At 72.0% G+C, this 113,217-nt stretch carries 101 protein-coding genes, 1 tRNA gene, 2 pseudogenes and 1 riboswitch (2 of these 105 only partly in view); of the genes and pseudogenes, 61 read left to right on the top strand and 43 right to left on the bottom strand.

Features of this window, described 5'->3' with window-relative positions; all coding sequences use genetic code 11:
* A protein-coding gene (locus tag ABB07_RS18820; protein ID WP_208899800.1) for a hypothetical protein crosses the window boundary here: on the bottom strand, positions 1 to 203 show its beginning. The gene continues 277 nt to the left of window position 1, outside the view; 203 of the gene's 480 nt are visible here — the first part of the coding sequence; the start codon lies at positions 201 to 203; the stop codon falls past the left edge of the window.
* 169 nt (positions 204 to 372) lie between these two features.
* Between ABB07_RS18820 and ABB07_RS18815 the strand changes: the two genes are divergently transcribed.
* Both ABB07_RS18815 and ABB07_RS18810 read left to right on the top strand, forming a co-directional pair.
* A complete protein-coding gene (locus tag ABB07_RS18815; RefSeq protein WP_208899799.1) occupies positions 373 to 1,596 on the top strand; it encodes a PP2C family protein-serine/threonine phosphatase in 1,224 nt (407 codons plus the stop codon).
* Between the two features lie 167 nt (positions 1,597 to 1,763).
* Positions 1,764 to 3,026 (top strand): hypothetical protein, encoded by a 1,263-nt coding sequence (locus ABB07_RS18810; protein WP_208899798.1) that lies wholly within the window; start codon positions 1,764 to 1,766, stop codon positions 3,024 to 3,026.
* A gap of 14 nt (positions 3,027 to 3,040) precedes the next feature.
* Here ABB07_RS18810 and ABB07_RS18805 read toward each other — a convergent pair whose 3' ends face one another.
* The 3 genes from ABB07_RS18805 to ABB07_RS18795 all read right to left on the bottom strand — a co-directional run bounded on the left by ABB07_RS18805 (position 3,041) and on the right by ABB07_RS18795 (position 6,634).
* Positions 3,041 to 5,020, bottom strand: a complete 1,980-nt coding sequence (locus ABB07_RS18805; protein WP_208899797.1) for a YncE family protein — start codon at positions 5,018 to 5,020, stop codon at positions 3,041 to 3,043.
* 125 nt (positions 5,021 to 5,145) lie between these two features.
* Positions 5,146 to 6,390 (bottom strand): amidohydrolase, encoded by a 1,245-nt coding sequence (locus ABB07_RS18800; RefSeq protein WP_208899796.1) that lies wholly within the window; start codon positions 6,388 to 6,390, stop codon positions 5,146 to 5,148.
* Between the two features lie 70 nt (positions 6,391 to 6,460).
* Positions 6,461 to 6,634: a hypothetical protein gene (locus ABB07_RS18795; RefSeq protein ID WP_208899795.1), complete on the bottom strand. Its 174-nt coding sequence runs from the start codon at positions 6,632 to 6,634 to the stop codon at positions 6,461 to 6,463.
* 114 nt (positions 6,635 to 6,748) lie between these two features.
* Between ABB07_RS18795 and ABB07_RS18790 the strand changes: the two genes are divergently transcribed.
* Entirely contained in the window at positions 6,749 to 8,092 is a 1,344-nt protein-coding gene (locus tag ABB07_RS18790; RefSeq protein ID WP_208899794.1) for a helix-turn-helix domain-containing protein, read from the top strand.
* A gap of 126 nt (positions 8,093 to 8,218) precedes the next feature.
* Here ABB07_RS18790 and ABB07_RS18785 read toward each other — a convergent pair whose 3' ends face one another.
* Positions 8,219 to 9,007: a hypothetical protein gene (locus ABB07_RS18785; RefSeq protein WP_208899793.1), complete on the bottom strand. Its 789-nt coding sequence runs from the start codon at positions 9,005 to 9,007 to the stop codon at positions 8,219 to 8,221.
* 599 nt (positions 9,008 to 9,606) lie between these two features.
* Here ABB07_RS18785 and thrS point away from each other — a divergent pair.
* Both thrS and ABB07_RS18775 read left to right on the top strand, forming a co-directional pair.
* Complete coding sequence (thrS, locus tag ABB07_RS18780; RefSeq protein WP_208899792.1) at positions 9,607 to 10,839, top strand: threonine--tRNA ligase; 1,233 nt, start codon at positions 9,607 to 9,609, stop codon at positions 10,837 to 10,839.
* A gap of 40 nt (positions 10,840 to 10,879) precedes the next feature.
* Positions 10,880 to 11,845 (top strand): nucleoside hydrolase, encoded by a 966-nt coding sequence (locus ABB07_RS18775; protein WP_208899791.1) that lies wholly within the window; start codon positions 10,880 to 10,882, stop codon positions 11,843 to 11,845.
* Positions 11,846 to 11,884: 39 nt separating this feature from the next.
* On the opposite strand, the gene nicT is transcribed toward ABB07_RS18775, so the two are convergent.
* Positions 11,885 to 12,934: a Nickel transporter NicT gene (nicT, locus tag ABB07_RS18770; protein WP_208899790.1), complete on the bottom strand. Its 1,050-nt coding sequence runs from the start codon at positions 12,932 to 12,934 to the stop codon at positions 11,885 to 11,887.
* Between the two features lie 28 nt (positions 12,935 to 12,962).
* Positions 12,963 to 13,151, bottom strand: a riboswitch (cobalamin riboswitch).
* A gap of 78 nt (positions 13,152 to 13,229) precedes the next feature.
* Between nicT and ABB07_RS18765 the strand changes: the two genes are divergently transcribed.
* The gene (locus ABB07_RS18765) at positions 13,230 to 13,586 is read left to right on the top strand and encodes an ArsR/SmtB family transcription factor (protein ID WP_208899789.1); all 357 of its coding nucleotides are present in this window, start codon (positions 13,230 to 13,232) and stop codon (positions 13,584 to 13,586) included.
* A 116-nt stretch (positions 13,587 to 13,702) separates the two neighbouring features.
* Positions 13,703 to 15,367 carry a glycoside hydrolase family 13 protein gene (locus ABB07_RS18760; protein ID WP_208899788.1) on the top strand — a complete coding sequence of 555 codons (1,665 nt, stop codon included), beginning with the start codon at positions 13,703 to 13,705 and terminating at the stop codon, positions 15,365 to 15,367.
* Here ABB07_RS18760 and ABB07_RS18755 read toward each other — a convergent pair.
* Complete coding sequence (locus tag ABB07_RS18755; RefSeq protein WP_425264735.1) at positions 15,364 to 16,086, bottom strand: DUF4142 domain-containing protein; 723 nt, start codon at positions 16,084 to 16,086, stop codon at positions 15,364 to 15,366. The two genes, ABB07_RS18760 and ABB07_RS18755, sit on opposite strands and share 4 nt — an antisense overlap.
* Before the next feature lie 218 nt (positions 16,087 to 16,304).
* Here ABB07_RS18755 and ABB07_RS18750 point away from each other — a divergent pair, with 218 nt between their 5' ends.
* Positions 16,305 to 17,015, top strand: coding sequence for a DUF6445 family protein (locus ABB07_RS18750; RefSeq protein ID WP_208899787.1), 711 nt, complete (start codon positions 16,305 to 16,307; stop codon positions 17,013 to 17,015).
* Between the two features lie 7 nt (positions 17,016 to 17,022).
* Here the strand turns inward: ABB07_RS18750 and ABB07_RS18745 are convergent, their stop codons facing one another.
* Positions 17,023 to 17,367, bottom strand: a complete 345-nt coding sequence (locus ABB07_RS18745) for a cytochrome C oxidase subunit I (RefSeq protein WP_208899786.1) — start codon at positions 17,365 to 17,367, stop codon at positions 17,023 to 17,025.
* Positions 17,364 to 19,082 carry an aa3-type cytochrome oxidase subunit I gene (ctaD, locus tag ABB07_RS18740; protein WP_208899785.1) on the bottom strand — a complete coding sequence of 573 codons (1,719 nt, stop codon included), beginning with the start codon at positions 19,080 to 19,082 and terminating at the stop codon, positions 17,364 to 17,366. Before ctaD ends, ABB07_RS18745 begins: the two co-directional genes overlap by 4 nt.
* Positions 19,083 to 19,320: 238 nt before the next feature.
* Between ctaD and ABB07_RS18735 the strand changes: the two genes are divergently transcribed.
* On the top strand, positions 19,321 to 19,986 hold the full coding sequence (locus tag ABB07_RS18735) for an SDR family NAD(P)-dependent oxidoreductase (RefSeq protein WP_208899784.1): 666 nt from the start codon (positions 19,321 to 19,323) through the stop codon (positions 19,984 to 19,986).
* Positions 19,987 to 20,134: 148 nt separating this feature from the next.
* Positions 20,135 to 21,082 (top strand): MIP/aquaporin family protein, encoded by a 948-nt coding sequence (locus ABB07_RS18730; RefSeq protein WP_208899783.1) that lies wholly within the window; start codon positions 20,135 to 20,137, stop codon positions 21,080 to 21,082.
* Between the two features lie 31 nt (positions 21,083 to 21,113).
* Here the strand turns inward: ABB07_RS18730 and ABB07_RS18725 are convergent, their stop codons facing one another.
* From ABB07_RS18725 to ABB07_RS18715, 3 genes are all read right to left on the bottom strand, one after another.
* A complete protein-coding gene (locus tag ABB07_RS18725; protein ID WP_208899782.1) occupies positions 21,114 to 21,464 on the bottom strand; it encodes a winged helix-turn-helix domain-containing protein in 351 nt (116 codons plus the stop codon).
* Positions 21,461 to 21,928 carry a hypothetical protein gene (locus tag ABB07_RS18720; RefSeq protein WP_208899781.1) on the bottom strand — a complete coding sequence of 156 codons (468 nt, stop codon included), beginning with the start codon at positions 21,926 to 21,928 and terminating at the stop codon, positions 21,461 to 21,463. Before ABB07_RS18720 ends, ABB07_RS18725 begins: the two co-directional genes overlap by 4 nt.
* Before the next feature lie 92 nt (positions 21,929 to 22,020).
* Positions 22,021 to 23,100, bottom strand: a complete 1,080-nt coding sequence (locus ABB07_RS18715; RefSeq protein ID WP_208899780.1) for a PucR family transcriptional regulator — start codon at positions 23,098 to 23,100, stop codon at positions 22,021 to 22,023.
* 302 nt (positions 23,101 to 23,402) lie between these two features.
* Between ABB07_RS18715 and ABB07_RS18710 the strand changes: the two genes are divergently transcribed.
* Together ABB07_RS18710 and ABB07_RS18705 are read left to right on the top strand one after the other, a co-directional pair.
* The gene (locus ABB07_RS18710) at positions 23,403 to 25,592 is read left to right on the top strand and encodes a flotillin family protein (RefSeq protein ID WP_208899779.1); all 2,190 of its coding nucleotides are present in this window, start codon (positions 23,403 to 23,405) and stop codon (positions 25,590 to 25,592) included.
* Positions 25,593 to 25,852: 260 nt separating this feature from the next.
* Positions 25,853 to 30,652, top strand: coding sequence for a DNA repair ATPase (locus tag ABB07_RS18705; RefSeq protein ID WP_208899778.1), 4,800 nt, complete (start codon positions 25,853 to 25,855; stop codon positions 30,650 to 30,652).
* Between the two features lie 33 nt (positions 30,653 to 30,685).
* Here the strand turns inward: ABB07_RS18705 and ABB07_RS18700 are convergent, their stop codons facing one another.
* Positions 30,686 to 31,561 (bottom strand): SCO2400 family protein, encoded by an 876-nt coding sequence (locus ABB07_RS18700; protein ID WP_208899777.1) that lies wholly within the window; start codon positions 31,559 to 31,561, stop codon positions 30,686 to 30,688.
* 191 nt (positions 31,562 to 31,752) lie between these two features.
* Here ABB07_RS18700 and ABB07_RS18695 point away from each other — a divergent pair, with 191 nt between their 5' ends.
* A complete protein-coding gene (locus ABB07_RS18695) occupies positions 31,753 to 32,526 on the top strand; it encodes a VOC family protein (RefSeq protein WP_208899776.1) in 774 nt (257 codons plus the stop codon).
* 10 nt (positions 32,527 to 32,536) lie between these two features.
* Here the strand turns inward: ABB07_RS18695 and ABB07_RS18690 are convergent, their stop codons facing one another.
* The 4 genes from ABB07_RS18690 to ABB07_RS18675 form a co-directional block, all read right to left on the bottom strand.
* Positions 32,537 to 33,079 (bottom strand): DUF2269 domain-containing protein, encoded by a 543-nt coding sequence (locus ABB07_RS18690; protein WP_208899775.1) that lies wholly within the window; start codon positions 33,077 to 33,079, stop codon positions 32,537 to 32,539.
* A gap of 214 nt (positions 33,080 to 33,293) precedes the next feature.
* On the bottom strand, positions 33,294 to 34,391 hold the full coding sequence (locus ABB07_RS18685) for a hypothetical protein (protein ID WP_208899774.1): 1,098 nt from the start codon (positions 34,389 to 34,391) through the stop codon (positions 33,294 to 33,296).
* A gap of 110 nt (positions 34,392 to 34,501) precedes the next feature.
* A complete protein-coding gene (locus tag ABB07_RS18680) occupies positions 34,502 to 35,443 on the bottom strand; it encodes an NADP-dependent oxidoreductase (RefSeq protein WP_244189421.1) in 942 nt (313 codons plus the stop codon).
* Positions 35,444 to 35,578: 135 nt separating this feature from the next.
* A complete protein-coding gene (locus ABB07_RS18675; protein ID WP_208899773.1) occupies positions 35,579 to 36,031 on the bottom strand; it encodes a nuclear transport factor 2 family protein in 453 nt (150 codons plus the stop codon).
* A gap of 216 nt (positions 36,032 to 36,247) precedes the next feature.
* Between ABB07_RS18675 and ABB07_RS18670 the strand changes: the two genes are divergently transcribed.
* The gene (locus tag ABB07_RS18670; RefSeq protein ID WP_208899772.1) at positions 36,248 to 37,801 is read left to right on the top strand and encodes a class I adenylate-forming enzyme family protein; all 1,554 of its coding nucleotides are present in this window, start codon (positions 36,248 to 36,250) and stop codon (positions 37,799 to 37,801) included.
* A complete protein-coding gene (locus tag ABB07_RS18665) occupies positions 37,788 to 38,678 on the top strand; it encodes an MBL fold metallo-hydrolase (RefSeq protein WP_208899771.1) in 891 nt (296 codons plus the stop codon). The genes ABB07_RS18670 and ABB07_RS18665 overlap by 14 nt, the downstream gene beginning before the upstream one ends.
* 21 nt (positions 38,679 to 38,699) lie before the next feature.
* Here ABB07_RS18665 and ABB07_RS18660 read toward each other — a convergent pair whose 3' ends face one another.
* Positions 38,700 to 39,203, bottom strand: a complete 504-nt coding sequence (locus tag ABB07_RS18660; RefSeq protein WP_208899770.1) for a MarR family winged helix-turn-helix transcriptional regulator — start codon at positions 39,201 to 39,203, stop codon at positions 38,700 to 38,702.
* 178 nt (positions 39,204 to 39,381) lie between these two features.
* Here ABB07_RS18660 and ABB07_RS18655 point away from each other — a divergent pair, with 178 nt between their 5' ends.
* From ABB07_RS18655 to ABB07_RS18590, 14 genes are all read left to right on the top strand, one after another.
* On the top strand, positions 39,382 to 40,848 hold the full coding sequence (locus tag ABB07_RS18655; RefSeq protein WP_244189420.1) for an MFS transporter: 1,467 nt from the start codon (positions 39,382 to 39,384) through the stop codon (positions 40,846 to 40,848).
* 102 nt (positions 40,849 to 40,950) lie between these two features.
* Positions 40,951 to 41,250 (top strand): antibiotic biosynthesis monooxygenase family protein, encoded by a 300-nt coding sequence (locus ABB07_RS18650; RefSeq protein ID WP_208899769.1) that lies wholly within the window; start codon positions 40,951 to 40,953, stop codon positions 41,248 to 41,250.
* A 1-nt stretch (position 41,251) separates the two neighbouring features.
* Entirely contained in the window at positions 41,252 to 42,178 is a 927-nt protein-coding gene (locus ABB07_RS18645; protein WP_208899768.1) for an MBL fold metallo-hydrolase, read from the top strand.
* Between the two features lie 148 nt (positions 42,179 to 42,326).
* On the top strand, positions 42,327 to 43,052 hold the full coding sequence (locus tag ABB07_RS18640) for a TetR/AcrR family transcriptional regulator (RefSeq protein ID WP_208899767.1): 726 nt from the start codon (positions 42,327 to 42,329) through the stop codon (positions 43,050 to 43,052).
* Positions 43,049 to 43,513, top strand: a complete 465-nt coding sequence (locus ABB07_RS18635; RefSeq protein ID WP_208899766.1) for a hypothetical protein — start codon at positions 43,049 to 43,051, stop codon at positions 43,511 to 43,513. Before ABB07_RS18640 ends, ABB07_RS18635 begins: the two co-directional genes overlap by 4 nt.
* 451 nt (positions 43,514 to 43,964) lie before the next feature.
* Positions 43,965 to 45,299 (top strand): beta-ketoacyl-[acyl-carrier-protein] synthase family protein, encoded by a 1,335-nt coding sequence (locus tag ABB07_RS18630; RefSeq protein WP_208899765.1) that lies wholly within the window; start codon positions 43,965 to 43,967, stop codon positions 45,297 to 45,299.
* A complete protein-coding gene (locus ABB07_RS18625; protein ID WP_208899764.1) occupies positions 45,296 to 46,519 on the top strand; it encodes a ketosynthase chain-length factor in 1,224 nt (407 codons plus the stop codon). Before ABB07_RS18630 ends, ABB07_RS18625 begins: the two co-directional genes overlap by 4 nt.
* An 84-nt stretch (positions 46,520 to 46,603) precedes the next feature.
* Positions 46,604 to 46,876, top strand: a complete 273-nt coding sequence (locus ABB07_RS18620; protein WP_208899763.1) for an acyl carrier protein — start codon at positions 46,604 to 46,606, stop codon at positions 46,874 to 46,876.
* Positions 46,877 to 46,966: 90 nt separating this feature from the next.
* A complete protein-coding gene (gene fabG, locus ABB07_RS18615) occupies positions 46,967 to 47,752 on the top strand; it encodes a 3-oxoacyl-ACP reductase FabG (RefSeq protein ID WP_208899762.1) in 786 nt (261 codons plus the stop codon).
* Positions 47,753 to 47,798: 46 nt separating this feature from the next.
* Positions 47,799 to 48,758, top strand: a complete 960-nt coding sequence (locus ABB07_RS18610; protein ID WP_208899761.1) for an aromatase/cyclase — start codon at positions 47,799 to 47,801, stop codon at positions 48,756 to 48,758.
* Positions 48,759 to 48,764: 6 nt separating this feature from the next.
* Positions 48,765 to 49,460 carry a 4'-phosphopantetheinyl transferase family protein gene (locus tag ABB07_RS18605; protein WP_208899760.1) on the top strand — a complete coding sequence of 232 codons (696 nt, stop codon included), beginning with the start codon at positions 48,765 to 48,767 and terminating at the stop codon, positions 49,458 to 49,460.
* On the top strand, positions 49,447 to 51,015 hold the full coding sequence (locus ABB07_RS18600; protein ID WP_208899759.1) for an acyl-CoA carboxylase subunit beta: 1,569 nt from the start codon (positions 49,447 to 49,449) through the stop codon (positions 51,013 to 51,015). The genes ABB07_RS18605 and ABB07_RS18600 overlap by 14 nt, the downstream gene beginning before the upstream one ends.
* Complete coding sequence (locus ABB07_RS42000) at positions 50,934 to 51,281, top strand: acyl-CoA carboxylase epsilon subunit (RefSeq protein WP_425264734.1); 348 nt, start codon at positions 50,934 to 50,936, stop codon at positions 51,279 to 51,281. The genes ABB07_RS18600 and ABB07_RS42000 overlap by 82 nt, the downstream gene beginning before the upstream one ends.
* A complete protein-coding gene (locus ABB07_RS18590; protein WP_208899757.1) occupies positions 51,274 to 53,019 on the top strand; it encodes an acetyl/propionyl/methylcrotonyl-CoA carboxylase subunit alpha in 1,746 nt (581 codons plus the stop codon). The genes ABB07_RS42000 and ABB07_RS18590 overlap by 8 nt, the downstream gene beginning before the upstream one ends.
* Before the next feature lie 57 nt (positions 53,020 to 53,076).
* Here the strand turns inward: ABB07_RS18590 and ABB07_RS18585 are convergent, their stop codons facing one another.
* Positions 53,077 to 53,898, bottom strand: coding sequence for an AfsR/SARP family transcriptional regulator (locus ABB07_RS18585; protein WP_208899756.1), 822 nt, complete (start codon positions 53,896 to 53,898; stop codon positions 53,077 to 53,079).
* Between the two features lie 298 nt (positions 53,899 to 54,196).
* Here ABB07_RS18585 and ABB07_RS18580 point away from each other — a divergent pair, with 298 nt between their 5' ends.
* The 4 genes from ABB07_RS18580 to ABB07_RS18565 all read left to right on the top strand — a co-directional run bounded on the left by ABB07_RS18580 (position 54,197) and on the right by ABB07_RS18565 (position 60,415).
* Entirely contained in the window at positions 54,197 to 55,141 is a 945-nt protein-coding gene (locus tag ABB07_RS18580; RefSeq protein ID WP_208899755.1) for an RNA polymerase sigma-70 factor, read from the top strand.
* A 146-nt stretch (positions 55,142 to 55,287) separates the two neighbouring features.
* Positions 55,288 to 56,487 carry an NAD(P)/FAD-dependent oxidoreductase gene (locus tag ABB07_RS18575; protein WP_208899754.1) on the top strand — a complete coding sequence of 400 codons (1,200 nt, stop codon included), beginning with the start codon at positions 55,288 to 55,290 and terminating at the stop codon, positions 56,485 to 56,487.
* 140 nt (positions 56,488 to 56,627) lie between these two features.
* Positions 56,628 to 58,796 (top strand): hypothetical protein, encoded by a 2,169-nt coding sequence (locus ABB07_RS18570; protein WP_208899753.1) that lies wholly within the window; start codon positions 56,628 to 56,630, stop codon positions 58,794 to 58,796.
* Positions 58,797 to 58,801: 5 nt separating this feature from the next.
* Complete coding sequence (locus ABB07_RS18565; protein WP_208899752.1) at positions 58,802 to 60,415, top strand: ABC transporter substrate-binding protein; 1,614 nt, start codon at positions 58,802 to 58,804, stop codon at positions 60,413 to 60,415.
* Positions 60,416 to 60,913: 498 nt separating this feature from the next.
* Here ABB07_RS18565 and ABB07_RS18560 read toward each other — a convergent pair whose 3' ends face one another.
* Positions 60,914 to 61,774: a hypothetical protein gene (locus ABB07_RS18560; RefSeq protein ID WP_208899751.1), complete on the bottom strand. Its 861-nt coding sequence runs from the start codon at positions 61,772 to 61,774 to the stop codon at positions 60,914 to 60,916.
* 153 nt (positions 61,775 to 61,927) lie between these two features.
* Entirely contained in the window at positions 61,928 to 62,560 is a 633-nt protein-coding gene (locus ABB07_RS18555) for an RNA polymerase sigma factor (RefSeq protein ID WP_208903509.1), read from the bottom strand.
* Between the two features lie 418 nt (positions 62,561 to 62,978).
* Between ABB07_RS18555 and ABB07_RS18550 the strand changes: the two genes are divergently transcribed.
* Positions 62,979 to 63,443 (top strand): DUF1877 family protein, encoded by a 465-nt coding sequence (locus tag ABB07_RS18550; RefSeq protein ID WP_208899750.1) that lies wholly within the window; start codon positions 62,979 to 62,981, stop codon positions 63,441 to 63,443.
* Between the two features lie 46 nt (positions 63,444 to 63,489).
* Positions 63,490 to 65,154 carry a transglycosylase domain-containing protein gene (locus tag ABB07_RS18545; RefSeq protein WP_279617428.1) on the top strand — a complete coding sequence of 555 codons (1,665 nt, stop codon included), beginning with the start codon at positions 63,490 to 63,492 and terminating at the stop codon, positions 65,152 to 65,154.
* A gap of 116 nt (positions 65,155 to 65,270) precedes the next feature.
* Here ABB07_RS18545 and ABB07_RS18540 read toward each other — a convergent pair whose 3' ends face one another.
* Entirely contained in the window at positions 65,271 to 66,542 is a 1,272-nt protein-coding gene (locus ABB07_RS18540; protein WP_244189418.1) for a S53 family peptidase, read from the bottom strand.
* A gap of 262 nt (positions 66,543 to 66,804) precedes the next feature.
* On the opposite strand from ABB07_RS18540, the gene ABB07_RS18535 reads away from it, so the two are divergent.
* The 4 genes from ABB07_RS18535 (at position 66,805) to ABB07_RS18520 (ending at position 70,185) form a co-directional block, all read left to right on the top strand.
* On the top strand, positions 66,805 to 67,629 hold the full coding sequence (locus ABB07_RS18535; RefSeq protein WP_208899748.1) for a TrmB family transcriptional regulator: 825 nt from the start codon (positions 66,805 to 66,807) through the stop codon (positions 67,627 to 67,629).
* 116 nt (positions 67,630 to 67,745) lie between these two features.
* On the top strand, positions 67,746 to 67,979 hold the full coding sequence (locus ABB07_RS18530; protein WP_208899747.1) for a hypothetical protein: 234 nt from the start codon (positions 67,746 to 67,748) through the stop codon (positions 67,977 to 67,979).
* Between the two features lie 282 nt (positions 67,980 to 68,261).
* A complete protein-coding gene (locus ABB07_RS18525) occupies positions 68,262 to 68,999 on the top strand; it encodes a flavodoxin family protein (protein ID WP_208899746.1) in 738 nt (245 codons plus the stop codon).
* A gap of 256 nt (positions 69,000 to 69,255) precedes the next feature.
* Entirely contained in the window at positions 69,256 to 70,185 is a 930-nt protein-coding gene (locus ABB07_RS18520) for a serine/threonine-protein kinase (protein ID WP_244189417.1), read from the top strand.
* 62 nt (positions 70,186 to 70,247) lie between these two features.
* On the opposite strand, the gene ABB07_RS18515 is transcribed toward ABB07_RS18520, so the two are convergent.
* Positions 70,248 to 71,804, bottom strand: a complete 1,557-nt coding sequence (locus ABB07_RS18515; RefSeq protein WP_208903507.1) for a YibE/F family protein — start codon at positions 71,802 to 71,804, stop codon at positions 70,248 to 70,250.
* 575 nt (positions 71,805 to 72,379) lie between these two features.
* Here ABB07_RS18515 and ABB07_RS18510 point away from each other — a divergent pair.
* A complete protein-coding gene (locus tag ABB07_RS18510; protein ID WP_208899745.1) occupies positions 72,380 to 74,266 on the top strand; it encodes a sensor histidine kinase in 1,887 nt (628 codons plus the stop codon).
* Between the two features lie 50 nt (positions 74,267 to 74,316).
* Here ABB07_RS18510 and ABB07_RS18505 read toward each other — a convergent pair whose 3' ends face one another.
* The 3 genes from ABB07_RS18505 to ABB07_RS18495 form a co-directional block, all read right to left on the bottom strand.
* Positions 74,317 to 75,627: a glycosyltransferase family 2 protein gene (locus tag ABB07_RS18505; protein ID WP_208899744.1), complete on the bottom strand. Its 1,311-nt coding sequence runs from the start codon at positions 75,625 to 75,627 to the stop codon at positions 74,317 to 74,319.
* Positions 75,624 to 75,797 carry a peptidase gene (locus ABB07_RS18500; RefSeq protein WP_107100563.1) on the bottom strand — a complete coding sequence of 58 codons (174 nt, stop codon included), beginning with the start codon at positions 75,795 to 75,797 and terminating at the stop codon, positions 75,624 to 75,626. Before ABB07_RS18500 ends, ABB07_RS18505 begins: the two co-directional genes overlap by 4 nt.
* Positions 75,798 to 76,002: 205 nt before the next feature.
* Positions 76,003 to 77,316: a nucleotide sugar dehydrogenase gene (locus ABB07_RS18495; RefSeq protein WP_208899743.1), complete on the bottom strand. Its 1,314-nt coding sequence runs from the start codon at positions 77,314 to 77,316 to the stop codon at positions 76,003 to 76,005.
* Positions 77,317 to 78,007: 691 nt separating this feature from the next.
* Here ABB07_RS18495 and ABB07_RS18490 point away from each other — a divergent pair.
* The 3 genes from ABB07_RS18490 (at position 78,008) to ABB07_RS18480 (ending at position 81,354) form a co-directional block, all read left to right on the top strand.
* A complete protein-coding gene (locus ABB07_RS18490; RefSeq protein ID WP_244189415.1) occupies positions 78,008 to 79,426 on the top strand; it encodes a polysaccharide deacetylase family protein in 1,419 nt (472 codons plus the stop codon).
* A gap of 67 nt (positions 79,427 to 79,493) precedes the next feature.
* On the top strand, positions 79,494 to 79,715 hold the full coding sequence (locus ABB07_RS18485; RefSeq protein WP_208899742.1) for a hypothetical protein: 222 nt from the start codon (positions 79,494 to 79,496) through the stop codon (positions 79,713 to 79,715).
* Positions 79,716 to 79,776: 61 nt separating this feature from the next.
* On the top strand, positions 79,777 to 81,354 hold the full coding sequence (locus ABB07_RS18480; protein WP_208899741.1) for a hypothetical protein: 1,578 nt from the start codon (positions 79,777 to 79,779) through the stop codon (positions 81,352 to 81,354).
* Between the two features lie 240 nt (positions 81,355 to 81,594).
* On the opposite strand, the gene ABB07_RS18475 is transcribed toward ABB07_RS18480, so the two are convergent.
* The 6 genes from ABB07_RS18475 to ABB07_RS18450 form a co-directional block, all read right to left on the bottom strand.
* Complete coding sequence (locus ABB07_RS18475; RefSeq protein WP_208899740.1) at positions 81,595 to 81,882, bottom strand: SCO5918 family protein; 288 nt, start codon at positions 81,880 to 81,882, stop codon at positions 81,595 to 81,597.
* Between the two features lie 228 nt (positions 81,883 to 82,110).
* Complete coding sequence (locus ABB07_RS18470) at positions 82,111 to 82,317, bottom strand: cold-shock protein (RefSeq protein ID WP_020943091.1); 207 nt, start codon at positions 82,315 to 82,317, stop codon at positions 82,111 to 82,113.
* A gap of 228 nt (positions 82,318 to 82,545) precedes the next feature.
* The gene (locus ABB07_RS18465) at positions 82,546 to 82,821 is read right to left on the bottom strand and encodes a helix-turn-helix domain-containing protein (RefSeq protein ID WP_208903504.1); all 276 of its coding nucleotides are present in this window, start codon (positions 82,819 to 82,821) and stop codon (positions 82,546 to 82,548) included.
* 361 nt (positions 82,822 to 83,182) lie between these two features.
* Positions 83,183 to 83,878, bottom strand: a complete 696-nt coding sequence (locus ABB07_RS18460; protein WP_208899739.1) for a hypothetical protein — start codon at positions 83,876 to 83,878, stop codon at positions 83,183 to 83,185.
* A 130-nt stretch (positions 83,879 to 84,008) separates the two neighbouring features.
* The gene (locus ABB07_RS18455) at positions 84,009 to 84,755 is read right to left on the bottom strand and encodes a hypothetical protein (protein WP_208899738.1); all 747 of its coding nucleotides are present in this window, start codon (positions 84,753 to 84,755) and stop codon (positions 84,009 to 84,011) included.
* A 62-nt stretch (positions 84,756 to 84,817) separates the two neighbouring features.
* Positions 84,818 to 85,363: an RNA polymerase sigma factor gene (locus ABB07_RS18450; RefSeq protein WP_208899737.1), complete on the bottom strand. Its 546-nt coding sequence runs from the start codon at positions 85,361 to 85,363 to the stop codon at positions 84,818 to 84,820.
* A gap of 118 nt (positions 85,364 to 85,481) precedes the next feature.
* Between ABB07_RS18450 and ABB07_RS18445 the strand changes: the two genes are divergently transcribed.
* The 3 genes from ABB07_RS18445 to ABB07_RS18435 all read left to right on the top strand — a co-directional run bounded on the left by ABB07_RS18445 (position 85,482) and on the right by ABB07_RS18435 (position 87,499).
* Positions 85,482 to 86,390, top strand: a complete 909-nt coding sequence (locus ABB07_RS18445) for a serine/threonine-protein kinase (RefSeq protein WP_208899736.1) — start codon at positions 85,482 to 85,484, stop codon at positions 86,388 to 86,390.
* 432 nt (positions 86,391 to 86,822) lie between these two features.
* Entirely contained in the window at positions 86,823 to 87,104 is a 282-nt protein-coding gene (locus ABB07_RS18440) for a hypothetical protein (protein ID WP_208899735.1), read from the top strand.
* Positions 87,101 to 87,499, top strand: a complete 399-nt coding sequence (locus ABB07_RS18435; protein WP_208899734.1) for a PIN domain-containing protein — start codon at positions 87,101 to 87,103, stop codon at positions 87,497 to 87,499. The genes ABB07_RS18440 and ABB07_RS18435 overlap by 4 nt, the downstream gene beginning before the upstream one ends.
* 122 nt (positions 87,500 to 87,621) lie before the next feature.
* Here ABB07_RS18435 and ABB07_RS18430 read toward each other — a convergent pair whose 3' ends face one another.
* Complete coding sequence (locus tag ABB07_RS18430) at positions 87,622 to 88,629, bottom strand: type I-E CRISPR-associated protein Cas6/Cse3/CasE (protein WP_208899733.1); 1,008 nt, start codon at positions 88,627 to 88,629, stop codon at positions 87,622 to 87,624.
* A gap of 242 nt (positions 88,630 to 88,871) precedes the next feature.
* Between ABB07_RS18430 and ABB07_RS42180 the strand changes: the two are divergent.
* The 3 genes and pseudogenes from ABB07_RS42180 to ABB07_RS18420 all read left to right on the top strand — a co-directional run.
* A pseudogene (locus ABB07_RS42180) lies at positions 88,872 to 89,407 on the top strand (site-specific integrase); the annotation flags it as partial.
* Positions 89,408 to 90,028: 621 nt separating this feature from the next.
* Complete coding sequence (locus tag ABB07_RS18425) at positions 90,029 to 91,555, top strand: SDR family oxidoreductase (protein ID WP_244189414.1); 1,527 nt, start codon at positions 90,029 to 90,031, stop codon at positions 91,553 to 91,555.
* Positions 91,556 to 91,569: 14 nt separating this feature from the next.
* On the top strand, positions 91,570 to 92,937 hold the full coding sequence (locus tag ABB07_RS18420) for a cryptochrome/photolyase family protein (RefSeq protein WP_208899732.1): 1,368 nt from the start codon (positions 91,570 to 91,572) through the stop codon (positions 92,935 to 92,937).
* Between the two features lie 44 nt (positions 92,938 to 92,981).
* On the opposite strand, the gene ABB07_RS18415 is transcribed toward ABB07_RS18420, so the two are convergent.
* Positions 92,982 to 93,055 (bottom strand) — tRNA-Gly (locus ABB07_RS18415).
* Between the two features lie 280 nt (positions 93,056 to 93,335).
* On the opposite strand from ABB07_RS18415, the gene ABB07_RS18410 reads away from it, so the two are divergent.
* The 3 genes from ABB07_RS18410 to ABB07_RS18400 all read left to right on the top strand — a co-directional run bounded on the left by ABB07_RS18410 (position 93,336) and on the right by ABB07_RS18400 (position 94,678).
* Entirely contained in the window at positions 93,336 to 93,494 is a 159-nt protein-coding gene (locus ABB07_RS18410; RefSeq protein WP_208899731.1) for a hypothetical protein, read from the top strand.
* A gap of 88 nt (positions 93,495 to 93,582) precedes the next feature.
* Positions 93,583 to 94,158, top strand: coding sequence for a dCTP deaminase (gene dcd / locus ABB07_RS18405; RefSeq protein WP_055705140.1), 576 nt, complete (start codon positions 93,583 to 93,585; stop codon positions 94,156 to 94,158).
* A gap of 13 nt (positions 94,159 to 94,171) precedes the next feature.
* The gene (locus ABB07_RS18400) at positions 94,172 to 94,678 is read left to right on the top strand and encodes a phosphoribosyltransferase (protein WP_208899730.1); all 507 of its coding nucleotides are present in this window, start codon (positions 94,172 to 94,174) and stop codon (positions 94,676 to 94,678) included.
* Positions 94,679 to 94,744: 66 nt separating this feature from the next.
* Here the strand turns inward: ABB07_RS18400 and ABB07_RS18395 are convergent, their stop codons facing one another.
* Complete coding sequence (locus ABB07_RS18395; RefSeq protein ID WP_208899729.1) at positions 94,745 to 95,767, bottom strand: Yip1 family protein; 1,023 nt, start codon at positions 95,765 to 95,767, stop codon at positions 94,745 to 94,747.
* A 116-nt stretch (positions 95,768 to 95,883) separates the two neighbouring features.
* On the opposite strand from ABB07_RS18395, the gene ABB07_RS18390 reads away from it, so the two are divergent.
* Complete coding sequence (locus ABB07_RS18390) at positions 95,884 to 96,207, top strand: antibiotic biosynthesis monooxygenase family protein (RefSeq protein ID WP_208899728.1); 324 nt, start codon at positions 95,884 to 95,886, stop codon at positions 96,205 to 96,207.
* 34 nt (positions 96,208 to 96,241) lie between these two features.
* Here the strand turns inward: ABB07_RS18390 and ABB07_RS18385 are convergent, their stop codons facing one another.
* Entirely contained in the window at positions 96,242 to 96,490 is a 249-nt protein-coding gene (locus ABB07_RS18385) for a GntR family transcriptional regulator (protein WP_208899727.1), read from the bottom strand.
* A gap of 173 nt (positions 96,491 to 96,663) precedes the next feature.
* On the opposite strand from ABB07_RS18385, the gene ABB07_RS18380 reads away from it, so the two are divergent.
* The 3 genes and pseudogenes from ABB07_RS18380 to ABB07_RS18370 form a co-directional block, all read left to right on the top strand.
* Positions 96,664 to 96,867 carry a hypothetical protein gene (locus tag ABB07_RS18380; protein ID WP_208899726.1) on the top strand — a complete coding sequence of 68 codons (204 nt, stop codon included), beginning with the start codon at positions 96,664 to 96,666 and terminating at the stop codon, positions 96,865 to 96,867.
* Complete coding sequence (locus ABB07_RS18375; protein ID WP_208899725.1) at positions 96,864 to 97,142, top strand: hypothetical protein; 279 nt, start codon at positions 96,864 to 96,866, stop codon at positions 97,140 to 97,142. The genes ABB07_RS18380 and ABB07_RS18375 overlap by 4 nt, the downstream gene beginning before the upstream one ends.
* Before the next feature lie 221 nt (positions 97,143 to 97,363).
* A pseudogene (locus tag ABB07_RS18370) lies at positions 97,364 to 98,356 on the top strand (glycoside hydrolase family 62 protein); the annotation flags it as partial.
* Positions 98,357 to 98,382: 26 nt separating this feature from the next.
* Here ABB07_RS18370 and ABB07_RS18365 read toward each other — a convergent pair.
* The 4 genes from ABB07_RS18365 to ABB07_RS18350 are packed head-to-tail and all read right to left on the bottom strand — an operon-like array spanning position 98,383 to position 102,782.
* Entirely contained in the window at positions 98,383 to 99,177 is a 795-nt protein-coding gene (locus tag ABB07_RS18365; protein WP_208899723.1) for a WecB/TagA/CpsF family glycosyltransferase, read from the bottom strand.
* Positions 99,174 to 100,247: an NAD-dependent epimerase/dehydratase family protein gene (locus tag ABB07_RS18360; protein ID WP_208899722.1), complete on the bottom strand. Its 1,074-nt coding sequence runs from the start codon at positions 100,245 to 100,247 to the stop codon at positions 99,174 to 99,176. The genes ABB07_RS18365 and ABB07_RS18360 overlap by 4 nt, the downstream gene beginning before the upstream one ends.
* The gene (locus tag ABB07_RS18355; protein ID WP_208899721.1) at positions 100,244 to 101,572 is read right to left on the bottom strand and encodes an O-antigen ligase family protein; all 1,329 of its coding nucleotides are present in this window, start codon (positions 101,570 to 101,572) and stop codon (positions 100,244 to 100,246) included. The genes ABB07_RS18360 and ABB07_RS18355 overlap by 4 nt, the downstream gene beginning before the upstream one ends.
* 49 nt (positions 101,573 to 101,621) lie before the next feature.
* Positions 101,622 to 102,782 (bottom strand): glycosyltransferase family 4 protein, encoded by a 1,161-nt coding sequence (locus ABB07_RS18350; RefSeq protein WP_208899720.1) that lies wholly within the window; start codon positions 102,780 to 102,782, stop codon positions 101,622 to 101,624.
* 378 nt (positions 102,783 to 103,160) lie between these two features.
* On the opposite strand from ABB07_RS18350, the gene ABB07_RS18345 reads away from it, so the two are divergent.
* Positions 103,161 to 104,654, top strand: coding sequence for a sugar transferase (locus tag ABB07_RS18345; RefSeq protein ID WP_244189413.1), 1,494 nt, complete (start codon positions 103,161 to 103,163; stop codon positions 104,652 to 104,654).
* A 48-nt stretch (positions 104,655 to 104,702) separates the two neighbouring features.
* On the opposite strand, the gene ABB07_RS18340 is transcribed toward ABB07_RS18345, so the two are convergent.
* Positions 104,703 to 106,193, bottom strand: coding sequence for a lipopolysaccharide biosynthesis protein (locus ABB07_RS18340; RefSeq protein WP_208899719.1), 1,491 nt, complete (start codon positions 106,191 to 106,193; stop codon positions 104,703 to 104,705).
* Positions 106,194 to 106,443: 250 nt separating this feature from the next.
* Between ABB07_RS18340 and ABB07_RS18335 the strand changes: the two genes are divergently transcribed.
* The 3 genes from ABB07_RS18335 to ABB07_RS18325 are packed head-to-tail and all read left to right on the top strand — an operon-like array spanning position 106,444 to position 109,827.
* Complete coding sequence (locus ABB07_RS18335; RefSeq protein WP_208899718.1) at positions 106,444 to 107,382, top strand: UDP-glucuronic acid decarboxylase family protein; 939 nt, start codon at positions 106,444 to 106,446, stop codon at positions 107,380 to 107,382.
* Positions 107,383 to 107,392: 10 nt separating this feature from the next.
* Positions 107,393 to 108,421 (top strand): UDP-glucose 4-epimerase GalE, encoded by a 1,029-nt coding sequence (galE, locus tag ABB07_RS18330; protein WP_208899717.1) that lies wholly within the window; start codon positions 107,393 to 107,395, stop codon positions 108,419 to 108,421.
* A 20-nt stretch (positions 108,422 to 108,441) separates the two neighbouring features.
* Entirely contained in the window at positions 108,442 to 109,827 is a 1,386-nt protein-coding gene (locus tag ABB07_RS18325; RefSeq protein ID WP_208899716.1) for a UDP-glucose dehydrogenase family protein, read from the top strand.
* A 54-nt stretch (positions 109,828 to 109,881) separates the two neighbouring features.
* Here the strand turns inward: ABB07_RS18325 and ABB07_RS18320 are convergent, their stop codons facing one another.
* Together ABB07_RS18320 and ABB07_RS18315 are read right to left on the bottom strand one after the other, a co-directional pair.
* Positions 109,882 to 110,811: a glycosyltransferase family 2 protein gene (locus ABB07_RS18320; protein WP_208899715.1), complete on the bottom strand. Its 930-nt coding sequence runs from the start codon at positions 110,809 to 110,811 to the stop codon at positions 109,882 to 109,884.
* Between the two features lie 63 nt (positions 110,812 to 110,874).
* On the bottom strand, positions 110,875 to 112,188 hold the full coding sequence (locus tag ABB07_RS18315) for a glycosyltransferase (protein WP_208899714.1): 1,314 nt from the start codon (positions 112,186 to 112,188) through the stop codon (positions 110,875 to 110,877).
* A 125-nt stretch (positions 112,189 to 112,313) separates the two neighbouring features.
* Between ABB07_RS18315 and ABB07_RS18310 the strand changes: the two genes are divergently transcribed.
* Positions 112,314 to 113,217: the 5' portion of a tyrosine-protein kinase domain-containing protein gene (locus ABB07_RS18310; protein ID WP_244189412.1), read on the top strand. Its footprint extends 671 nt past the window's final position; only the first 904 of its 1,575 coding nucleotides appear in the window; its start codon is at positions 112,314 to 112,316; its stop codon lies off the right edge, out of view.

The following is a 113,217-nucleotide window of genomic DNA, read 5'->3' as shown; positions in this document are numbered from 1 at the left end:
ATGGGGCCGCCCTGGCGGGCGTCGGCGGCGACCCAGTAGCCGTAGACCAGGCCCAGGACGACCGGGACGGCGAAGTGGGCGATGCGGTGGGTGCGCGCGTCGAAGACGTCGGGCGGACGGGCGCGCCCGGTGTAGGCCCGTCCTCCGATCTCCCTGTGACCGGGCCGGGAGACGCCGCCGGGCACGGGTGCCGCTTGAGCCATGAGAGCACTCCTCTCTCCTCGCCCCCGCCTTCCAGAGCACACCGGGGGGCAGGGCCTGGCAAGTCGGCCAGGAGAGTGACGGGTGCCCGGATGCGGCGGGTTCTCTCCCGTGTTTCGCTGGGGAGACGCCGAGAGACTTGGAGGGCCGCCCGCTCGTGACGGACATCTCGTGACGGAAGTGGAGTACGGCCGCCGGCGCCGGCTGCTGCGCGTCCGCGGCCGGAACGTCGCCTGGGTGCCGCCCCTGCTGCTGCTCGTCGGCATCGTGCTGCTGGACCTCAACACCACCGAGCGGTTCCGGATCATCACCTGGATCGTGCTGGTCCCCGGCACGGCCGCCGCGCTCTGCGGGGTGTGGACGACGGGCGCCTTCGCCGTGCTGGCGGTGGTGACGTACGTCGCCGTCGACAGCGCCTGGCCGGGCGAGTACCAGGCCGGTCTCGGCGACTTCTGCCTGGTCGCCGTCGGCGGCCTGCTCGCCGTGGTGGCCTGCGCCGTACGGCTGCGCAAGGAGCGGCAGACCCTGCACATCCAGGACATCGCCGAGACCACCCGCCGTACCGTGCTGCGCCCGCTGCCGCCGCGCTGGGCCGGGCTCGAGCACGCCGGGGTGTATCTGGCCGCCGACGTCGAGGCCCGGGTCGGCGGCGACTTCTACGACATCCAGCCCGGCCCGCACGGCACCCGCGTCCTCGTCGGCGATGTGCAGGGCAAGGGGCTCGGCGCGGTGGAGACCGCCGCCGCGCTGCTCGGCACCTTCCGCGAGGCCGGCTACCACGAGAAGGACCTCGCGACCGTCGCCGAGCGGCTGGAGATCCGGATGCTGCGGCACCGCCGGCACACCACCGCGCTCGGCCGTGCCGACGGCGACCGGTTCGCCACCGCCGTGCTGATCGGTTTCCCCGAGGACGCGCCGGAGAGCATCGAGGTCGTCAACTTCGGCCATGAGCCGCCGCTCGCCGTCGGCCCGCACGGAGTCCGCGAGCTGCCCGGCGGCGACGGGCTGCCGCTCGGCTTCGCCGACCTCGCGGGCGGTCTCCCACCCGTGCACCGGGTGCCGCTCACCGACGACGAGACGCTGCTGCTGGTCACCGACGGCGTGACCGAGGCCCGCGACCGGCGCGGCGACTTCTACCCCCTGGCCCGGCGGCTCGCGCCCGTGGTCGCCACCGGTGCCGGCCGCGTCGAACCCCGGCTGCTGGTCCGCATGGTCCGCGACGGCGTGCTGCGGCACTGCGGCGGCCGGCTGGCCGACGACACCACGGTGTTCGCCGTGCGGCGGCTGCGGGAGACGCGGGGCATCCGGGAGGCGGCGGGCGCGGACGGCGAACACGGCGAACACGTTGAACAGGGCGAACAGGGCAAACGCGATGAACGGGGTGACAACGGCTGACACGGTGAACGCGGCGAAGGGGGACGTTTGCCGTCCTGCCGGCTTCCCGTGCCTGCCTGACGCGCGCGTTCGCAGCCGCAGCGGTTACGGTGCTGGCTGGAGAGCGTGGAGAGTGCCGAGAGCCGGCCAGGTCGGCAGGGCCGACAGGGGCTGCAGGGGGAGGACCGATGCCCGGAACCGTGCTGCTGCTCGCGGCCTCGCCGCTGGGCCGGGGGCGCCTGGTGGACGCGGCCGGTGTGCTGCCGGTGCTGGCCGCCGTCGCCCCCGCCGTGCTGTCCGGCACCGACACCGCCAACGTCGTCGAACTCGCCGATCCGCTGGAACCGCAGGCCGTGCTGACCCGGCTGCGCGCCGCCGCGGCCGCGCCCGGGCCGCTGACCCTGTACCTCGCCGGGCAGCTCCAGCTGGACCGCAGACAGCGGCTGCCGCATCTGGCGCTGGCGCGCACCACCGCGGCGACGGTCCGCTACACCGCGCTGCCCTGGCACTGGATACGGGAGGAGCTGCGGTTGCGGTCCGCCGTGGACACCGCGCTGGTCGTGGACCTGCACGCGGATGCGGAGGCGTGGCGGTACGTCGCCGAGCGGGGGCTGGAGTGCGGGGCCAACGCGGCGGTGTACGGCCGTGTGGCGCCGGGTGGGCGGCGGGGGGTGGCCGAGCCGGCGTACATGAAGGCGGTGGCGACGCTGTTGCGCAGCGGGTACCGGCCGCCGCTTCCTCAGCTGCACGAGCAGGCGCTGGCCCGGATCGCCGAGTCCAGTGCGGGCCGTGACCTGGTGCTGGCCGTTCCCGGGGGCTCCGCCCCCAGACCCCCGTTCGCCCACCCGCCCACCTCACCCGCTCGGCTGGAAGGCCGCATCCCCGCCCCACCCGGCACCCACCACGCGCCGCCTGCCGCCGGGCAGACCCGGCACGGCAGCGGGCAGCAGACCCCCGCCGTCCGGCCGGAGCGCCGTGCCGTCGGGGAGTCTCCGCACAGCGTCAAGCCGGTCGCCGGCGCCGTCGGCGCGGACGCCCACGCCGTCATCAGTGCCGCCGTGCAGGACGGGCGGCACGCCGATGCCGAGGTGATCGCGGCGCGGCAGGAGCAGCTCGCCGTGCAGGGCCACGGCCCCGCCTCCGACGAGGCCCTGCACTGGGCCGAAGTCCGGGCCGACCTCGCGATGTTCGCGGGGGACGCCGAGCGCAGTTGCCGGGCGTGGCTGGCGGTGGCCGGGGTGCGGCTGGCCGCCGGGCAGGCGGTGGACGCGCCCGCGGTGGAGGCGGCCGTGGACCGGGCGCACCACCAGTGGGGCCGGATCAAGGACGTGGCGCGGGCCCGTGAACTCGGGCCCGCGCTCGCCGAGTTGCGGCTGCGGGTGCCGGGCCGCCGGCAGGGCGCGCTGGAGAACGTACAGCGGCAGCTGCGGCAGCTCCAGGCCGCACAGTAGGCCCTGGCGGGGCCCTACTTGGTGTACGTGAAGTACTTCCAGGCGCCGTACGTCGTGGAGTTCACGATGTCGCCGGAGCCGCCGTCGATGTACGAGGAGCGGACCCGGAAGCGCCAGCCGACGTCCTTGCTGTGGTCGCCGGTGATCTGCACCTTGGAGACACCGTCGGAGCCGAGCTTGAAGTACGCGGGGTCGCCCGGGTACCACTTGCCCTGGTAGTACACCTGGAACTCGAACTTCTGCGCCCGGCCCGGGTAGTACGTCATCTTCGTCGTGACCAGCGGGTTCCTGGTCTTGTGGAAGAAGTAGTACGTCTGGCCCCAGACGGACTGGGACTTGTACTGGTTGCCCATCGAGGTGGAGATGCTCACCCGGTCGTAGGCCCTGCTCACCGCCGAGGCGGAGTTGTAGCGGGAGTCGCCCGCGAACTTCGCGGTGACCGTGGTGTCCCGGTACAGGTTCAGGGTGACCGACAGGTTGCCGTGGGAGTCGGCCCTGCCGGACTTCACCAGCTTGTTCGGCCGGTCGGGGCCGTACGGGTCGGCCCAGATCTCCACGGTGCGGTTCTTGTACGTCGTACCGAGGTGGGCCGTGAACTTCACCGCCTTGCCGTAGTCGTACACCTTGCCGTTGTTGTCCAGCGTCAGCGCCGTCCTGGCGCGGGAGACGTCCACGGTGTCCGAGGCGGAGCCGGCCGCGTGGTCGGCGTCGCCCGCGTAGGACACGGTGTACTTCACCTTGCCGCCGGCGGGCGGGGTGTCGGTGAAGGAGAAGGTGCCGTCGGCCTTCGTGGTCACCGCGGGCAGCGCCCTGCCGTTCGGGGAGTCCAGGTCGGTGCGGGTGACGGTGAGCCCGGTGCCGGCGGGCAGCGGCAGTGTGGAGGCGGTCCTGCCCTTGACGGTGAGCTGCTTGGCGCGGGTGGCGGTGGCCGGGGCGTCCACCGTGACGGTGGTGGCGGCCTTGGCCGGTGAGTCGAGCACCCGCAGCGAGTACACGTCACCGTCGTTGTGGGTCACCGCGAACAGGCGGGAGCCGTCCGGCGCCCACGCCAGACCGGCGGTGGCCAGGGTGTCGGCGCCGCTGCTGTGCCCGGTGTTGGGAAAGTCGTAGGTCCGCACCGCCTCGCTGCTGCCCGGCCGGAAGACGAAGACGTCCGGGTCGTACCAGGCGAAGGTGCCGCCCGCGACCGTGCCGTCCGGGGCGATCGCGACCGCGTTCGGGTAGGCGTCGGAGACGTACTTGCCGTCCCCGTTGAGGTCGGCGGTCTTGAAGACCTGGTGGTAGTAGGGCGCACCGCTGGCCACCACGACGTCCTTGCCGTCGGGGGTGACCTGGAGGTCGCCGAGGTTGTCCCCGGCCTCCCGGGTGGAGGCCAGCTTGACCGGGGTGCCGGAGGAGACGTCGTAGGACGCGATCTCGGCCGGGCTCTGTCCGGCCGCGCCCGCGACCAGGGTGTTCGAGCCGGGCGCGGCGTCCAGCAGGGGCGCCGCGTACCAGGTGCCGGCATCGACCTGCCCGAGGGTGACCTGGTGCTGGTCGCCCGTGAGGTCCACCGACCCGATGTTGCCGCCGGTGTCGCCGCCGTAGCCGAACCACAGCCGGTCACCGGCCAGGGCGACGCTGTCGGGCTTGCCGCCGATCGCGTACCGGGTGGTCTCGGTGTCGGTGGCGGTGTCGATGACCGCGATGGCGTCGAGGTCCCGGACGGCCGCGTAGAGCGTGCCGGAGTCGGCGGACAGCTCCAGGCCGTCGACCCCGGACAGGTTGGTGCCGAGCTGCTTGACGACGTTGCCCGCGTAGTCGGTGACCACGATCTTGCCGTTGCCCGGGTCGCTGATGAACACCTGCCGGTGCACGCCGTCCACCACGACATGGCCGATCTGCTTGACCGGCAGGACGGTGCTGGAGTCGGCGGACGCCGGGGTGGCGGCGAGGACCGCCGAGCTGAAGAGGACCGCCAGGGTGGTGGCGGCCGTGAGAGAGCGCTTGCGCACGCTGATTCGAACCCCCCGGATCGAATGAAGAGTTGGCACGCCGCGCGGGCACGACCGCGCGGCCCCTTGTGAAGCGGGTGTGCGCCGCGTGTGTGCTCTGTGTGGCGAGTGAGGCGAAGACTAGGTCATGCCACGGACAACAGCGCCAGGGCCCCCGAGACGAGCGTGCGGACACCCGGGGCGATCACGGACAGGTCGGGCGCGAAGTGCGGGCTGTGGTTGCTCGGTACGGCCGCGAACTTCTCCGGGAGGGTGTCGCCGGGCGCCCGGTCCCACACCTCGGCCGGGGTGGTGGTCACGAACCAGTACGAGTACGGGATGGCGCCGTCGAGGGCCAGCGTGGGGAAGTCCTCGCTGCCCATCGCCGGGCCCGGGTCGAACACCGTGCCCGCGCCGAAGACCTCGCCGTGCACGGCGGCCACCGCGGCGTCGGTGGGCGCGTCGTTCACGGTCACCGGGAAGGTGTTGCCGAGGGTGATGTCGGGCTCGCGCGGGCAGCCGGCGGCCAGGCACTCGCCGTGCGCGATCCGCCGGATGGCCTGGAGCATCCGCTGCCGGACGGCCTCGGACTGGCTGCGCAGGTTCAGCGAGACGCGGGCCTCGGACGGGATGATGTTGTGCCGGGTGCCGGCCTCGATCCGGCCCACGGTCAGCACGGCGGACTCGCCGGCCGCGATCTCCCGGGAGACGACCGTCTGCAGGCGGGTGACCAGGTAGGCGGCGGTGACGACGGGGTCGACGGTGGACTCCGGGCGCGAGCCGTGGCCGCCCCGGCCGTGCACCACGATGTCCACGTCCGTCGCCGCCGACATGATCAGGCCCGGCGCGTGCGGGTACAGGCCGGCCGGGCCCGGGGCGGCATGCTGCCCGAGCAGCACGTCCGGCCGCCCGAACCGCTCGTACAGCCCGTCCGTGACCATCCGGGCCGCGCCCTGCCCGGTCTCCTCGGCCGGCTGGCCCACCACCAGCAGGGTGCCCCGCCAGGTATCCCGCCCCGCGGCCAGGGCCTCGGCGGCGCCGGTCAGCCAGGTGACGTGCAGGTCGTGCCCGCAGGCGTGCATCACCCCGTCGGCCTCGGAGGCGTACGGCAGTCCGGTGGCCTCCCGCACCGGCAGCGCGTCCATGTCGGCCCGCAGCAGCACGGTCGGCCCGTCGCCGTTGGCCAGCCGGCCCACGACCCCGGTGCCGCCGACGCCCTCCGCCGTCTCGAACCCGGCGTCCCGCAGCCGCCCGGCCAGTGTCCCGGCGGTGCGGTGCTCGCGCAGGGACAGTTCGGGGTGGCGGTGCAGGTCGCGGTAGAGGTCCTCCAGGTCCGTCACCGGGAGGCCGGAGGTCAGGTCCAGGGCGGTACGGGCGGCGGCAGAGGTCATGGGGGGAGCGTAGGCCTCCGGCGGTTCCGGGAACAGCCGGACGGCTTTGTCGAGGGCAGCCTCTGCCGGGCTACCTGGACGCGCTGATCGCCTGCTCGCCGTGGGTGCCGGGTCCCGGGGCCGCCGCCCGGGCCGGGCCCGCGTTCGCGGCGAGGACCAGGGCGGTCGCGGCGATCACCGCGGCGGCGACGGCCCGGCGTGCGGTGGTGTTGTTTCCGTAGGGTGCGGATGTACGTCCGGGCACGGCGACCTCGCAACACGACAGCGACGTATTAAGCAGACTTAATCCGCCGTTTAACCTAGGGGCTGTACGGGCCGAACGGCAAGGGGTGCCAAGGGAGTTGGGGGGAGCGGGGCCATGCGGGAACGGGACGACCCCGAGGTCATCGGGCGGCGCGTACAGCAGCTGCGCACCCAACGCGGTCTCACCCAGCGGCAGTTGGCGGAGCCCGCCTACACACCCGCGTACATCTCCACCCTGGAGGCGGGCCGGGTCCGGGCCTCCGACGAGGCGCTGCGGCACATCGCCGGCCGGCTCGGCGTGGCCTTCGAGGAGCTGGCCGTCGGCCGCCCCGCCCACCTCGCCACCGACCTGCGCCTCCGCCTCACCGAGGCCCAGCGGGTCCTCGCCGACGGCAGGGCCGAGGAGGCCGCCGGGCAGTACGCGGCACTGCTCACCGAGGCGGAGACCCACGGGCTGCGCGGCGAGCAGGCCACCGCGCTGCTGGGCCTCGGTGAATGCGCGCTGGAGACGGGCGAGCTGGAGGGGGCGCGGGAGTTCTTCGAGCGCGCCGAGACGCGGCTGGCCGAGGAGTCGCTGCCGGTGCGGGTGCCCGCCGTCCGGGGCCGCGCGGTCGCCCACTACCTGGCCGGTGAACTGCGCTACGCCGTCTATCTGCTGGAGTCGACGCTGGATGAGCTCAACCGCGGCGGACTGCACGACCCCGACGCCCTGCTGCTGCTCTACGCCAGCGTGATCGGCCCGTACATGGACATGGGCGCCCACGCCCGCGCCGCCCAGGCCGCCGAGTTCGCCCTCGCCCTCGCGCCGCGGGCCGGCGACCCCGCGCTGATCGCCCGGATGCACCGCTCGGTGGCCCGCACCCTGATCGCCGAGGGCCGGGTCAGCGAGGCCGACGCCTCCCTCGCCAAGGCGGCCGAGCTGTACCGCACGCTGCGGCTGCGCACCGAACTGGCCAACTGCCACTGGATGCGCGGTTACGTCTGCGCGCAGAACGGCGAACTGGAGCGTGCCGAGGCCGAGTTGCGCCAGGCGTACGCGATGCTCTCGGAGAGCCGGGCCGCCCTGTACCGCAGCCAGGCCGCCGTGGAGCTCGCCGACGTGCTGCACCGCCGGGGCAGGTCGGAGGAGTCCGCCGTACTCCTGGAGGGCGTCCTCGGGGACTTCTCCTCCGAGCGCGGCGCGGTCCACGCCGCCGCGGCCCACCGCCTGCTCGGGATCATCGCCGAGGACGCCCGGGACACCGAGGCCGCCGAGGAGCACTACGTCCGCGCGCTCAGCCTGCTGGAACGCGCGGGCGCCGCCGGGGACCTGGCCGACCTGTGCCGCCTCCTGGGCGACCTGCTGCGCCGCACGGGCCGTATCGAGGCCGCCCTGGACGCCTACCGCACCGGCCTCGGCCACCGCACCACCCCGGGCACGACCACCCTGGGCCCGGCGCCGGCCCAGCCGCCCCTGTGACGCCCCGCAGACCAGACCCGCTCATCAGACCCGCTGACCAGGCCCGCTGATCAGGGCCGCTAATCAGACCCTGACCAGGCCTGCGGATGAGACCTGCGGATGAGACCTGCGGATGAGACCTGCGGATCAGACCTGCGCCCGGCCCTGCTTGCGGATGTCCGCCAGGCGCAGGGCGCCGATCTGGACGGCGGCCTGGGTCGCGTCGTTCGGTACGTCGCGCAGGCCGCCGTTGGTGAGGGCGAACGCGTCCGGGCCGACCCGGACGGCGGCCACGTCCAGCGTGAGCGTGGCGTGCCGGTCGTCGGTGTCGGTGGCGGCGAGGCTGATCCTGAGGCCCTGGCGCGCGTCCCCGACCTGCGGCAGCGGCGCGTCGGAGACCTGGACGTCCTCCGTGATCCCGGCCTGGGTGGTGGCCGTGAACCGCGCGCACTGCGCCGGCATCGTCCTCAGCCAGGCGAGCGCCGCGTCCACGTCGGCGGGGCGGCGGTCGGCGATCTGGTAGCGCAGCTGGGCGTCGGTGTCGGTGTCGTCCAGGCCGACGGCGAACCGGGCGGGGCCGCCGAGGAGCTCGTCGGTGTAGAGGGCGTCCAGCAGCCGCTGGCAGGCGCCGGCCGAGGTGGTCGCCTTCAGCAGCTGGTCCCGCCAGGTGGCCGCGCCGCCGGTCGCCGTCCAGGGGGCGCCGAGGTCGTTCGGGTTGAGCAGCGCTGCCTGCGCCTGCTCGTCGGTGAGGGTGCCGTCGGCCCGCGTGCCTCCCTTCCGGGTCGGCGACGGCTTGTCGATCGTCGGCAGCGGCGGGGTCGCGGTCTCCGGCTGCCGCAGACCGAGCGCCGCGCAGCCGCCCATCGCGAGGAGTCCGGCGATGGTGAGCCAGAGCGGGAGGCCGCGGGGGCGTAGCGCGTCGTGCAGAGAGGTCATCGAGGAGCCTCCTGGGCTGCGGGCCGTGGGGTGCCTGGTGAGGGGCAGGCTGGTGGGGTGCCTGATCTCACGGCACCACCGCCCCGACCGGCCCACCAGCGCTCCGGTCCGTCCGGGTGAGCGACCTGCCGGTTCGGGTGAGCGGGCCGGGGAGCCCGGGGGCCGGGGTGGGCAGACCGCGGATCTGGTCGGCGGCCGGCCGGATCGGTGTGGGCGGACTGCGGGGCCGGGGTGAGTGGCCGGGGAGTCCGGGGGCCGGGGTGGGCAGGCCCCGGATCTGGTCGGCGGTCGGCCGGATCGGTGTGGGCGGGCTGCGGGGCCGGGGTGAGTGGCCGAGGGATCGGTGTGGGCGGGCCGCGGGCTCCGGGCGAGGGGCTGAGGGATCCGGGTGGGCGGGCCGTCGAAATCGGCTCGACCCGGTGCGTCGGCGGCTGCTACGGTCGCCGTATGCAGCGCGCCCAGCAGTGCCCGAAGAGCACGACGACGCCGGAGACCGTCCCGGCGCGCTGACACCTGACCAGCATCGAAGCCCCGGGGCGAACGCCCCGGGGCTTTCGTGTGCCGTGGGCGTTCGCCTCCCGCAGTGAGGAGACCCGCCCATGAACGCGAACGCCGCACTCCCCGACCACCGCCGCCTCGGCCGTGAGCTGGGCCTGTTCGACACCGACCCGCTGATCGGCGCGGGCCTGCCGTACTGGCTGCCGGACGGCGCGGTGGTACGGCACACCCTGGAGGAGTACATCCGCGAGGCCGAACGCCGGGCCGGGTACCGGCACGTGTACTCGCCCGCGCTCGGCAAACGGGAGCTGTACGAGATCTCCGGGCACTGGGACCACTACAGCGACGACATGTACCCGCCGATGAAACTCGGTGCGGAGGAGGTCGTGCTGCGGCCCAGCCTGTGCCCCCACCACGCCCTGATCTACCGCTCCCGCTCCCACAGCTACCGGGAACTGCCCCTGCGCATAGCCGAGTTGGGCGGCATGCACCGCGCCGAACTCTCCGGCGTCCTCGGCGGCCTGACCCGCGTCCGCGCCATCCAGCTCAACGACGCCCATATCTTCTGCACCCTGGACCAGGCGGTGGATGAGGCCCGCGCCGCGCTGGAGCTGATCGCCCGCGCCTACGCCGACCTCGGCATCGAGGCGGTACGGCACCGGCTGTCGCTGCCCGGCGAGGGCGGCAAGTACGTCGCCGATCCGGAGCTGTGGCGCCGGGCCACCGAACTGCTGCGGGAGGTGCTGGACGCGTCCGGCGTGGCGTACGAGGAGGCGGAGGGCGAGGCCGCCTTCTACGGCCCGAAGATCGACGTGCAGATCGCCGACCCGGCCGGCCGCGAGTCCACCCTGTCCACCGTGCAGATCGACTTCCACCAGCCGGCCCGCTTCGACCTGCACTACATCGGCGCCGACGGCGCGAAACACCGGCCCGTGATGGTGCACCGCAGCATCATCGGCAGCGTCGAGCGGGCCGTCGCCCATCTGATCGAGGCGCACGCGGGCGCCTTCCCGGCCTGGCTTGCCCCGGTGCAGCTGGCCGTCCTGCCGGTCGGCGAGGAGCAGCTGGGCCGGGCGGCCGAGATCGTGCGCGAGGCGGCCGGGCTGGGACTGCGCGCCGAACTCGCGGGGCCCGCCGAGGGCACCCTCGGCGCCCGGATCCGCGCCGCCCGCCTGGTGCCGTACCAGGCGGTGATCGGCGCCCGCGAGGCGGAGGCGGGCCTGGCCGCCGTACGGCTGCGGGACGGCCGCAGGCCCGGGGAACTGCCGGTGCCCGAGCTGCTGCGGCGGATCTCCGCACGGGTGGCCGCACGCGGCACCGCACTGTGGGAGTGACCGTCCTGATCTAAGGTCGGCTTGACGGAAGGAGCCCGCCGTGACCGGTCAGCCCATCCCCGTGATCATCGACTGCGACACCGGGGTCGACGACGCCCTCGCCCTGCTGCTGGCCGTGCGCCACCCGGGTCTCGACCTGCGCGCGGTGACCTGCGTGGCCGGGAACACGGACGTCGACGGCGTGGTCCGCAACACCCTGACCGTGCTGGAGCAGGCGGGCGCCCCGGAGATCCCGGTGGGCCGGGGCGCGCAGCGCCCGCTGATCGAACCGGCGCGCCCGGCGCAGCACGTGCACGGCGCCGACGGCATGGGCGACCTGGGCCTGCCCGCGCCGAAGCGCCGCGCCTGCGAGCTGGACGCCGTGGCCCTGCTCCGGCGCGAGATCCTGGCCTCGCCCCGCCCGGTCACCCTGATCCCCACCGCGCCCCTGACCAACATCGCCCTGCTGCTGCGCACCCACCCGGAGGTGACCCGCAACATCGAGCGGGTCGTCTTCATGGGCGGCGCGGTGGCCGTCGGGAACGCGACTCCGGTCGCCGAGTTCAACGTCTGGCACGACCCGGAGGCGGCGGCGATCCTGCTCTCCTCCGGGGTGCCCCTCACCATGTACGGCCTCGACGTCTTCATGCAGGTGGTCGTGCCCGCCCCGGAGGTGCACCGGCTGCGCACCAGCGCCGACCCCGGCACCCGCCTGGCCGGAGAGCTCCTCGCCCACCGGCCGACCGCACAGGGCGAGGAGCCCGAGGCGGAGGAGGCGGGCGGCCTGGGCGACGCGGGCGCGGTGTGCGCGGTCGCCGACCCGCAGGGCATCACCACCCGCCTGCTCCCGGTCGAGGTGTCCCTGGCCCCCGGCCCGACCCGGGGCCAGACGATCGTCGACCGCCGCCCCCGCCCCGGCGAGTCCGAGATCCACGAGGGCAGGCGCCAACAGGCGATGGTGGACGTGGCGTTGGAGGTCGCCGTGGACCGCTACGTCAAGTTGTACCTGGAGACGGTCGAACGCTAGTCCCGGGGCACCAGGTCCCGGGGCCGACGTGACGTGCCGTCACCGGCCGCCGGACGCGGGGGCCGTCCAGCGCTCCTCCACCCGGGCCAGGCGCCAGTACGCCAGCGCCGCCGCCCACACCACCACGAACAGGGCGACGATCACGTAACCGATGTTGCCGAGGTCGAGGCCGACCAGCTCCATGGTGCCGATGAAGAAGGCGACCACGATGGACAGCCCGGTGATGGTCAGGTTGTAGAAGACCTTGCGCACCGGGTTCGAGAAGGCCCACTGGTAGGCGAAGTTCATGAACGTGCCGTCGAGCGTGTCGAACAGGCACATCCCCGCGGTGAACAGCAGCGGCAGGCACAGGATGGCGTACCAGGGCAGGCCCGCCGCCGCACCGGAGCCCGCCATCACCATCAGGGTGACCTCGGTGGCCGTCTCGAAGCCGAGGCCGAACAGGAACCCGACCGGGTACATCTGGCCGGGGCGGCTGATGGACCGGGTGAGGCGGCCGAGGAAGCGGTTCATGAACCCGCGTGAGTCCAGGTGGCGTTCCAGCTCGGTCTCGTCGTACGTCCCCGCCCGCATCGCCCGGAAGACGCGCAGGATGCCGACGAGGGCCACCAAGTTGAGCGCGGCGATGAGATACAGGAACGCGCCGGCGATCGTCGTCCCCAGGAAGCCGAGGACCTGGTGGGTGCCGGAGTTCTCGTTGGTCACCTTGTCGGCGAGCTGCGTGCCGGCCGCGATCATCACGGCGAGCACGATCACCACGCTGGAGTGCCCGAGCGCGAACCAGAACCCCACCGACACCGGCCGCTTGCCGTCGGCCATCAGCTTGCGGGTGGTGTTGTCGATCGCGGCGATGTGGTCGGCGTCGAAGGCGTGCCGCACGCCCAGCGTGTAGGCGGTGATGCCCAGGCCGATGCCGAAGGCCTTGGAGCCGACCTGGTAGTGGCCGGGGACGACGAGGAGGAAGAGGATCCCGAAGGCGACGACGTGGAGGGCGGCGATCACCGCCACCAGCCCGATCGTCTTGACGGTGTCCTCGCGCCGCCAGCGGAAGGAAGCCGTCACGGCAGGGGTATCGGCAGCATTGGCCATCGGTTCACGCTCCAGCACCTCGTGGATCACTTCGTGAGCTGCCGTGGCCGGTCTCCTGGCTTACGGGGTGGTGCGTTCGCCGTCCCTGCCTTCCCAGTCGTACGACCGACCAGTGGCCCGGCGGGTGCCGGACGGGACGGGAACTCCCCGATCACAGTGGCGAGGGCCGCGTCGACCTTGCATCGACTTCCCGAACACCACGGCCCGACCACCGTAGGGGTGCGGGGGCTCTTCTGCATAGCTGCACAACCGAGCAGGTATTCAAGATCACATGCCGGGCTGCGAGGATGAGGCCATGCATCTCGTGCCTGCCGACCGAGCCGACCGCCGCACCATCGACGGTCACCGGGTGTGCGAGGCGATCGCCGCCATCGGCGACGCGGGCCACGTCCGTACCTGGGCCGACCGCTTCTCCCTGCTGGCCGACCCCAACCGGCTGTCCCTCCTGCTCGCCCTCCACCACACCGGTCCGCTCGCCGTCTCCGACCTCGCCATCGCCACGGGCATGAACGACCCCGCCGTCTCCCAGGCCCTGCGGCTGCTGCGAGCGGCCGGTGTCGTCGCGGGCGAGAAGGAGGGCCGGGTCGTCAGGTACCAGGTGGTGGACGGCGAGGTGGCGGGGCTGCTGGAGCACTGCGGTACGCCGGGCTAGGCGCGCCACCGGGGCGAGGGCGCGGGGCAGGTGCTCCGTGCCGGGCCGAAGGTTCCTTTTCCGGGCAATGTGGACAGATTCCCTGTACCGTCGTGTCCTTTCCGAAGGGATCCCGTATGGCAGACCGCTTCCCGGACCTCTCCCCCAAGAGCCCCGACTGGTGGCGCCAGGCCGTCATCTACCAGGTCTATCCCCGCAGCTTCGCCGACGCCGACGGCGACGGGCTCGGCGATCTGCGCGGCATCACCCTGCGCCTGGACCACCTCGCCGGCCTCGGCGTCGACGCCCTGTGGCTGAGCCCCTTCTACCCTTCCGAACTGGCCGACGGCGGCTACGACGTCGCCGACCACCGGGACGTCGACCCCCGCCTCGGCACCCTGGACGACTTCGACGCCCTGGTCGGCGAGGCCCACCGGCTCGGTCTGAAGGTCGTCGTCGACATCGTCCCGAACCACACCTCGCACCGGCACCCCTGGTTCCAGGAGGCCCTGCGCTCCGGCCCCGGCTCCCCGGCCCGCGAGCGGTACGTCTTCCGCCCCGGCCGGGGCGCGCACGGCGAACTCCCGCCCACCGACTGGCAGTCCGTCTTCGGCGGCAGCGCCTGGCAGCGGACCCCGGACGGCGAGTGGTACCTGCACCTCTTCGCCCCCGAACAGCCCGACCTCAACTGGGACAACGAGGACGTCCGCGCCGACTTCCGCACCACCCTGCGCTTCTGGTCCGACCGGGGTGTCGACGGCTTCCGGGTCGACGTCGCCCACGGCCTCGCCAAGGACCTCGCCGAGCCCCTGCGGGACACCGGGAACCTCGGCGCCACCGGCGAGGAGGCCCTGCCGCTCGTCCCGCCGGGCAGCCACCCCTACTGGGACCGCGACGAGGTCCACGAGATCTACCGGGACTGGCGCAAGGTCTTCGACGCCTACCGCCCGCCGCGCACCGCCGTCGCCGAGGCCTGGGTCCCCGGACCGCGCCGCGCACTGTACGCCCGCCTCGACGAACTCGGCCAGGCCTTCAACTTCGAATACCTCGAAGCCCGTTGGGACGCCGCGGAACTCCGCCGGGTCATCACCGACGAGCTGGCCACCGCCCACGCCGCCGGCGCCACCGCCACCTGGGTGCTGTCCAACCACGACGTCGTACGCCACGCCTCGCGCCTGATGCTCCCGCCCGGCACCGATCCGGCCTCCTGGCTGCTGTCCGGCGGCACCGCGCCCGCCGTCGACGTAGCCGCCGGCCTGCGCCGGGCCCGGGCCGCGACCCTCCTGATGCTCGCGCTGCCCGGCTCGTCGTACCTGTACCAGGGCGAGGAACTCGGCCTCCCCGAGGTCGCCGACCTGCCCGCCGAGGTGCTCCAGGACCCGATCTGGGAGCAGACCGGCCATGTCCGCAAGGGCCGCGACGGCTGCCGGGTGCCGCTGCCGTGGACGACGACCGGGCCGTCGTACGGCTTCGGGCCGGGCGCCGCCTGGCTGCCGCAGCCGTCGTCCTTCGCGGCGTACGCCGTCGAGGCGCAGACGGAGGCCGAGGGCTCGACCCTGGAGCTGTACCGCACCGCCCTGCGGCTGCGCCGCAAGCTGCTGGAGGGCGAGGCGCTGACCTGGACCCCGGACGCCCCGGCCGGCGTGCTGGACTTCACCCGCTCGCCGGCCTGGCGCTGCGTGACCAACCTCGGCGAGCGGCCGGTACCGCTGCCGCCGGGGGCGGTGCTGCTGGGCAGCCGCCCCCTCGGCGGTACGGCCCTCCCGCCGGACACGACCGTGTGGCTGGCCCCCAGGGCCTAACCCGTCGTCGGCCCGGGGCTCGGCGCCGCCGAGGCGTTGCCGCCGGTCAGGCCGCTGAGGTCGACGGGTGTCGACGTGGGGTTCGGCGGCGGGGTGAGCACCACCTCCGGCTGACCTGCGGCCGGGGGTGGCGGGGTCAGGTCGGAGGCGGGCAGCTTGGGCGGGGTGGTCTGCTGGAAGAGGGTCTGGTCGAAGTCGACCAGGCCGGTCTTCTCCATCACCGTCATGTGGTCCAGCACGGTGTTGTTGGCCTGGTCGGCGAGGGCGCGCACCAGCGAGTTCTTGGTGGTGGACCGGATCTTCGAGATGGTGTTGAAGATCGCGCCGTGCGTCATCCGCAGGATGTTGGCGAAGTCGCTGTCGAACTTCCTCCCGCTGTCCGCCTTCAACTGGCTGACGAAGCCCTGCTGCTGGGGGCTGGCCAGGTTGGGCAGCGTGATGTTCAGCATCGGCGCGATCTTGCGGCAGGTGGTGTCCAGCGCCGCGTGCCCGTCGACCAGGTGCTTGCTGGCCGTGATGACCCCCGGTGTGGTGCCCTTCTGCAGCCCCATCTGCCCCACCGGGTACTCCCACAGTCCGGCGGCCCGCACCTTCACCACGAAGTCGCGGTCCTGCTCGGTCAGCGGCCCCCACTGCGTGTTGGCGATGACGCGGTCCTGCGCGGTGGTCACCTTGGTCACGCCGAGCATGCTCGGGTAGGCGAGTGCGACGAGGGTCATGGCCATCGCACCGCCCACGAAGAGGGTTCCCGTCGCGTTCCGCGAAAAGCGCACCGTGCCTCCTGCCCGGTCGTGGATCCCGCCCCCGATGACGGCTCGGGGCGGTTCGGACGCACAGCAGTACGGATGCGGGCGCCGTTCGTATCGGTGCGGCAGGTAAAGAAGAGTTGACCATTCCCCGGGAGAGGCGAGACGAACCGTTGGCATAGATTCGCCGCATGCCCCCACAGCCACCGTCGCCCCGCATGCCGGCCGGTCGCCCCCCGGCTGCCGCCGCCCTTCCCGTCCTGCCCTACCGCAAGCCCACCAAGGGCCGCGACTACTGGGTGTTCGACGACGTCCTGCCCGACGTGGACGCCGTACGGGAGCGGTGCCTGGCCAAGGACGACTGGGTGCAGGGCTACCCGTACACCTCCGAGACCTGGCCCGGCCTGCGTGCCATGCCCGGCCTGGAACCCGCCGAACTCGCCGTGATCGAGGGCCTGGTGAAGAAGGCCACGGGGGCGAAGGAGCTGTGGGTGCAACAGGCTCCCGGCGGCGGGACGCTGAACCACAACTGCGTGCAGGTGGTCGGCGAGGGCGAGAGCGAGCCCCGCCCGCACACGGACTCACGGGCGCTGTGCCGGTACGCCGCCGTGCTGTACCTCAATCCCGGTGTCCCCAAGAACTGCGGCACGGCCTTCTACCGCCAGTCACTGCCCGGCGGCCGGCTCGGCGGCAACATCGTGCACGCCCCGCACAACAACCTCGTCGAGGCCCTCGGCACGCGGTTCGTCCCGGCGAACCACTTCGAGGAGGACGTCCGCGTCCCCCACAAGTACAACCGCCTCCTCCTCTACAACGCCAACCTCGTGCACAGCGCGACGGACTACTGCGGCACCACGCTGGAGGACAAGCGGATGACGGCGGTCTTCTTCTGGATGGCGTGAGCCGGGGTCACAGGAGCAGCAGCAGCGTCGCCACGGCCGTGCAGCTCGCGCACACCGCGAGGGTCACGGCCACGCAGCGGCGCTTCAGTTCCTGGTAGCGGTGTTCGTACTCGGCGCGCAGGGACGTGCAGCGGGCCGCGATGCGTTCCAGGTCGGCGCGGGAGCGGGCCAGGGCGTCGGTGACGTACCGGTGCTCGATCTCCTCGCGCTGGGCGGTCGTCAGCCACTCCAGGGGCCCGGTGAACTCGTGGGCGCGCTGCTCGGCCTCGGCGATGCGGGCCTGCCAGAGCAGGTATCCCTCGACCTCGTTGGCGAGCGCGTCGTCGGCCCCCTGCCTCGGCGGACCGCTCACCCCTGTCCCCGGTCGGGCCGCGCCGGGATCGCGTGCTCGTGCTCCTGCATCGCGATGTCGGGGTGGTGCAGGTCGAACGCCGGGGATTCCGAACGGATCCGGGGGAGGGTGACGAAGTTGTGCCGCGGGGGCGGGCAGGAGGTCGCCCACTCGAGCGAACGGCCGTAGCCCCAAGGGTCGTCGACGCCGACCGGCTTGCCGTACCTGGCCGTCTTCCAGACGTTGTAGAGGAACGGCAGCATCGACAGGCCGAGCAGGAACGAGCCGATGGTGGAGACGGTGTTCAGGGTGGTGAAGCCGTCGGCCGCCAGGTAGTCGGCGTAGCGGCGGGGCATGCCCTCGGCGCCCAGCCAGTGCTGGACCAGGAAGGTGGTGTGGAAGCCGACGAACAGCGTCCAGAAGGTGATCTTGCCGAGGCGTTCGTCCAGCATCTTGCCGGTCCACTTCGGCCACCAGAAGTGGAACCCCGCGAACATGGCGAAGACGACCGTGCCGAAGACCACGTAGTGGAAGTGGGCCACCACGAAGTACGAGTCGGAGACGTGGAAGTCCATCGGCGGGGACGCCAGGATGACACCGGTCAGGCCGCCGAAGAGGAACGTGACGAGGAAGCCCGCCGCCCACAGCATCGGCGTCTCGAAGGACAGACTGCCCTTCCACATCGTGCCGATCCAGTTGAAGAACTTCACCCCGGTCGGCACCGCGATCAGGAAGGTCATGAAGGCGAAGAACGGCAGCAGCACCCCGCCGGTGACGTACATGTGGTGGGCCCACACCGTCGCGGACAGACCGGCGATGGAGATGGTCGCGGCGATCAGGCCCATGTAGCCGAACATCGGCTTGCGGGAGAACACCGGGATGATCTCGGAGACGATGCCGAAGAACGGCAGGGCGATGATGTACACCTCCGGGTGGCCGAAGAACCAGAAGAGGTGTTGCCACAGCAGTGGTCCACCGTTGGCGGCGTCGAAGACGTGGGCGCCGAACTTGCGGTCCGCCTCCAGGGCGAACAGGGCGGCGGCGAGGACCGGGAACGCGAGCAGGACCAGGACACCGGTCAGCAGCACGTTCCAGCAGAAGATCGGCATGCGGAACATGGTCAGACCGGGAGCGCGCATGCAGATGATCGTGGTGATGAAGTTGACCGAGCCGAGGATGGTGCCGAAGCCGGAGAAGGCCAGGCCCATGATCCACAGGTCGCCGCCGAGTTCCGGTGAGCGGACCGCGTCGGTCAGCGGGGAGTAGGCGAACCAGCCGAAGGAGGCCGCGCCCTGCGGGGTGAGGAAGCCGGCCACCGCGATGAGCGAGCCGAACAGGTACAGCCAGTAGGCGAACATGTTCAGCCGCGGGAACGCCACGTCCGGCGCGCCGATCTGCAGCGGCATGATCCAGTTGGTGAAGCCGGCGAACAGCGGGGTGGCGAACATCAGCAGCATCACGGTGCCGTGCATCGTGAACAGCTGGTTGAACTGCTCGTTCGAGACGATCTGCAGGCCCGGCCGGGCCAGCTCGGCGCGCATGATCAGGGCCATCAGGCCGCCGACCAGGAAGAACGCGAAGGACGTGCCCAGGTACAGCGTGCCGATCGTCTTGTGATCGGTGGTGGTCAGCCACTTCACCACGACGCTGCCGGGCTGCCGGCCCCGGACCGGTACCTCGCTCTCGTAGGCGTCCTCTGCCGCGGCGGCACCATGGGGTTCGTTGAGGATGCTCACAACTCGTCTGTCTCCTGATGCTCGCGGTCCGCGCACGCCCTACGTCGGCTACTGGCCATCCTTTGCCGCTCAGCGCCGCACGCGCCGCCCGACGCGCGGCCGACCGCGTGACGGATGCACCCGGACGGCCCAGCGGCCGTCCGGCGCACCGGCCCGCCCGGCGTCGGCCCACCTGCGGTCCCCCGGAGGCCGGGGCGTCCAGGCCGCGCGCCGCCCGCCGGGCCACCAGAATGGGGGCATGAGCAGCATCGCCATTGTGGGCGCCGGGCCCGGGCTCGGGGCCGCCGTCGCGCGGCGGTTCGGGCGGGAGGGGTTCGCGGTGGCCCTGTTCGCCCGGGACCGGGAACGGCTCGACACGCTGGTGCGGGACCTGGAGGGCGGTGGGGTGGCGGCCCGGGGGTTCGTCGCCGACGTGCGCAGACCGGAGGAGCTGGCCGCGGCGCTGGGGCGGGCGGCGGCCGAGGTGGGGACCGTCGAGGTGCTGCAGTACAGCCCGGTGCCGCACCGGGACTTCATGCGGCCGGTGCTGGAGACCCGGTACCGGGATCTGGTCGGGCCCATCGAGTTCTCCGTGTACGGCGCGGTCGCCGCCGTGCAGCAGGTGCTGCCGGGGATGCGCCGGCTGGGGCGCGGGACGATCCTCTTCGTCAACGGCGGCACCGCCGTCGTACCGCACACCGAACGGGCCGGGACCTCCATCGCGTTCGCCGCGGAGAGCGCCTACGGCCATCTGCTGCACGAGCGGCTGGCCGGCGAGGGGATCCATGTGGCGCAGCTGGTGATCCCGGGGGCGATCACCCCGGGGCACGCGCGCAAGGACCCGGCCGTGCTGGCGGAGGCGCTGTGGGGCCTGCACCGGGACCGGCACGGGTTCCGGCACTTCGCGGACGACCTCGACAGCTGAGCCGGGGATCCCGGGGCAGAGCCGGGGCCCCGGGCGGGCGCTGGGCCGGGGGCTCCGGGGGCTGACGGGGCACGGTCACACTGCGGAGAGTGGCTTTGTACGCCAATATGGTGACGTTGGCCGTATTGCTCTCTTCAAGGGGGCCTCCATGGCTGTCGAAATCCCCGCGATCATCAAGCCGTCCCGGCTCAGAAGCCGGGGCGGACTGCTGGGCGAGTGCCTCGCCGAGTTCCTCGGGACCTTCGTGCTCATCTCCTTCGGCTGCGGTGTGGTCGCGATGGCGGTCGCCGCGCTGCCCGGTTCGGGCCGCGCCGCGACGCCCACCACGATCTTCCTGGCGGCCGGTGACTGGCTGCTGATCACCTGGGGCTGGGCGTTCGCCGTCGTCTTCGGCGTGTACGTGGCCGGCGGCGTCAGCGGTGCCCACATCAACCCGGCCGTGACCCTGGCCATGGCCGTGCGCCGGGGATTCTCCTGGGCCAAGGTCCTGCCGTACTGGTTCTCGCAGGTCGCCGGCGCGCTCGCCGGAGCGGCGCTGGTCTACCTCGTGTACCACCAGGCGATCGACGCCTATGACACCGTCGCGCCCGGGCCGAAGGTGAACGGGCACACCAACGCCACCTTCTCGATCTTCGCCACCTTCCCCGCGGCGTACTTCCACGGCGGCGTCTGGGGGCCGCTGGTCGACCAGATCGTCGGTACGGCCTTCCTGCTGATGCTGATCTCCGCCGTCCTCGACCTGCGCAACCAGGCCGTGCAGGCCAACCTCGGGCCGCTGATCGTGGGCTTCGTCGTCGCCGCCATCGGCATGTCCTACGGCGCCAACGCGGGGTACGCCATCAACCCGGCCCGTGACTTCGGGCCGCGCCTGCTCACCTACGCGGAGGGCTGGGGCAGCCTCGCCTTCCCGGGCAGCGTGTCCGGCGTGTACAGCGGCTACTGGTGGATCCCGATCGTCGGGCCGCTGATCGGCGGCGTGGTCGGGATCGTCGTGTACGACCTCTTCATCGGCGACGTCCTGCTGGTCCGGGCGGAGCTGGCCGAGCTGCCGGAGCCGGGCCGGGCGACCGCGGTGCGCACCACCGAGGAGGGGTAGGCGCCGACGAGGGGCGGGCCCGCGGCGTCCGTCAGACCGCGCCGGTGTCCTCGGCGCCGGCACCCGCGGCCCGGCGGGCCGTCGCCGCGATCTCCTCCAGCGCCGCCAGATGCCGGGCGAGCGCCCTGCGGCCGGTGAGCGTGAGCGCGGCCCAGGTGCGCGGGCGCTTGCCGAGGTACCCCTTGCGGATGCTGACGTAGCCCGTCTTCTCCAGCGCGGAGAGGGTCTTGCTCAGCGTGGAGTCGGAGACCTGGCAGTAGTCCCGCAGGACGGCGAACTCCGCCTCGCCGCACGCGGAGAGGTAGGCGGCGAGGGCCAGCCGGGTGGGGTGGTGGAACTCGCGGTCGAGAGCGGGAGGGGTGCCGCGCAGGGGGCCGGTCATGCGGTACGGCCCTGCCGGGTCGCGCGCAGGAGGTAGTCGACGCCGCTCGTCAGGCCCATGGCGATGAGCCAGGCGGCGGGGCCGTACAGGAGGTAGGCCAGGAAGGCCACGGTGCAGGGGATCAAGGGGACCACCCATGCCCGCCAGCCGCGGCGGCCGGGCCCGCGGTCCCGGTTGAACCAGCCGGTCACCCCGCCGTGGTGCGCGCCGAGCCAGACCAGCACGAGGAAGGCGGCCAGGGACAGCCCTCCGGCGACCGTCAGCCACGTACCCCACTGTGGGTACTTCTCGGCCAGCCCCAGTGCGATGAAGCCGGGCGCGCAGGTCAGCCCCTGCCCGATGGCGTACCACCTGGGCCTGTTCCGCTCGTCGCCCGCCGTCCGGGCCGCGCACTGCGCCGCGCGTGCGGCGGCGAGTGCCCGCTCCGCCTGCTGGGCGTCCATCGGTTCCCCCGTGCTGTCCATGTGTGCACCTCCGGTATGGGCAGGGGCGGTTGGTCGGTCCGCCCCGGTCATGGTGTCAGCATGGACATTACTTTCCAAGAATGCAAGTATTTTCAGAGGGGCTGGTTCGGCCAGTCCAGCAGGCGCGCGCCCAGGACGGCCGTCTGGAGCATGTAGCGGTGCGCCGGGTCGGCGGGGTCGGCGCCGGTGAGCTGGTGGATGCGCTCCAGCCGGTAGGTCAGCGCGCGGACGCTCAAGGAGAGCCGGCGGGCCGTCTCGGCGGCCACGCAGCCGGAGTCGAAGTAGGCGCCGAGCGTCTCCAGCAGGGGCAGGGCGCCGCCGCGGGCCCTGGTGAGCGGGCCGAGGGTGTGGGTCACCAGGTCGACCAGCGCCTGCCGGTCCCGGGCCAGCACCGGGTAGACGAGCAGGTCGGCGGCGCGCAGCACCGGCCCGGCCAGGCCCAGCCGGGTGGCCATCTCCAGCGCGGCGAGGGCCTCCTCGTACGACTGCACGACCCCGCCGGCGCCGTGCTGCGGGCGGCCGACCGCGACCCGGACGCCGTCCGACGCCGCGTACGCCTGCTTGGCGAAGTGCAGCAGGATCTCGTCCTCGTCGCCGGGGGCCACGCACAGCAGGCGGCCGTTCTTGGTGGTGAGCAGGATGCTGCGGGAGTCGAAGCGGGCGAGCACGGCCGCCTCGACCCGGCGGGCGAGCGGGCCGCCCTCGACGTACGCGGACGGGCCCTCGGCGACGGCCACCGCGTGCGCCCGGGACAGGTGCAGACCGAAGCGTTCGGCGCGCTCGGCGAGGCGGCCCAGGTCGCTGCGGCCGTAGAGCAGGTCGTCGATGAACTCCCGGCGCGCGGCCTCCTCGCGGCGCACGGAGAGCCGCTGGGCGCGTTCGTAGCCCTCGGCGAACGCGTCGATCGCCTGCTCGACGGCGGCCAGCGTGGCCAGGCCGCTCTCCGCGGCGCCGGGCACGGCCGGCCAGGCGGCGCGGGTGGCGGCCAGGTGGGCCACGATCAGCGCGCGCAGTGACTGCCCGGCCTCGGCGGCCTGTTCGCCAAGGGTCCGCCGGGTCTTCAGTTCCTCCCTGGTCAGCCGCCGGCCGGTGGCCGAGACCTCGGCCAGCGTCCGGGTGAAACCGTCCAGATACTGCTCGGACGTGCCACGTATACCGTGCTTGTCCCCCATTGCCGGTCCCGGCCCCCGTCCTCGTCCCCCGTGCCGCGTGCCCCGCGATCTTGACGCGCCGGTGACGCTTTATTAGCGCCGATCCGGCATCAAGACCCTAGTGAACACTGCCGGACACCGGCAATGCGCGGGTGTGCGCCCCGGCCGCACCATCGTCCGCGGGGAGCACTACGGAGGGTCGCGGTGCCGGGCACCGGGCGATGACCGGTACGCAAGGACCGGTACGGGGGTCCGGTACTGGCGTCCGGCACCGCGATCCCGGGGGGCTCCGTACCTCATCGTCTGACGCAAGGACGTATGCCATGGAAGCCCTGGGCGTGCTCGTCGCCGCCTGTCTCGTCGTCGTACTGCTCGCGGTGCTCGCGTTCTCGCGGCTGTACCGCAAGGTGGACCAGAGCCAGGCCCTGATCGTGTCGAAGACGCGGCGGGTCGACGTGTCCTTCACCGGGCAGGTCGTGCTGCCGATCGTGCACAAGGCCGAGGTCATGGACATCTCGGTGAAGACCATCGAGATCAGCCGCTCCGGCCGGGACGGGCTGATCTGCCGGGACAACATCCGCGCCGACATCCGGATCCTGTTCTTCGTCAAGGTCAACAAGACCGTCGAGGACGTCATCAAGGTCGCCCAGACCGTGGGCACCGAGCGCGCCAGCCACCAGGACACGCTGCAGGAGCTGTTCCACGCGAAGTTCTCCGAGGCGCTGAAGACCGTCGGCAAGCAGATGGACTTCACCGACCTCTACACCAAGCGCGAGGAACTCCGGTACCACATCATCGAGTTGATCGGCATCGACCTCAACGGCTACCACCTCGAGGACGCGGCGATCGACTACCTGGAGCAGACGCCGCTGTCCCAGATGGACCCGGCCAACGTCCTCGACGCCGAGGGCATCCGCAAGATCACCGAGCTGACGGCGGTCGAGCACGTCCGCACCAACGAGGCCCGCCGCAACGAGCAGAAGGAGATCACCCGCCAGGACGTCGACGCCCGCGAGGCCATCCTGGAGCTGGAGCGCCGGCAGGCGGACGCCGAGATCAAGCAGAAGCGGGAGATCGAGACCTCCCGGGCCCGCGAGGAGGCCGAGACCGCCCGCGTGGTGGAGGAGGAACGGCTGCGCGCCCAGGCCGCCTTCCTGCGCACCGAGGAACAGCTCGGCGTCCAGCGGGAGAACCAGGCCCGGGAGATCGCCGTCGCCGCGAAGAACCGCGAGCGGGTCCTCGCCGTCGAGAACGAGCGCATCGAGAAGGACCGGCTGCTGGAGGTCATCGCCCGGGAGCGGGAGACCCAGCTGACGAAGATCGCCGCCGAGAAGGAGGTCGAGGCGGAGAAGCGGGAGATCGCCGAGGTCATCCGGGAGCGGGTCGCGGTGGACCGTACGGTCGCCGAGCAGGAGGAGTCCATCAAGAAGCTGCGCGTGGTCGAGGAGGCGGAGCGCGAGCGGCAGGCGCTCGTCATCGCCGCCGAGGCGGAGGCGCAGGAGAAGCTGGTCAAGGACATCAAGGCCGCGGAGGCAGCGGAGCAGGCCGCGACGCACCGGGCCGCAGAGGAACTCACCCTGGCCGAGGCCCGGTTGAAGACCGCCGACCTCGACGCCCGCGCCAAGCTGCGGCTCGCCGAGGGCGTCCAGGCCGAGGCGGCCGCCGAGGGTCTCGCCGCCGTGCAGGTCCGGGACAAGGAGGCCGAGGTCACCGTCAAGGCCGGACGCGCGGAGGCGGAGGCCACCGAGGCACGGCTGCGGGCCGAGGCCGAGGGCACCCAGGCCAAGGCGCTCGCCGAGGCGGAGGGCGCGCGGGCGAAGGGCCTCGCGGAGGCCGAGGGCGCGCGGGCGGCCGCGGAGGCCACCGAGGCGCGGCTCAAGGCCGAGGCGGAGGGCGCGCGGGCCAAGGGCCTGGCCGAGGCGGAGGGCACCAAGGCGAAGGCGCTGGCCGAGGCCACCGCGATCGGCGAGAAGCTGAAGGCCGAGGCCGCCGGTCTGACCGAGAAGGCCGCGGCGATGGCCGCGCTGGACGAGGCCTCGCGGGGCCACGAGGAGTACCGGCTCCGGCTCCAGGCGGAGAAGGAGATCCGGCTGGCCGGCCTGGAGACCCAGCGGCAGGTGGCCGAGGCGCAGGCGACGGTGCTCGCGACCGGGCTGGAGAACGCCGACATCGACATCGTCGGCGGGGAGTCCGTCTTCTTCGACCGGCTGGTGTCCTCCATCGCCCTCGGCAAGGGCGTGGACGGCTTCGTCTCCAGCTCCCACACCGCGCAGGCCCTGGCGAAGCCGTGGCTGGACGGCACGGGCAGCTTCACGGACGACCTCAGCAGGGTGCTGGGCTCGCTCGGCTCGGCGGACGTCCGCAACCTCACGGTGTCGGCCCTGCTGATGAAGCAGATCAAGGGCGGCGGCCCGAACACCGGGCAGCTCCAGAAACTCCTGGACAGGGCAAGCGAACTGGGCCTCCAGGACACCCCGCTCACGGCTCTGAACGGAAGCGGTGCGGGGAGCTGAGGCCGGGCGGGGGTGGGTCGGCGCGCTGCTCGCTGTGAGGTGCCGCTGCGCCCACCCGTGCCGCCTGGGGGTCCCCCAGGCCCTTAAGGCACTGGGGGAGGCACGACTGCCCACAGCGGCGGCGGTGCCTTGAAGCACCGGGACTGCAGTTCCCCAGGGGCGCGGGGAACTGCGCGACCAGCCACCACGCACCCGCAGTCGGCAGACGACCCGCAGCCCCGAGCTCGTAGCCGCACACCCCACGAAGGGAACCACACGCAATGGCCACCGCTGAGGCGCCGCAGGTGGATGCCGGCACCTACGAGGTGCTCCGCGACCGCCTCGCCGCGCACGCCGCCGACCTCGCCCGGAGGGCGGACGCGCTCAACGCGCGGCGGAGCGAGGAGTTCGGGTCGGCGAAACTCGGCCTCGCCGCCACCGCCCGGCTGAGGACGCCGGAGGCGTGCGTGCCGAGCGACATCGTGGCCGTGGGCGACGCGCTCCTCTTCGGCGCGACCGGCACGGCCACGGACGTCCTCGCGCTGTACGGCCGCGACGGCGCGCGGATGCCCGAGGACGCCGTACCCGGGCTCCTCGACGACCCGGCGTTCGCAAAAGAGATCGGCGCGCTGCACCGCTACTACCGCGAAGCGAGCCTGCTGCGGCTGCGCCGGGTCGACGGCCGGCTGCTGGCGGTGTTCCGCACCGGCGAGAAGGCCGAGGACGTCCGCGTCCTGCGCTGGAGCGTCGCCGACGACGGCCGCGTGGCGTTCCTGGACGCGCGCGGCGACCGTGACGACGTCTTCCCGCCGGCCCAGGACGTGACCTGGACGGAGACCACCCGCGAGGACCACGTCCTGGGCCGGGAGCAGTACGTGGCCGTCCCCGGAGGACTGGCGGTGAGTACCGTCGGCGGCTCCCTCACCGTCCGCACCCCGGAAGGCGGGGAACTGTACGCCGAACCCGTGCAGGAGCCGCTGCAGGCGCTCGCGGACGCGGCCGTCGCGCATGCGCGGGTCGGTGCGCTGGTGCTGCTGCGGGTGCGGCCGTACAAGGAGGAGGACGACCGGCACCTGGTGTTCGACACGCTCACCGGGACCGTCGTCCGGCTCGACGGGATCGGGCAGGCGTGCCGGCGGCTGCCCGAGGAGCAGGGGATCGTCTTCCCGGGCGGGTACGTCCTGGCGGGCGGCACCCACAAGACGTACGAACTCGACGTCACCGGGCTGGAGTTCGAGCGGGAGGTCCGCGCGCCAAACGGCGAGGACGTGCTGTACGCCTTCCGGTCCCGGGCCGGCGGGCGCACGCTGCTGCTGTCGTACAACACCCTGCGCAAGGAGGTCGCGAACCCGCTGCCGTGCCGGGGCTGGGCGCTGTTCGAGGACGGCGCGCTCGCCGTGCTGCGCGACGGGGGCGAGGAGCCCGCGCACACGCATCCGGTGCAGTGGTGGACCTCCCCGTACGTCTCCGACACGCACGCCGCCGCGCTGCGCACCGGCACCGGCGCGTTCGCCCGGGTCGGCAACGCGGATCTCGTGCGCGGGCTCGCCGACTGCCTGTCCGTGGCCCGGCTGGTCACCGACGGCATCGAGACGAGCGAGGGGTACCGGGCGCTGGTGGCGGCCTGTGTGCGGGCCGCCGACGCCCATCACTGGCTGGCGGATCCCGAACTGGGCGGGCTGGCAGGCCCGTTGGTCGAGGTCCGTGCGGCCGCCGAGCAGGTGCTGGGCGAGTTCGAGACCGTACGGGAGCTGACCCGGCACGCGGCGGACGCCCTCGACGAGGCCGAGGCGCGGATCGCCGCCGTGGTGCGCCGGCTGCGCGGCGAGGCCCCGCGCGAGGCCGCCGCCTGGGTGCGCGGACTGACCGAACTCCGCCACGCACACGGCCACTTGCTCACCCTGGGCGAGCTGCGGTACGTCGACGCCGCCCGGCTGCGGGAACTGGCGTCCGCCGCCGAGGACGACCTGGCCTCCTTCGGCCGGCGCGCGGTGCAGTTCCTGGCGCGCGAGGACGCCTTCGCGGGGCAGCAGGCGGAGGTCGAGCGGCTGGTCGGGGACGCGGCGGCCGTCGAGACCGTGGCCGGCGGGGCGCCCGTCGCCGCCCGGCTGGAGGAGCTCGCCGACGGGCTGCGCACGGTCACCGAGGTGGTGACCGGCCTCGACATCGCCGACACGGTCGTCCGTACGGCCGTCCTGGAGCGGATCGCCGAGGTGCTGGGCGGTGTCAACCGGGCGCGGGCCACCCTGGAGGCCCGCCGCCGCAGCCTCCAGGACAGCGAGGGCCGCGCCGAGTTCGCCGCCGAGACCGCGCTGCTCGCCCAGGCCGTCACCGCCGCACTCGCCGCGTCCGGCACGCCCGAGGAGTGCGATGACCAACTCGCCTCCGTGCTGGCCCGGTTGGAGGACCTGGACGGCCGGTTCGCCGAGTTCGACGACTTCCTCGCCGAACTCGCCGACCGGCGCACCGAGATCTACGAGGCGTTCGCCGCCCGCAAGCAGTCCCTCGCCGACGCCCGCGCCCGCCGCGCCGAGCAGCTCGCGCTCTCGGCGGTGCGCATGCTGCGGACGGTCGCCCGCCGGGCCGCCACGCTGGCCGACGCCGACGCGGTCACCACGTACTTCGCCTCCGACCCGCTGGTCGCCAAGGTCCGCCGCACCGCGGGCGAACTGCGCGCCCTCGGCGACAGCGTGCGCGCCGAGGAGCTCGACGGCCGGCTGAAGTCCGCCCGCCAGGAGGCCGTCCGCGCGCTGCGCGACCGCGCCGACCTGTACGCCGAGGACGGCCGCACCCTGCTGCTCGGCGGCCACCGCTTCGCCGTCAACACCCAGCCGCTCGACCTCACCCTGGTCCCGCACGGCGACACCCTCGCCTTCGCGGTGACCGGCACCGACTACCGCTCCCCGGTCACCGACCCGGACTTCGCCGCGTACCGCCCCTACTGGGACCGCCACCTGCCCTCCGAGTCACCGGAGGTCTACCGCGCCGAGCACCTCGCCGCCCGGCTGCTCGCCGAGCACGGCCCGGCCGCCCTCGCCGCCGCCGACGACCTGCCGGACCTGGTCCGCCGGGCGGCGCAGGAGGCGTACGACGAGGGCTATGAGCGCGGGGTCCACGACCACGACGCGACCCTCGTGCTCCAGGCCCTGCTCCCCTTGTACGAGGGCGCCGGGACCCTGCGCCACGAGCCCGCCGCCCGCGCCGCCGCCCAGCTGTTCTGGGCGCACGGCACCACGCAGGAGGCCCGGACGGCCTGGGCGCGGCGGGCGGTGTCGCTGGCCCGGGCCCGGGACGCCTTCGGTGCCGTACCGGCCATCGGGGAGCTGGAGCGGGAGCTGGCCGGGGCGATCGAGGCCTGGGACGCGTCGGTGGCGGGCGGGCCGGCCGCCGCCTACCTCTTCGAGGAGCTGACCGGCGGCCCGGACGGCTTCGTCCTCGGCCTCACGGCGCGCACCCTGCTGGAGAAGTTCCGGCACGCGGAGGGGAGTTACCGCACGGACCTGGAGGGGCTGACCGACCTGGCCGCGCGCCGGCAGGTGGTGCACGCCTGGCTCGCCGCGTACGCCGCCGCGACCGGCACCGAGGCCGGCCCGGGCGAGCTGGCCGAGGCGGTCGCCGCCGAGCTCTGCCCCGGCCTGCCGCGCTACGACGGCGACGCCCCGCTCACCGCGACGGCGGAGGGCCTGCTGGGCGCCCACCTCCGGGTGACCGGTGGCCGGCTTCAGCTGCGGCTGGACGAGTTCCTGGCCCGCACCTCCCGCTTCGCGGCCGAGGACGTGCCCGCCTTCCGCGCCTACCAGCGCCGCCGTACGGCCCTGGTGGCGGCCGAGCGCGACCGGCTCCGCCTGGACGACCACCGCCCCCGGGTGATGTCGGCGTTCGTCCGGGGCCGCCTGGTCGACGAGGTGTACTTGCCGCTGATCGGCGACAGCCTGGCCCGGCAGCTGGGCACCACCGGCGAGTCCAAGCGCACCGACACCGGCGGTCTGCTCCTGCTGGTCTCCCCGCCCGGCTACGGCAAGACGACGCTCATGGAGTACGTCGCCGACCGGCTCGGCCTGATGCTGGTCAGGGTCAGCGGCCCGGCGCTCGGCCACAGCGTCACCTCGCTGGACCCGGCCGACGCCCCGGACGCCACCGCCCGCCGCGAGCTCGAGAAGATCAACTTTGCGCTGGCGGCCGGCAACAACACGCTGCTCTACCTGGACGACATCCAGCACACCTCGCCCGAGCTGCTGCAGAAGTTCATCCCGCTGTGCGACGCCACCCGGCGCGTGGACGGCGTGTGGGACGGCGAGCCGCGCACCTACGACCTGCGCGGCAAGCGCTTCGCGGTCTGCCTGGCCGGCAACCCCTACACCGAGTCCGGCGAACGCTTCCGCATCCCCGACATGCTCGCCAACCGGGCCGACGTGTGGAACCTCGGCGACGTCCTCACCGGCAAGGAGGACGTCTTCGCGCTCAGCTTCGTCGAGAACGCCCTCACCGCCAACCCGGTGCTCGCCCCGCTCGCCGCCCGCGACCGCGCCGACCTGGACCTCCTGATCCGGCTGGCCGACGGCGACGGGACGGCCCTGTCCGACCGCCTCGCCCAGCCGATGCCGCCGGCCGAACTGGAGGCCGTCGTCGCCGTGTTGCGCCAGGTGATGGCGGTGCGGGAGACGGTGCTGCGGGTCAACGCGGCCTACATCGCCTCCGCCGCGCAGTCGGAGGCCGCCCGCACCGAGCCGCCCTTCCGCCTCCAGGGCTCCTACCGCGACATGAACCGGATCGCCGGGCGGCTGCGCCCGGTCATGAACGACGCCGAACGCGAGGCCGTCGTCGACGACCACTACACGGCCGAGGCCCAGACCCTCACCACCGGTGCGGAGGCCAACCTGCTGAAACTGGCGGAGCTGCGGGGGACGCTGAGCCCGGCGCAGGCCGCCCGCTGGGCCGAGGTGAAGACCGCCCACGTGCGCGCCCGCGCGCTCGGCGGCCCCGAGGAGGATCCCGTCGTCCGGGCGGTGGCGGCGCTGGGACTCCTCGCGGACCGGATCGCGGCGGTGGAATCGGCGATCCGCTCCGCGGGCGAGGGCTGACGGGGGACCGTCTGCGAGGTGCGGTTGCGGAGCTCAGCCGAGGCAGACCAGGACCAGGCAGAGCTGGTTGGGGTCGGTCGAGGACGGTGACGTCGGCGAGGTGGAGGTGCCGCTGCCCGTGCCGCTGCCCGTGCCGGTGGAGGTCGGCTGTGTCTTCTTACCGGTACTACCGGCCGTACCCGTCGTTCCGGTCGTACCCGTTGTACCCGTCGAACCCGTCGTTCCGGCCGAACCTGTCGTACCGGAACCGGACGAGGTCGTCGGGGTGCTGACCGGCAGTGCGGCGGCCGGGGCGGCCGGGCGGGCGGCGGCCGCGGCGGTGTGCGGGTGGGCGGCGGACCCGGCCGTCTGTGGCGCGGGCGCGAGGGACTGCTGCCGGGGGACGTTCGCCGCGGGCGTGTGTGCCGTCGGCGTGGCGGACGCGTGCCGGTGCGCGGCGGCGGGCGGTGCGGGAGTGGACGCCGGGCCGCTGGGGGCGGCCGACGGCTCCTCGGTGAGGCCCATGCTCCGGTTGTCCGGCGCGGTGGCCGCCTGGGCCTTGTCGCCGTTGCCGCGGTCCAGCGAGGCGAGCGTCAGGCCGCCGCCGACGAGCGCGACGGCGGTCGCCACCACGGCCCGGCGCTGGTTCTTCTTCCAGCGCGCCAGCTGCCGGCGCCGGGCGGCGCGCCCCTGCTGCGCGGGCGGGGCGTCGGTGACGTCCGCGGGCGGCGCGTCCGTGGCGGTGTCCGCGGGGCCGGCGGGCGGCTCGGCGGCGGGGGATCCGGCGCCGAACCAGCCGTCGGCCGCGAGCGGTGCGGCCGTGACACCGGCGTCGGTGCGGGTCGGGGCTATGTCCGGGGCGTAGGCACCGCACCCAGGGCAGACCAGGGCGCCGTTGAGGTGCCGACGGCACGAGGAGCAGTAGTCCATCAGTGGTCTTCCTGGGTCCAGGGGAGCGGGCGTCCGTCACGCTAACGAGCCTTTCGAAAGGCTGTGTGCAGTCCGTGTGGCGCTCCTGCGCAGATTTGCGGGGTTCTTTTCCCGTGTCCCGGCCGGGTCCGGGCCGTTTGCCTCGGCATAGTGGCGGGCGGCTTCCGCACCGGACCGGCAGGAGGAGACACATGCTCGGCACAGAGTTCCGCACCGGATCGCCCATCTGGATCGACCTCGGCAGCCCGGACACCCGGGCGGCCGTCGCCTTCTACGGGGCCGTCTTCGGCTGGGAGTTCGCCTCCGCGGGCCCGGAAGGGGGCGGCTACGGCTACTTCCGGAAGAACGGCGGTACGGTGGCCGGTCTCGGCCCGCTGACCGAGCAGGGGGCGAGATCCGCCTGGATGACGTACTTCCGCACCGAGGACGCCCGCGCCGCCGCCCGGGCCGTGACCGGGGCCGGCGGCAGGGTGCGCGCCGAGCCGGTGAGCATGGGCGAGGTCACCTTCGCCCAGTTCACCGACCCGCAGGGCGCGCAGTTCGCGGTGCTGCAGTCCGGACAGGGGCTGCAGCGGGCGTCGGAGGACGACGCGCTGGTGTGGGTGGAACTGCACGTGCGCGACCCGCGGGCGGCCATCGGCTTCTACGGCGGGCTGTTCGGCTGGCGGTCGCAGGCGATGGAGGCGCCGGGCATGACGTACCAGGTGCTCAGCATCGCGGAGGGCGACCAGCAGGAGGGTTCCTTCGGCGGTGTGGCCCCGCTGCGGGACGACCATGAGGACGCCCGCTGGGTGCCGTACTTCGCCGTGGCCGACACGGACAGGACCGTCGCGGCGGTGGGCGACAGCGGCGGCTCCGTGCTGATGCCGGCCGCGAACGTCCCCGGCGTCGGCCGCATCGCCTGGCTGGCCGACCCGGCCCAGGCGGTCTTCGCGGTCCTCAGGCCGGACCCGCGCCAGGCCTGATGAGCGCGCCTCAAGCTCCCTGCCCGGCGGGGGACTTGCCCGCCACCCGTGCGGGTGAACGCCGCCCCCACGGCTTGAAGACGGACAGCACGACGAGCGTCAGATACAGCAGCAGCGCGACGGACGGGACGATCACCGTGACGTAGCGGACGAATCCCAGGTGCATGGCCGCGATCGAGCCGGTCGGATGCCGGTCCACGGCGTGCACCGCGTCGTGCAGCCGGGCGGTGAGCGCGAAGATCGAGGCCGCCGTGGCCGCGAGGGTCAGCCAGAACTTGGTGGCGACCCAGTAGTGGCGGAACAGGCCCCAGGGCGTGCCGAGGCCCAGCACCACCCCGCTGAGCAGGGTGAGCAGGCTCAGCGGGACGACCAGCGCGTCGCCCAGCATCCCCATCGCCCGGTACGCGGTCCGCAGGGTGTCCGCGTCGTCGGCCGCCAGGGCGGTGGCCCCGAGCGTGAGCAGGCAGAGCATCAGTGCGAGCCAGCCGACCGAGGCGACCACATGGACGACGACCCAGCTCTTCCGGGCCCTCGGCGACAATCGACGGCTCATCCCGCCTCCTCCAGATCCGGTGCCGGGCGCACCACCAGACTCGCCCGCCGCACCGGTCCGGCGCGTCCGACGACGGAAGCAACGCCCCCTACGCCGAGCCGAGTACGCGCCGAGCCGAGCACCCCCGGCGCACCGTGGACCGGCGCGGCCGGCAGGACGCTGGGCTTCCTGCCGGCCGTTCTCTCACCGCTGCGGACCCTCGGTCGTACCGTGTTCAGGACCGGGTGGCGGTCCCGCAGGTCGTGTCGTGGCCGTGGGGACGGCCGGTGCCGACCGCCTTGCTCCGGTCGTACGGGTCGAGGGTCGGGCCGCCGCTCGGGCCCGCGCCGCCGGTGCCGAAGTCGGGGGTGAAGTAGCCGGTGTAGGCGGTGCCGCAGCCGCCGTTCGTGGTGTCCGACTTGTAGGACAGCAGCGAGAAGGTCCCGGACACGGTGTTCACCTTCGCCGGGTCGTCCCAGCTCATGACGATCTCGCGGCGCACGATGGTCCGTACGACGTCGTCGCTGCCGGCCTTGGCGGACACGACCGGGTACACGAACGTGACGTCGGCGGTCACCTCGACCGCGCCGCGCTCGCCCTCCCGGTAGGTGATGCGTCCCCGGGTCCTGACGTCGTGTCCGACGAGCCGGACCTTCGCCGGGTCGAACCGGCTGAACAGCAGCAGGGGGTCGTTCTTGCGGCTGGGCGCGCGGAACGCGGCGGCCAGCTGGTCCTGGACGTCCCGCTGGCGCGGGTTGATCAGCGCGATCGCCTGCTTCGGGCGGTCCCCGCGCAGCACACCGGGGTCCAGGTCGGCCTCGGCGAGGAAGTCCCGGCTCCGGGCGAGGGCCTGCGCGACCTGTGCCTTGCTCATCCAGCCGGTCGCCTTCGCGGCGGGCATTCCGATCCCGGCCGTGCCGTTCGCCCACCGGGCGGCGGGCGAGCCCCGGAACGGCTGGGCGAGGGTGGGCGGTTGACCGGCGCCGTCGCTCGGCGGCGCCTGGTCCGGCTGCTTCGACTCCGCGGCGAGCGGCGCGCCCCCACCGCCTCCGTCTCCGCCCCCGAACCACCCGGTCACGCGCCCCGGGTTCAGCGCCACGACCAGCAGGCCGGCGGCGACCACCAGACCGACGACGTACCGCGCCTTGCCCGCGCGCCGCCGGGGCGGTTCATGGGCGCGCCACGCATCCGGCCGGCCGGGCTCCTCGCGCAGCCGGCGCGCCACCATCCGGGCCCGTGCCGACGGCTCCTTGGGGGCGCCCTCGACTCCGGCCTCGGACTCCCGCAGGAACCGCTCCCACTCCTCGTCCGATATGGACCCACCCTTGCCCACGCCGCGCTCCCGCCCCTTCCGCGCACCTGCCCGGCCCCTCCCCAGGGCCGGCCGCACGCGGCATCATCACACAGCCGGGCCCGGCCGTGGCTCCCGGCCCGGCCCCTGTCTCACGGCACGAGCACGATCTTCCCGACGGTGCGCCTCTCCTCGATCGCGCGGTGGGCCGCGGCGGCCTCGGACAGCGGGTAGGTCCGCTGGAGGAGGACCCGCAGCCGGCCCGCCTCGACGCGTTCGGTGATGCGGCGCAGCGTCTCCCCCGAGGGCTCGGCGGCGACCCAGACGTAGCGCAGCCCGCGCGCCGCGGCCTCCCGCTCGTCCGTGCCCGGGTCGATCGACGCGCCGATGAGCAGCCCGCCGGGCCGCAGCACATCGAGGGAGCGCGGCCCGTAGGCGCCGCCGACCAGGTCCAGCACGACGTCCACCGGAGCCACGGCGGTCCGGAATTCGGCGGCGGTGTGGTCGATCGGCTCGTCGGCGCCCAGCTCGCGCAGCAGACCGTGGTTGGCGGCGCGCGCGGTGCCGATGACGTACGCGCCGAGCCCCTTGGCCAGCTGCACCGCGACATGCCCGACGCCGCCCGCCGCCGCATGGATCAGCACCCGGTCGCCCGGCCGTACCCGGGCGAGCACGGCCAGCGCCTGCCAGGCGGTGAACGCCACCAGGGGTGCGGCCCCCGCGTGCACCAGGTCGAGGTTCGCCGGTGCGGGGGCGAGCGCGCCGGCCGGTGCGGTGGCGAACTCGGCGTACGCGCCGCGCCGGCCGACCGGGAGCATGCCGTACACCGTGTCGCCCGGCGCGAACCCGGTCACGCCCTCGCCGAGCCGCTCGACCACACCGGACACGTCGGTGCCCGGTGTCCACGGCAGCTCCACCAGCCCCGGTACGCGTCCGGCGCGGATGACCGCGTCCCCCGGGTTCACCCCGGCCCCGGCGACCCGCAGCAGCACCTGGCCGGGGCCGGGCTCGGGCACGTCGGTCTCCGTGTGGGTGAGCACCTCGGGACCACCGAAGGCGGACTGGACGATGGCGTGCATACGGCGGCCGGGCATGGGAACTCCTCGCGCGGAAACGGAAGTTGGCGCGGTCCCGTGATGCGCTTCGCCGAACCGCGCCGCCTGGACGGCGGCGCTCCGGGGGCGCTCACCCGGACGCCGCGCGTCCTGGCGCGCGCGGGCCTGCCGCACTCACAGGTCGTCGCGGTGGACCTGGCGGCGGACCACCCGCCAGTCGCCGTCCACCCGGGTGAGGACGTCCTCGCACAGCGTGCTGCAGTAGATCACCGGCTTCTCGCCGCGCCGGGTCTCCAGCACCATGACGTACGACCGGGTGTGGACCCGGTCGCCGTCCGGGCCCGTCGCATGGTCGGCCGCCAGCATCGTCATGACATGACGGCGGACGATCCCGGCCTCGGCCTGCGCGGCGAAGGCGCGTTCGCAGTGCGCGGCGATCGCGGCCCGGCCGGTGAGGGGTTCGGGGAACGCGTTGGTGGCGAAGACGCCGTCCTCCGTGAAGCTGCCCGCCCACGCCGGCACGTCGAGGTCGTCCGTGGACTGCATCTGACGGGCGTAGAAGTGCTGGAGATCCTGGTAGACCTCCGTGCTGACCGGTACGGGTGCCACTGCGGTCGCCTGGACCATGAGGGAGCCTCCTCGAGGCGGGAATCGGTGACTGGTGAGGTGCACCGGCAGGCTGGGTGCCCCGGCTCAAGGTCCGCTCCAGACCGGGTCAAAGGCGCCGTGTGCCCGTCTTGACCCGGTCTACAGCGGCCTTTGAGCCCGTCTCAGCAAGGTCGGCGCTCGTGCGGCACCGCCTGCGCGGGCCGCCGTCACCCGACTGCCGGAGACGAGGACGAGATGACCCGAACCGAGACGGCGCCGCTGACCGCCGAGACATCGCCACAGGCCCCCGCCCGCCCCCTGCGCTGGGCGGAGGGGCCGGTCGACGCGCTGCTCGCCCGGGCGGCACGCGCCCACCCGGCACGGGTGGCGGTCCGCAGCGGTGATGCGGAGATCTCCTACGCCGCGCTGGACGCGGCCGCGACGGACTGGGCCCGGACGCTGCACCGGGTGTTCGGCGAGCCGCCGGGCACGGTGGCCGTCGCCCAGGCGCTCGATCCGCGGTTCCCCGCCGTGTACTACGGGATCCTGCGGGCGGGCGGTACGGCCGCCGTGGTCAATCCGCTGCTGCCCGCGCCCGTCCTGGCGCACGTGCTGAGGCTGTCGAAGGCCCGTCTGGCGGTCGTGCCGCCCGAGGTGCGGGAGCGGCTGCTGCCGCTGCTGGACACGCTTCCGGACCTGCGGCGGGTGCTGGTCCTCGGGGAGGACCTGCCGGACGGTTCCGGTGACGGGGACTGGCACCCGGCGGCCCCGGCCGAGGAGGAGGGGGCCGTGATCCTGTTCACCAGCGGTTCCACGGGGGTGCCCAAGGCCGTCCGGCTGAGCCACCGCAACGTCAAGGTGAACGCGGCCCAGATGGCGGCGGCGCACCGCGTCGACTCCTCTTCGACGGTCCTGCTCCACCTGCCGATCTACCACCCCATGCACATGAACACGGCGGTCTCCGTCGCGGCGACGCAGGTCCTGTGCGCGAGTACGCGCCCGTCCGAGGCGATCGAGCTGGCCAACCGCACCGCCGCGACCCACTACTACACGTTCCCGGTACGCCTGCTGCAGCTCGCGGCCGACCCCGCGCTGCCCGGCCTGCACCTGGACACGGTCACCCTGATGGCGTCCGGGGGCACCGCCGTTCCCCCGCGCGTCGTGCGCGCCCTGGCGGACACCTTCGGTCTGCCGCTGCTCCAGGGCTACGGCATGTGCGAGACCTCGTCGCTGGCGTCCTCGGACGACCCCGACGCGCCCCGGGCCGGTTCCGTGGGGCTGCCCCTGGACGGCACCCGGATCCGGATCGTGGACCCCGAGTCCGCGCAGGTCCTGCCGGCGTACGGCGTCGGGGAGGTCCAGATCCACGGGCCGCATGTGATGCAGGGGTACCTGGGCCACTCCGGGCCCTCCCCGGTGGACGAGGACGGCTGGCTCGCCACGGGGGACATGGGGCATCTGGACGACGACGGCTACCTCTTCCTGTTCGACCGGGTCAAGGACTGCTTCCGGTGCGGGGGCGAGCTGGTGTCGCCGACCGCGGTGGAGCGCAGGCTGGACGCCCACCCGGCGGTCCGGGGCTGTGCGGTCGTCGGGGTGCCCGATCCGGTGCTCGGCGCGTCCGCGGCGGCCTTCGTCGTGTTCGAGGACGGGGCCGGCGCGGACCCCGACGCGGTTCTGGACGCGGTGAACGCCGGCCTGACCGCCGGTCAGCGCATCCGCCGCCTGGAGGTCGTCTCCGGGATACCGCGGCTCGCCACCGGCAAGGTGGCCCGCGACGAGCTCAGGGGCCGACTTGTCGGCGGCTGAGCCGCGGGGGCAGGCCGGGCCCGCGTGGGAGATCCGCGAGAACTGCGTCAACTGCGACGTGGCCCGCCAGCTGGCGCCGGAAACGGTCGTGGAGGCCGGCGCCCGCTCGGTTCTGCTCCGTCAGCCGGCCGACGAGGCGGAGGAACTGGCCCTGGCGCGGGCGGCGGTCGCCTGTCCGGTGCGGGCGATCCGGCGCGGCCCCGGCGGGATCCCGGCGGCCCCCTTTCCGATGCGCCTGGACGGCGAGGTCCATCTGTGCGGGCACAACTCGGCCCGGACCTTCGGGGCCAACGCCTACCTGGTGCGCCGCCCGGAGGGCAATCTGCTGGTGGACACGCCGCGCTGGTCACCGGCCGTCGCCGCCTCGTACGAGGAGCTGGGCGGCATCGCGCACATCCTGCTGACCCACCGCGACCACACCGCCCACGCCCGGCGGTTCGCCCGGCACTTCGGCGCCCGGGTGTGGATCCACGAGGGCGACCGGGACGCCGCGCCGTACGCCGACATGGTGCTGCGCGGCCGGGAGCCGGTCGACGTGCTGCCGGGGGTGACCGCGCGACCCGTACCCGGCCACACCCGGGGCAGCGTGGTGTACGTCGTGGACGAGCGGTACTGCTTCACCGGTGACACCCTCTACTGGTCGCGGACCGCGCAGGATCTCGAGGTGTTCGAGACGGTGGTCTGGTACTCGCGTGCGGAGCTGGCCGAGTCGCTGCTGCGGCTGGCCGAGCAGGCCCGCTTCAGCTGGGTGCTGCCCGGCCACGGCGACCGCTGTCACCGGCCGGCCGGGGAACTGCACGAACGGCTGCTGGGTCTGGTCGCGCGGATGCGGGGCAGGCCGCCGCAGCCGCTCGACATCGGTGCCGTCGAGTGGTGAGCGGCCCGGGACCGGCCGGGTTCAGCCCTTCGCGCGCCACTGGGCGTCGAACCCGCGGATGACGTCGTCGAGCATGCTCTGCAGGCTCTCCAGTTCGTCCCGCCCCAGGCAGGAGAGCGCCTGCCGGATGTTGTGGATCTGCAGCGGCAGCGCCTTGTCCAGGGTGGCGCTGCCGTGCTGCGTGAGCGCCGCGTAGACGGCTCGCTTGTCCTCCTGGGGCGTCTCCCGGCGTACCAGCCCGGCGAGTTCCATGCGGTCGACGAGTTTGGTCACGCTCGCCTTGGAGACGACCAGGTCGCGGCTGAGCTGCAGCAGGCGCATCCGTTGGCCCTCCGCGTTGTTGAGCCGGGCCAGCACCTCGAACCAGGCGAGGGAGATGCCGTGTTCCTGGGTCAGTGAGCGGTCGAGCGCCTTGGAGACATGGCCGTAGGTGTGCGCCAGGGAGATCCATGCCCGGAACTCCGGCCCGGCGGTTCCGGTCGCGGCGGGGGCCTCATCGGGCGTGACACCCGCTTCAGTTGACATGCTAACTCGCTCCTGTCTACCCTGACGGTGTCGCAGTTTCCAGGCTAACTGTTTCACGCCCCACCGCATTTGTCACGCCCGGTGCGGCGCTCTCCGGAAGTGCGCAAGGTCGCGAGAACGGCCCTTCCAGACACCTCACATCAATCCGCAGTCCATTCGAAATCCAAAGGAGTCGGAGATGGACAGCACCACCTCTCCGGATGCGTCCGAGGCCACGACCGGTCATTTCGGCCGCACCATGACCGTGACCGCCGTCGCCACTTTCATGGTGTCCCTCGACCAACTCGTCGTCACGACCGCGCTGACGAAGATCCGGGAGCATCTGCACACCGGTCTCGAAGGCCTGGAGTGGACGGTCAACGCCTACACCCTCACCTTCGCCGTCTTCCTGCTCACGGCCTCCGCGCTGGCCGAGCGCTTCGGGCGCCGCCGGCTCTTCATCGCGGGCCTCACCCTGTTCACCGGGGCGTCGGCGATGGCCGCGCTCGCCCCGGGCATCGGCGTGCTCATCGCGGCCCGCGCGATCCAGGGCCTCGGCTCGGCCATCGTGCTGCCGCTGACCCTGACCCTGCTCTCCGCCGCGGTCCCGCCGAGCAAGCGAGGCGCGGCGCTCGGCGTGTGGGGCGGAGTGGGCGGCCTGGGCGTCGCCCTGGGCCCGGTGATCGGCGGCTTCATCACCGAGAGCGCGTCCTGGCAGTGGATCTTCTGGCTGAACGTGCCGATCGGCGCGGTGCTCCTCGCCCTCTCCTGGAGCTGGCTGACGGAGAGCTTCGGGCCGGCGGCCAAGCTCGACCTGGTGGGTACCGTGCTCGCCTGCCTCGGTCTGCTCGGCGTCGTGGTGTCGATCATCCGGGGTGACGCGGAGGGCTGGACCAGCGCGCGGACCCTGAGTGAGGGCATCGGCGGCCTGGTGGTGCTGGCGGCGTTCGTCGCCTGGGAGCTGCGCACACCGCACCCGATGCTGCCCATGCGGCTCTTCGCCGGGCGCGCCTTCACCACGGTGAACCTGCTGTCGCTGTTCATGTTCTTCGGAATGTTCGGCTCGATCTTCCTGATCACCCAGTACCTGCAGGCCGCCCTCGGCTACTCGCCGTTCGCCGCGGGGCTGCGCTTCCTGGCCTGGACCGGGGTGGTGCTCATCGCGGCCCCGCTGGGCGGCGGCCTGTCCGACCGGATCGGCGGCAAGCCGATCATCGTGGCCGGTCTGGCCCTGCAGAGCGTGGGCCTGCTCTGGCTGGCCCTGTCCATCACGACCGGCAGTTCGTTCCTGTCCCTGGTGCCCGCCTTCGTCTGCAACGGCTTCGGCATGGGTCTGTACTTCGGCCCGGCGGGCAACGTCGTCATGGGCGCGGTGCGCCGCGAGGAGGAGGGCATCGCCTCCGGTGCCAACAACGCGATCCGTGAACTCGGCGGCGTGTTCGGGGTGGCCGTGCTCGCCGCGGTGTTCGCCGGGCACGGCGGCTACGACAGCCCGGCGCACTACATCCACGGCATGCACGTGGCGCTGTGGGTCGGCTTCACCTTCGTCGCCCTCGGTGCCGTCACCGCCCTGCTGATGCCCCGGCCGGTGCGGGCGGTGACCGCGCAGGGCGAGCCGGTCGCCGTCCCCGACGCGACGCGGCCCGCGGTCGCCGTCGGCGAGTAGCGCACCGCCTGCTGTGCCGGCCCGGGTCCGACGCCTTCCCCCGTCGTCGGGCCCGGGCCTTTTGCGACCGCGTCCCAGACCGAGGAAGAAAAGGGTGTTCACGTGATAGTTCTCGTCAATGTCTTCCAAGTCCACGGATCCGCCGAGGGATTCGAGCGCGCATTCACGAAGGTCTCCGAAATCATGCGGACGCAGCCCGGCTTTCTGCACCACAGGCTGCTCCGTTCCGAAGGCGCCGACTCGACCTATGTGAACGTCGCGGAGTGGCAGGACGAGCAGTCGCTGCGGGCCGCCCTGGCCCGCCGCGAGGTCGTCGCCCGCCTGCGCCCGCTGTCCGCGTTCGCGACCGGGCGGCCGACCGTCTGCCGTCCCGTGCTCGACGCGCCGCCGCTGGAGGTGTGAGATGCCGGTCGAACCCAGCAGCCCGGTGGCACCGGTGCACGAGGTCGAGGAGATCGAGGAGGGCGTCTACGCCTACCTCCAGCCGGACGGCGGCTGGTGCCTGAACAACGCCGGTGTCGTGCTGGCCCGCAGCGGGCCCGTGCTCGTGGACACCGCGGCGACCGAGGCGCGGGCCCGCCGGCTGCGCGACGTGGTCGAGCAGCTCAGCCCGGCCCCGGTCGACATCCTGGTCAACACCCACAGCCACGGCGACCACACCTTCGGCAACCATCTCTTCGGACAGGCCACCGTGGTCGCCCACCGCACGGCGGCCGACGAGATGGCCGAGCACGGACTGGCGCTCACGACGCTGTGGCCCGACGTGCGGTGGGGGCATGTGGAGGCGGGCGCTCCCGAGGTGGTGTTCGACGACCGTATGACCCTGCCGACGTCCGGGTTCCGGATCGAGCTGATCCACTTCGGTCCGGGACACACGGCGGGCGACGCGGTCGTCTGGCTTCCCGGGCCACGCGTGCTGTTCACCGGCGACCTGGTCTTCTCCGGCGCCACCCCGTTCACGCTCATGGGATCGGTCGCGGGATCCCTGCGCGTGCTCGACCGGTTGCGGGCCCTTCAGCCGCTGGTCGTGGTGCCGGGGCACGGACCGGTCGGCGGACCCGAACTGCTGGACGCGGACGCCGACTACCTGCGGTGGGTGCGCGCCGTGGCGCGCCGGGGCATCGCCGAGGGCCTGGATCCGCTGGCGCTCGCCCGGGCCACGGACCTGGGACGGTACGCCCGACTCGCCGACAGCGAACGCCTGGTGGTCAACCTGCACCGGGCGTACGCGGAGGAGCGCGGTGCCGAGCCGGCCGCACGGCTGGACGTGCCGGCCGTCTTCGGGGAGATGGTCGACTTCTGCGGCGCCCCTCCGCACTGCGCCGCGTGACCGCGTCCCTCCGCACCGCGCCGGATGACCGCGTCCCTGTGCGCCGTGCCGGATGACCGCGTCCGTTTGCGCCGTGCCGCGTGACCGCGTCCCTGTGCGCCGTGCCGCGTGACCGCCCGTCGCCACCCCGAAGACAAGGAGCCGCCTTGTGCCCGCAAGCCCCGCACCCGTCCCGGCACCGACCCCGGCACCGAGCCCGGCACCGCGTGGCCGCCGCCGGGAAGCAGAACGCAACGACGAACGTCTGCTCCGCGCCGCGCACCAGGCGCTCGCGGAGGTCGGCTGGACGGTCTCCGTGACCGAGATCGCCCGCCGGGCCGGAATCGGCATGGGCAGTTTCTACCGCCGGTACCGGGGGAAAGTGGCGCTGGCCCAGCATGTGCGGGTCGTCAGCATGGACCGGCTCACCGAGGCCGCCCGCGCGGCAGCCGACGAGGACAACGGCTGGGACGCGCTGGTCCGTTTCCTGTGCGACGCCGTCAGCGCTCCGACCTGCAGCCTGCTGCCCCTGATCGGCGGCATCCTGCCCGGCACACCGGAGGTCGAGGAGGCCTCGGCCCGGCTGCACACCGCGATCGACGCCCTCCTGGAACGCGCCCGGTCCGAAGGAGCGCTCCGGCAGGACGTCGGCGCTGCCGATCTGGTCCTGCTTCTGGTGCACCTCAGGACACGCATCCCCGGCCGGCCCGAGCGCGTCCGGCAACTGCGGCTGCGCTACCTCCACATGACCCTGGAGGGGATGCGCCGCGCCGCGTCCCCGGAACCCCCGGAGCTGCCCCAGCCGTGCCCCGACTGGCAGGAGCTGCATCTGCTCTGGGACAAGCCGCCGGTCACCCGGTCATGCCCGGACGAGAGGACCGACGAGCGACGATGACCTGCCTCACCGCCCCGCGCGCTTTCACCGCCGCCCTGGTGCTGGCCCAGACCCTGGCCGTCCTCTACACGACCGGGTTCGTCTGGACCCTGCAGCTGATGGACTACCCCATGGTGGCCAGGCTCCGCGAGGGCGCGTCGGAGTCGTACATGGCCGCGCACAACCAGATGTTCTGGCGGGTCCTCGCCCCCGGCCTGCTGGTGGCCGGCGTGACGTCGGTGGCGCTCCTGGTGGCCAGGGGCGCGGCGGTCCCGCTCTGGGCGGCGGTGCTGTCGGTGGTGCTGCTGGCCGCGATCATGGCGCTCTCCGGTGCCGTGGCCACGCCCGACCGGGTCGCGCTCGCCCGGCACTTCTCGGCGCCCGTCCACACCCATCTGCTGCGCGTGAGCTGGGTCCGTACGACGGCCTTCAGCGCCTGGAGCGCCCTGGACGGCTGGCTGGTCTGGCGGCTCGTGCGCTGACCGAAACCGACCCACCCGCATTCCCGTGGCCTGCGACGCGGAACGCTGCGTTGCAGGCCACAGGTATGTCGGGACTTCCGCAACCTTGTCCCAGGGGTGCCGGCGTACTCCTTGGCCGTGGCCACGCCGACCGGGTCGCGCTCGCCCGGCACTTCTCGGTGCCCGGCTGACCGAAACCGGTCCACCCGCACTGCCGTGGCCTGCGACGCGGAACGTTCCGTCGCAGGCCACAGGCATGTCCTGGGGACTTCCGCAAGCCTCGTCCAGTGGTGCTGCCGTACTCCTTGGCTGGATCTATAGCGGACCTTGAGGCCGCGCCGAGAGCGTGTGCTCACGCCGGTGCGGCCCTCCCGCCGACGGCGGCTCCACGATCTGAGTCCCTGTGCGCTCCGGCCGGCGTCGATGCGGCCGTGATGCGAGGGGACGGCCCTCTCACGGAAAGGCAGCCGACATGTCAGCGACGGACCCTGCCGCGGACTCCCGCCGCGCGGCGGAGCCGGGGCGCCGGCCCACAGCCCCCCGCCGGGTGGTCATCACCGGCATCGGAGTGGTGGCACCCGGCGGCACGGGCACCAAGGCCTTCTGGGACCTCATCACGTCGGGACGCACCGCGACCGGACGCATCTCCTTCTTCGACCCGTCCCCGTACCGCTCGCAGATCGCGGCCGAGTGCGACTTCGACCCGGCGCTCCACGGGCTGACGCCGCGCGAGATCCGCCGCATGGACCGGGCGACCCAGTTCGCGGTCGTCGGTGCCGGCGAGGCCGTGCGCGACAGCGGCCTCGACTTCCAGGCCCCCGACCCGGCGCGGATCGGCGTCACCATCGGCAGCGCGGTCGGCGCGACCATGGGGCTGGAGGAGGAGTACGTCGTCCTCAGCGACAGCGGGCGCAAGTGGCTCGTCGACGCCGAGTACGGGGTGCCGCACCTGTACGGGCACTTCGTGCCGAGCAGCATCGCCGCCGAGGTCGCCTGGACCGTGGGCGCCGAAGGCCCCGCCGCGGTGGTCTCGGCCGGCTGCACCTCCGGCCTCGACTCGGTCGGCTACGCCCGCGAGCTGATCGCCGAGGGCAGCGCGGACATCATGGTCGCCGGTGCCACCGACGCCCCGATCTCCCCGATCGCGGTCGCCTGCTTCGACGCCATCAAGGCGACCTCGCCGCGCAACGACGACCCGGAGCACGCCTCCCGGCCGTTCGACAGGAGCCGCAACGGCTTCGTGCTGGGCGAGGGCGCGGCGGTGTTCGTCCTGGAGGAGTACGAGCACGCCCGGCGGCGCGGTGCGCACATCTACGCCGAGATCGCGGGCTTCGCGTCCCGGTGCAACGCCTTCCACATGACCGGACTGCGGCCGGACGGCCGGGAGATGGCGGTGGCCATCGAGACCGCGCTGGCCGAGGCCCGGATGAACCCGCAGGACGTGCAGTACATCAACGCGCACGGCTCCGGCACCAAGCAGAACGACCGCCACGAGACCGCCGCGTTCAAGCGCAGCCTCGGACAGCACGCGTACGACGTGCCGGTCAGCTCGATCAAGTCGATGATCGGCCACTCGCTCGGGGCGATCGGATCCATCGAGATCGCCGCCTGCGCGCTGACGATCGAGCACGGAGTGGTGCCGCCCACCGCGAACCTGCACACCCCCGACCCGGAGTGCGACCTCGACTACGTCCCGCACACCGCCCGCGAACAGCGGGTCGACACGGCGCTCACCGTCGGCAGCGGCTTCGGCGGGTTCCAGAGCGCCATGGTGCTGACCCGGCCCTCGGAGAGGAAGACGGCATGACCGAGTCCATCGCGGTGACCGGCATCGGCGTGGTCGCGCCGAACGGCCTGGGCACCGAGGAGTACTGGGCCGCGACCCAGAAGGGCATCAGCGGCATCGACCGGATCAGCCGGTACGACCCAGGCTGCTACCCGACGCAGCTCGCCGGCGAGGTGACGGACTTCGTCGCCGGGGAGCACCTGGCGAGCCGGCTGCTGCCGCAGACCGACCGGATGACGCAGATGGCCCTCGTGGCCTCCGACTGGGCGCTGGCCGACGCGGACCTGGACCCCGCGTCCGTGCCGGAGTTCGACATGGGCGTGGTGACGGCCAGCGCCTCCGGCGGCTTCGAGTTCGCCCAGCACGAACTGCAGAAGCTGTGGAGCAAGGGTCCCGAGTACGTCAGCGCCTACCAGTCCTTCGCCTGGTTCTACGCCGTCAACACCGGTCAGATCTCCATCCGCCACGGCATGCGCGGTCCCAGCGGCGTACTGGTCACCGACCAGGCGGGCGGGCTGGACGCGCTCGGCCACGCCCGCCGGCACCTGCGCAAGGGCACCGGCGTGGTCGTCTCCGGCGGGGTCGACGCCTCCCTGTCGCCGTGGGGCCTGGTCTCCCAGCTGACCACCGGACGCCTGAGCCCGACCCGCGACCCCGAGCGTGCCTACGCGCCGTTCGACGTCTCCGCGGACGGACACCTGCCCGGTGAGGGCGGCGCGATCCTGGTCCTGGAGCGCGCGTCCCACGCCCGGGAACGGGGCGCGCGCAGCTACGGCACCATCGCCGGCTACGGCGCGACGTTCGACCCCAGGCCCGGCTCCGGCCGTGAACCGGGACTGCGCCGTGCCGTCGAGACGGCCCTCGCCGACGCCCGGGTGGCCCCGGAGGCCATCGACGTGGTCTTCGCGGACGCCGCCGGACTGCCCGATCCGGACCGGGCGGAGGCAGCGGCGCTGAGCGCGGTGTTCGGCCCGTACGCGGTGCCGGTCACCGCCCCGAAGACGATGACCGGCCGCCTCTACTCGGGCGCGGCGTCGCTGGACGCGGCGACCGCCCTGCTCGCCATGCGGGACGGCGTCGTACCGCCCACGCTGCGCGTCACCGAGCAGGCGGCGGACTGTGCGATCGACCTGGTCCGGGACGCCGCCCGCGAGATGACGGTGCGGCACGCGCTGGTGCTCGCCCGTGGCCACGGCGGCTTCAACGCCGCCATGGTGCTGCGCGCCCCGACCGCCGACTGACCTGCCGCACAAGCAATCTGACGAACAGTCACCCGTCCGATCACCCGTACCACTTCGTGGCCCACCGAAACGAGGACACCGACCATGACCGCTCGTGAACTGACCCTCGACGACCTGACCCGCATCCTGCGCGAGAGCGCCGGTGAGGACGAGGGCGTCGACCTCGACGGCGACATTCTCGACACCCTCTTCGCCGACCTCGGCTACGACTCCCTGGCCCTGCTGGAAGCCTCCAGCCGGATCGAGCGCGAGTTCGGCGTGAAGCTCTCCGACGACGCGGTGAGCGAGGCGGAGACCCCGCGGCTGCTGCTGGCGGCCGCCAACGGGGCCCTCCCGCCGGCCGCCCGGGCCGCATGAGCCTCGTCGGCCCTCACCGACCTCATCGCCCGGCACCGGCCCGCATCGCCCGGCACCGACCCTCATCGACGTGAGAAGAGAGAGCACAGCATGGCCAACGACACGGCCACCACGGTCATCGTGACCGGTGGCACCAGCGGAATCGGACTCGCGATCACGGAGAGCCTGGCCACCGCCGGTGCCAGGGTCTTCATCTGCGCCCGCAACGGCGAGGACCTGGACGTCACCGTCAAGGGCCTGCGCGAGCGGGGCCTGGAGGTGGACGGCAGGACCTGTGACGTCCGCTCGCGGGACGAGGTGCGCGCCTTCGTCGAGGCGGCGGTGGAGCGCTACGGCACCGTCGACACCCTCGTCAACAACGCGGGGCGCAGCGGCGGCGGCGTCACCGCCGACCTCGACGACGACACCTGGTACGACGTCATGGACACCAACCTCAACAGCGTCTTCCTCATGACCCGGGAGGTGCTCACCACGGGCGGCATGCGCGACAAGGAGCGGGGCCGCATCGTCAACATCGCCTCGACCGGCGGCAAGCAGGGCGTGGTGCTCGGGGCGCCCTACTCGGCGTCCAAGCACGGCGTCATCGGATTCACCAAGGCGCTGGGCCTCGAACTCGCCAAGTCCGGGATCACGGTGAACGCGGTCTGCCCCGGCTATGTCGAGACGCCCATGGCGCAGCAGGTGCGGGCCAACTACGCGCGCATCTGGGACACCGAGGAGGAGGCGGTCCTGGAACGGTTCGAGACCAAGATCCCGCTGGGGCGGTACTCCACCCCGCAGGAGGTGGCCGGCCTGGTCGGCTATCTGCTCTCGGACCTCGCGGCCTCGATCACCGCCCAGGCGCTCAACGTGTGCGGCGGGCTCGGCAACTACTGATGCGCAGCGACGTGTACGCAGACCCGACGACAGGGAGCAACGTGCGATGACCGACGTTCGGCACACCATCACCACCACAGCGGCACCGCGGACCGTCTACGCCCTGCTGGCCGATGCCGCGTCCTGGCCGGTGAACTTCTCCCCGACCGTGCACGTGGAGCACCTGCAGCGGCCGGACGGCGACGGCGGGACCGAGCGCATCCGCATCTGGGCGCTCGCCGGGGACACCGTCAAGGCGTGGACCTCCCGCCGGGAACTGGACCCCGGCACGCTGCGCATCACCTTCCGGCAGGAGGTGTCCCAGCCGCCCGTCGCGTCGATGTCCGGGGCCTGGACGCTCGAGGCGCTCCCGGACGGCGGCACCCGGATCGTCCTCGACCACGGCTACCGGGCGGTCGACGACGATCCGGCCGCCCTGGCCTGGATCGCGGACGTGACGGACCGCAACAGCCGTGCCGAGCTGGCGAACCTGAAGGCGCTCGCCGAGCGGGCCGCCACCGGGCCGGCGAACCGGCTGACCTTCGACGACACCATCCTGGTGGAGGGCGGCCGCCCGCAGGACGCGTACGCCTTCCTCCACGAGGCGTCGCGGTGGCCGGACCGGCTGCCCCACGTGTCCCGGATGGAGCTCGTGGAGGACGAACCGGGCGTCCAGGTCATGGAGATGGACTCCATCACCCGCACCGGTGACCGGCACACCACCAGGTCCGTACGGATCTGCTTCGCCGGCGAACGCATCGTCTACAAGCAGACGGTGCTGCCGCCGCTGCTCGCCGCCCACACCGGTGAGTGGCGGGTGGCGGCCGTCGACGGCGGCATCACCCTCACCTCGCGGCACACCGTGGTGATCAACCCCGAGGCGGTGGCGGGCGTGCTCGGCGACACCGCGACGGTGGCCGACGCCCTGGAGTTCGCCCGTACGGCGCTTACCGGCAACAGCCGCATCACCCTGGAACACGCCCGGTCGTTCGCACAGGGCGACCCGGCCCTCGTCTCCGGCGGCTGACACCGCATGGAGGCCGCCGTCGCCGTCCGCTGGGCGTATGCGGAGGCGGACCCGCGCACCCGGGCCAGGGAACTCCTCAGGAGCGTCGCCGCCGAGGTGTGCGCCGCCCGGCCGGCCGACGTCGTGCTCGGCCGGGCGGCGTCGGGGCGGCCCGAACTGTCCGGCGCCGCCGCCGGACTGTGCGCCAGTGTGAGCCACACCCGGGGAGTCGTCGCCGTCGCGGTCACCAGGCCGCACACGGAGCTCTCCGGCATCGGGGTGGACGTGGAGGCGGTCCGCCCGCTCGACGCGGCGGGGCTCGCCACCCGCTGGTTCACCCCCGGCGAGGCGTCCTGGGTGCTGTCCCTGCCGCCCGCGCTGCGCCCGGTCGGTCTGCTGCACCTGTGGACGCGCAAGGAGTCGGCGGGCAAGGCGGCCGGCCGGGGACTGGCCGGCGGTGGGCTGCGCAGACCCGTGGGCAGCCCGCCGCCCGGCACCTTCCCCCGCACCTCCCGGCGGCTGACCCGGCTGCCCGGTGACACGGACCTCGCGGGCACCGTCCTGCCCGGCCCGCCCGGCTACGTGCTGTCCTGCGCCGGCCGTGGCCCCGCCGCCGGGACCGCGACCGCCGAGGTCACGCAAGACCGGCAACCCCGGTCCGCTCGCGGTCCGACGAGTCAACGCGACCCACGCAGAAAGGGCGAACACCATGCGAACCACTGACGACGCGATCTCCCACGAGCGGCTCGCCGAGCTGCGCGAGATCAAGGAGGCGGTCCGGCGGGGCCCGGACCCGGCCGCCACCGAACGCCAGCACGCCAAGGGCAAGCTCACCGCGTACGAGCGCATCGAACTCCTGCTGGACGAGGGATCGTTCACCGAGATCGAGGCGCTCCGCAGGCACCGCGCCACCGGTTTCGGCCTGGAGCAGCGGCGCCCCCGCACGGACGGGGTGGTGACGGGCTGGGGCACGGTGCACGGCCGTACGGTCTTCGTCTACGCCCACGACTTCCGGATCTTCGGCGGCGCCCTGGGCGAGGCCCACGCCGCCAAGATCCACAAGATCATGGACATGGCCCTCGCGGCCGGTGCGCCGCTGGTCTCCCTGAACGACGGGGCGGGTGCCCGCATCCAGGAGGGCGTCAGTGCCCTCGCCGGCTACGGCGGCATCTTCCAGCGCAACACCAGGGCGTCCGGGGTCATCCCGCAGATATCCGTGATGCTCGGCCCGTGCGCCGGCGGCGCGGCCTACAGCCCGGCCCTGACCGACTTCGTCTTCATGGTCCGGGACACCTCCCAGATGTTCATCACGGGACCCGACGTGGTGCGCGCGGTCACCGGCGAGGAGATCAGCCAGAACGGTCTCGGCGGCGCCGATGTGCACGCGGCCACCTCCGGGGTGGCGCACGCCGCGTACGACGACGAGGAGTCCTGCCTCGCGGACGTGCGCTTCCTGCTGTCGCTCCTGCCCGCCAACAACCGCGAACTCCCCCCGGCCGAGGCCTGCGCGGACCCCGTCGACCGGCGCACCGACGCCCTGCTCGACCTGGTGCCGCAGGATGCGGGGCGCGCCTACGACATGCGCGCGGTGATCGAGGAGATCGTCGACGACGGCGAGCTCTTCGAGGTGCACTCGGCGTGGTCCACCAACATCCTGTGCGCGCTCGCCCGGCTCGACGGCCAGGTCGTCGGGATCGTCGCCAACCAGCCGGCGTCGCTCGCGGGCGTCCTGGACATCGGGGCGTCGGAGAAGGGCGCCCGGTTCATCCAGCTGTGCGACGCGTTCAGCATCCCCCTGGTCTCCCTGGTCGACGTGCCCGGGTTCCTGCCCGGGGTGGGCCAGGAGCACGGCGGCGTCATCCGGCACGGCGCGAAGCTGCTGTACGCCTACTGCAACGCCACGGTCCCGCGGGTCCAGCTGATCCTGCGCAAGGCGTACGGCGGTGCGTACATCGTCATGGACTCCCGGTCCATCGGGGCGGACATCTCGCTGGCGTGGCCGTCGAACGAGATCGCGGTGATGGGCGCGGAGGGCGCGGCGAACGTGATCTTCCGCCGGGAGATCGCGGCGGCCCCCGATCCGGAGGCGTTGCGCCTGCAGAAGATCAAGGAGTACCGGACCGAGCTGATGCACCCCTACTACGCGGCCGAACGCGGCCTGGTGGACGACGTCATCGACCCGGGCGACACCAGGTCGTGCCTGATCCGCTCCCTCGCGATGCTGCGCAGCAAGCACGCCGACCTGCCGTCGCGCAAGCACGGCAACCCGCCGCTGTGACGCCCGGGCGGCCCGAACGGCCCGAACGGCCCGACGGCGTCCGGGTGCTCCACGGGAACCCGAGCCACGAGGACCTCGCCGTCCTCACGGTCGTGCTGAGCGCGGTACGGCGGCGCGCCGCGGAGGTACCCGCCGGGCCCGGCCCGTCGAGGGCCGGCTGGGGAAGGGCCGAGGAGGGCCCGTGCCGGTCGGCGGGCTCGTGGCGAGCCGGATCACGGGGATGGGCCGGATCACAGGGATGGGGGAGAGGGAACCGTCGTGCGTAAGGTGCTCATCGCCAATCGTGGCGAGATCGCGGTCCGCGTCGCCCGTGCGTGCCGGGACGCCGGAATCGCCAGTGTGGCGGTGTACGCGGAACCGGACCGGGACGCGCTGCACGTGCGCGCGGCCGACGAGGCGTTCGCCCTGGGCGGAGACACCCCGGCGGCGAGTTATCTGGACATGGCCAAAGTCCTGGCGGCGGCCGGGGAGTCGGGGGCCGACGCGGTCCACCCGGGGTACGGCTTCCTGTCCGAGAACGCGGACTTCGCGCAGGCCGTGCTGGACGCGGGGCTGACGTGGATCGGCCCGCCGCCGCGGGCGATCCGCGCCCTCGGGGACAAGGTCGCCGCCCGGCACATCGCACAGCGGGCGGGTGCGCCCCTGGTGGCGGGCACGGCGGATCCGGTGTCAGGAGCGGAGGAGGTGCTGGCCTTCGCGCGGGAGCACGGGCTGCCGATCGCCATCAAGGCCGCCTTCGGCGGGGGCGGCCGGGGCCTGAAGGTCGCCCGCACGCTGCGGGAGGTGCCGGAGCTGTACGAGTCGGCGGTGCGTGAGGCGGTGGCCGCGTTCGGGCGGGGCGAGTGCTTCGTGGAGCGGTACCTCGACCGGCCGCGGCATGTGGAGACCCAGTGCCTGGCCGACGCGTACGGCCATGTGGTCGTCGTCTCCACGCGGGACTGCTCGCTGCAGCGCCGCCACCAGAAGCTGGTGGAGGAGGCCCCCGCGCCCTTCCTGACGGCTGCGCAGAACGACCAACTGTACGCCGCCTCCAAGGCCATCCTGCGGGAGGCCGGGTATGTGGGCGCGGGCACCGTGGAGTTCCTGGTCGGGGCGGACGGGACGATCTCGTTCCTGGAGGTCAACACCCGGCTGCAGGTGGAGCATCCGGTGACCGAGGAGGTCACGGGCATCGATCTGGTCCGGGAGATGTTCCGCATCGCCGACGGCGAGGCCCTCGGGTACGACGATCCGCCGGTGCGCGGGCACGCCTTCGAGTTCCGGATCAACGGCGAGGATCCGGGGCGGGGCTTCCTGCCGGCGCCGGGGACCGTGACACGGTTCGTCGCCCCGTCCGGGCCGGGCGTACGGCTGGACGCGGGCGTGGAGTCCGGGAGCGTGATCGGTCCGGCGTGGGACTCGCTGCTGGCGAAGCTGATCGTGACGGGGGCCGACCGGGAGCAGGCCCTGCAGCGGGCGGCCCGGGCCCTGGGGGAGCTGCGGGTGGAGGGGATGGCCACGGCGGTTCCGTTCCACCGGGCGGTGGTGGCCGACGAGGCCTACACCAGCAGTCCCTTCCGGGTGCACACACGGTGGATCGAGACGGAGTTCGTCAACGCGATCCCCGCGTTCGCCGGCGCCGCGGCGGACCCCGGCCCAGAACCCGCCCGCGAGACCGTCGTCGTGGAGGTCGGTGGCCGGCGGGTGGAGGTGGCGCTGCCCGCTTCCCTGGGGACGGCCGCCCCGTCCTTGGCCGGTGCCGCCAGGCCCAGGCGGCGCACGGCGGGGGCGAACCGGGCCGCCGCGTCGGGTGACGCGCTGACCTCCCCGATGCAGGGCACGGTCGTCAAGGTCGCGGTCCAGGAGGGGCAGCCGGTGGCCGAGGGCGAGCTCGTCGTCGTCATGGAGGCGATGAAGATGGAACAGCCGCTCCATGCGCACCGCTCCGGCACGGTGAAGGGCCTGACGGCGGAAGTGGGCGCCTCGCTCTCCTCGGGCGCACTCATCTGCGAGATAAAGAGCTGAGTCGCCGGCGTGCGGTGGCGCACTCCGTATGCAGCATGCGGAGTGCGCCACTTCCACTTATGCCGCGGACCTGCGGCACGGATCCAGGTTCAGACCCTCGGTCGAGTGCAGCAGAGACGTATCTCCGGAGAGAATTCGCTGGTGGATTCTTGCGACGTGCGGAGACGGTTCTATTCCCAGTTCTTCCCTCAAGTTTTTGTGGAGTTTCCGGAATGTTTCGAGGGCCTGCGCCCTGCGTCCCGACCGGTACTGGGAAACCATGAGAAGGGAATGGGTTCGCTCATGCAACGGATCCTGAATTACCAGGCCGGAAAGTTCACCAATCAACTGGTGATGGCGGCCGAGGTGCAGATCGGCTTCGATGCGCTGTTCGACGGCGACGGTGCGGGATTCCTCCAGCGACGTGCGGTGGGCCAGGAGCTGCGGCCCGGTGCGCACGTCCGCCAGGGCGGGGCCGCGCCACAACTGCGCGGCGCGCTGGAAGGACATGGTCGCGCGGTGGTAGTCGCCGTCCGCCAGCTCCCGGCTCCCCCGGTCGGTGAGCTGTGCGAAGGAGTCCGCGTCGTGCGTCCCTTCGCCGGACGACAGCTGGTAGCCCCAGCCCGTGTACGGCAGTACGTGCTGGGCGACGTGCTCGGTCGACAGCTGCAGGGTCGCCGCGAGTGAACGCCTCAGCAGGACGATGTAGGTCTGTATGACGGTCACCGCACTGGCCGGCGGATCGTGTTCCCACAATTCGTCGACGAGTGCTTCCATCGGCACGACCTGACCGGTGCGAACGGCGAGGAGAGCGAGCAGCTGACGAGGTTTCGGTGCGGTCGGAGCAGCTTCACGTCCTGCCGATCTCACAGTGAGAGGCCCTAGTATCCCGATGTCCATTATCCCCCTTGATTGTACGCCCCAGGTACAGGCGTCGACATCGAAGAATGAGGGAGCCGGCTACGTTGACGTCCCCCCTGAGCATACTCTTGAACAATACGATAGTTAACCTGTCACCTGTCAAGGCGATTCGGACTGCTATCGCTCCGTTTCGCTCGCAAGTGGCGCTTGTCGCATTACTTTCCCTTGAGGGAAAGAATGCGATTACTGGGTAGTAATGAAGAGCGTACCCGAATCGGCCCAGGTCACCTCACCGGCTCGCCGACTCTCCGGCTCGCCGGGGGTTAGGATCCGGCCCATGGCGCTGACCGTGGACGACGTGGACCGGTTCGAGGCGTGCAGGCCCCGGCTGGAGGCGATCGCCTACCGGCTGCTGGGCTCCGCGAGCGAGGCCGAGGACGCCGTGCAGGAGACGTTCCTGCGCTGGCAGGGTGCCGACGTCGGGTGTATCGAGGTGCCCGAGGCCTGGCTGACGAAGGTGCTCACCAACCTGTGTCTCAACCAGCTCGCCTCGGCCCGCGCCCGGCGCGAGACGTATGTGGGCCAGTGGCTGCCCGAGCCGCTGCTCGCCGGGGACCCGATGCTCGGGCCGGCCGACACCGCGGAACAGCGCGAATCGGTGTCGTACGCGGTCCTCGCGCTGCTGGAGCGGCTGTCGCCCAACGAGCGGGCGGTGTACGTGCTGCGGGAGGCCTTCGGCTACCCGCACCGGGAGATCGCCGAGATCCTCGATCTGACCGAGGCCGCCAGCCAGCAGATCTTCCACCGGGCCAAGCGGCACGTCGCCGAGGGCAGGGCCCGCACCGAGGTCGACCAGGCCGCCGCCCGGCGGGTCGTGGAGGAGTTCCTCGCGGCCGCCACCAGCGGGAGGACCGAGCCGCTGGTCCGGCTGCTCACCCAGGACGCCGTCGCGATCGGCGACGGCGGCGGGAAGGTCCCGGCGCGCGCCAAGGCGTTCGAGGGCGCACGCGCGGTCGCGACGTTCATGCGGGGCCTGTTCAGGCCCAGCGAGGCCAAGCGCCGCCTGGTCGGCGGCCCGTCCGAGGTCTACGCCACGACCGCCAACGGCGGCCCCGCCCTCGTCGCGGTCGTGGCCGGCCGGCTCGTCGGCGTCATGTGCCTGGAGATCACCCCCGAGGGCATCGCCGCGTTCCGCAACCAGGTCAACCCCGACAAGCTGGAACGCGCGACGCGGCGCTGGGCGGCCGCCGACCACGGCGCACCCCTGCTCAGCGGCCTCTGATGCTCAGCGGCCTCTGACGTCCTCCGGTGTGCTCCGGCATCCACCGGCCCGCAGGTGAGCTGCTTCACACCCGACTCCTGTCAGGAATCGGCGGCCCGCCCGGTTCAAGGGGCGAACCCGCTGGAGACAGAAGCAAGGAGATGGGCATGCAGCACCGCATCGTCGTCCTCGGAGCCGGCTACACCGGAGCCATCGCCGCCGGGCGCCTCGCCAGGCGGCTGCGCCCCGAGGACGTCGCCATCACCCTCGTCAACGCCGAGCCCGACTTCGTGGAACGCGTCCGGCTGCACCAGCTCGCGGCCGGCCGGTCCCTGCGGCCCCGGCCCCTCGCCGAGATGTTCGCGGGCACCGGCGTCGAGCTGCGGCTCGGCAGGGTCACCGGCGTGGACGTGGACCGCAAGGCCGTCGCCGTCCTCGACCCGGACGGCACGAGCGAGCTGCCGTACGACACCCTCGTGTACGCCCTCGGCAGCGGCTGGCACGACCAGGGCGTGCCCGGCACCACCGAGCACGCCGAACAGCTCGCGAGCCGCCCCGGAGCGCTCCGGCTGCGCGAGCGCCTGGCCGCCCTGTCCGCCGGACAGCCCGTCGTCGTGGTCGGCGGCGGCCTCACCGGTGTGGAGGCCGCGACCGAGATCGCCGAGGCCCGCCCGGACCTCGACGTCGCCCTCGTCGCCCGCGCCGGCCTCGGCGACTGGCTCTCCCCGAAGGGCCGCCGGCACCTGCGCGAGGTGTGCGGCGGGCTCGGCATCACGGTGCACGAGCACACCGCCGTCACCGCCGTCGGGGCCGACCACGTCACCACCGCCGACGGCGTGTCCGTACCGGCCGCGGTCACCGTGTGGGCCACCGGCTTCGCCGTGCACCCGATCGCGCGGGCCACCACCCTGGAGGTCACGGACGACACCGGCCAGATCGTGGTCGACCGGACCATGCGCTCGGTCTCGCACCCGGACGTGTACGCCGTCGGCGACGCGGCCCTGGCGATGGGCCCCGGGAAGAAGCCGCTGCGGATGTCGTGCGCCTCGGGCGGCTTCACCGCGTGGCAGGCCGCCGAAGCGATCGTGGCCCGCCTGACCGGCGGCAAGCTGCCGAACGTGCCGATCCGCTACTACAACCAGTGCGTCTCGCTGGGCCGCAGGGAAGGCCTGATCCAGTACGTCACCGCCGACGACCGCGCCGTCCGGGCGGCCCTGACGGGACGGTTCGCCGCCGTCTACAAGGAACTTGTCTGCAAGGGCGCGGCCTGGAACGCGGCCCACCCGACGTTCGGGATGCCGGCCCGGCGCCGCCGCGTCGTGCCGGAGCCGGCCCCGGCGGGCGCGCCGGTCACGGCGGAGGCCTGACGCCCGCCGCACACACCCACCATCCCCAACTTCCTTTCACGTAAGGACCGTTGTCCGAACAGAAGCCTTTATGTTCCACTGATGTCCTTTCACCACAACGATCACCTGCTCCTGGGCGGGAGAGCATCCATGGGGGATCCGTGTGTGAGGACCTGGGGTTCGAAAGACTCCTCGGTGAGGGGGGCTTCTTCGCGCGGCTGCTCGGGCGGTCGCCGTCCGGCGCCGGCCGCGAACCGCTGTACGGCCCCGACCTTCCGGTGGTGCTGCTCACCGGCGGCCCGGGCATGGGCAAGGGGCGGCTGCTGCGGGCCGTGCGGGACCGCTTCGCCACCAAGGTGCCGGTGATCTACCTGGACTGCGGCTCACTGGTGTACGCGGACCGGGCGGAACCGGAGCCCGGCGCCCGCTCGGCCGCGACCGAGGTCCTGGCCGAGGCGGCCCGGCGGCTCGCGGGCTGGCAGGGGACGGGCGGCTCCTTCGCCTTCCCCCGGCTCTTCGCGGGCCTCGCGATGATCGCGACGGGTGTCACGGAGGGCACCCCCGAGGCGGTCGCGGCCGAGGTCGAACGCTACGAGGAGGTGGCCCAGCGGCAGCGCCTGAGGGGCCTGGGCACGGGCGACTTCTGGCGGGGTGCGCTGCGCGGCGCCCTGCGGAACCTGCTGACGACCCTGTCCGGGCAGGCGCTCGACCCGCTCGCGGCCTCGGTGACCAACGCGCTGCTGGACGCCCTCTTCGCGAGCCTGGCGCCGCGGGGCCGGAGCGAACTGGAGCGGATCTACGGCGCGTATCCCGGCGCCGGCGGCCAGCCCAGGCACGGGCTGCGCGATCTCGCCCACGACTTCCAGGCCGGCGGCGAGGAGCGGGAACTGGCGGAGAGTTTCCTGTTCCGGGCGCTGCGCGAGGACCTGGAGGCGGCGTACGCGGGCGCGCTGGGCTGGCTGAGCCGGGTCGGCCGCCCCGCGGTGCTGCTGGACCGCGCCGAGACACCGCTGGGCGAACAGCTGCTGCGCGCCGTGCTCACCGACCGCCGGGGCGGGCAGCGCGACCGCGTGGTCGTCGTGGGCACCGCGCGCCGGGCGGACGGCGGCGCCTTCCTGTACGGCGGTCTGCCGCCGCGGGACGTGCCGGCCCCGGCGGAGTTCCGGCCCGCCGACGGAGTGCCGCCCACCTGGTCCCGGCGCACCGACCCGGGCGCGGACCGGGCGCCGCTGGCCGACGGGGTGCTGCTGCTGCGGATGCCGCTGCTCACCGGCGACCAGCTCCGCCGGGAGACCGAGCGAAGACAGCGGCGCGCGGAGCCGGAGGGCGGCACGAACCGCCGCCGTACCGACTCCGCTGTGGCGCGGCTGAGCGGCGGACGGCCGCACACGGTGATCCGGCTGGCCGCCGCTGCCGCCGCGTTCCGGATGCCGGCGGACGCCAACGACCGGGACATCCTGGACGCCCCGCTGCGCACCCCGGGCGACGGCGGCCCCGAGCGGCCCGTGGCGGACGTACTGCTGCGGGAGCTGGTCCTGGAGCAGCTGCCGGTCAGGCTGCCGGCCGAGCACCACGACCACTGGCTCGACCTGCTCACCCACCTGTCGGTGGCGCACGACACCGAGTGCGCGGACGTCCTGCTGCGCCACCACCAGTCCGGCCGCGTGCACCGCCTGACGGCGCACACCGTCGCGCAGCTGCTCACCGACACCGGATGGCCCGCCTGCGAACGGCACTTCATCGGGGACTTCGGGCTGCGCCAGCTGCTGGTGCACCGGCTGTACGGGCTGCGCCCCGACGGCGCCGCCTGGTACGCCGACCACCACCTGCTGCGGGACCACTACACCGCGCGCACCGGGCAGGAGCCGGCACCGGGCGGCGGCGCCTTCCGCTCGGTCATGGCGCACCGGATGAACCACCACCTGGTGTCCGGCGGCGTGGACGACGTGGTCCGCCACCTGGCCGGCACACTGCCCGGGCGCCCCCACGAGTGGTGCGCGGAGCTGCTCGAGATCGCCCAGGCGCCGTATCCGGGCGGGGCGGACACCCGGCGGGAGCGCGCCCAGGGCCTGGTCGCGGTGGACGGACCGGCCCTGCGCCGCACGGTCGACCAGCTGCTGCACGCGGTGTGGCTGTGCGAGGAGCGGACCAGGCCGACCGGCAGACAGACCGCCCGCACCCTGGCCAAGCTGCTGGACCTGCTCTCGATCATGGAGTTCGACGGCGCCGGGGAGCTCGGCAGGACCGCCACCGACTGGAGCGCCCTGGCGGAGAACGAGCAGCCGTTGCTGCGCTGCGCCTGCACCGACCAGCTCGGGCGAAGGAGGTAACGGCGATGCCCAGGTGGCGGAAGATCCTCTACGCGCTGCTGGTCACGGCGGCGGTGGTGGCGGGGAGCCTGTACGGCTGGTCCGTCCTCGGCCGGCCGGACACCTGCACCGACGGGGTCGAGCGGATCGGCGGCGAGTGCGTCGGCGTCAACGGCGAGGGCTACGACTTCGGCACCCCGGAGATCAGGCAGGTGGCCCGGGCCATCGCCCAGGAGAACAGAAGGATCGAGGGCCGGCCCCATGTGACGGTGGCGATGATGCTGCCCCTCCAGTCGGACACGGCGGCCCAGCGGCGGGAGATGCGCAGCGACCTCCAAGGGGCCTATCTGGGGCAGCTGAAGGCCAACGAGGGCGAGGGCGAACCGCCGAAGATACGGCTGGTGCTGGCCAACCCCGGGCGGGACTACCAGCACCAGTCGACGGTCGTGGACACCCTGCTGCGCATGGCCGGCTCGGACCGGGACCGGCTGCGCGCCGTGACCGGCTTCAACCTCAGCCTCGACGCCACGCAGGCGGCCGTCCGGCGGCTGACCCAGCACGGGATCCCGGTGCTCGCCTCCCGGATCACCGGCGACCAGATAGCGAACGCGGACGGGGCGGACGGCATGGCGAAGCCGCGGTTCCCCGGCCTGGCCCGGATCATCCCCACCAACCACGACGTGGCCCAGGCACTCGCCGGCTTCAACGGCGCGCAGGGCCGGGAGGACCGCAGGACGGTCCTGGTCTACGACAAGCGGCCGGACGCCTACGACGAGTCGCTGGCGAAGGCGTTCAGCGGGATCAAGGAGACGGGCCCGCCCGGTCCCGCCGCGATGCCCTTCACCTCCCCGGCGATCGACGAGGCGGGTTCGACCGGCAACCAGTTCACCCAGATGGCCAACAACATCTGCGACTCCGAGGCCGACACCGTCTACTTCGCGGGCCGCACCCTGCACCTGCGGCTCTTCGCGCTCAAGCTCGCCCAGGTGGGCTGCGAGAACCGGCACTACACGATCATCAGCGGTTCCGACGCCGCCTCGCTGCGGCAGAACATGACGGACAAGGACTGGCAGCAGCTGCGCGGCGCGGACGGCACGGCGAAGGTGACGGTGCAGTACGCGGCCCCCGCGCACCCGGACGCCTGGAGCAGCCAACTCGCCATGTGGAAAAGGAAGTTCAGGACCGCCCACCACCGCGAGCCCACCGCGGACGAGCTCCCCCAGTACCTCACCGAGCCCGAGAGCGCCCTGGCCGGCCTGAAGAAGCTGATCAGCACCACCGAGGACACCGACCTCGGCGGAACCCCGAACCTGGAGGACTCCCGCACGATGCTCGTGTACGACGGCCTCGTCACCATCGGCACGGCCCTGCACCAGGTGCAGAGCGGCGACGCCGGGAGGGTGCCGAGCCTGGACGACGTGGCCGGGGAGTGGTCGCAACTGCAGTCCCGGCACCGGGTGCCGGGCACGAGCGGTCTGATCTGCCTGACCAGCGCCGGGAACCCGTACGACAAGCCGGTCGCGGTGGTCGAGCTGGATCCCGGCCAGGCGGGCGAGGGCAGGCTGAAGTTCGTCGGCCTCGGCTGGCCCACCGGCCACGAACAGCCGAGGAACTGCGTGATCCCCAGCGGCACGCCCTGACACCCGCGCGGCCGGCCTGCCCGATGAGCCTCGGCCGACCGGCCCGATGAACCTCGGCCGGCCTGTCCGCGTGATGTGCCTCGGCCGGCCCGCGCGATGAGCTCGGCCAGCCTGCCTGCGTGATGAGCTCGGCCGGTCTGCCCGCGCGATGTGCCTCGGCCAGTCGGCCCGCGCGATGTGCCTCGGCCGGTCTGCCCGCGCGATGTGCCTCGGCCAGTCGGCCCGCCCGATGTGCCTCGGCCGGTCGGCCCGCGTGATGAGCTCGGCTGGTCGGCCCGCGTGATGAGCTCGGCCGGTCGGCCCGTACGGTGTGCCTCGGTCGGCCCGTACGGTGTGCCTCGGTCGGCCCGTACGGTGTGCCTCGGCCGGTCGGCCCGCCCGATGTGCCTCGGCCGGTCGGTCCGCGTGATGAGCTCGGCCGGTCGGCCCGCACCATGAGCTCGGCCGGTCTGCCCGCACGGTGTGCCTCGGCCGGCCGGCCCTCGCGTGGCGCCGCGGCTAGTGCTTCCCGCCGCTCTTCCCGCCGCCCGTCCGGCCGTTCCCGCCCGAGTGGCCCGTGCCCGCGGAGGTGCCGCCGGACGTGCCCGTGCCGGAGGTGCCGGTCTTGCCGGAGTCGGTGCCTTTGCCCGAGCCGCCGGTCCTGTCCGTCGTGCCGCTGCCGGTGTGCCCGGAACCTTCGCCGGACTTGCCGCTGTTGCCCGTCCTGCCCTTGCCGGCCGTCCCGCTCGGCGTGGCGGTGGCCCGCTTCAGCTGCTCCGAGCAGTACGCGGCGACCTTGTCCTCGCCGCCGGCGGCCGTGACGAGCCGCTGCCAGGCCGTGGAGTCGAGTGCCTTGCCCCGGCCCTTGACGTGCTCGTAGGCACGGCAGTGGGCCTCGGTGTCCTTGGCGGACGGCGGACGGTCGGTGGGCCGGGAGCCGTCGGAGGGCGCCACCGCCGGCGCACCGCCCGGCCGAGCCGGGGCGACCGCCGAGGGGTGCCCGGCTCGCGCACCGGCACCGGTACCGCCCGCCGAGGAGCCGGCGGAACCGATGGCCGCGACGGCGACCCCACCCAGCGCGAGGCTGGCGAACACCGCCCCGAACGTCATCTTCAGCGACCGCCGGGCCCGCCGCTCCGCGGCCGGCCGCCAGTCGTCCCGCCGCCGGGTACGGGCGCGGTGCGCGCCCGCGGCGCGCGCGTCCCGGAACGCGGCCACGGCCCGCTGCTCGGCCCGGGGGTCGGTGTCGCCGGTGCGCAGGACGGCGGCCAGCGCCGTCTCCAGCGCGGCGGCGTCGGCCGGGCCCGGTGCGCCGGACACGGCGCCGGGCGGCACGGGCCCACGGCCCGGTCTTCCGTCGCCGCTCAGCCGTTCACCCATGTCCGTCTTCCGTTCCCGTCCGTGTCTGTCCGGCCGTGTCGATCGTTTCGATGCGTGCGGCGCACCGGGCCGCCCGGTTCACCGGTTCGTCCGGTGTGCCGGTGCCGGTGCCGGTGCGTGTGCCGGTCCGCCGGCCGCTGTCGCAGGAGTCCTTCATGTCGACTCACCCAGCGCGCGAGGCGCCCCATCCGTCACACCCATTCCCGTCTCGCCGCCGACACCGAGCTGGCGCGCGAGGCGTTTCAGCCCGCGGTGGGCCGCCGTGCGCACGGCTCCGGGGCGCTTGCCGAGGACGCGTGCGGCGGCGGGGCCGTCCAGGCCCACCACGACCCGCAGGAGCACGGCCTCGGCCTGGTCCCGGGGCAGCCCGCGGACCAGTTCCAGGGCCCGCTCGGTGGAGAGGGACTCCAGCGCCTGCTCATGCGTGCTGTGCGGACCGGGCAGGTCCAGTACGTCCTGCTCGGTCCCGCCCGCCCGGGGCCGCACCCGCCGGCGGCGCAGATGGTCCAGCGCCCGGTACCGGGCGATGGTCGCGGTCCAGCCCCGGAATCCGGCGCCGTCGCCCTTGAACCGTCCGAGGTCGCGGGCTATCTCCAGCCAGGCGTCGGCGGCCACGTCCTCGGCGTCGTCGCCGACGATGCCGTGCAGATAGGCGAGCAGGCCCGGCTGCACCAACCGGTAGGCGACCGCGAAGGCGGCCTCGTCGCCCTCCTGGGCCCGCGCGACCGCCGCGCCCAGTTCCGCGTCGTTCGCCTGTGCGCGCCGGGGTTGCCGTACCTGGCCCAAGGTGTCCTCGTTCAGCCGGTTCATAGCCAGTTCGTGTGCCGTCGGCCGCGCACCTGTCGCATCGACGGCCCCGTGGTGATCAGCGTCTGCCCTCACAGAAGTGTCACAACGTACCAGGGCCCCTTCAGGGGGGCCGCGGGTGACCGACGTCCGGCCCCGGGTGACGTTTCCGGCGGGCGGCGCGCTGGCTGAGTGCCGGGCGCGGTACCGCCCGGGCCGGCACCGCTCGCCGGCACCGGGGCCGCAGCCCCCCGACCCCGCTCCGTGCCGTCCACCTCTCCCCCCTTGGGCGGCCCGGAGCGGGACGGGGCGGCCAGGGGCCCCGCCCACTGCACAGGGCCCCGGCCGCCCCACAGGCGGCGCCACCGGTCCCGTCCGGCCACGTGACGCTTCGGTGCCCCCGTGCGCTCCTTGGGGCATGAGCGCGTACCTCCGTCTGCGCGCGGTGCCGCCGCCGGCCCTGCGCAACAGCCCGACCTGGCTGGAACGGCTCTTCGAGGGCGTCTCCGCGGAGACCGTCCGGCGCCACCGGGACCAGGAGCGCATCTACACCGGCGCTTCCCCAAACCCCCTCGCCCAGGACCATCCGCGGACCCAGGTGGTGCTCGGCGGCCGCCCGGTGTTCCGCGCCGGCCGGCCCGGACCACCGCTGCTGGTGCTGACGGCGGCCCAGGCCCGCCGGGTGTCCGGGTTCCTGGCGGGGGCCGACTTCGACGCGCTGTGGGCCTTCGCCCGGGACGCACTGCTGCCGCGCTACGGCGGCGTGCGGGCGGAGCCCGAGACGTGGAGGGCGTTCGCGGCGGCACACCAGGATCTGACGGCGTTCTACACACATGCGGCCGAACATGGAGAAGCGGTGGTGAAGTGGCTGCCCGAGGAGTGAGGTGTGATCTCCGCGAAGATCGGCGCGAGCATGAGGCAAGCAGCAGATCCTCCAGGGCTATCTGAACACCTGCTTCTTCGGCCGACAGGCCAACGGAATCCAGGCCGCCGCCCGCGTGTACTACGGGCTCCCGGTCGAGAAGCTGACCGTGAGCCAGGGCGCGTTCCTCGCCGCCGCGGTCAACGAGCCGAGCCTCTTCCAGTACGCCGACGCCGATCCCACGGCCCGGGCCCGGGCGCGGGCCCGCTGGTCCTGGGTGCTCGACCGGATGGTCACCACGGGCAGGCTGACGCGGGAGCGGCGCGCCCGCATCGCGGCGGCCGGCTTCCCGGTGCCCGGGAAGTGGGCCCCCGGATCCGGGCTCACCGGCCAGACCGGCTACCTGGTCCAGCTGGCCCGCTCGTACGTCCAGGCCCACGACCCCGGCATCACCGACAGCAGCCTGAGCCGGGGCGGTTACCAGATCCACACCACCTTCGACCGGAGGAGGACGGCGGAACTCGCCAAGGCGGTGGCGAAGGTGCGTGCGGAGCGCCTGGGCCCCGCCCACCGGGCAGCCGACCGGAACGTGCAGGTCGGCGCCGCCTCGGTGGACCCGGCGACCGGCCGGATCCTGGCCGTCTACGGCGGCCCCGGCTACCAGCAGGCCCACTACTCGGACAACGCCGACACCTCCGGCGTCCCGGTGGGGTCGACCTTCAAACCGGTCGTCCTCGCCTCCGCGCTCCAGTACGGGGCCGTCCTGAAACCCGGCACACCCCCGGCGCCGATCACCCCGGCCAGCAGGTTCGACGGCGACGACGGCATCCGGATCAAGGACCGGCAGGGCGCCTACGTCACCGACGACAAGGACCCCACCGGCCTGCTGCACCAGCACAACGACACCCCGCACCGCTGGGGGTACATCCCGCTGCGCACGGCGATGGAGCAGTCGGTCAACACGCCGTACGTGCAGCTCGGCGAGGACGTCGGCTACGGCGAGGTGGCCCGCACGGCGAACGCCCTGGGCCTGCGCCCGGAGAGCCTCGCCGCGCCCAGCGCCGGCTTCTACATCGGCACCTCCACCCCGAGCGCCATCCGCATGGCGGGCGCGTACGCGACGTTCGCCGCCTCCGGGATGCGGGCCACGCCGTACTCGGTGACCAGGGTGACCCACGACGGCGCCGTCCTGCCCGGATTCACCGCCCCCACCCCCGTACGAGCCCTGCCGGCGCCGGTCGCCGACAACGTGACCGACGTCCTGCGGGGCGTGATCACCCGGGGCACCGGAACCAAGGCTCAGGCCCTCGGCCGTACGGCGGCGGGCAAGACGGGCACCACCGACGACTACCGCTCGGCCTGGTTCGTGGGCTACACCCGCCAACTCGCCACGTCCGTCGTCCTGTTCAAGGAAGATCCGGCCCACCCGCAGCTGCAGTCCCTGGCCGGCGTCGGCGGCCTGCGGAAGGTGTTCGGCGGGGACATCCCGACCGAGATCTGGACCCGGTACATGCGGGACGCCCTGTCCGGCCTCCCCGACCTCCCGTTCCCCACCCCGGCCCCCCTGGGCCCCGGAGACGACGAGCCCGGCGTCCCCTCACCCTCCCCCAGGCCCACCCGCTCCCCGGCCAAGCACACCGGCACCCGGGGCAAGCGAACGCCCGGCACGACCACGCCCGGACCGGGCGCCCCCTCGCCCGGGACCAAGTGCCGTGCGCACAAGTGCCGTTGACCTCGGCGGCGGGTCGGGGTCATCACGGCCGCCTGCGCCGGTCGCACAGGGCGCCGCACAGCACTTCGCCCCGCCGGACGACCGGCGGGGCGAAGCAGAACGTCTGTGCTGGACTCTTACTTGGTGAAGGCGGCGACGCCGTTCGGGGTGCCGAGGCCCGTGGGGCCGTCGTAGCCCTTGCCCGCCTTGCAGAGGTAGTTCGAGCAGGACCCGTTGGAGCCGTCGGTGACGTCGTTCAGCTTGTCCGGGTGGGCGTAGGGGTAGGACGCCGGGACGTCGCCCGAGCCCGGGGTGCCCGCGAGGGCGTAGACACCGGCGACGAACGGCGCGGAGGCGCTGGTGCCGCCGTACACGTTCCAGCCGCTGGCCTGGTAGGTGTCGTAGACGGCGAGCCCGGTGGCCGGGTCCGCGACGGCCGCGACGTCGGCGACGGCGCGCTTGGCGCAGTCGGTGTCCTTCTGCCAGGACGGCTTGGCGTCGAACTGCGAGCAGCCCGAGCCCGCTCCGTCACCGCCGGCGGAGGTGCCCCACACGGACTCGGACCAGCCGCGGGTGCTGCTGTCCTTCTTGAGCGAGGTGCCGCCGACGGCCGTCACGTACTGCGAGGCGGCCGGGTACTCGGTGCCGTATCCGCTGTCGCCGGAGCTGACGGTGATGGCGACGCCGGGGTGCTTGAAGTACTTGTCGTCCGCCTGGGTGTCGGCGGCCTCCTCACCGCCGCCGTAGCTGTTGGAGACGTACTTGGCGCCCTGCTTGACGGCCTGGTTCACGGCCGCGCCGAGGTCGTCCATGTTCGCGGACTTGGCCTCGACGAGCAGGATGTGGCACTGGGGGCAGGCCGCGCTGACCATGTCGACGTCGAGCGAGATCTCACCGGCCCAACCGGAGTCGGGCGTGGGGTAGTTGGTGCCGCCGTCCTGGTCGATCTTCTTGAAGCAGCCGTTGCTCGTGCTGCACTCCGGCAGGCCGTACTGGGACCGGTAGGCCGCCAGATCCTTCTCGGCGTTCGGGTCGTCGTTGGCGTCGACGATCGCGACGGTGGCGCCCTTGCCGCCGTCCTTGGGGAGGTTGTAGGCGGCCTGCAGATCGGCCGGCCCGAAGCCCTTGGGGGTGTCGTGGCGGCCGAGGGTCTTCTGCGGGGTGAGGTCGGTGCGGACGACCGCCTGGCAGGCCATGTAGCCGGGCTTGGTGGGCTCGGAACACAGCGGCCGGGTGTGCACGGCGGACGCGGACGTCGCGGACGAGGACGTGCCGGCCGAAGCGGTGGTGGTCGTGGCGAAGGCCGCCGACTGCGAGGCGACGGCGAGGCCGCCGGTGATCAGGGCCGCTGCGGACAGGATCGCGGGCGCGCCGCGGCGTATCAGGGTCCTTCTGCGATGAGACTGCAATGAACTGCCCTCCGTGGGGGGATGGGTGGCTCCGCGCCGGCGGCCGGAAGCGGCGTGCGCGCCGTGCAGCATGTTGCGTGCATGACAACCGCTTTCCGTTGGGGGTGGCCGGACGGAGTTGAAGTCGGGCATCCTGCTGATGCTGCCACCCCGATCAGTGGTGGCTATGAAGAGGCTATGAACAATTTGCCGAAGAGAACAGAGCCAGTTGGTAAAAAAGTCGGCCCCAACCACTCAGCGCCGAACGGTACGTTGTGCAGCCATGGAGCTTGAAGCCGGAACCATCAACGACCTGATGTCGCTGGGCCTGGCCCGGTACGAGGCACGGGTCTACCTGACCCTCATCAGGCGTGGTTCTTACACGGCCGCCGAGGTGGCCCGGGAGGCCGACGTGCCGCGCCAGCGCGTGTACGACGTCCTGGACGCGCTCGTACGACGGCAACTGGCCACCACCCACCCCGGCCGGGTGGCCACGTACTCCGCCGTCACGCCCGAGTTGGCCCTCGCGCGCCTGATGACGACGCAACGCGAGACCGTCGACCGCCTGGAGCGGGTCTCGCAGAACCTCGCCGGCCTCCTCCAACCCCTCTGGTCCCAGGGCCGGGACCACACCGACCCCCTGGACTACATCGAGATCCTGCGCGACCCGAAGGCGATCGCCGAGCGCTTCGCCGACATCCAGCGGCAGGCGCGGCACGAACTTCTCACCTTCTGCAAACCGCCGTTCGTCGCCCCCACCGAGAACGCGGAGGGACTGGCGGTGGTCCACCGCCTCCGCGAGGCGGGCGGCACGGTCCGGGCGATCTACCTCGACGACTCCCTGGACGACCCCGAGACGGTGGACCACGTACGGCGCTTCGCCGCGGCGGGCGAGGAGGCCCGCTTCGCGCCCGAACTGCCCCTGAAACTCGTCATCGCCGACGCCTCACTCGTGCTGTGCGACATGCCCGACCCGGTGGCCGGCACCGACTCCACCACCACCCTCTTCATCGAACACCCGGCCCTGGCGGCCTGCTTGCGGCTTGCCTTCCACACGGTGTGGAAGGACGCCGCACCGAGCGGGGAGCGGCCCGGTCTGGCCGGGTGAGCCCGTGAGCCCGGATGGCGCTGCCGATGAGCGTCGTGGTGCATATCGGATTAGCCTCCGAAATGAGCGCAAAAGGATCTTTCGACGGTGCGCTCCAGTCGACCCAAGGAGGACACATGCGCCAGCTCGCCAAGGCCGCCGCGGCGGCCGCGGTCATCGCTAGCGTGAGCTTCATAGCCACCGGCACCGCCACCACCGCCGCCGGCGCGGCCACCGCCCCACGCGCGGTCATGCACCGCGGCGGCGAGTGCATCGACATCCTGGGTAACGTGGGCATCGGGAACGGTATCCTCGGCAACTTGCTGAACGGCGAGGGCAATCCAGGCGCGCAGGTCACCGATTGCGGGTAGCCGGGTCACCCGGCGCACCGAATCGAGTGTCGACGTCAGTCGTCTTCATGTGTGAAGTGGATGCCGAAGACCCCGGACCGTGAGTGGTCCGGGGTCTTTGCACGCCCGCCCCGACGGGGCCGACCGCCACTTGCCGTCAGGCGGTGCGCCAGGACGCCGCGGGCGGGGTGGTGGGGCCATTCGGCGGAGTTGTGATGGCGCCCGCCCCGGCGGGCCCGGAGGCTGGGTGCGCGGGCACCGCCGCGCACCGTGCGGGGGGCAGGGCCGCCCTGGGAGGAACACGTGACCGCTTCGCCGCCCGGCAACGACACACCGCCCGCGCGGTACGACGACCTGCGCGCCCTGGTGATCAACTGCACCCTCAAACGCTCCCCGGAGACGAGCAACACCCAGGGGCTGATCCACCGCAGCACCAACATCATGGACGCGCAGGGCGTGCACGTGGACGTCGTACGGGCGGTGGACCACGACATCGCCACCGGCGTGTGGCCCGACATGACGGAACACGGCTGGGAGACGGACGCCTGGCCGGACCTGTACCGGCAGGTCATGGCGGCCGACATCCTCGTGCTGGCCGGCCCCATCTGGCTGGGCGACAACAGCTCCGTGATGAAGCAGGTGATCGAGCGCCTCTACGCCTGCTCCAGCCTGCTCAACGAGTACGGCCAGTACGCCTATTACGGCCGGGTGGGAGGGTGCCTGATCACAGGCAACGAGGACGGCGTCAAGCACTGTGCCATGAACGTCCTCTACAGCCTCCAGCACCTGGGCTACACCATCCCGCCCCAGGCGGACGCCGGTTGGATCGGCGAGGCCGGCCCCGGCCCCTCGTACCTCGACCCCGGCTCGGGCGGCCCGGAGAACGACTTCACCAACCGCAACACCACCTTCATGACCTGGAACCTGCTGCACCTGGCGCGGGCCCTGAAGGACCTCGGCGGCATCCCCGCCTACGGCAACCAGCGCATCGCCTGGGACGCCGGCTGCCGCCGCGACTACGAGAACCCCGAGCACCGGTAGAGAGTTCCGCGATCCGGGACGGTGTGACGGCCCGGCGCTCCCGTGCGCTGTAGGGGTGGACCCAGGACCACGGCCAGGACGACGGCCAGGACCACGGCCAGGACCAGGACGGACCCGGGGTCCCGTGGCGCCCGCTCGCTCTCCCCTTTCGCGCGGGTGGTCACGCGAGGAGGGGCAGGCAGGCGTTTCCCCCGTCGCCTGCCTGCCCCCTGCGTGCCCTCGGGGGACGGTGTGCGGTCCGGGACGTGGGAGCGACGTGGTCGGGGTGGGTGTGCGGGGTCTGCTGGCGGACCGGTACGAGCTGCGGGAGCTGTTGGCGCGCGGCGCGATGGGCGAGGTCTGGCGGGCCTGCGACCGGGTCCTCGGGCGCCCCGTGGCGGTCAAGCTGCTGCGCGCCGAAGAGGAGGTGGACGCCGAGCGGTTCCGCCTGGAGGCGCGGATCACGGCCCGGCTCAACCACCCCAACGTCGTGGGCATGTACGACTTCGGCTGCCACCGTCATCAGCCGTACCTGGTCATGGAGCTCGTCGACGGCTGGAGCCTGGCCCAGGAACGCTCCCTGCGCGGCGTCCTGCCCCCGGCCGAGGCGGCGGCCCTCACGGCCCAGGCGGCCGCCGGCCTCTTCGCGGCACACCAGCAGGGAGTGGTCCACCGGGACGTCAAACCCGCCAACCTGATGCTGACCACCGGCCGCACCGTGAAGATCGCCGACTTCGGCATCGCGCGCTTCGCCGAGGACGCCGCCGGCGGTCTGACCGCGACCGGCAAGGTGCTCGGTACGGCCGACTACCTCGCTCCCGAACGCGCCCTGGGCCGCCCCGGACAGCCCGCCTCCGACATCTACTCCCTCGGCTGCGTCCTGTACGAACTGCTCACCGGGCGGCCGCCGTTCAGCGCGGCGACGGCACTGGCCGTGGTCCAGCAGCATGTCGATGCCACACCGGCACCGCCCGACCGCCTGCGCCCCGGCGTCCCGCGGCCGCTCTCCGACTACGTGCTGCACATGCTCGCGAAGGATCCGGCCCACCGGCCCACCGCCGACCAGACGGCCGCCTGCCTGGCCCCGCGGTACGGCGCACCACACCCGGCCCCGTACGACGGCGGCCCTGGGCACGGCGCCGCCCGCACCGGCACCTCGGTGGCCGTAGGCGGACACGCGCCGTGGAGTTCCCCCTCGGCTTTCTGATGTTCACCTCCGGCGCTCTTCCCGGTACCGCGCGGGCTGCGTCCGACTCGCGGAGACCGCTCTCACCGCTTCCGCCGGCGCCCGCCCCGGCCCGCGGCCGGTCCGGCGGCCGCCACCGCGGTCCCGGGCGCCGTTTCCGTCCGGCGTCCGGGGCGGTCGGTGGAGACGACGAGGGCGGCGAGGGCGGTGGTGAGGGGGACGGAGGCGACGAGGCCGATGGAGCCGATGAGCGTGCGGACGATCTCTTCGGCGACGAGTTCGCTGTTGGCGACGGTGGTGATGCCGCTCTGGGCGATGGTGAACAGCAGCAGGAGGGGGAGTGCGGCGCCGGCGTAGGCGAGGACGAGGGTGTTGACGACGGAAGCGATGTGGTCGCGGCCGATGCGGATGCCCGCCCGGTACAGGGCGCGGGGACCGAGGGTGGGGTTGGCGTCGTGGAGTTCCCAGACGGCCGAGGTCTGGGTGACGGTGACGTCGTCGAGGACGCCGAGGGAGCCGATGATGACGCCGGCGAGGAGGAGGCCGCTCATGTCGAGCTTGGGGTAGAGGCCGTGGATGAGGCCGGTCTGGTCGTCGGTGTTGCCGGTGAGGGCGGCCCAGCCGATGAATGCCGAGCCGAGGATGCCGATCAGTGTCAGTGAGGCCAGGGTGCCGAGCACTGCCACGGAGGTGCGGGCGGACAGGCCGTGGCACATGTACAGGGCGATCAGCATGATGGCGCTGGAGCCGACCACCGCCACGAGCAGCGGGTTCGCGCCCTGCAGGACGGCCGGCAGGATGAAGAAGTTGAGCACCAGGAAGCTGATGGCGAGGGCTACCAGGGCCATCACGCCGCGCAGCCGGCCCACGACCACGACGGCGAGGGCGAAGATGCCGGCGAGCAGGCCCAGGGGGAGGTGGCGGTTGACGTCGGTGACCGAGTACTGCAGGTCCCTGGGCGCGGAGGGTTCGTAGGCGGTGACGACCTGCTCGCCCTGGTGCAGCTGTCGTGCCTGGTCGGGCTGGACGATCTCGGTGAAGGTGCGTCCCTTGTCCTTGCCGGTGTCGACCCGGATGGTGGCCTGGTGGCAGGTGCCGTTCGCCTCCTGTTGTGCCGAGTTGCCCTCGGCGGTGGAGGTGTCGCCGGTCGGGGTCTCGCCGGAGGCGTTCACCGCCTTGCAGCTGACCTCGACGACCCTGGTGACGGTCGCCTGCTGGGTCTGCTGGTCGAAGCCGACGCCGGTGTGCTTGTGCGGCGGGGCTCCGCCCGGCCACAGCACGACGAGCCCCACCACGACCGCGGCGGTGAAGGGGATCAGGATCGCGGCGATGACCTTGCGCAGGTGCCGGGAGACCGGGGCCGCGGGCCCATGCCCATGACTGTGCCCGTGCCCGTGACCGTGGCTGTGCCCAGCGCCGTGGCCATGCCCTTGCCCCTGCCTCTGACCCTGGCCCTGCCCCTGCCTCTGACCCTGGCCCTGCCCCTGCCCCTGATCCGGGCCCTGTCCCTGCCCGTGACCCCGGCCGTGATCGTGCCGGTGGCCGTGACCGTGGTCCTGAACGCGGCCCTCGGCCCCCGCGCCCGGCCCGTAACCGGCGTCATGTCCGGAGCCGGTCACCGGGGCGTGCCCGTGCCCCATGGCCGGAGCGGGGATGTGGCCCGTGCCGGTACCGGGGCCGTAGCGGGGGTGCGGTAGCGGCTCGGGAGGATGGCCGTAGCCGTAGTCGTGGCCGTACTCGCTCGCACCCCTGGGCCGGCCCGGGTCGCCGACCCGGTTCCAGTCCCCGGCGCTCTGCCGGTCAGCGGCTTCCATGCCGTCTCCCTCGCGGTTGTCCGTGCCCCCTCCGGAGCCGGTCCTGCGCGACGGCTCTGGGGAAGAGTACGGGAACCGTTGTGGCGTGGACTCAGCCCGAGCATCTCCGGAAGACCGGGCGGTCCCCGGCCGGCGCGGTGACCGGGGCGCTCCTCGCGGTCGGCCGGGTTCAGCGGGAGGCGTGGCGTACGCCAGGTGTCGGTTGAACTCCTGACCAGCCCTGTGGCGCCTCTCACGGCTGGGGGACGCATCGGGTGAGCACCTGTGAATCGATGTCTTACGCACGCGAAACCAGGCGCCTGCCGGGCCGGCCCTAGCCTCGCGGGGCATGAGGGGGGAACCGAATCCGCCGACCCGACCACTTTGTCCGCCTTCCCGGCTGGGGCTCCATCCGCGGCCGTATGGCCATCGTCCTCGCCGTACCCACCTGTCTGCTCCTCGCCCTGACCGGGCTGGGTGTCGCCGACCGCGCACAGGGCTGGTCCGCCGCGCGGGCCACGGAGTCCCAGGTCGGCATCCAGCTGCAGGAGCAGGACCTCGTGCGTGAGCTCCAGCGCGAACGCGGCCTGACCAACGGCCTGTTGAGCGGGGCCGAGCAGTACCGGGACGACGTCCGCCGACAGCGGGCGCGCACCGACGACGCGCGCACGTCCCTGCGCGCCGCGCTCTCGGCGGAGGGCGGCGATCTGCCCGGCGCCGCGGCCTCCGCCCTGCGCAAGGCACAGCTCCCGCTTGCCGGCCTCACCGGAACCCGGACCGCCGTCGACACCGGTACGGCCGACCGCGCCGCCACGCTCCGCTTCTACACGGGCGCCATCACCGCGCTGATCGACGCCGAAGGGGCCGGCGTGCCCGACGGCGACCGCCGTATCGCGCGAGGCGTGCAGGCGCTCCAGGCCCTGGCACGCGCCACCGAGGCCGTGGCCCTCGAACGCGGCTCCCTGAACGGCGTGTTCGCGGCACACCGGTTCCGCTCCGGTGAGTACCTCGACTTCACCGACGTCCGCGCCACGCGGGTCGCCGCCCTCGGCCAGTTCCGGCAACTCGCCGGCGGCGCCGAGCAGTCGTCCCTCGACCGGGCCTTCGCCACGGCCGCCGCCCGCCGCGTCACCGGGTACGAGGCCAAGGCGGAGGCGGGTGCCGACGGCTCGGCCCTCGCCGTCCAGCCCGCCCGCTGGTGGGCCGACATGACCACGCTCGTCGACGACCTGCACGGTGTGCAGAAGCAGGTCGGTGACGACGTACGGGCACGGGCGGACCAGGTCGGGGCCGCGGCCACCCGGGAGCTCATCGGCTTCCTGGCCCTGGGCGCGCTGATCCTCGCCGTGGCGTCCGCGCTCGCGGTCTTCTCGGCCCGCTCCATCACCCGCCCCTTGGGCGCCCTGGCCGACGAGGCGGACTCCGTCGCGGGCACCCGGCTGCCGGACGTGGTCAAGTACATCCAGGAAGCCGACCCCGACACCCCGCCACCCGCCGCGCCGGAGGCGGCCGAAGTCCCCGGCACCGCACGGGAGATCACCCGGCTGGCCGCCGCGCTGCGCAACGTCGAGCGCACGGCCGTGGGCCTCGCCGTGGAACAGGCCGTCCTGCGCCGCAACAGCACCGAGTCGCTGGCCAGTCTCGGCCGCCGCAACCAGGCGCTCCTGCGCCGCCAGCTCGGTCTGATCACCACCCTGGAGAGCCAGGAACTGGACCCGGACGCCCTGGCGGAGCTCTTCGAACTCGACCACCTCGCCACCCGCATGCGCCGCAACGCCGAGTCCCTGCTCGTCCTCGCCGGCGAGGAGCCCCCGGCCCGCCGCTGGCCCGGCACGGTCACCATCACCGAGGTGGTGCAGTCGGCCGTCTCCGAGGTCGAGCAGTACCAGCGGGTCGCCGTCAGCGACATCGAGCAGTGCCGCATCCGGGGCCACTGCACCGCCGAACTCTCCCACCTGCTGGCCGAGTTGGTGGAGAACGCGCTCATGTTCAGCCCGCCCCAGCAGCCCGTGGCGGTGTACGGCTGGCGGGACGGCGGCGAGTACTGCCTCGCCGTGGTCGACCGGGGGATCGGGATGACCGCGCAGCGGATGGCCCAGGCCAACGCCCTGCTGGCCGGCACCGGCGGCTCCCTGCTCACGGCGCCCACCCGGTTCCTCGGCCACCACGTCGTCAGCACGCTCGCGACCCGCCTCGGCGCCCATGTCGAGCTGCGCCCCACGGAGGGCTCGGGTGTCACGGCGTACGTCGCGCTGCCCACCACCCTCGTCCAGCAGCCGGACGCCTCCACCATCGCGGCGACGACGTGAGCGCGCTCGGCCGGGTCACCCCAGCCGAGCGTTCCGTCCGGACCGTGTGCTCACGAGGTCCGCGGGCGGGTGGGGTGGCGTCCGCCCGGCAGTGCGGTCCTGGCGGTCAGTCCGCGCGACTGCCAGGCGTTGTCGCGCAGCTTGCACAGCGCCCAGTAGCGGGTGGGGCACAGCAGCACGATGTTCATGAACACCGCCGACGGCGTCCCGACGAGCCATGAACGCCAGCGCTGGCGCGTGGTCAGGTCGGGTCGCATGAGGACGTACAAGCCTGCCTGGCCGTAGCGCACGACGAGGTACGTCCCCAGGTACACCAGGGCGACGCCGGGGTCGTGGTACCGCCCGCCGAGGGTCAGCACCGTCATGACGACGGTCCAGGCCAGCATGATCGGCGTGATGGCGAGCTGCAGCAGGCCGAACGTCGGCGATATGAGCTGCTTGAAGGACAGCCGCGAGTACACGAACGGCAGCATCCACCACCACGACCGGGCCCAGCGCAGCCGCTGGCGGTAGGTCTTGCGGAGCGTGGTCGGCATGTCCGTGACCACGCCGGCCTCGTTGACGGCCACGACCTCACCGCGCATGAGGGCGCGCAGCGCGAGCCACCGGTCGTCGCCGGTGCCGCACTCCACCTCGTAGGCGTCCAGGTGGTCGTACAACAGCTCGGCCCGGTAGAGGGCCAGCGCCCCCGAGGTGGTCTCCAGGGCTCCCAGCATGGAGCGCGAGGAACGCATCATCACGCAGGACGTGCCGATGTCGATGTCCGCGGCCCTGGAGACCCAGGTCTCCTCGAAGTTCCGGATGTAGATCATGCCGGTGGTGGCCTGGATCTTCGGGTTGCTCATGGCGCGGAGCTGCTGCTCCAGGGCGTCCGGGAAGGGTTCGCCGTCCGAGTCGATGGTGAGGACGAAGTCGAAGTGCTTCCCCTCCGCCTGGAGGTGGCGGAGCACCGTGACCTGGGCCCCGCGCTTGCCCTTGTTCTCCTGCCGGTGCCAGAAGACCCGGGGGTGGTCGAAGGGCTCCACGGGGTGGTGCCGGGAGCCGTCGTCGATCACGTGGATCTCGTCGACCGGGTGTGTCTGCGCCAGGAGCGACCGCACCGTGCGGTGCAGATTCTCCGTGGGCTCCTCGAAGGCCGGGATGATCGCGACCGTCCGGCCGGGAGCGACCGGAAGGTGGCCGAAGGACCGGCCCTTGAGGAACGAGAGCAGGCAGAGCAGGATCACGACCATGCCCAGCCACCAGTAGAGCGTCAGGATGGGGCTCTTCGATCGCAGGTGGACCACCACGGTGGCAGCGGCGAGGGCCGCCGCCACCACAGCGGTCACCACGGTGAACCTGGCCCGTGATGAGGTGTTCAAGCGGACACCCGCCTGCCGCGGGTCGCCAGGCGGAAGACCGCCGCCCCGCCGATCACCAGGAGCATCGCTCCCAGCACGATCCATCCCAGCCCCGTGCCGCCGGTGGCGGCCAGCGCCGCTCCTCCTGCCGCGGTACCGATCGCGGCACCCGCACCGTTGTGTCCGTACATGTTTCCGTCCTTGTCGGGGATCTCGAAGTCAGGTGTGCGGAACGCGCCGTGGGCATGGCGAGGCGGAAGGCGTCCACCAGCGAGTGGGAGAAGGCGTCCACCAGCGAGTGGCGAAGGGGGTCCGTGCCGGGTGCCGTCCCCGCTCCGGACAGCCCGCCGACGCCTGCCGGCCCTCGCGTGCCCAGGCTGCTGTTCCTCGGGTGGGTCAGAGCCGCTCGACGTGCGGCGCGGGTGTCATGGCGCCACGGGTGTCGAGCACATAGGCGGCCTCGTCGGCGAGCTGGGCGAGGTCGAACTCGGCGTGCGGCGTGAGCAGCACGACGGCGTCGAAGTCGGCGACGCTCTCGCCGCTCGCGGCTCCGGCGGTTCCGGCGGCATCGGTGGCCCCGGCGGCTCCGGTGGCTCCGGTGGCTCCGGCGAAGGGAATGTGCCGGCGACTGCCCTCGGGCAGATGGGGATCGACGACCACGACGTCGGCCCCCATGGCCCGCAACCGGTCGATGACCTGGACGGCCGGCGACTGCCGGGCATCGGACGTACCCGGCTTGTAGGCCGCACCGAGAGCCAGGATGCGCGCTCCGTGCACGCTGCGGCGGAAGCGGCTGCTGAGGGCGTCCTGCAGACGCCGTACGACGTAGTCGGGCTGGCTCTCGTTGATGTCCTGGGCCAGTTCGATGAGCCGGAAGGTCTGCCCGTGCCGTGCCTTGACGTGGTGGCTCAGGTAGACGGGGTCGATGGGCAGGCAGTGCCCGCCGACGCCCGGGCCGGGCAGGAACCTGGTGAAGCCGAACGGCTTGGTCGCCGCCAGCTCCAGGGTGTGCCACACATCGACACCCAGCGTGTGGGCCATCCGTGACAGCTCGTTGACCAGGGCGATGTTCACGTGCCGGTAGGTGTTCTCGAACACCTTGGCCAGTTCCGCCTCTTCGAGCCCGGAGGCGGGCACGGTGACGTCCGTGACCGAGTCGTAGAAGGTCTTCACGCGGTGCAGGCAGGCGTCGGTGAGACCCGCGACGATCTTGGGCGTGTTGTCCAGGCGCCAGTCGGCGTTCCCGGGATCGATGCGCTCGGGACTGAACCCGACATGGAAGTCCCGCCCCGCGATGAGGCCGGAGCCCTCCTCCAGCAGGGGTATGAGGACGTCGCGGGTGGTGCCGGGGTGCGTGGTGGACTCGAGCACCACGGTGGCCCCCGGCTCCAGCCACCTCGCCAGGGTCCGCGCGGCCTCACGCACACAGCTGAGGTCCGGGGCTCTGTCGGTCAGCGGTGTCGGCACCGTGATGACCGCGATGTCGAAGCCCTTGAGGTCCTTCGGATCCGGGCTGGGACGGTAGGCGGCCGACCGCAGCACTGCCCGAAGGCGGGTCGACGGGATGTCCTCGACGTACGACGTGCCGGCGGCCAGCTTGTCGCAACGCTCTCGATCGGGTTCGTAGCCGGTCACGACGTGTCCGGCCTCGGCGGCACTGAGGGCTAAGGGCAGGCCGACATAGCCCTGCCCGAGCACACAGACGTGCATGGTGGTTCCTCCCCTTGAGCCGGCCTGCGAACGCGCGCAGACCGGAAAACGGCGCCCCTGAAACGCGGCTGCCTGTTCCTGAAGCAGGCAGCCGCGGCGTCGGTTACTGCGTGAACCGCGGTGTGTCAGCGGATGTGCCGAAGCCCCCGTCGGGCCACGGCGAGCCGCTGGGTGCGATGCACCGGCGATCTCAACCGCGGATCTGATGACCTCGTGTCCTGAGCCGGACGCGCGAGATGATCTTCGCAATTCCCCCCTGTATGTGGACCCCAAGGCTTCAACGGGTTTCGCCGGCATGGAACCCCCTTTGCCGGGCCGATACCCGTGAATCGCCCCCGAGGTCTGCGCGGGCAGCCGACGGGCTGCCAGGTGACCTCACATGCGCGGGAAGGAGACGGTGAGGCGCGGTGAGGTCCAGCCCCACCGGTTGATCTTCACGATTCCTTCCCGTTCATGCATGGTCAAGGTTTCAAGATGTGTCCCTCAAACGGAAGCGTTGTTCCCATATCGCTGTCCGTGAGCTGAAGCACGGGCAGTGGGCGCGCGCCGGTGCGCGCGCCCCTGTACCACCGCCGGGGTTCGTGCTGCCGGCTGTCGGGACTCATCTTCGTAAGTCGCCGCGCAGCCGAGGCCGGCTGCGCCACGCTGGGTCGGCAGGCGCAGTCGCATTCCGGACGCCAGGGAGCACGTTGTGAGCGCACCATCCATCGGCCGGAGGACGGCTCTGCGTCTCGCGGGTGCGTCCGGCTTCGCCGTGGCCGGGGGAGCACTGCTGACGGACGCCGCGCCCGGTGGCAGTGCGACCGTCGGTGACCTCAGGACGCCGCCGGCCCACGCCCCTTCCGGGCGCCGTCCGCGGTACCGCCGCGCCGCGTGGTCGCAGCAGTTCCAGCGGGGGCACGGATGGACGGCCGCCGGAGCCGGTACCGCGTCCAGCGACCTCGGCGACACCGCGGTCTTCGCCCGCGGAAGCCAGTCGGTGCGGGTGACCACCAACGGCACCGGCAGGCAGTCGTACGTCCGCAGGACCGGCATGACCGGGCTGAACCTCACCGGCAGGATGGTCCGCCTGATCCTCCGTGTCGCGGACACCACCCATCTGGCCAGGCTCGCCTTCTACGTGGGCACCGGCTCGTTCACCGACTACTTCGTCTGGCAGTTCCACACGCACTCCGCGACGGCGGCCAACTACGTCCAGTCGGGGGAGTGGGTGACGGTCCACCTGCAGTGGGCCGACGTCAGCTCGGCGGCCGGGGCCTGCTCGATCGCGCCGACCGGGACACCGTCCACCAGGTCCGGCTTCACCGACATGTCGCTGGCCGTGTACGACGACGCCGGCGGGCCGGTGACGTACTGGTTGCAGGCCGTCGAGCTGATCCCCGACACCGCGTCCGTGTTCCCCAGGGGCGTGGTGTCCGTGACCTTCGACGACTCGCACAGCTCGGTGCACGATCTGGCGCGGCCGGTGATGGACCCCCACGGCTTTCCGGGCACGAGTTACAACATCGTGGACGCCATCGGCACCGGCGGCTCCCTGACGATCGGCAGGATGCGGTCGCTGCAGGACCACTCCGGCTGGGAGATGGCGGGGCACGCGTACGCGACGAGCGCCCATGCCGCGGGCTACGGCAGGCTGTCCGCCCACCAGGTCGACGACGACTTCCGCAGGCTGCGCGAGTGGCTGGTGTCGCACGGCTTCACCAGCGAGCACTTCGCCTACCCGCACGGCGCGTTCGGCAGGACGACGGACGGCGTGCCGGTGGATCTCCTCGCCGGCCGGCACTTCACCACGGCCCGGTCGATCATCTCGGAGACGACCGAGTCGTTCGCGCCGGCCATGCCGTACCGGCTGAAGGCGCTGACGGGCATCACCGACGGCGACGGCATCGGCGGCACGCCCCTGTCCCGGCTCACCGGCCCGGGCGGCAGACTCGACCGCTGCGCCACCAACGGCGACTGGCTGATCCTCTGTCTTCACCGGGTCGTCGCCGGGCGGCCGCGCAGCAGCACCGAGATCAGCCGGCGCGGCTTGGCGGCCCTGCTGAAGGGCATCTCGGACCGGGGCATTCCCGTGGCGACGGTCGGGGAGGTGATCGGGCACTACACGTAGCCCGAATACCGCAGGTGGAGCACATGATGAGCCGCCCGAGGCGGGGCCGCCCGGGTCCGGTTCAGGAGTGCGCGCACTGCCTGCGAGCAACTGCTGGACCCGTACGGCTACGAACCCGTACGGGAACCACGCCTTCCTCGGCGGCTGCCTCGACGGCCTGAAGGTCAACGGCCTCCAGGTCGTCCTCGCCCCGGAGCCGGGCGAATGCCGCGTACGGCTGGGCCCGCGCGGCAGCGACGGCGGCGGCCCCCTTTGCCACAGCTTGATCATGCGTATCCCCTCGCCTTGATCTGCCATGTCCCCGACATGACTACGATTGGCCGACTTCGGGGCTCGAGGGGGAGTTGAAGATGGTGCGACGAAGATCGCTCGCTTTCGTCGGCGTGGCCGCGCTGGTGCCGCTGGTCGCTTCCGCCGTTTCCGCCGTTTCCGCGCAGGCGGCGTCGGCCTCACTGGCCGTCACCACACTGGGCCGGCACGGCGGCAAGGTCTCCACGACGGTCACGGTCGTCGCCGTGTCGTCCGGTCAGACGTACAGCGTCACGTCCGGCAAGCGGATCAGCCTGCCGTCGGGGCGCTACGTCGCGATGACCGATATCTACGAGAGCGCCGCGGACGGTCCGGGCACCGACACCATGGGCGCGCAGGTCGTCCAGGTGTCGGGCAGTACGTCGGTGACGCTCGACGCGCGCAAGGGCAAGGCCCTCAAGGTGTCGCTCGACACGCCCGCCGACGTGACCGGCCCGCCGCGGATCAGTGCGCAGGTGTGCGCCGCCGCCGGCAACCTGCCCGCCGCCTTCAGCGTGGGCGGCTGGAACGACGAGGGATCCCTCTACGCCATCCCGAACTCCTCCAAGCTGCTGCAGTTCGGGTACCTGGCGCAGTGGTCGGGCGCCGACAGCTACGTCGCCGTGAAGAACACCACGGGCATCCCGGCCGCGCCCGGTGGGGCGTTCAAGCGGTCGGGGCTGGCGACGGTGCGCTTCTCGGTGAGCGACGGTACGCAGATGGCCCGTCAGAACGACGTAGCGCTCCAGGCACGGCCGAAGACCGACGACTGCACGACCGACCTGATGGCCGACGTCCGCCAGGACGACGCACCGTACAGCGCCACCGTCCATGTGACCCCCGGGACCTGGCAGCCGCGCGACGACATCATCGCGAGCAACGGCGACGACGTCGGCGGCGGTTTCCCGAAGCTCAGGACGCTGCAGGCGGGACAGAGTGTCACCCAGTCCTTCGGCCGGGCCGCGTGGGGTCCGCTGCACTACCTGCCGAGGGTCGACCGGAAGTCCGTCATCTTCTTCCCGGAGGCCCTGATCGGCGACCCCGACGTCGGCACCAGCGGGTTCGACCCGACGAAGGAGACGGTGGTCCTGTCCAAGGGAGGCACCACCGTCAAGAAGCAGACGCTGACCAACTGGGGCACCAGCGACGCCGAGTTCTCCGCCGGCATCCGCTCGGCCGGCTGGTACCGCCTGACCGTCGACGCCCAGCGCTACCGCCCGGGCATCACCTTCCCCGCCGGCATGCTGTCGTCGCGCGCCACCCTCGACTGGTACTTCAAGGCCGACCCGGCCACGTCGATGGTCGCACCCGTCTTCCTGACCCGCTTGCTGCCCACCGGGCTGAACACCCACAACCAGGCCGCACCGAACAGCACCACGACGGTCGACGTGAGTGCGGGCCGCGACTCCCAGGACTCCGACCTGAAGTTCACCAAGGTGACCGCCAAGTCCGTCCGGGTCTGGTCCTCCGCCGACGGCGGCAAGACCTGGCAGGCGGCGACCGTCAGGCACGCCGGTTCGACCTGGCAGGCCTCCGTCCACAACCCGCCCTCCGGCGCCGTCGCCCTCCGCACCGAGGTGACCGACTCCGCCGGGGACCGCTCGGTGGAGACGGTGTACCGGGCGTACGCCATCGGCTGAGGCCGTCGTCGCCGTCGTCCACGGGGGCGAGGACCGGCGGTAGTTCCCCTCGTCCCCGAAGAGGTCCGGGTCGAAGGCGCCTTCTTCTCAGGAGGCGCCGATCGCCGCGCGGCTCATTGCCGAACCGTGGGGCCCTACGGGACGCGGTTCACGCGTCGGTCCCGCCACCGGCCGGGTGCCACGTCCTTCGGCGTTCCAACCCGCGAACGGCACTTCACCTGCCGTTGATCTCGAAGTCGTTCACCAGCCGAGCGCGTCCTCGTCGGCGCGCGTCTCCCGGCCCGGCGCGGCCGGCCGCGTCTCGTGGCAGGTGAAGCCGAGCCGGGTCAGGGCCCGGCGCATCTCACCCGCGGTGAAGTCCCGGCGGTTCTGCTTGGTGATCACTTCCCCGACCTGCATCACGGGGTACACGCGGCGGCCGATGGTCACGGACACGCCGGTGACGGGTTCGGGCGTGATGCCGCTCATGGACTGTTCGACCTCGCTCTTGACCAGGTCGAAGGGGAATCTGGCGATGACACAGCGCATGGCTGCCTCCCTGTCGGCGCGGCGCGGGGCGTGCGCCCTGGCCGGAATTCCGTCCAGCGGCGATCACGGCACGAGGATGCGCAAGAATGAGCCGAAGGAAAAAGAAGACCGGGGTTTCCTCGGAAATCCGGGAAATGGGAAAACAAATGAGCTGGGGCCCGCACCGCAAGAGCGCGTGCCCCAGTCACATGATGCGCGAGCAGCCGGCTCGCGACTCTGCGCGTCAGGTCAGGCGGGAACGATGTTCTCGGCCTGCGGGCCCTTCTGGCCCTGCGTGACGTCGAAGCTGACCTTCTGGCCTTCCTGAAGCTCGCGGAAGCCACCGTTGCTGATGATGTTCGAGTAGTGGGCGAACACGTCAGCTCCGCCACCCTCCTGCTCGATGAAGCCGAAGCCCTTTTCCGCGTTGAACCACTTCACGGTGCCAGATGCCATATTGAATCTCCCTTGGGGCAGTGCCGGACCCCGCACTCTGCGGAGCCGAGTCGCCGCAATGATCACCCCTCCGGAAAGATCCGGAAAGCCTTGCAAAGAAAAAATCCCTGGCAACCAAAACTGCAACTGCTATCACGTTAACACAGGCCGGATGGAGACGGTCATAGGTTTTCGGGCGCGTTCGGCGATTATCCTCCCGCGCTGACACATATTTCTGTAGTGGCGGGGCTAGGTATCCGTTCCGTGCTCGCCCAGCTTCCGGCTTATTTCCCGGTTCAGCCGCAGGGCGTCGTCGAGCTGGTCCTCAAGGGAGACGATGCGGCACGCGGCCTCGATGGGCGTGCCCTGGTCGACCAGCTCACGAGCGCGGGCGGCGATGCGCAACTGGCGGCGGGAGTAACGGCGGTGGCCGCCTTCCGAACGCAGAGGAGTGACCAGCCCGGCCTCGCCGACGGCCCGGAGAAAGGCCGGGGTGGTACCGAGAACGTCCGCGGCCCGCCCCATGGTGTAGGCGGGATAGTCGTCATCGTCGAGGTTGCCGGCGACGGAGGCGTTCTCAGCGGGCGTGGCACCTTCGTTTCGGGGACGCGACGAGGGACCCGGTCGTGCGTGGCGTCGGTCTCCGAAGGATCCAGCACCATCCGCGTCGCGCGACAACCCTAACTCCGGCAGGCACGGAGATGTGGGCTCGCCATGACAGATTCGCGAGGTCGGGCGGGTCCACCGTCGGACCGGCACCGGACACGAGCGAGGCGGCGGCCCACTCCGTCGCTCCGGCGCGGACAGACGTTCATCGGTCGGCCCGCCCCGGTCCCGGGACCGGGGCCGCACCCACGTGAACAGCTCCCGGAACCGCCCGACCAGGTCAGTCGGCCAGCCGGGTGACGGCACCGGCGGTGATGCCCTCCATGTAGCCGGGGTCGTCGCTGGGCTGACCGGTGAGTTCGACGATGCCGAACCTGTGGCCGCTGCGGATCACCGCGACGCCGCCGGCAACCTTGCCGTCGCCGCTGAAGGCCGGGTACCACCTGCCCTCGCCCGCCTTGACGGTGATCGTGTGCCCCTTGCCGTAGTACCAGTGACCACGCGGCTCGTCCTGGCAGCCGCGCACCAGCTTGTCGAGCTGCTTCTCGTACGAGGCCGCCGATGTGTCGGTGGCACCGTCCGCGACGGATTCGGTCAGCGAGGTGCCTTTGCTGTCGAAGGTCCAGGTCACGTCGGCGTAGGCGGCAGCCTTCCCCTTGGTCAGCCCTCGCATCGTCTCCTCGCCGGAGCATGCCGAGAGAGCCTGCTTACCGGTCAGGTCCACCGTCGCGCGGACCGGGGCCAGGCCCTGCTGGAAGAAGTCGTCACTCTGCAGCAGGCCGGCGGAGCCGAGGCCGGGTTCGGCAGCGGCGGCGGAAGAGGCGGTCGCCGACCGACCCGCGGAACTCGTGTCCGCGCCGGCGGCGGGAAGCGCGCCGATGCCGACCGCTATCAGGGCGGCACCGACGGAGGCGGCTACTCCTGCGGTACGACCCCGACGCGCGGACTTCCTGCGGGCTGCCTGGTTGTCGAACATCTCATCTCCTGTCTGGTCGCGACGCGGTTGGCGTCGTCGTACATCTGGGAGATGCCGGAGGTACGGCAGATGTTGGATGGCGATCTGCCGCGATCGATATGACCCATGTCACATGACCGGTGGCGGGGTCTCAGAGCCGTGTCACGGCCGTACGGACGATCCGCGTCATCGCAGCCGTGTCCAGGCAGGCATCGATCTCCAGGACCCCGTAGTGCGAGCCGTTGCGGAGTATGGCGACGCCTCCGCACGGCTCCTTGCCCCGTGGCGCGGTCCCCGTGGTGTTCAGGTCGCCGCCGTACACACCCATCCACCTCGCGGTGATGTCCGCAGCGACGTCGATCGTGTGCGTCGGCCCGTAGACCCAGTGGGTGGCGGGCTCGCTCTGGCACGGCACTTCCTCCAGCAGCAGGCGTTCCGCGTAGTTCTGAGCCAGTGCGCGGCTTCCGGCGTCGTCGGCGACCTCGCGTGCGACCTGATCGTCGATGTTCGCCGCCTCGGTGGGGTCGCCGTGGCCCGTGTCCTTGCTCGTCACCAACCCGCGGAAGTGCGCGCCGTACGATCCCAGCGTCTCGCCGAGGGTCTTCTCGCCGGTGCAGGCCGCGTTGGCGTAGTTGCCGTCTCCGACGCGATCCCGCACGTAGATGTGCTTGGCGAGACCAACGTTCCTGAAGTCGGCCGCTGTCAACAAGTGCCGGTTCGTCATGGGCCCGCTCGCGGGTCTCGGCGCCGGAGAGCCGTTGCCCGGCGAGGACGCCACAGCGCCCGGCGTCACCGTCGGGGTGGCCGGATCAGAGGGCGCGGGCAGGACGAACCGGCCGGTCAGCAGGCCGAGTACGGCGGCTACCGCCAGGATGACGACGATCGTCCGGGCACGCACGGCAGCACCTCCCCGGCCCTCGGTCGAGCTGATGCCGGGTGGGAGCGGGAGGCCGGGGCGTCTCAGAGGCCACCGCCGAGGCGGTCCCGCATGAAGCGACGGGCCTGATGGATGCGGTCCTTGACCGTGCCCAGAGGAGCGCCGGTGATCTCGGCGACCTGAAGATAGGTCAGGTCTCCGAGATCGCGCAGCACGAAGGACTCCACCAGGGCCGGGTGCCGCTCCTCCAGTGCGGCCAGCGCCTCCATCAGGTCCAGGCGGGTCCCCGCGATGACGCTCGTCGTCCGTGGGTCGACACCGTCGGGAACGACGGCATGACTGTCCTCCGCGCGCCGGCGCATCGAGCGGTACGTGGACCTGGCGGCGTTCGAGGCGATCACGGTCACCCAGCCGAGGAACGAGCCCCGCCCGCTGTACTCGTGCAGATGCGTGCTGATCGCGAACAGGGCATCCTGCGCGGCCTCTTCGGCGTCGGCGTGGTGCGGAAGAAACCGGGAACAGCGGCGCAGCACCGTGGGCCGAAGCCTGACGAGGAGGCGGTCCAGAGACGCCCGGTCACCTGCCTGGGCGGACGCCACGAGGTGCGTCAGCTCATCCCCCTCGAGCACCCTGCTGTCCCCCCGCTATCGTCCGCCCTGGACCCACTGGGCCGCACGGAAGCTCCCCAACCACAGTCGGCCACATCCGCCACATCCGCCACATCGTCCCCCGGAAAAATGTTGCCACATGCAGAAGCTAGGTCGTTATCTCCTCGAGGACAGGCTGGGAGCCGGTTCGTTCGCCACCGTCTGGAAGGCATACGACCCCGAGCTCGACACCGATGTCGCGGTCAAGGTGCTGGCCGACAACTGGGCGTCGAACGCCGATGTACGACAGCGCTTCCTGGCGGAGGCGAGGCTGCTCCGCAGGATCTCCAGCCCACGTGTCGTGCGCGTGCACGACGTCGGCGTCCAGGACGACCGGCCGTACTTCGTCATGGACTACGTCCGAGGCGGCACGCTGGCCGAGAAGACAGGGCACTGCCGGCCGGCGGAGGCGCTCCGGCTCGCGGCCGAGGCCGGGTACGCGGTTCAGGTGCTCCATGACGCGGGCGTCGTCCACCGCGACATCAAGCCGTCGAACCTCCTGCTCGACACCGGCCGCACTCCCGCCGCCGTACTTGTCGCGGACCTCGGCAGCGCGAAGCAACTGGCCGACGCGTCGGGGCTGACGGTCACCACCGGCACTCCCGCGTACATGGCGCCCGAACAGGCCTTCCAGACAGGCGGGTTCGACGGCCGAGCCGATGTGTACGCCCTCGGTGTCGTCGCCTTCGAGTTGTTGACCGGACACAAGCCGTTCGGGTCGGCCGGTCGCACGGTCCTGGTGACGCAGCAGGCGTCGACGACGCCGTTCCCGTCCCTTCCCAGGGAGCTGGGGGTTCCGGACGGCATCGAAACACTGCTGCGCGCTGCCCTGTCCGTCGAACCTGACGACCGACCGCAGACCGCACAGGCGTTCGCGGACGCGCTGCTGTCACAGGAGGGAGAGGAGAGGGCGTCGGCCGGGCCTTCGGGGCCGACGAGCCTGACGGTCTGGCTCGCGGCGATCGCCGTGTTCCTGACGACAACGGCGCTGACCTGGTCGTTCCGCTGAACGGCCTGGACCGTGACAAGGGGACAACAAAAACCCCAGGCCGCTGACCTGGGGTTTCTCTCTGGAGCGGGTGACGAGAATCGAACTCGCGCTCTCAGCTTGGGAAGCGACGGCGCTTGCACAGGCTCCATGGCTCTGACCAGTACGGATACCCGGACCTTGGGGTAGACCTGCACGTCGGATCGCATCGCTGGTGACCGTGGTTTTCCGCCCTTGCGGGCACGCGGAGGGCACGGAATCTTGGAAACGAGGAGGCTGGCGCAGCTGAGGGAACAGCTGGGCGCGGTCCGCCTGGTGTGGAGATCAGATGGTGAAGGGGCGTTGCGGTGACATCACCCATGAACCTCCGGCACCGGGTCTCTCCGCCATCCGGTCAGAGCCTCGCGGTGCACTTGCCACCTGCTATGCCATTTTCAATGGCATACTCAAAGCATGACTGATGACGGTGTGGACTTCCTGCCCGGCGACGGCCCCGCCAGCGGTATCTCCGTCACCCTGACCGCTGGAACTCTGCAGGCGATCCGTGAGCGGGTCGGCAAGCGGGGCGTCTCGGCCTACCTGGAGAAGGCGGCCCAGCGGCAGATCGAGCGGGACAACCTGGACGAGCTGATCGCGGACTTTGACAAGGTGCACGGCCCGGCTGACCCCGAGGCCGTGGCGGCCAAGCGTGCCCGGCTGACCGGAGGCGATTCACAGGCTGGGGCGGCCGCGTGAGCGGTGTTCTGGTCCTGGACAGCGAGGGCCTGGCGAAGGCCGTACAGCGTGATCGGGAAATCCACGAGTGGCTGACGGCGGCTCGCGAAGCGGATCTGCCAGTGATCACCTCAGCCGCTGTGCTGGTCGAGGTGATCCACCCGAAGATCAACGACGCCGCGCTGAAATGGACCCTGTCCCGCCTGGCCGTCGAACCGGTGACCCAGGCCGTCGCGCAATCCGCTGCCGCCTTGCTGCGCGCAGCGGGGCTGCACGGCCACAAGTACGCCATCGACGCCATGCTGTGTGCGACCGCCCTGCAGCATCCCGGCAGGGTCACGATCCTGACTTCCGACGTAGAAGACGTCGGGCTGCTCACTGCCGGGCATCCACGCGTGAGCGCCGAAAAGGTCTGAGCCGAGGCACCCGCTGGCAAGACGTGCTTTCCCATGCCTCCCTTCTCTGTCGCGGAGACGGCGCGCGGGGTAGGACGCCACGGTCCCGAAGTCCTCGGACCCGAACAGGACGCACTCACCTGTCATGAGTGCCGTACCGGGGATACATCGGTGTCGGCTGGCCTGAGGCAGAGCAGACCTAATCCATAGGCGCGTCCGCGGCCGATACCGGACAGGACGGCGCTCTGCAATGCGATGGGGTCAGCGATCAGAGCCAGTCCTTCGAGACGGGTTGCCTGAAGAAAGGTCGGGTTTCTCGCCAAGCGCCTCGCAATGACGGCCCCCAACGGACTGCTGCGGACTTCGACAGTCGCCAGCCCTGCTCGGGAGGCTTGACGTTCCCACCAGTCGATCACTTCAGCAGTCTGCAAGCCCACGCGCTTGCCGCGTTGCCCTGTCCTCACCGTCGCCTTAGTGGCATTCGCATCCAGGAGAAACCTCACCCGCTGCCCCGCGAAGCCCGTCTCCGACCAAGAGACTCGCTCAACTGCGACTGCGCGGGCGTAGTTGGCAGGCAGGGCGCGGAGAAAGGCGATCCCAGCGGTCTGGACGCGCAGGATCGCGTCACCACGGTCCCTATCCAATCGGTAGAGCACGCGTGCGGTGTCCGGTGAGACGTGCCCCGGAGTGTTTGGGCACAGGGAGCGGATGGTGTGATGGAGGTGAAGGACATCATCGAGGTCACGTAGCACTTGTGGGTTGCGGGGATTGAGGTGCAACACGATCTGCTGGGCACTGTGGGGTGGCTGCCGCGTCTGCTGGACGGAGCCCTCCGCCTTGGCTCGGTGCCACAACTCGTGAAGACGGTTGGAGATCGCATCCAAGGTCTGTTCCTGCGAACCGGCCATGGGGCGACGAGCAAGAGCCCGCAGGGCAAGACACCCTGTCACCGCCATGAACTGGTCATACTGCGGTAGTCGATTCCGGGCGAACAGGTTGTGCACGGTGGAATGTCCCAAGCCAACTGCGCGGGCCATCTCACGTGCGGAGGGAAACCCCGCGTCCCGGTGCAACTCATGCAGAGCCGCGTTGAGGTCCCGCACCCGCCCTGCTGGCAGTTCTGGTCGCTTGATCTCACCGGCACGGCCCATGGCTTCCCCCTCATGAGTCGGACGTGTCCCCGTGTCGCGTCACAGCTTCTGTCTGTGCCGCAGCCTCACTCCGTGGCTGGCCGTGCCGCAGCCGGCTGTGCTCCAATGATTTTCTCGCTTGTCGGACTGACCAGAGGACGAATGCCGCAATGATGCCGGCTGCTGCGTTCTCCAAGATGTTCACGGAGCGAGCCTCCCTCCGCTCTCCCCGGCTGTGGACAGCTGTGGACACCGAGTTTCCGCGCGAGTGGCGGGCCGAGCGCCTCCGCACCACCAAAGCCAAGACGACCGCCGCCAAGGCATGACGCCTCCTCGACGGCAACCTTGAGACGTCCGTCGACGATCTGAGCAGCCACAACGAGGGAGTGAGCACGGAGTCCACCGTCGAACGCCGTATCGCCACCGTCGGTCAGGTTGACGCTCTTGCCGACGCCATCGTGGTGCGCTGGCGCCTCATGTTCTGCCTCGGCACATGAGGGCCGATGCGCCCGGGGGAACTGGCTGGCCTTCGTCGCAGTGACGTCGATCGCGACAACCTGGTGACCCGCCTTCCTTGTCGTCGCCGAGCCGGAGGGGACGAACGGCAAGCGGGCCTTTGGCGAGACCAAGCCGACGCGCGGGTGTCCGCACCGTCGTCCTCCCAGCTTTCCTCCGCACGGAGGTGAAGCGGCATCTCGCCTTGTACGCCGAGAGGGGGCCCGATGGACTGCTCTTCGTCGGTAAGGAGGGTGCTGCTTTCCGGCACGCCCCCTTCGGTCGGAAGTGGCGTCATGCACGCGCAACCAAGGACACGATGGTCCGCGGGATCGTGTTCTCCGGGCTCGGGCGGAGGCTGCCAAAGACGGCCGACGAGCTTTCTGGCACGAATCTGGCGCGCGACGAGTGATCGCCAAGCACAGCAAAAAGGCCCCGGTCTCTGACCTGGGCCTTTCACATGGAGCGGGTGACGAGAATCGAACTCGCGCTCTCAGCTTGGGAAGCGACGGCGCTTGGGTGGTGGAACGGCCTCTGACCTGCGCGGATTCGTTGTGTCGGCATTGTTGTACAGGGGGGTCGGGCGCCCATGGTTGACCGTGGTTGTCCGCACTTACGGGCACGGATAGGGCACGTCCCTGCCGTACCCCCGTCTTCGCCGTCCTCACCCACCTCGGTGCATGACGGCGGGGCCGGCACCGGGGCGCCCCGGGACGGGTTGGCACCCAGGTGTGCGCCGAACCCGTCGTGACCACCCTCCGGCCCGGGACGGCGAGGTTGCGGTGTTCGTCCGCGGCCCCAAGCATGGGTTCAGGGAACAGCGACAGGGCGCATCAGAAGGCACCTCCCAGGAGGACATGAGAGCCATGACGTTTCCTGCGCCTCGGTCCGCCGGCCGACGCCGGACAAGGCGCACGCGACAGGCATGCGTGCGACCGGCATGACCGACGACGACCGGCCGCTGCGCTGTCTGGTCACCGGCGCCACCGGTTACATCGGCGGCAGGCTGGTGCCGGAGCTGCTCGCCGCCGGGCATTCCGTGCGCTGCCTGGCCCGCGCCCCCGGCAAGCTGCGGGACCATCCGTGGGCTGGGCGGGCGGAGACCGTGCGTGGGGACGTAACGGACGAGAGGGCCGTGCGCGCGGCCATGGAGGGCATGGACGTCGCGTACTACCTGGTGCACGCCCTGGGTACCGGTCGGGGCTTCGAGGAGACCGACCGGCGCGCGGCCAGGGTCTTCGGTGAGCAGGCGCGTGCCGCAGGAATCCGCCGAATCGTCTACCTCGGCGGTCTGAGCCCTTCCGGAGTACCCGAGCACGCACTGTCACCTCATCTGCGGTCCCGCGCCGAAGTGGGCCGCATCCTCCTGGCCTCGGGCGTGCCGACCGCCGTACTGCGGGCAGCCGTGATCATCGGGTCGGGTTCGGCCTCGTTCGAGATGCTGCGATATCTGACCGAGCGGCTGCCCGTGATGGTGACCCCGAGCTGGGTGCGCACCCGCATCCAGCCCATCGCCGTCCGCGACGTGCTCCGCTTCCTCGTGGGATGCGCGAGGCTGCCGTACGACGTGAACCGCGTCTTCGACATCGGTGGACCGGACATCGTCACGTACGAGGAGATGATGCGGCGGTACGCCGTCGTCGCCGCGCTGCCGAAACGCCTCATCCTCCCCGTTCCCCTGCTCACCCCCCGGCTGTCCAGCCTCTGGGTCGGTCTGGTCACCCCGGTGCCGGGCGCTCTCGCCCGCCCGCTGGTCGAGTCGCTGAGGCACGAGGTGGTCTGCGCCGAGCGGGACATCGTCCGTTACGTGCCGGACCCCGCGGAGGGACCGGTCGGTCTCGACCGGGCGATCCGGCTGGCTCTGAGGCGCGTGCAGGACGCGGACGTGGCCACCAGGTGGTCCTCCGCCTCGACTCCGCGCGCCCCCAGCGACCCGCTGCCCACCGACCCCGACTGGGCGGGCGGGAGCCTCTACACGGATCACCGCGAGCGTACGGTCGCGGCGTCGCCGCAGGCGCTGTGGCAGCTGGTGGAGGCGATCGGTGGCGAGAACGGCTGGTACTCCTCGCCGCTGGCCTGGTCCTTGCGGGGCCGGCTGGACACCCTGGTTGGCGGTGTCGGTCTGCGCCGGGGCCGCCGGGACGCGACCCGGCTGCGGGTCGGCGACAGCCTGGACTTCTGGCGAGTGGAGGAGATCGAGCCGGGCCGGCTGCTCCGGTTGCGCGCGGAGATGCGGCTGCCGGGCCTGGCCTGGCTGGAGATGGCCGTCGACCGGGATGCACAGGGGCGCACGGTGTACCGGCAGCGGGCCCTGTTCCATCCGCACGGCCTGGCTGGGCACGTCTACTGGTGGGGCGTGGCACCCTTCCACGCCGCGGTCTTCGGCGGCATGGCCCGCAACATCGCCGCCGCGGCCGAATCGGCCGCCCCTGAGCCGGCCCGTACTCACTGAGGGGCTCGAGAACCGTGCGCGTCTCGGTCGCCCTGTTCACCGCCGACCTGCGGGTGCACGACAACCCGGTCCTCCAGGCCGCCCTGAAGGACGCCGAACGCGTGGTCCCGCTCTTCGTCGTCGACACCGGCATCCGCCGCACCGGCTTCGCCGGACCCAACCGCGCGGCGTTCCTCGCCGACAGCCTGGCTGATCTCGACAGGGCCCTGCGGGCTCGGGGCGGTCGGCTGGTGGTGCGCCTCGGCGACGTGGTCGAGGAGACCTGCCGGGTGGCGGCGGAGACCGGGGCAACTGTGGTGCACATCGCGGGCGGGGTGAGCCGCTACGCGGCACGGCGCGAGGACCGGCTGCGCGCGGAGCTGACCGGCGACCGACGCGAACTACGAGCCCACGACGCCTCGTTGACGGTCGTACCGCCGGGAGCGCTGACACCGGCGGGCAAGGGCCACTTCGCCGTCTTCACCCCCTACTTCCGCCGATGGGAGAGCTTCTCCGTGCGCGGCGTCCTGCCGGCACCGGACGTCGTACGGCTACCCGACGTGGGCTCGGCCGACCTTCCTCGCGCAGAGTCCATCGTGTCGGGATCCACTTCGCCGGGCCTGCCCGCCGGCGGGGAATCCGAGGCCCGCCGCAGGCTGCGGTCATGGCTGGCGGGCCCGCTGTCCGCATACGACGAACGGCACGACGACCTGGCCGCCGACGCGACCTCCCGGCTCTCCCCCTACCTGCACTTCGGCTGCCTCTCACCCACCGAACTGCTGCACCGGGTCCGCGCCCAGGACGGTCCCGGTGCGCACGCCTTCGTCCGCCAGCTCGCCTGGCGGGACTTCCACCACCAGGTCCTGGCGGCCCGCCCCGACGCCGCCGACCACGACTACCGGCCCCGGCACGACCGCTGGCGCCGCGCCACGAAGGAGTTCGAAGCCTGGCAGGACGGCCGCACGGGCTACCCCGTCGTCGACGCCGCCCTGCGACAGCTCCGCCACGAGGGCTGGATGCCGGGCCGGGCCCGCCTGCTCGCGGCAAGCTTTCTCACCAAGACGCTGTACGTGGACTGGCGGGCGGGAGCCCGCCACTTCCTGGACCTCCTTGTCGACGGTGATGTGGCCAACAACCAGCTCAACTGGCAATGGGTCGCCGGGACCGGCACGGACACCCGCCCGAACCGGCTCCTCAACCCACTCGTCCAGGCGCGCCGGTACGACCCCCGCGGGGAGTACGTGCGCCGCTGGCTCCCCGAACTCCGCCACCTCGACGCCACCGCGGTCCACCGCGTCGCTCACCTCGACGCAGCCACCCGGGCGGGCCTGGACTACCCCGGCCCGATCGTGGATCTCGCCGAGGCCGCCGCCCGTTTCAGGGAGCGGCGGGGAGCCGACTGATCGGACAAAAACAAACCCCAGGCCGCTGACCTGGGGTTTCTCTCTGGAGCGGGTGACGAGAATCGAACTCGCGCTCTCAGCTTGGGAAGCTGATGTTCTACCATTAAACTACACCCGCGTAAGTACGGACATGTTCCTCGCGGAACCGGTGTCCGGACCTTGCTCACTGTACATCATCGCGGACCCCTGGTGCCCGGCCCCGGGGGTCCGTCTCTGTCTCAGGGGTGGGATCGGGCTGCGGGTGGGGTGAGTTGGGGCGTACCGTGGAGGCCTCGCGGAGGGGTCGGAAGAGGCCGGAGTGCCGCCTGGAGAGTCGTGTCTTTGATCCCGTAATGTGGCTTTTGTCGTCGGGGCGGAACGCCCGACGAGGCTCTTGGGGAAGGGACTTGAGGGACTTGATGGAACGCACCGTCGTCCGCTGCGCGGACGGGCACGTCTTCAGCACCGCTTCGTTCCCGATGCAGCAGGCCGAGCGGCTCGGCCCCGGCCGGCTCATGAGGTGTCCCCGGTGTGCCCGGCTCCGCAGTGTGGTGCCGGTCACCCTGGAGCGGCGCTGACACAGGCAACAGCGGTCACAGCGGTAACACAGGCGCGCGGAGTCATCACGATTGTCACGGCTCCGCGCGCCTTGCGTATCCTCGCTACGTGCTTCTCTCAGACAAGGACATCCGGGCCGAGATCGACGCCGGGCGGGTACGGATCGATCCCTACGACGAATCCATGGTGCAGCCGTCGAGCGTCGATGTTCGGCTGGACCGTTACTTCCGGGTGTTCGAGAACCACCGGTACCCGCACATCGACCCCTCCGTCGAGCAGCCCGACCTGACCCGGCTGGTCGAGCCGGAAGGCGACGAGCCGTTCATCCTGCACCCCGGGGAGTTCGTGCTCGCCTCCACGTACGAGGTCATCAGCCTGCCCGATGATCTTGCCTCGCGGCTGGAGGGGAAGAGCTCGCTCGGGCGGCTCGGTCTCGTCACGCACTCCACCGCCGGGTTCATCGACCCCGGGTTCAGCGGGCACGTCACCCTTGAGCTGTCCAATCTCGCCACCCTGCCGATCAAGCTCTGGCCGGGGATGAAGATCGGGCAGCTGTGCATGTTCCGGCTCAGCTCGCCCGCCGAGTTCCCGTACGGCAGCGAGCGCTACGGCTCCCGGTACCAGGGGCAGCGCGGGCCGACCGCCTCGCGGTCCTACGTCAATTTCCATCGGACCCAGGTGTGAGGGCCGCAGCAGCATGAGTGACACGCAGGGCGTGCGGGAGAACCTGACCTACGAGGCGTTCGGCGGTGCCGTCCGCGAGCTCGCGCAGACCATCGCCGACGACGGCTACGAGCCCGACATCGTGCTCAGCATCGCCCGGGGCGGGGTGTTCGTCGCCGGTGGGCTCGCCTACGCCCTCGACTGCAAGAACATCCACCTCGTGAACGTGGAGTTCTACACCGGGGTCGGGACCACTCTCGAGATGCCGGTCATGCTCGCGCCCGTCCCCAACGCGATCGACTTCTCCGACAAGAAGGTGCTGATCACCGACGACGTCGCCGACACCGGCAAGACGCTGAAGCTCGTGCGCGACTTCTGCCTCGACACGGTGGCCGAGGTCCGCTCCGCGGTGATCTATGAGAAGTCCCACTCCCTCGTGAAGTGCGAGTACGTCTGGAAGCGGACCGACGACTGGATCAACTTCCCGTGGAGTGTCCTGCCTCCCGTCGTGAAGCGGGCCGGGCAGGTGCTCGACGCCTGAGCACACCGGATACGCGTAAGGGCCCCGGCGGCAGCCGCCGGGGCCCTTACGCATCCTGTCCACGAACTAGAACGTGCCCAGCTTCACTATCGACAGCAGCGCGACCAGCTGGATCGCCGACGCCCCCAGCGCCTTCGGCCAGGGCAGGTCGTGGGAGCGGGAGACCATCAGGGTCAGCAGGGCCCCCGCGCCGATCCAGGTGGCCCAGCCGAGGAGCTGGACGAAGGCCGCGTCGCCGCCGAAGAACATGGCGACCAGCAGCCGCGGCGCGTCCGTGAGGGCCGTGATCAGCATCGACAGGCCGACCGTCGGCTGCCAGGCGCCGTCACCGCCGAGCTGACGGGCCAGGGTGTGGGTGACCACGCCCAGGATGAACAGGCCGAGCACCATCACGACCGCCGTGATCAGCACGATCGGCACCGCGTTGGACAGCGTCGCGCCGATCGCGTCCTTGCGGGCGCCGTCGAAGCCGAAGACGGCCAGCAGGCCGTAGAGGAAGGTGGTGATGAGCGCCGGGGCCCACATCGTGTAGTCCCGCATGCGCAGGAAGGTCTGGTTGGGGGAGGTGATGATCCCCTTCAGCAGCTCCTTCCAGTGCAGCGGCGGGCCCAGCGGGGCGGCGGGCGCCGCGGCCGAGCCGGCGTGGTAGGTCGAGCCCTGCGTGTAACCGGCGGCCTCGTCGATCGAGAACGCCTGGGTGTGGCCCGGGTGGTTGGCCGCGTACGGGTCCTGGCCGCCGTCGTCCCCGAAGTACTCCGGCCCGTCGTCGGCCGGGCCCGGATAGCCGTACGACTGACCCGGCCGGCCGTACGACTGCTGTCCCGGCTGCGGGTACGGCCGCTGCGGCGCCTGCGGGTAGCCGTGTGCGGGACCCGCGGGCTGCCCGTACGACGGTCCCGGCTGCCCGGCCTGCGGTCCGGGCCGGCCGTACGACGGTCCCTGCGGCGCCTGCTGTGCTTGGGGGGTGCGGTTGTTCCGGCCCCCGCGTCCGTTCCTGAATCCAGCCACGTCATCGAACGTACCTGGTCCCGGAGAGTGGCGTGCCGGGCCCGGGCATCCGGGCCGGGCTTTGCGGCCGACCTGTGACATCCCCTAAGGGACCGTCAGGGGACGGTCCCGGGGTTTTCCAGGGTTTGCCGAGGAGACCGCGCCGCGACACCCCGGGGCGGTGCGGGAGCGCGGGGGTGGTGGGCCAGGATGGTGCCATGAGCGTAGTCAAGATCAATGTGCTGACCGTGCCCGCCGAGCAGCGGGAGGTGCTGGAGAAGCGGTTCGCCTCCCGCGCCCACGCGGTGGAGAGCTCCGACGGCTTCGAGTGGTTCGAGCTGCTGCGTCCCGTCGAGGGCACCGACACCTACCTCGTCTACACGCGCTGGCGTGACGAGGAGTCCTTCCAGGCGTGGATGGAGGGCCCGATGAAGTCCGCGCACCAGGGCGGCGGAGAGGGCGCCGAGCGCCCGAAGCCGGCCGCCTCCGGTTCGACGCTGTGGTCCTTCGAGGTGGTCCAGCAGGCGGGGCCGAAGGCGTAGCGCTGCCGCGCGGGGCGCCCCGTCGCCGGAGGCCCTACGCGGGCGGTTCGGCAGCGGGGCGCTTCGCCACGAAGGAACCGAGACCGGGTTCCGTGTAGGTCAACCCTTCTTCGCGCAGGGCGCGCAGCACCTTGTGGGCCGTGGCGTTGGCGATCCCGAACTCCGACGTCAGCTGCACGACGGACGGCACCCTGGTGCGCGGGGCGTACGTGCCGTCCGCGATTCGGTGCCGGATGATCTCGGCGACCTGGCGCCAGCGGGGGATGTCGGGGGCGAATTCCATCACCGCACCATCATCCGCATGCTTGTACATCCGTGCGATACACAGCGATACACAGAATCCCTGTGACCCCTAGCATGCCTAGACTTCCTCCGCTACGGTAGGGGCACGAAAGACCCCCGCGACGGGTGGAGCCGTCCGGGGGCGTGGCCACCAGCTGATTCGGAGCCGATGACGTGACCGACCTTATCCGCCGCCTCGCCGCGCGCGTGCGCCTTCTGCTCTTCCCGCCCGGACGGGAACCCCTGCCGTACCTCGAACTCCGTTGGGTCCAGCCCCCGTTGATTCCCCTGCCCCCTCACCGGAGTCCGTACGGCCTCGACACTCCCCTCGACGTCACCGCGGTCCGGGCCGTACGGCCGTACGTGGAGGCGGCGTGACGGAGGTACCCCGACTGCTGCCCTGGACCGGGTCCGAGGGCAAGCCCTGCTACCTGATCGGCGACGACGGCGAAGGCCCGCTCTCCCGGCTGGCCGATGCCACGGAGTCCGTGCAGCTCGGCATGGGTGGGCAACTTCTCGCCCACGCCCGGGAGATCCTGCCGGACATGCCGCCCGGCGAACTCCGTTTCCTGGCCGAGTGTTTGACGCAGGCCCTCGCTGACGCCCTGCGTGTCGCGGAGAGCCGGGGCCGGCGGCTGGGGCGGTTGAACTGAAGGGGGCGGGGGCGCGGTTGTCACTCGGACGGCGGGCCAGAAGCGCAGGGGTTCAAGGGGATTGATCACCTCGGGGGTGCGTGGATGCATCGACGAGGAGAAACATGAACCTTCTGAAGTGGTTCGCCGGACGGCGAGCCGTGGCCTCCGGTCTGGTGGCCGCCGCCGCACTGGCGGCGGCCTGTGTGGCGCCCGCCACGCCCGCCGAGGTCCAGTCCGTCACCCCGGCCGTCGCCAGGACAGCCGGCGCGTTGCCGTCCAGCTTCACCTGGAGCTCCAGCGGTGCGCTGATCCCTCCGAAGCCGGACTCGACACACGTCGTCGCCGGACTGAAGGATCCGTCGGTGGTGTACTACCGCGGCAGATACCACGTGTTCGCCAGCGCCGCCAGCTCCTCCGGCTACGGCCTGGTGTATCTGAACTTCACGGACTGGTCCCGGGCCGACCGAGCCGCGCAGCACTACCTGGACAGCAGCGGCATCGGAAAGGGCTACCGGGCGGCGCCGCAGGTGTTCTACTTCAAGCCTCAGCACCTGTGGTACCTCGTGTACCAGAACGGCGGAAACGCCGCTTACTCCACCAACACCAACATCGACAACCCGGACGGTTGGAGCACGCCCCGCACGTTCTACTCGTCGATGCCCGACATCGTCACCAAGAACATTGGCCACGGCAACTGGGTCGACATGTGGGTCATCTGCGACAGTGCCGACTGCTATCTGTTCTCCAGCGACGACAACGGGCACCTGTACCGCTCGCAGACGACCCTGGCGCACTTCCCGCAGGGCTTCACCGACCCCGCCATCGCCGCCCAGGACCCCGACCCCAAGGCCCTGTTCGAGGCGAGCAACGTCTACAAGGTGCAGGGCAGCGACCAGTACCTGTTGATCGTCGAGGCGATCGGAGCGCGGGGAGCGCGCTATTTCCGCTCCTGGACCTCCGGCGGTCTCGCGGGCTCGTGGTCGCCGCTGGCCGCCTCCGAGAGCACCCCGTTCGCCGGGGCCGCCAACGTCACCTTCCCCTCGGGTGCCTGGACCAAGGACATCAGTCACGGTGAGATGATCCGCGCCGGCTACGACCAGACGCTGACGATCAACCCCTGCAGGCTGCAGTACGTGTACCAGGGCAAGGGTGACGACCCCGGTTTCGTGGGCGGCTACGACGACTGGCCGTGGCGTCTCGGTGTGCTCACCCAGACCAACTCCACCTGCTGAGCGTCCACGCGCGTGCCGCGCCCGGCTCACACCGGGAACCCGGCCGGCCTGTCCGCCGTGTGGCGCGGCGGGCCGGCCGGCCGGAGCCCGGCCCACTGACCGGCAAGGAGCATGAGGTAGAGCGGGTTGAGCAGGAGGTATCGCCGCCACAGCCGGCGCGGTTCCAGACCGAGCCGCCACAGCCACTCCAGACCGGCCCTCCGCACCCACAGAGGGGGCCTGCGCAGATTGCCCGCGTGGAAGTCGAACGCGGCACCGACCGCGAGCAGAGGCATCGACAGCAGCGGCCGCATGGCGTGCACGAAGATCTCCTGGCGCGGGCAGCCCAGCCCGACCAGCACGATCCGTGCCCCGGAGGCGGTGATCCGGTCGGCGATCTCCACGTCCTCGCCGGGGCGTGCCGTGCGGAACCCGGACGGCTCGTGGCCGGCGATCTTCAGCGCGGGCAGGCTGTTCTGCAGGTTCATCATCAGCAGGTCAAGGGTCTGCCGCGTCGAGCCGTACAGGTACACCGGGAGGCCCTCGTCGGCGGCTGCCCGGAGGACGTGCAGGGTCAGGTCGGGGCCGCACACCGGCTCGGTGAGGGCCGCGCCGTGGAGCAGGTTCAGTGCCCAGCGCACGGGCTGGCCGTCCGGGGTGACCAGGTCGAAGGAGTTGAGGCGGGCGCCGTGCTCGCGGTCCAGCACGCCCGTCATCACCCCGTGGACGGCCAGCGCGGTGACCGCCAGCGGGCGCTGCTGCCGGGCCGCGGTCAGCACCGCGTCCAGCGCCTGGTCGTGAGTCGTCGCGTCGACGAGGACGCCGAGTACGTCCTTCTTCACCGGGCGGGGGTCCATCTGTCCGCGTTGGCCTCGTAGATCTCGTTCAGGATCAGGGGCACGTCGTAGGTGACCTGCCACTGGGGGTAGTGCTCCTCGAACCGCGCGTTGGAGCTGATCCACCAGATGTGGTCGCCGGTCCGGGGTGCGTCGACGTGCTCGACGAGCATGTCGTTGCCCGAGATCTTCTCGGCCAGGGCGATCGCTTCGAGGTTGGAGGCGTTGGAGTGCCGCCCGCCGCCCAGGTTGTACACCTCGCCGCAGCGGGGGGCGCGGAAGAACGCCTCGAACGCGCTGACCACGTCGTGGCTGTGGATGGCGTCCCGGACCTGCTTGCCCTTGTACCCGATGAGCTTGTAGGTGCGCCGTTCCATGGCGCAGCGCATCACGTACGCCAGGAAGCCGTGCAGTTCCGTGGCGGAGTGGCCGGGGCCGGTGAGCGTGCCGCCGCGGAAGCAGGCCGTCCGGAGGCCGAAGTAGCGGCCGTACTCCTGGACCATGATGTCCGCGGCCACCTTCGAGGCGCCGAACACCGAGTGCAGACAGGCGTCGATGGGCATGTCCTCGGTGATGCCGGCGGCGTAGCGGTGCCCGGGGGCGATCTCCCAGCGGGTCTCCTGCTCCACCATCGGCAGGGAGTTGGGGCGGTCGCCGTAGACCTTGTTGGTCGAGCAGTGGATCACCGGGGCTTCGGCACAGTGCTCGCGGACGTTCTGCAGGACGTTGAGCGTCCCTCCGGCGTTGATGTCGAAGTCCATGTACGGATCGCGCGCCGCCCAGTCGTGGGACGGCTGGGCCGCGGTGTGGATCACGACGGCGATGTCCCGGCCGTACCTGCGGAACACGGACGCCAGCGCGTCCCGGTCGCGGATGTCCACGTCGTGGTGCGCGTAGGCCGTGCCGAGTTCCGTGGACAGGCGGTGCACGTTCCACGCGGTCGACGCCTCGGTTCCGAAGAACCGCGCCCGCATGTCGTTGTCGATGCCGGCGACGTCGAGTCCCAGGCCCGCGAAGTGCCGTACGGCCTCGGACCCGATGAGACCGGCAGAACCGGTCACTACTGCCACGCTCATACCCTCACCTCCTGAGGAGATCGGACAAAGGTGTTCTGTTCCGGTTTCTGCCGGAGGCGGGCCCGCCGTGACCTCGCGCCGGCCAGCAGGACGCCGGCCGCCCAGAAGAAGGGAGTGGCGCCGAAGGGCGATTCGAGGATCACACCCAGCAGCGCGACGATGAGAAGGGAGAGCACCACGAGCACACACAACGAGGTCAGCTCGTCCGGCGGCCCTCTGCGGACGGTCCGGACCATCACGGTCACCAGGCTGGTCAGCAGAGCGACGACCACCGTGAGGCCGATGACGCCCAGTCGGGCGAACGTGTTGACCAGGTAGTTGTGGGGGGAGCGCACGCCCATTCCGCGGCCGATGGGGAGGTCGCCGTTGGACAGTTGCAGGAAGTCCGGTCCGAATCCCACTCCGACGGCCGTCCGCACCGGGTCGTCCAGGGTGTATGTCACGACCCGCTCCCAGGCGGTCAACCGGGCGCGCGTGGTGCCCTGAGCGCTCTCCACGAGTTCCGACGACGCCGCCGGGCCCGCGTTGAGCGCCAGGAGTCGCTGTCCGGCCGGTGACATCGGAAGCACCACGAGCACCGAGAGGACCGCGAGCGCCCCGAGCAGTACCGCGCGCAGGGTGATGCGGCCGTTCCTGCCCGCCCTGAACATGACGGCCACCAGCACGCAGGCGCAGCAGCTGATGAGGCCGGCCCTGTTCGCCTGTGCCAGGGCCGTGACGAGCGTGGCGGCCGCCACCGATGTGTGGAGCCAGATCCACCCTGGTCGCAGCCGCAGCACCGAGACTCCTGCCAGCAGGCCGAGCACCGCCACGTCGAAGTCGGTCCTGATCTCGAAGATGCGGGTGTTGCCGACGGGGGGCAGTGTCGCGACGAAGTCCGGTGCGAGCGTCGCCACCGCCATCCAGCCGAGGTGCAGCAGCAGGGCGCAGTGAATGACCCGGACCGTGCGCTCTCTGCCGCGGGCGCCGACCTTCTGGAAGGAGTGCGCGGACAGATAGGCGATCGCGGCGTAGGCGTAGGGCGCCGCGTCGCGGGCCGCCGTCGGCATGTCGGTCTGCACGTCCAGCAGACGCATCGCCGTGATCACCAGCAGCAGCCCGACCAGGATCCCCGGTCCGGCGAGACGGCCCGGTCGCTTCCCGGACAGCGCGCTCGTCCAGACGGCGAGCAGGAAGGCCCCGGCCAGCAGGGCGTCCCCGACGTACAGCGGTCCCACATGCAGGTGGGAGATCCAGCGGCCACCGGTGAGCAGTACGGCGACAACCGCGACGCCGGCGACCAACCGGTGGTCACCGGTGGTCTCCTGACCGGGTACCCGACCCATGAGCTCTCTCGTTTCCACGACTCGCCCCATGCCTTCCGGGCCGCCCTGCCTAGAGGGCCACCGTTGGGCGGCCGCCGGCGGCACGTGCCGCCTCCTCGTACACCCCGGTGATGCGGCTGAGCCAGGCCCGCTCCGTGTAGTGGTCGGCGTACACCTGACGGCAGTGTGCGCGCAGCGACGGGAAGCGGGCGGCCGCCTCCTGGAGGACGGGGGCGAGCGGCTCGTCCCACTGGGTGACGAGACCGGTGCCGTGTTCCCGTACCGACTCGGCCACCGACGAACCCTCGAAGGCCAGGGTCGGAAGGCCGGCCGCCAGTGCCTCGATCTGCACGCACGGCTGGACCTCGTACCAGCGGCTGGGAAAGATCAGGCCGCGCCAGGACGGCATGCGCCGGCACAGTTCGGCGCGGTCGAGCTGCCCGAGGAAGCGGACGGAGGCGGGCGCGGCCGCCCGGCACTCGGCGAGGAGCTCGCCGTCGCCGATGACGTCCAGTGGTTCGTGGTCCGGCCACTGACGCAGCAGTTCCAGGACGCCCTTCTCGGCCGAGAGGCGTGCGGCGACGAGCCAGCGGCCCGTGTCGCCGCCCTGGTCCTCACCGGGCCCCGGGGCGTCGACGAAGTTGGGTACCAGCGTCAGCCGCTCGGCGGGCAGGCCGGCACGTCGATAAGTGCGCTGGCTCAGACGCGAGTTGAGGACCAGCCGGTCGGCACGGGCCAGCAGGGGATCGGCCCCGATGCCGCGTCGGCCGGCCCAGGCCAGGGGCAGGGTGGCCGCCCGGGAATCGCGGTAGCAGCCGTACCGCAGGGAGGCCCAGGAGTCGCCGTCCGGGCAGCGCGTGCACACGGCGCCCGCCCGGTAGAGCGTCGCCGCGGCACACATGGGCCGGTAATTGTGCAGCGTCGCCACGAGCGGACCGGTCCAGTGGCGTACCCAGGAGCGCCCGAAGTTGGGGAACAGGTTGTGGACGTGCACCACGTCCGGGGCGTAGGCGCGCAGTGCGGCGAGCGGGCTGTTGCCGCGGCCGGAGGCGACACGGGCGGCCGCCCGCAGCGGGTAGAACGGATCGCGGGCCAGTTCGTCGGTGTGCGCTGCGAACAGTTCCACGTCGTGGCCGGCGGCGCCCAGCGCACGCACCTGGTCGCGTACGAGTGCGTTCTCTCCGCTGGGCTTTCCGGCCGTGTAGAAGCTGTGCACTACCGCGATCTTCATGACAGGTGGCCTTCGGTTCGTTGGCAGCCGGAGCCCGCATGCTCGACGGCAAGAGCTAAATTCGCGCAACTGCTCGTCTTTGCCGGTGCTTTGACGAAGGCACTGCCGTAAGCCCACCCGTCTGGCTCAGCGGAGGGGGCCAGGTGGGCCACGGCGGGTCGGACGGGCGGTCTCGGCACCATGCTGCTCATCGGGTGATCGTTCCGCGCGGTCGGGCGTCGCGGGCCGCGTCGTCGCGAACACCTCGGACACACTCGACTGCGTCCGCCGCCTGCCCTGCCCCTGGTCATGCCGTGTCGCTGACGGCCGCTGGGCCGATTCCTTCCGCCGGCAGCTGCGGACCCGAAGTGATCCTTGAGCTGGTTGGAGAGTGTGACCGTGACTGTTCGGGGAGACGTCCCTTATGTCCCGCTGCCAGGGCGTAGCCGGGTGCCGACCGGCCTGGAGCCTGAGCGCCCCAGACGAAGACGCCCCCGCAAGCCCCCCTGGTATCTGCCGGCCGCGGTGGCCGTCGACGCGGTGGGGGCGGCCCTGCCGGTCCGCCAGTCCTTCCGCATGGCCGGCGAGGCACACGCGGCGTGGTACGCGGCGGTGGTGGCCTCGATCTGGCTGCTCGTACGGTTCTCCCGCGGGCGGTACGCGGTGGAGGACCTGGGGGAGAGCGGCCATGCCGGTCTCCTGGTGCGGGACTGGCTGATCCTGCTGGGGCTGCTCACCGCGGTGCGCGCGGTGAGCGGTGAGGCCTCCCCGCTCCCTCTCGTGCTGGCCGGCCTGGTGGCGTGCCTTCCCGGGACCCTGATCTGCCGGCATCTGATGTTCCGTCACCTGACGTCCGTACGCCGCCAGGGCCGGTGCGTCAGCCGGGTTCTGGTGATCGGCGCGGCGGGCGCTCTGGACGATCTGATCGGTCGGCTGGCGCGCCGCACGGACCACGAGTTCGTCGTGGTCGGGGTGTGCCCGGTCGGTGACGACGACCCCGGCCCGGGGGCCCCGGTCGCGGCACGGCTGGGCAGAGGAAAACCGGCGCATCTGTCCGGCGACTCCGCGCCGGTGCTGGCGGCGGCCCGCAGGCTGGACGTGGACATGGTCCTCGTGGTGTCCGGGCCCGAACTGAACGGCGAGCGCCTGCGGCGGCTGTCCTGGTCCGTGCACGAGGACGGTCGCCCGCTCATCGTCGTGCCCGGTCTGACCGAGGTGGCCCAGCGCCGGGTCAAGGTCTCGTCCGTGGCCGGTCTGACGATGCTGCGCGTGGCCCCGCCCGTGCGCCGGGGCGCCGCCCTGCTGCTGAAGGCGGTGACGGACCGGGTGGGCGCCGCGCTGCTGCTCGTGTCGCTCGCGCCGGTGTTCGCTGTGGTGGCGATCGCCGTACGGCTGGATTCTCCAGGAACCGTGCTGTACCGGCAGGTCCGCGTCGGGCAGGGTGGCCGTCAGTTCAGCCTGCTGAAGTTCCGCACCATGGTCGCGGGCGCCGAGCGGATGAAGAACCAGCTCGCCGGTACCAACGAACACGACGGTCTGATGTTCAAGATCCGCCGCGACCCCAGGATCACGCGGGTGGGCCAGGTGCTGCGCCGTTTCTCGCTGGACGAACTTCCCCAGCTGCTCAACGTGCTGCAGGGGCACATGTCCCTGGTCGGTCCCCGGCCGCCGCTGCCCGACGAGGTGGCCAAGTACAACGAGGTGGAGCTGCGGCGACTGAGCGTCAAGCCGGGGCTCACCGGTCTGTGGCAGGTCAGCGGGCGCTCCGACCTGTCCTGGGACGAGACCGTCGCCCTCGACCTGCGCTACGTCGACAACTGGTCGCCCTCCCTCGACTTCGGCATCCTGCGGCGGACGCTGCGCGCCGTCGTCGAGGGCAACGGCGCCTACTGAGCCGCCGCGCGGCCGTCCCGGGACGGCGAAGTGAGCCGGCCGATCCGGTCAGCAGGCCTCTCTGAGTCGTTCACGGGTCAGCTTCCGCGGCAGCAGTCCGCGTTCCCGGGCCACCCGCATGCCGTGCAGGCCCGACCCGTACCGGACACAGCCCAGCAGCAGCGCACCGGCGACCGACAGCTTGGCGGTGAGGATCAACGCCACTGGGCAACCGTCCCCCAGCGCCTGCTGGACGGTCCACAGTGCGAGCCAGATCAGGGCGGTGAGCGCGGCGGCCTGGGCGTACGCCTGGGCGACCAGCCGCCGCGTGGCGGGGAAGAGCCGGTTGAGCCACACATGGAACAGCGTCTGCTTGACGAGATAGCCGACCAGTACCGCCACCATCAACCGGTGAACCCCGCCGCCCAGGAACAGGGCGACCGCGGTGCCCGCGACCACCACGACCAGCTGCACCAGATGGATGGCCACCTTGCCCCCGACCGCGCCCAGGGCCTCCACGAGCGTGCCCGAGAACTGGGCCACCAGACCCACCGCACTGGCCAGACCCAGGATCGGGACCAGCGCCGCGCTGCCTCCCCACTGACCGCCCAGCAGCAGGGCCACCAGCTGTGTGCTGCTCGCGCCGATCACCGCCCACAGCGGGAAGAGAACCAGTGTGGTCAGCGAGACGCAGTCCGCGTGGGAGGTGCCGAGCCGGCTGGTCTCGTGCTGGATACGGCTGAAGGCGGGCAGCAGCACCTTGCTCGCGGCCTGCTGGATCTGCAGCAGGGGAAGCGACGCCAGCAGCGCCGCGCGGTCGTAGAGCCCGGTGGCGGCGACGCCCACGTAGCGGCCGATGGCGAGCTTGCCGAAGTCGTCGGTCAGGTACTCCAGGAAGCCGTTCACCGACACCTTGCCGCCGTACCGCATGACGTCACGCATGGCCCGCAGGTCGAACAGCGGCCGCACCGAGTGCCGGACCAGCGCATAGGGCAGCAGGGCCTGCAGCCCGTACCAGCCGAGTGTGCCGTACACGAGGCTCCACACCCCCGCGCCGAGGAGCGCGGAGGTGATCCCGGTGACGCAGTAGCCGACGACGAAGGAGCAGAAGTCGCACACGGCGATGGCCCGGTACCGCATGCCCCGGCCCAGCAGCCCGTTGGCGGGGGCGCCCAGGGCCATGAAGATGAGCATCAGCGCGGTCGCCCGGATCACCCGGGTCAATTCGGCCGGACCATGGACCAGTTCGGCAGCGTACGGCGCGGCCAGCCAGATCGCCGAGAAGGAAAGGGTGCCCACGACCAGGGCAAGGGTGAACACCACCCGCACGTCGCGGTCGGTGAGCGAGGGGCGCTGCACCACTGCCGAGCGCAGACCACCCTGCGCGAAATTGTGGGCGAAACGCAGAATCAGGTGGGCCAGTGCCATCAACCCGAAGTCCTCGGGGGTGAGCAGCCGCGCCATCGCCGCCGAGTAGGGAATCTGAACGGCGATGCCGGCCGCGCTGGAGAGATAGGTCCAGCGCACGCCTCTGACTGTGACGGAGGTCAGCTGCGTCATGACCTGGACCTTCTCACGGGGGATGTCCCCTAGGCACGCGCGACGCGCCAGGCGGTCGATTCACACGTGAGAGTGAACGGTTCCGTAGGGAGATGGCCGGTCGTTTCAGTGGTTTTTCCTACAGGCTTGCGCCGAACAGTGCACGGCTCGAGTTGCGCACCCGAGGTGACGGGGGCATGTGTTCATATCCTCTTCTGTGTTTTGGAGTTTTCAAGAAAAGCTCCACCCTTCCGTATTTCTGGAGAAAGTCATGCGCGTCGCCGTGACAGGTGGTGCTGGTTTTCTGGGATCGCATCTGTGCGAGGCGCTGCTGCGTCGCGGAGACGCCGTCGTGTGCCTGGACGACTTCAGCACGGGCCGACCGGAGAACATCGCACACCTGCGGGAGCATCCCGCCTTCGCATTCATCCATGCCGACGTGAGTGTCGCCGCGGACGTTCCCGGTCCGGTCGACGCCGTCGCCCATCTCGCCAGTCCCGCCTCACCGCCGGACTATCTGCGGTTGCCCCTGGAGACCCTCGCCGTGGGCAGCCGGGGCACCGAGAACGCCCTCGAACTCGCCCGGCGCAACAACGCCCGGTTCCTCCTCGCGTCGACCAGTGAGGTCTACGGCGATCCGCTGACGCACCCGCAGGACGAGGAGTACTGGGGGAACGTCAATCCGGTCGGACCGCGCAGCGTGTACGACGAGGCCAAGCGGTACGCCGAAGCCGTCTCCCAGGCCTACCGGCGCACGCTCGGCGTCGACGTCGGCATCGTCCGGATCTTCAACACCTACGGGCCGCGTATGCGCCGGCACGACGGCCGGGTCGTCTCCAGCTTCATCGCCCAGGCCCTCGGCGGCCAACCGCTGACCATCTACGGCGACGGCAAGCAGACCCGCAGTTTCTGCTACGTGGACGACCTGGTCCGGGGTCTCGTCGCGATGCTGGACTCGTCCGAGAACGGGCCGGTCAATCTCGGAAACCCGGAGGAGTGGACCGTGTCCGACCTCGCCGAACTCGTCCTCGGCATCACGGGCTCGGACGCCGGCATCGAGTACCACCCGCTCCCCACGGACGACCCGGTCCGCCGCCGTCCGGTCATCACCCGGGCCTGCGAACACCTCGGCTGGTACCCGGAGGTACCGGTCGTCGACGGTGTGCGCCGGACCGTCGACTGGTTCCGGAACGCGGACCCCGCGCTCTGAGAGGAATCCCATGCCCGGTCGCACCACGGTCCTGGTGACCGGTGGCGCCGGTTTCATCGGCAGCCACACCTGCGTCGAACTCCTCGACCACGGCTATGACGTGGTGGTCGTCGACGACTACTCCAACAGCTCGCCCGGCGCCCTGGAACGCGTCGCGAAGATCGCCGGGCGCCCGCCGACCGCCGTACACGAGATCGACCTGCTCGACCGGCGGGCGCTCTCCCGGGTGTTCGACCAGCACGACATCGACGCCGTCATCCACTTCGCCGCGAGGAAGGCCGTCGGGGAGTCCGTGGAACTGCCCGCCGAGTACTACGACACCAACGTGGGCGGCACCACGGCGCTGCTGCGCGCCATGCACGGCCACGGAGTCCACCGGCTGGTGTTCTCCTCGTCCTGCTCCATCTACGGCGACGCCGCCAAGGTGCCGCTCACCGAAGCGGATCCGGCGAGCCCCACCAACCCGTACGCCACCTCCAAGTGGCTCTGCGAGCAGGTGCTCGCCGACATCTGCCGTCGCCTGGACGGGCTGTCCGTCCTGGCACTGCGCTACTTCAACCCGGTCGGCGCGCACCCCAGCGGGCTGCTCGGGGAGGTGCCCCGGGGAGCGCCCAACAACGTGATGCCGTATCTCACCGGGGTCGCCGCCGGCCGGTTCCCCAGGCTCAGGGTCTTCGGGGACGACTATCCCACCCCCGACGGCACCGGCGTCCGCGACTACATCCATGTGATGGACGTCGCGGAGGGCCATCGCGCCGCCCTGGAGCACCTCGACGACGCGACCGGCATGCGGGTCTTCAACCTCGGCACGGGGCAGGGGACATCGGTACTCCAGCTCGTCGCCGCCTTCGAGCGCGCCTGCGGGGTGCCGATCCCGTACGAGATCACCGGCCGCCGCCCCGGCGACGTGCCGGCCCTCGTCGCCGACCCGGGCGCCGTGGCCCGCGCCTGGAACTGGACCACGACGAGAGACCTCACCGCGATGTGCGAGGACGCATGGCGGTTCCAGGAACTCAACCCCTCCGGCTACTCGAACTGACATCGATTGGGGCGAGCAACATGCGACTGACCGTCATCGGCACGGGATACCTGGGCGCCGTGCACGCCGCGTGCATGGCGGACATCGGGCACGAGGTGCTCGGCGTCGACATCGACGCCGAGAAGATCGCGGCTCTCAGCGAGGGCCGGGTCCCCATCTACGAACCAGGCCTGCAGGAGATCCTCGGGAGAACCGTCGGCTCGGGCAGGCTGCGCTTCACCACCTCCCTCGGTGAGGCGGCGGAGTTCGGTGATGTGCACTTCGTGTGCGTGAGCACCCCTCAGCGCCGGGACTCGCCGGCCTGTGACCTGCGGGCCGTCGACGCCGTCGTCGAAGGGCTGGCACCCCGCTTGCGCCGGCGCTGCCTGATCGTGGGCAAGTCCACGGTTCCCGTGGGTACGACGGCCCGGCTCAGCACGCGTGTCCAGGAACTCGCCCCGGAGGGGACCGACGTCGAGGTCGCCTGGAACCCGGAGTTCCTCAGGGAGGGCTACGCCGTCCAGGACACGCTCCGCCCGGAGCGGCTGGTGGCCGGTGTCATGTCGCCGCGGGCCGACCACATCCTGCGCGAGGTGTACGCGCCGATGCTGAGCGACGGCGTGCCCTACATCAGCACGGACCCGGCGACCGCCGAGCTGGTGAAGGTCGCGGCGAACTCGTTCCTGGCCACGAAGATCTCGTTCATCAACGCCCTGGCCGAGGTCTGCGACGCCACGGGTGCCGATGTGACCACCCTGGCCGACGCCCTCGGGTACGACAGCCGCATCGGCCGCCGCTTCCTGTCGGCCGGCCTCGGCTTCGGCGGCGGATGCCTCCCGAAGGACATCAGGGCGTTCAGGGCCCGCGCGGAAGAGCTCGGCGTCGGCGGCGCGGTGTCGTTCCTGAGGGAGATCGACGAGATCAACACGCGACAGCGGCAGCGCACCGTGGACATCGCCCGCGAGATGGTCGGAGGCGGGTTCACCGGCCGCCGTGTCGCCGTTCTCGGTGCCACGTTCAAGCCCGACAGCGACGACGTCCGTGACTCGCCCGCGCTGGCCGTCGCGGCCGCGATCCACCGCGAGGGCGCGGAGGTACGGCTCCACGACCCGGAGGGGATGGACAACGCGCGGGCCGTCCTGCCCCAGCTCGCCTACGCGCCGGACGTGGAGAAGGCGTGCGACGGCGCCGACCTCGTGCTGCATCTGACCGAGTGGGCCGCCTACCGCCGGATCGACCCCGCCGCGCTCGCCGCCGTGACACCCGCGCGGAAGATCCTGGATGCGCGCAACACCCTCGACGCGGCGCTGTGGCGGTCGGCCGGCTGGACCTTCCGGGCGCTCGGCCGGCCGACGCCGCCCGCCCTGCCGAGCCAGCAGACGGCCGCCGGACACGAGGTGTCCGTCTGCCCTGCCGAAATGGGCTGAGCTGCTCCGACACCAGAGCCGGAGACCATGGGGCATGGTCTCCGGCCACTGTCGTCAGTTTCCGTGCCGGGCGACGCCAGCCGACGTACGGCGGGCCCGAAGGCGCAGCACGATGCGGCGGAGCGTGTACGCCGGCCTGGCCGCCAGCGCGACAGCGCACAGCACGGCCGCCTTGACGTACCGTCCTTCCATCGCCAGCAGGCGGGCGTCGCGGAAGCGCCGTTCCGCGCCGTCCTGCCGCCGCTGCGCCTTCGTGGGGCGATACGAGGACACGAACGCATCCAGATCGGGTGCGGGCCGGCCCTCTAGCCGGGCCGTGGCCCGCTGCTCGACGAAGCGCGCGAGCATCTTCATCTCGTCGGGCTGACGGGATGTCATGGCGTTGCTGTGGACCCGGTAGGCGCCGAGCGGCCGCATGACGGTGGCGACCGATCCGGCCAGGGCCAGTCGAGCCAGGAGGTCGAGATCGGCGACGGGCGGAAGGGACTCGTCGAACCCTCCCGCGGCCCGCACCGCGCCGGTGTAGGTGATCAGGGAGGAGATGGGGAACGGCATCAGCTGCCCCCGCTTCAGACGCTCCTGGGTGCCGGCCTCACGCGCGTCCTGACCTGTCCGGCCGAACGGCCGGCCGTCCCCGGACAGGTACTGGAAGACCGCGCCGACGGCGACGACACGGGGGTCGCTCTCCAGGACGGCGATCTGCTCGGCGAGCTTGTCCGGATACCAGAGATCGTCAGCGTCGAGGAAGGCCACCACCTCACCCTTGGCGAGGTCGAGTCCGTGGTTGCGGGCGGCCCCGACTCCCTGGTTCGCGAGCCGTTCGACCCGGACGCGCTCGTCGTCGAAGCCTTCGGCGATCGCCGCGCCGCCATCGGTGGACCCGTCGTCCACCACGATGACTTCGAGCTCCTGATGGGTCTGGCCGAGGACGGACGCGACACAGGCCCCGATGTACTCCTCCGTGTTGTACAGAGGGATGATCACTGAAACAAGCATGGCTGCCTCTCGAAGCTTCGCCCAGACACCGGCATTGACCAGGCATTTTTCTCAGCGGAACAGAATGTCGCGGTAGATCTCCTCGGCGGTTTCCGCCTTCGCGGTCCAGGTGTGTTTCCGCGCCCATTCCAGCGCGGCCCGTTCCATGCAGGGGCGGGTGTGCCGACCGCCGATCACGGCGCTGAGCGCCGATGCCAGGCGCTGGGGCAGATCCGCGGGACTGCCGAGCGGCACCGAGACCGCACCGCCCGGTGCCGAGAAATCGCTGATGCCGTGGTGGCCGAGGTGCACGACGGGGAGCCCTCTGGCCCACGCTTCCAGGGCCTGCATACCGAAGGAGTCCCGCATGCTGGTCATCAGGAACACGTCGGCGTCGTCACACGCGGCGAAGACCTCTTCGCGGGGCGATCGGCCACGGAAGTCGACGCAGTCACCGACTCCGAGGCGGTGCGCGAGTCGTTCGAGGGCCGGGCGCAGAGGTCCCTCTCCGAAGACGAGCAGGCGGGCCTCCGGCAGGTCCGACCGGAGCTGTGCCAAGGTCCGCAACGCCAGTTCCGGAGCCTTGCGCGGAAGCAGTCTGCCCACCCACAGAACCGTGGGCGGGCGGTGCGGCCGATCCTGCCGGGGCTCACCCGGCTCCCGGACCAGCGACTCCTGGATGCCGTCGGCCAGCACCAGACGGGTGGGCGTACGGCTCAGCCGACGAGCCAGCCGTTCCGTGTCCCGGTTGGTGGCCAGTACCACCGCCGCCTTGTCGAGCGTCCGCCGGCACGACGGCCGCCGGCTGAGGCACCCGACCCAGAGCAGGCTCCGCAGTGCCTCCTGCCAGTAGCCGGTCCCGACATGGCGCCGGTGACGGTGCGGGGCGATCTGCCCACCGCCGACGGGGCCGAACACCAGGGGCGGCCCCAGGCGGCACAGCGCGCTGCCGCCCTGCAGGGACCCGTAGGAGACGTGGTGCACCAGATCGGCCCGTCCGAGTCCATGGCTGCGCGCGTAGGTCAGGGCCGCGCGCTGCCAGCGGTCGTAGCTCTTGACCTCTTCGGCCATGCCGCTCAGGCAGCCGGGCAGCAGCCCGGTCCACGAAGGGGCGCGCGGCAGGGGAACGAGGTGCACCGCGATGCGCTCGCCCACGTCCCCCAGCTCCGCCACCCGCTGCTTGATGTTCTGCTCGTTGTCGGACTCGGGGTGGGTGAGGACGTCCACGGTGTGCCCGCGTCTCGCCAGCGCTTCGGCCCAGCCCCAGCCGATGGCCGGTTCGCTGCCGCGCGTCGGATCGCAGGCGAAGGACACCAGCACGATATGCAGTGCGCGTGATGTCGTACCCGCTTCGGGGCCGGGCGCGTCCACGATTGTCCTGCGCATAAAACCCCCTGCTCCTTCGGCTCTGCCGGCCTGCCGTCAGGAATATTGCTGGGGGGCGGGATCCGATTCCGCCGTGAAACGTGCTGCCCGCTGCGTTTCCGGGGTTGTTTTCCCCCGATCGGCTCATGAATTTCCGCAGCTCGTACGGCAGTGCTGCCGTGGCTGCCGGATGCGCGGGACGGCTGCGCCTATTCTGGGCCGACCATTCTCTGGCTCATTCCCGAAAAGGGCGCCATCTCCAGTTCTGTGAGGGGTACAGGTTGGACCTCCGTGGATATCTCAAGGTACTGGCCAGACGCTGGCCGAGCATTCTGATCTCTCTCGTGCTCGGTATCGGCGGGGGCTTGGCGGCGATCGCGGTGAGTACGCCGGTGTACGCGGCCCGCACCCAGCTCTTCGTGGCCACCCGGTCCGGCGTGGACACCGCGGAACTGAACCAGGGACAGTCCTTCTCCCAGGCACGCGTCCAGTCGTACGCGGCGATCGTCGCCACCCGGCAGGTGACCGAGCCCGTGGTGCGCGAACTGCGGCTGAAGACCACGCCGGAACAGCTCGCGTCCCGGATCTCCGCCGAGGCCCCGATCAACACCGTGCTCATCGACATCACGGTGCGCGACCGGGTGCCGTCCCGCGCGGCGCGCATCGCCGACGCCGTCGCGCGGCACTTCGCCGCCGTGGTCGAGCGGCTGGAGACGCCGAAGACCGACAGGCACAAGGTCGTCCCCTCGCCCGTTTCGCTCGGCATCACCGAGCAGGCGAGCATCCCGAAGCATCCCGTCTTCCCGAACCGGCTGCTCGACCTCGCGGCCGGGGTGCTCGGCGGACTGCTGCTCGCCGCGGGGCTCGTCGCGCTGCGCGAGGCCCTCGACACCACGGTCAAGACGAGTGACGCCCTCGGAGAACTGATCTCGCTGCCGGTCCTCGGCTCCATCCCCTACGACAAGGGCGCGGGCCAGCGGAGGGTCGCGATGGACGCCGCCGGCGACTCCGCGCGTGCCGAGGCCTTCCGCAAACTGCGCGCCAACCTCC

Origin of the sequence: Streptomyces incarnatus (genome assembly GCF_001027185.1) — a bacterium.
Lineage (GTDB): Bacteria > Actinomycetota > Actinomycetes > Streptomycetales > Streptomycetaceae > Streptomyces > Streptomyces puniciscabiei.
Note: the sequence above shows the minus strand (reverse complement) of the source record. Positions and strands in the feature narration are given on the sequence as shown.

What these genes read in the sequence shown, in the direction of transcription:
- ABB07_RS18625 (WP_208899764.1), top strand. Translation starts at nt 45,296, where the DNA reads ATGACCGAGTCCATCGCGGTGACCGGCATCGGCGTGGTCGCGCCGAAC.
- ABB07_RS18580 (WP_208899755.1), top strand. Translation starts at nt 54,197, where the DNA reads ATGGCGCTGACCGTGGACGACGTGGACCGGTTCGAGGCGTGCAGGCCC.
- ABB07_RS18810 (WP_208899798.1), top strand. Translation starts at nt 1,764, where the DNA reads ATGCCCGGAACCGTGCTGCTGCTCGCGGCCTCGCCGCTGGGCCGGGGG.
- ABB07_RS18800 (WP_208899796.1), bottom strand. Translation starts at nt 6,390, where the DNA reads ATGACCTCTGCCGCCGCCCGTACCGCCCTGGACCTGACCTCCGGCCTC.
- ABB07_RS18550 (WP_208899750.1), top strand. Translation starts at nt 62,979, where the DNA reads ATGAGCGCGTACCTCCGTCTGCGCGCGGTGCCGCCGCCGGCCCTGCGC.
- ABB07_RS18350 (WP_208899720.1), bottom strand. Translation starts at nt 102,782, where the DNA reads ATGAAGATCGCGGTAGTGCACAGCTTCTACACGGCCGGAAAGCCCAGC.
- ABB07_RS18495 (WP_208899743.1), bottom strand. Translation starts at nt 77,316, where the DNA reads ATGCACGTCTGTGTGCTCGGGCAGGGCTATGTCGGCCTGCCCTTAGCC.
- ABB07_RS18705 (WP_208899778.1), top strand. Translation starts at nt 25,853, where the DNA reads ATGGCCACCGCTGAGGCGCCGCAGGTGGATGCCGGCACCTACGAGGTG.
- fabG (WP_208899762.1), top strand. Translation starts at nt 46,967, where the DNA reads ATGGCCAACGACACGGCCACCACGGTCATCGTGACCGGTGGCACCAGC.
- ABB07_RS18410 (WP_208899731.1), top strand. Translation starts at nt 93,336, where the DNA reads ATGGAACGCACCGTCGTCCGCTGCGCGGACGGGCACGTCTTCAGCACC.
- ABB07_RS18605 (WP_208899760.1), top strand. Translation starts at nt 48,765, where the DNA reads ATGGAGGCCGCCGTCGCCGTCCGCTGGGCGTATGCGGAGGCGGACCCG.
- ABB07_RS18390 (WP_208899728.1), top strand. Translation starts at nt 95,884, where the DNA reads ATGAGCGTAGTCAAGATCAATGTGCTGACCGTGCCCGCCGAGCAGCGG.
- ABB07_RS18790 (WP_208899794.1), top strand. Translation starts at nt 6,749, where the DNA reads ATGCGGGAACGGGACGACCCCGAGGTCATCGGGCGGCGCGTACAGCAG.
- ABB07_RS18690 (WP_208899775.1), bottom strand. Translation starts at nt 33,079, where the DNA reads ATGAGCCGTCGATTGTCGCCGAGGGCCCGGAAGAGCTGGGTCGTCGTC.
- ABB07_RS18645 (WP_208899768.1), top strand. Translation starts at nt 41,252, where the DNA reads ATGCCGGTCGAACCCAGCAGCCCGGTGGCACCGGTGCACGAGGTCGAG.
- ABB07_RS18535 (WP_208899748.1), top strand. Translation starts at nt 66,805, where the DNA reads ATGGAGCTTGAAGCCGGAACCATCAACGACCTGATGTCGCTGGGCCTG.
- ABB07_RS18655 (WP_244189420.1), top strand. Translation starts at nt 39,382, where the DNA reads ATGGACAGCACCACCTCTCCGGATGCGTCCGAGGCCACGACCGGTCAT.
- ABB07_RS18565 (WP_208899752.1), top strand. Translation starts at nt 58,802, where the DNA reads ATGCCCAGGTGGCGGAAGATCCTCTACGCGCTGCTGGTCACGGCGGCG.
- ABB07_RS18470 (WP_020943091.1), bottom strand. Translation starts at nt 82,317, where the DNA reads ATGGCATCTGGCACCGTGAAGTGGTTCAACGCGGAAAAGGGCTTCGGC.
- ABB07_RS18760 (WP_208899788.1), top strand. Translation starts at nt 13,703, where the DNA reads ATGGCAGACCGCTTCCCGGACCTCTCCCCCAAGAGCCCCGACTGGTGG.
- ABB07_RS18710 (WP_208899779.1), top strand. Translation starts at nt 23,403, where the DNA reads ATGGAAGCCCTGGGCGTGCTCGTCGCCGCCTGTCTCGTCGTCGTACTG.
- ABB07_RS18500 (WP_107100563.1), bottom strand. Translation starts at nt 75,797, where the DNA reads ATGTACGGACACAACGGTGCGGGTGCCGCGATCGGTACCGCGGCAGGA.
- ABB07_RS18585 (WP_208899756.1), bottom strand. Translation starts at nt 53,898, where the DNA reads ATGGACATCGGGATACTAGGGCCTCTCACTGTGAGATCGGCAGGACGT.
- ABB07_RS18715 (WP_208899780.1), bottom strand. Translation starts at nt 23,100, where the DNA reads ATGGGGGACAAGCACGGTATACGTGGCACGTCCGAGCAGTATCTGGAC.
- ABB07_RS18335 (WP_208899718.1), top strand. Translation starts at nt 106,444, where the DNA reads ATGCGCGTCGCCGTGACAGGTGGTGCTGGTTTTCTGGGATCGCATCTG.
- ABB07_RS18575 (WP_208899754.1), top strand. Translation starts at nt 55,288, where the DNA reads ATGCAGCACCGCATCGTCGTCCTCGGAGCCGGCTACACCGGAGCCATC.
- ABB07_RS18755 (WP_425264735.1), bottom strand. Translation starts at nt 16,086, where the DNA reads ATGACCCTCGTCGCACTCGCCTACCCGAGCATGCTCGGCGTGACCAAG.
- ABB07_RS18355 (WP_208899721.1), bottom strand. Translation starts at nt 101,572, where the DNA reads ATGGGTCGGGTACCCGGTCAGGAGACCACCGGTGACCACCGGTTGGTC.
- ABB07_RS18340 (WP_208899719.1), bottom strand. Translation starts at nt 106,193, where the DNA reads ATGACGCAGCTGACCTCCGTCACAGTCAGAGGCGTGCGCTGGACCTAT.
- ABB07_RS18620 (WP_208899763.1), top strand. Translation starts at nt 46,604, where the DNA reads ATGACCGCTCGTGAACTGACCCTCGACGACCTGACCCGCATCCTGCGC.
- ABB07_RS18735 (WP_208899784.1), top strand. Translation starts at nt 19,321, where the DNA reads ATGAGCAGCATCGCCATTGTGGGCGCCGGGCCCGGGCTCGGGGCCGCC.
- ABB07_RS18750 (WP_208899787.1), top strand. Translation starts at nt 16,305, where the DNA reads ATGCCCCCACAGCCACCGTCGCCCCGCATGCCGGCCGGTCGCCCCCCG.
- ABB07_RS18460 (WP_208899739.1), bottom strand. Translation starts at nt 83,878, where the DNA reads ATGTTCGACAACCAGGCAGCCCGCAGGAAGTCCGCGCGTCGGGGTCGT.
- ABB07_RS18635 (WP_208899766.1), top strand. Translation starts at nt 43,049, where the DNA reads ATGACCTGCCTCACCGCCCCGCGCGCTTTCACCGCCGCCCTGGTGCTG.
- ABB07_RS18480 (WP_208899741.1), top strand. Translation starts at nt 79,777, where the DNA reads ATGGTGCGACGAAGATCGCTCGCTTTCGTCGGCGTGGCCGCGCTGGTG.
- ABB07_RS18510 (WP_208899745.1), top strand. Translation starts at nt 72,380, where the DNA reads ATGGCCATCGTCCTCGCCGTACCCACCTGTCTGCTCCTCGCCCTGACC.
- ABB07_RS18325 (WP_208899716.1), top strand. Translation starts at nt 108,442, where the DNA reads ATGCGACTGACCGTCATCGGCACGGGATACCTGGGCGCCGTGCACGCC.
- ABB07_RS18425 (WP_244189414.1), top strand. Translation starts at nt 90,029, where the DNA reads ATGCGTGCGACCGGCATGACCGACGACGACCGGCCGCTGCGCTGTCTG.
- ABB07_RS18680 (WP_244189421.1), bottom strand. Translation starts at nt 35,443, where the DNA reads ATGCCCGGCCGCCGTATGCACGCCATCGTCCAGTCCGCCTTCGGTGGT.
- ABB07_RS18725 (WP_208899782.1), bottom strand. Translation starts at nt 21,464, where the DNA reads ATGACCGGCCCCCTGCGCGGCACCCCTCCCGCTCTCGACCGCGAGTTC.
- ABB07_RS18670 (WP_208899772.1), top strand. Translation starts at nt 36,248, where the DNA reads ATGACCCGAACCGAGACGGCGCCGCTGACCGCCGAGACATCGCCACAG.
- ABB07_RS18695 (WP_208899776.1), top strand. Translation starts at nt 31,753, where the DNA reads ATGCTCGGCACAGAGTTCCGCACCGGATCGCCCATCTGGATCGACCTC.
- thrS (WP_208899792.1), top strand. Translation starts at nt 9,607, where the DNA reads ATGAACGCGAACGCCGCACTCCCCGACCACCGCCGCCTCGGCCGTGAG.
- ABB07_RS18630 (WP_208899765.1), top strand. Translation starts at nt 43,965, where the DNA reads ATGTCAGCGACGGACCCTGCCGCGGACTCCCGCCGCGCGGCGGAGCCG.
- ABB07_RS18720 (WP_208899781.1), bottom strand. Translation starts at nt 21,928, where the DNA reads ATGGACAGCACGGGGGAACCGATGGACGCCCAGCAGGCGGAGCGGGCA.
- ABB07_RS18400 (WP_208899730.1), top strand. Translation starts at nt 94,172, where the DNA reads ATGAGTGACACGCAGGGCGTGCGGGAGAACCTGACCTACGAGGCGTTC.
- ABB07_RS18765 (WP_208899789.1), top strand. Translation starts at nt 13,230, where the DNA reads ATGCATCTCGTGCCTGCCGACCGAGCCGACCGCCGCACCATCGACGGT.
- ABB07_RS18430 (WP_208899733.1), bottom strand. Translation starts at nt 88,629, where the DNA reads ATGGGCCGTGCCGGTGAGATCAAGCGACCAGAACTGCCAGCAGGGCGG.
- ABB07_RS18610 (WP_208899761.1), top strand. Translation starts at nt 47,799, where the DNA reads ATGACCGACGTTCGGCACACCATCACCACCACAGCGGCACCGCGGACC.
- ABB07_RS18700 (WP_208899777.1), bottom strand. Translation starts at nt 31,561, where the DNA reads ATGGACTACTGCTCCTCGTGCCGTCGGCACCTCAACGGCGCCCTGGTC.
- ABB07_RS18360 (WP_208899722.1), bottom strand. Translation starts at nt 100,247, where the DNA reads ATGAGCGTGGCAGTAGTGACCGGTTCTGCCGGTCTCATCGGGTCCGAG.
- ABB07_RS18395 (WP_208899729.1), bottom strand. Translation starts at nt 95,767, where the DNA reads ATGTCACAGGTCGGCCGCAAAGCCCGGCCCGGATGCCCGGGCCCGGCA.
- ABB07_RS18530 (WP_208899747.1), top strand. Translation starts at nt 67,746, where the DNA reads ATGCGCCAGCTCGCCAAGGCCGCCGCGGCGGCCGCGGTCATCGCTAGC.
- ABB07_RS18445 (WP_208899736.1), top strand. Translation starts at nt 85,482, where the DNA reads ATGCAGAAGCTAGGTCGTTATCTCCTCGAGGACAGGCTGGGAGCCGGT.
- nicT (WP_208899790.1), bottom strand. Translation starts at nt 12,934, where the DNA reads ATGGCCAATGCTGCCGATACCCCTGCCGTGACGGCTTCCTTCCGCTGG.
- ABB07_RS18600 (WP_208899759.1), top strand. Translation starts at nt 49,447, where the DNA reads ATGCGAACCACTGACGACGCGATCTCCCACGAGCGGCTCGCCGAGCTG.
- ABB07_RS18660 (WP_208899770.1), bottom strand. Translation starts at nt 39,203, where the DNA reads ATGTCAACTGAAGCGGGTGTCACGCCCGATGAGGCCCCCGCCGCGACC.
- ABB07_RS18785 (WP_208899793.1), bottom strand. Translation starts at nt 9,007, where the DNA reads ATGACCTCTCTGCACGACGCGCTACGCCCCCGCGGCCTCCCGCTCTGG.
- ABB07_RS18385 (WP_208899727.1), bottom strand. Translation starts at nt 96,490, where the DNA reads ATGGAATTCGCCCCCGACATCCCCCGCTGGCGCCAGGTCGCCGAGATC.
- ABB07_RS18560 (WP_208899751.1), bottom strand. Translation starts at nt 61,774, where the DNA reads ATGGGTGAACGGCTGAGCGGCGACGGAAGACCGGGCCGTGGGCCCGTG.
- ABB07_RS18315 (WP_208899714.1), bottom strand. Translation starts at nt 112,188, where the DNA reads ATGCGCAGGACAATCGTGGACGCGCCCGGCCCCGAAGCGGGTACGACA.
- ABB07_RS18440 (WP_208899735.1), top strand. Translation starts at nt 86,823, where the DNA reads ATGACTGATGACGGTGTGGACTTCCTGCCCGGCGACGGCCCCGCCAGC.
- galE (WP_208899717.1), top strand. Translation starts at nt 107,393, where the DNA reads ATGCCCGGTCGCACCACGGTCCTGGTGACCGGTGGCGCCGGTTTCATC.
- ABB07_RS18465 (WP_208903504.1), bottom strand. Translation starts at nt 82,821, where the DNA reads ATGGGGCGGGCCGCGGACGTTCTCGGTACCACCCCGGCCTTTCTCCGG.
- ABB07_RS18475 (WP_208899740.1), bottom strand. Translation starts at nt 81,882, where the DNA reads ATGCGCTGTGTCATCGCCAGATTCCCCTTCGACCTGGTCAAGAGCGAG.
- ABB07_RS18675 (WP_208899773.1), bottom strand. Translation starts at nt 36,031, where the DNA reads ATGGTCCAGGCGACCGCAGTGGCACCCGTACCGGTCAGCACGGAGGTC.
- ABB07_RS18515 (WP_208903507.1), bottom strand. Translation starts at nt 71,804, where the DNA reads ATGGGGCACGGGCACGCCCCGGTGACCGGCTCCGGACATGACGCCGGT.
- ABB07_RS18730 (WP_208899783.1), top strand. Translation starts at nt 20,135, where the DNA reads ATGGCTGTCGAAATCCCCGCGATCATCAAGCCGTCCCGGCTCAGAAGC.